Source organism: Paraburkholderia sp. CNPSo 3281, assembly GCF_024206515.1.
Taxonomy (GTDB): Bacteria; Pseudomonadota; Gammaproteobacteria; order Burkholderiales; family Burkholderiaceae; genus Paraburkholderia; species Paraburkholderia nodosa.
In genome coordinates this window covers 1-111,893 of the sequence record NZ_JAMBPS010000008.1, presented here as the reverse complement: position 1 = coordinate 111,893, position 111,893 = coordinate 1, and the positions used below count along the sequence as shown (strand labels likewise).

The window sequence follows — 111,893 nt, the reverse complement described above, 5'->3', positions numbered from 1 at the left end:
CCACCACAGGCGCGCGGCGTAGGCGCCGCCTTGCGCGTCGTAGGCCACGACCTGCTGGCCTTCGTTGAGGCCGCGCAGCAAGAGCGTGGCGACGAGCGCCGAGCGGTCGGGCAGCGGATGGCGGCCGTTCTTGCCGGTCTTCGGGCCCGAGAGGTCGCGGTCCAGATGCAGGTATTGGGCGCCGGGCAGATGGCCGAGCGCATAGGCGTTCTCGCCCGCGGCGGGATCGGCGAGATCGAAGCGGCAGTCGAAAACCAGCACGCTGCCCGGCGCGGCGGTCAGGCGTTCGTGCAGATTGGCGGCCGAGATCAGCGTGGTGTAGTGCGTGTGGGGCATGACGGCTCCTTGAATCGTGCAAGGCCGCCCTCTCTCGCTATGCGGCGGCCCGGTGCCGTCAGTCTAAACAAAAAGACGGGCCTAAGCCCGTCTTTCCGTGATGCGTGCGAGTGGCCCGGTGCCCGCGCCTGGCCGTGCGTCAGATCGGTCCCAGCTCGCGGCGCAGAAACTCGTGGAAGTGCTGCATGCCGTCTTCCATCGGGCTCTGATACGGGCCCACCTCGGAAACGCCGCGCTCGAAGAGCGCACGGCGGCCAGCGTCCATGCGCTCGGCGATCTCGTCGTCTTCGACGGCGGTTTCCATATAGGCGGCGCGCTCGGCCTCGACGAATTCGCGCTCGAAGAGCGTGATTTCCTCGGGGTAATAGAACTCGACGATGTTCGTCGTTTTCTGCGTGCCCTGCGGGATGAGCCACGAGACCACGAGCACGTGCGGATACCACTCGATCATCAGATTCGGGTAGTACACCATCCAGATCGCGCCGAACTCGGGCGGCACGCCGTCGCGAAAGCGCAGGACTTCGTCGTGCCACTTGCGGTACGTCGGGCTGCCCGGCTTGCCGAGGTGCTTGTGCACGCCGACCGTCTGCACGCTATACCATTCGCCGAACTCCCACTGGAGGTCGTCGCACGAGACGAAGTTGCCGAGGCCCGGGTGGAACGGCACGACGTGATAGTCTTCCAGATAGACCTCGATGAAGGTCTTCCAGTTGTAGTTGCACTCGTGAACCTCGACGTGATCGAACATGTAGTCCGAAAAGTCGAGGTGTTTCGCCGGCCCAAGGCGTGCGAGATCGCGCGCGACGTCGCGGCCCGCGGATTCGAACAGCAGCCCGTTCCACTTCTGCAGCGGCGAGCTGTTCAGGTTCAGACACGGCTTGTCCGCGAAGTGCGGTGCGCCGAGCAGTTCGCCCTTGAGGTCATAGGTCCAGCGATGCAGCGGACATACAATGTTGTCTGCTGTGCCGCGACCGTTTAGCATGATGGCCTGGCGATGCCGGCACACGTTCGAGAGCAGTTCGATGTCGTTGCTCTGGTTGCGAACGAGCACGCGGCCTTCTTTTTCGCCGGGCAGCGCAAAATAGTTTCCCGCCTCGGGCACCATGAGTTCGTGCCCGACGTAGCGAGGACCGTGCTGGAAAAGCGTGTCGATTTCGCGCTTGAGTAGCGCTTCGTCAAAATAAGCGGTGACTGGCAGCTGGCTGTGGATAGACTTCAGCTGCAATGCATTGCTCAGATTGGACATTCCCACTCCCGATGAAGACGTGAAAGCAGTGAACAACCCAACCATCGAAGATTCGATTTAGGGAGCCGGCGATTATACCCGGTTACCCCCTCATGGGGTAGCTAAGTGACTGATTTTTGCCAAAATTACACCGGAAAGACGGCAGGAATTCAGGAAATATGAGACAAATGCACGGGTAATCGGGCCTTCAGGAACCGATTTGTACTGACCCTGAGCGTGTGGTCGAGAGGGCACACAAGCCGGGGAGCGGGTCGAAATGGACCTTTTGCCGTAGAATGTCCGCCTTGTTTCATTCTGGCTATGACTCATGGCGAAATCCGCAACGAAAGACCGCGCTGGCGCGGGCGAAAGCGCAGCCGGGCTGGCCGAGGGCGAAGCCCTGCCCGAGAGCTACGAGGCGGCGCTTGCGGAGCTCGACGGGCTCGTTGCACGCATGGAAGGCGGCAGCCTGAGCCTGGAAGAATCGCTTGCGGCGTACCGCCGCGGCGCGGCGCTCGTGCGCTTCTGCCAGCAGCAGCTCGAAAAGGTTGAACAACAGGTGCGCGTGCTCGACGGCGAGACGCTGCGGCCCGTGCCCCCCAATACGACAGACTCCGCAGCGGGCGGAGACGACGATCTATGACATTTGACCAATGGACCCGGCAGGTACTCGACCGGGTCGAAAGCGCGCTCGATCACTATTTGCCGGCTGCCGACGTGCTGCCGGCGCCGCTGCATGACGCTATGCGTTATGCCGTGATGGGCGGCGGCAAGCGGGTGCGTCCGCTCCTTTGCCACGCGGCGGGCGAACTCACGAACGCCACGCCGGAAGCGCTCGACGCGGCGGCCTGTGCGCTCGAAATGATCCACGTCTACTCGCTCGTGCACGACGACATGCCGTGCATGGACGACGACGACATGCGTCGCGGCAAACCCACCGTACACGTCAAATATGACGAACCGACGGCGCTGCTGGTGGGCGATGCGCTGCAGTCGCAGGCCTTCATCGCGCTGACCTCGGATGTGCTCGGTGCCCAGCACCAGGCATCGCTCGTGCGCGAACTCGCGCTGGCTAGCGGCTCGATCGGCATGGCCGGCGGCCAGGCCATCGACCTCGCGAGCGTAGGCCATTCGCTTACCCGCGAGCAGCTCGAAACGATGCACCGCCTGAAGACCGGCGCGCTCCTGCGCGCCGCGGTCCGCATGGGCGCGCTGGCGGGCGAGACGCCTTCGGCGGAAAGCCTTGCCGCGCTCGACAGGTACGCGGCGGCCGTGGGCCTCGCATTCCAGGTGGTGGACGACATTCTCGACGTCACCGCCGACTCCGCAACGCTCGGCAAGACCGCGGGCAAGGACGCGAAGGACGGCAAGCCGACCTACGTGTCGATTATCGGTCTTGATGCCTCGCGTGCGCTCGCACAGCAGTTGCGCGCCGACGCGCACGCGGCGCTCGAACCGTTCGGCGCGCGCGCTCAGCGCCTCGCCGAACTCGCTGACCTGGTGGTGAACCGGGTGAGCTGACCGCGCAACCCGCCCACGCGCATGAAACGGAAGTAATGCGCAGAAAAAGTGCGGGAGCGCCAGTTTTCCTACAATGGAACGACGATGTACGACTTGCTGAAAACCATTGACGACCCGGCGGATTTGCGCCGCCTTGATCGCCGCCAGTTGCAACCGCTTGCCGACGAACTGCGTGCCTTCGTTCTCGAGAGCGTCTCGCAAACGGGCGGCCACCTGTCGTCCAACCTTGGTACGGTCGAACTGACGATCGCGCTGCACTACGTGTTCGACACGCCGCGCGACCGCATCGTCTGGGACGTGGGCCATCAGACCTATCCGCACAAGATCCTGACGGGCCGCCGCGACCAGATGTCGACGCTGCGTCAACTCGGCGGCATTTCGGGCTTCCCGAAACGCGACGAGTCGCCGTACGACACGTTCGGCACCGCGCACTCGAGCACGTCGATTTCGGCGGCGCTCGGCATGGCCGTCGCGAGCAAGCTCAAGGGCGACAACGCCATGGGCATCGCCGTGATTGGCGACGGCGCGATGACGGCCGGCATGGCCTTCGAGGCCCTGAACAACGGCGGCGTGGAAGACGACGTGCCGCTGCTCGTCATCCTCAACGACAACGACATGTCGATTTCGCCGCCGGTTGGCGCGCTCAATCGCCATCTCGCGCGCCTCATGTCGGGCCGCTTCTACGCCGCCGCACGCGCGGGCGTGGAGCGCGTGCTGCGCCATGCGCCGCCGGTGCTCGACCTCGCGCGCAAGCTCGAAGAGCACGCGAAGGGCATGATCGTGCCGGCTACGCTGTTCGAGGAATTCGGCTTCAACTACATCGGGCCGATCGACGGCCACGATCTGGATTCGCTGATCCCGACGCTGCAGAACATCAAGGAACTGCGCGGCCCGCAATTCCTGCACGTCGTGACGAAGAAAGGCCAGGGCTACAAGCTCGCCGAAGCCGACCCGGTCCTGTACCACGGTCCCGGCAAGTTCAACCCGGCCGAAGGCATCAAGCCGTCGGCAACGCCCGCCAAGAAGACCTACACGCAGGTGTTCGGCGAATGGCTCTGCGACGCGGCCGAACTCGACCAGCGCGTGATCGGCATCACGCCGGCCATGCGCGAAGGCTCGGGCATGGTGGAGTTCGAAAAGCGCTTCCCGGACCGCTACTACGACGTGGGCATCGCCGAGCAGCACGCCGTGACGTTCGCGGGCGGTCTCGCGGCCGAGGGCCTGAAGCCCGTGGTCGCGATCTACTCAACCTTCCTGCAGCGCGCGTATGACCAGCTGATTCACGACGTGGCGCTGCAGAACCTGCCGGTCGTGTTCGCGATCGACCGCGCGGGCCTCGTCGGCGCCGATGGCGCGACGCACGCGGGCGCATACGATCTCGCGTTCATGCGCTGCATCCCGAACATGATGATCATGGCGGCGTCCGACGAAAACGAATCTCGTCAGATGCTCTACACGGCGCTCCAGCAGGACTGCCCGACGGCCGTGCGCTACCCGCGCGGTGCGGGCACGGGCGTGGCGACCGTCAAGCAGATGGCCGCGCTGCCGGTGGGCAAGGGCGAAGTCCGCCGCGAGAGCAGGGCGCCGGCAGGTAGCCGTATCGCGATTCTCGCGTTCGGTACGATGGTCGCGCCGTCGCTCAAGGCTGCCGATGAACTGGACGCCACCGTGGCGAACATGCGCTTCGTGAAGCCGCTCGACGCGGACCTCGTGAAGCAGCTCGCCGAAACGCATGACTACCTCGTGACCGTCGAGGAAGGCAGCATCATGGGCGGCGCCGGTTCGGCCTGTGTGGAAGCCCTCCTTGAAAGTGGGGTTATCAAGCCCGTACTACAATTGGGCCTCCCCGACCGCTTCATCGACCACGGCGACCCGGCGAAGCTGCTGGCGGGCTGTGGGCTCGACGCAGCAGGGATCGCGAAGTCCATTCGCGAGCGCTTTCTCGACAAGGCGGTGTCCGGCAAGTCGGTGATGCGCGTCGCGTAAGGTCGATTGAGGTCGCTATAGTTTGCCTGGCGTTTGCCTGGCGCCTCGCGGCAGCCCAATTCACATTTGAACTGGCGGGCGGGTTCCGTACCCGGCTTTCCGCCAGCAAACGCCGGCTCATGCCGGCGTTTGTTATTTGCGCGCCGCGTCCGGCGCGGCTTGAGGATAAGAACATGAATCAGATGAACCCGGCCTTCGTGATGCCGGACGTCCAAAGCTCCGTCGATACCCGTCAGATCGTGATCCAGCGCGTCGGCGTGAAGGCTGTGCGCCATCCGCTCACGGTGAAGACGGGCGCGGGCGACGTCCAGCCGAGCGTCGGGACGTGGAATCTCGACGTTCATCTGCCGGCCGACCAGAAGGGCACGCACATGTCGCGCTTCGTCGCGCTGCTCGAAGAGAACAAGGCGCCGCTTACGCCCGCGACGTTCCGCGCGATGCTGGCCGCGATGCTCACGAAGCTCGAATCACAGGCGGGCCGTATCGAAGTGACGTTCCCGTACTTCGTGAAGAAAGTGGCGCCGGTGTCGGGCGTGGAAAGTCTGCTGGACTACGAAGTGACGCTCACTGGCGACGTGCGCAACGGGCAAACGCGCCTGTTCCTCAAGGTGCTCGTGCCCGTGACGAGCCTGTGCCCGTGCTCGAAGAAGATCTCGCAATACGGCGCGCACAACCAGCGCTCGCACGTGACGATGAACGTCGAGTTCGAAGGCGATCTGCCGGTGGAGAACCTCATTCGCATCGCCGAAGAAGAGGCGTCGTGCGAGCTGTGGGGCTTGCTCAAGCGTCCCGACGAGAAGTTCGTGACCGAGCGCGCGTATGAGAACCCCAAGTTCGTCGAAGACCTCGTGCGCGACGTGGCCGTGCGACTGAACGCCGACGCGCGCGTGATCTCCTATACGCTCGAAGCCGAAAACTTCGAGTCGATCCACAATCACAGCGCCTACGCCGTGATCGAGCACGACAAGCGCGCGGCGTAAAGCTGGCCGCCCGGTTGCGCCGTCAACAAAAATGCCGCCCCAGGGCGGCTTTTTTACGTCTGCGGCGGCAAACGGATTACTGCTGCGCGAGCGACGTCAGATCCCAGCGCGGCTTCACCGTGAACGCGTAATCGCGCGTGGCCTGCTCGGGCCAGCGCGCGAGGCGCAGCGCACCCGCGAGCGCAATCATCGCGCCGTTGTCGGTGCACAGCGACAGGTCCGGGTAATGCACCTCGAAGCCGCGCTTTTGCGCCGCCGCCGAAAGCGTCTCGCGCAACTGCTTGTTCGCGCCCACGCCGCCCGCCACCACGAGGCGCTTCATCTGCGTGCGCTTGAGCGCGGCGAGCGATTTCGCGGCCAGCACTTCGACGGCTGCATCGACGAAACCTCGCGCGATGTCGGCCTTGCCCTGCTCGCAGATATTCGTGCCGAGCTTTTTCACTTGCGTGAGCACAGCCGTTTTGAGGCCGCTGAAGCTGAAGTCGAGATCGCCCGAATGCAGCATCGGACGCGGCAGTTCGACCGCGCCTGGCGTGCCGAACTCCGCGAGGCGCGAGACTTCCGGGCCGCCCGGATAGCCGAGGCCGAGCAGCTTGGCCGTTTTGTCGAAGGCTTCGCCGGCGGCGTCGTCGAGCGTTTCGCCGAGGGTTTCGTAGACGCCCACGTCGGTCACGCGCATCAGTTGCGTATGGCCGCCCGACACGAGCAGCGCGACGAACGGAAACGGCGGCGGCGCATCGACCAATAGCGGCGAAAGCAGGTGCCCTTCGAGGTGGTGAATCCCCACGGTCGGCCGATTCCATGCCATGGCGAGCGCATTGGCGATGCTCGCGCCCACGAGCAGCGCGCCCGCGAGGCCGGGGCCTTGCGTGAAGGCGATGGCGTCGATGTCGCTTTTCGCCGCGCCGCTCTTCGCGAGCACTTCTTCGAGCAGCGGCAGCGCGCGGCGGATATGGTCGCGCGAGGCAAGCTCCGGCACGACGCCGCCGTACTCGCGGTGCATGGCGATCTGCGAGTGCAGCGCGTGCGCGAGCAGGCCGCGCTCGCTGTCGTAGAGCGCGAGGCCGGTTTCGTCGCAGGAGCTTTCGATGCCGAGAACGAGCATGATGTGGGGCAGGGCAACGGTATCGCGCGGCGCGAGCCGCCAAAAACCGTCGCTAAATCAAGAATTAACAGAACATAAAAGTATAGCAGCGCGCGTCGAAGCCGGTTGAGGGCGGCAAGCGGAGCCCCCCGCGGACAGGCCTCGCCGCGGCGCAGGTAGAATGCGCGCCATGGAATCTTTCGACATCGCCGTGATCGGCGCAGGGGCGGCCGGCATGATGTGCGCGGCGGTGGCGGGCCAGCAGGGCCGCCGCGTGGCGCTGATCGACCACGCGCCGCGCCTCGCGGAAAAAATCCGCATTTCGGGCGGCGGGCGCTGCAACTTCACGAACCTGCACGCGAGCCCCGCCAACTATCTCTCGGGCAACCCGCACTTCTGCCGCTCGGCGCTGGCGCGCTACACGCCGCGCGACTTCCTCGCGCTGCTGCGCCAGCATCGCGTGACCTGGCACGAAAAGCACAAGGGCCAGCTTTTCTGCGACCAGTCGAGCGACGCGATCATCGACGTTCTGCGCGCCGAGTGCGACGCGGGCCACGTGGCGTGGCGTCGGCCGCTGCCAGTGGAAGCGGTGAGTCATGCCGACGGCGCGGGCTTCACGCTCGGCACGCCGCAGGGCGAGATACGCGCGAAAGCGCTCGTGATCGCGACCGGCGGCCTGTCGATCCCGAAGATCGGCGCGACCGACTTCGCCTATCGCATCGCGAAGCAGTTCGGCCACAAGCTCATCGACATGCGCCCCGCGCTCGTGCCGCTCACGTTCGCGCAGGACGAGTGGGCGCCCTATGTGCCGCTCGCAGGCGTTTCGCTCGAAGTTCACGTGACGACGGGCGAGCGCAAGACCGGCGGCGCCTTCGACGAAGACCTGCTCTTCACGCATCGCGGCCTGTCCGGTCCCGGCGTCCTGCAGATTTCGAGCTTCTGGCAGCCCGGCCAGCCGATCCGCGTGAACCTGCTGCCCGAGCACGATCCGGCGGCGGCGATGATCGAAGCCAAGGGCGCGACGAAACGTCAGATCGGTAACCTGCTCGCCGAATGGGTGCCGGCGCGCCTCGCGCATGTGTGGCTGGAGGCGCATCAGGTGAAGGCCGACGCGCGTATCGCCGATCTGCCGGATAAAACGCTGCGCAAGATCGGTGAAGGGCTCTCCCAGTGGACGCTCACCCCCACGGGCACCGAAGGCTACAAGAAGGCGGAGGTCACGCGCGGCGGCGTGGACACACGCGAACTCTCCTCGGCGACGATGATGAGCCAGCGCGTGCCGGGCCTCTATTTCGTGGGCGAAGCCGTGGACGTGACGGGCTGGCTTGGCGGCTATAACTTCCAGTGGGCGTGGGCCTCGGGCGTTGCGGCCGGGGAGGCGGCCGCCCAATATTCGCTGAGCGCAGGCTGATTTTCCGACCGACACGCCCTGCCGACTCTCTCGCGGTTGACCCCTGTCATTGTTGGCTCGGCCTCCGAGGTTCACGCTTGAATGCCTGACCACGAGGAAAAGGTACGAAACGTGAATCGAGAGGAACAGCAGCACAGCGTGCAAATGCGCGGGCCACTGCGGCGAATCATGATTGCCGTGGACGATTCGAAGGCATCGACGCAGGCACTGCGTTTTGCGTCGCGTGTGGTGCCGCGCGAAGCCCAGGTGCGTATCGTGTGCGCGGCCGAACCGCCAGGCGCGTGGAATGCCGGCGGCGCTTACACCGCAGGCGATGCGTGGATATCGGACGCGCTCAGCGCGGCGCGCGACGAATATCTCCACGCCGCCGAGCGCACGCTCGAGCACGCGATGTCGGCGTTCAACGGACAAGCCGCCCTGGTCGAAGGGCAGGTGGTCGGTCTCTCCGCCGAGGCCGGCGCTGTCGTGCCTGCGCTCGCCGACGCGGCGCGTGACTGGCAGGCCCACATGCTGGTCGTCGGCACGCGGCACCAGGGGCGCATGAAGCGCTGGGTCGACGGTTCGGTTTCGGGTGCGCTCGCGGTTTGCGCGCCCTGTCCGCTGCTCGTCGTGCCCGTGGAGTACGAAGAAGCGAACGCTCACGCGCCGCTCGCCCGCATCCTGCTGGCGACGGACGGCAGTCCGGCCTCGGCGCAGGCGATCGACGCGGCGCTGCGGCTGGCCGAACCGCAAACCACGCTGCGCGCGGTTTATGTCGTGGACCGCAGCAGCGTGGCCGGCGACCCGGTGCCCGGTTCGGTGCTGGAAGATGCGCTCGCCGACCTTGGGCGCAAGGCGCTCGCTGGAGCGCACGCGCAGCTCGACGCGTCAGGCCGTGCCTATGAAACGGCCCTCGTGGCCACCGGGCGCATGCGCGACGACATCGCCCACACCGTTTTGCGCGACGCGCAGGATTGGCAGGCCGATCTCGTCGCGCTTGGGACACAGGGCCGGCGGGGCGTCGCGCGCTGGCTGCTCGGCAGCGTCGCCCAGCGCGCCATCGAGATCACGCATGTGCCGTTGCTGCTGGTCGGGCCGGGCGCTGCGTGATGCTGCGCAGCCCCGCCGGGGAAGGCTCTGGGGGCGGTCGGTCCGGTTGCCAGAATTGGGGTTTCCCCCCGAACCGGCACGTAATGCCCAAACCCGGAACTGCTATACTCAGGCCTCTTTACCCCCGATCCGTTATTGGAAAATGACGACCATCCGCGTAAAAGAAAACGAACCCTTTGAAGTCGCCATGCGCCGCTTCAAGCGCACGATCGAGAAGAACGGTCTGTTGACCGAACTTCGCGCGCGCGAGTTCTACGAGAAGCCCACGGCTGAACGCAAGCGCAAGAAGGCGGCGGCGGTGAAGCGCCACTTCAAGCGTCTGCGCAGCCAGATGTTGCCGAAGAAGCTGTACTGATTCCGGCGTCGCCGTGGCGCGTGGCCGCGCAGTTCCAGCGTGGGCCTCGCGTAAATCTCGCGGCGACGTGGACAGCCGGTCCGCGGCCTCTGGTTACATCGCGCAACGCGGCCGCCGCTGTCCTCTGGTGTGGTCGCAACCATGTCGAATTTGCGCCAACCCGCCTGGAAGCGTTTCCAGGCGGGTTTTTGCATTCCAGCAACCCCAACGTAATTCAGGTGAGTGATGAGTCTCAAAGACCAGATCAACGACGACATGAAAACCGCGATGCGCGCGCGCGAAAGCGAACGCCTCGCCACGATTCGTCTGCTGCTCGCCGCTATCAAGCAACGTGAAGTCGACGAACGCGTGACGCTCGACGACGCCGGCATCACGGCCGTCATCGACAAGATGATCAAGCAGCGCAAGGACTCGATCAGCCAGTTCGAGGCCGCGGGCCGCACCGATCTCGTCGACAAGGAAGCCGCCGAGCTGACCGTCCTGACCGCCTACATGCCCGCGCAGCTCTCGGACGCCGAGATCGCCGCCGAGGTGCAGGCCGCCGTCGCGCAGGTGGGCGCAGCCGGCCCGCAGGACATGGGCAAGGTGATGGGCGTGCTCAAGCCGAAGCTGGCCGGGCGCGCCGACATGACGGCCGTGTCCGGGCTCGTCAAAGCCGCGCTCTCGAAGTAAGCGCACCCGGCTCGCACACGGCGCCGGCCCGGCCCAAGGGCGACGCCGCGAGGCCCGTACGTCACGCGTATGTCACGTATCGGGCCGCGCGAGCCCCGGCTGCCCAAGCGCGCTCGCTTCGATGATTCCGCATTCGTTCCTGCAAGACCTGCTGAACCGCGTCGATATCGTCGACGTGGTGGGTCGCTACGTGCAGCTCAAGAAGGGCGGCGCGAACTTCATGGGCTTGTGTCCGTTCCATAACGAGAAGAGCCCTTCGTTCACGGTTAGTCCAACCAAGCAGTTCTATCACTGCTTCGGCTGTGGCGCGCACGGCACCGCCATCGGCTTCCTCATGGAGCACGCGGGGCTGACGTTCCCCGAGGCTGTCAACGAACTCGCCCAGTCGGTCGGCCTGACCGTGCCGCAAGAGCCTTCGCCCATGCGCGGTGGCGGCGGTGGGGCCGGCGCGGCGGGCGGCTATGCTCCGGCTGCCTCGAAGGCCGTTACCACCGCGCTTTCCGACGTCATGCAGACCGCCTGCGATTACTACCGCAAGCAGCTGCGCAGCGCGACCAACGCCATCCAGTACCTCAAGAAGCGCGGCCTCACGGGCGAAATCGCCGCGCGCTTCGGCCTGGGCTACGCGCCCGATGGATGGCAGAACCTCGAAACGGCGTTTACCCACTATCGCGACGATGCGCTGGTCGAGGCGGGCCTCGTCATCGTCAGCGAAAAGCAGGACGCGCAAGGGCAGTCGCGCCGCTACGACCGTTTCCGCGACCGCGTGATGTTCCCGATCCGCAATGTCAAGGGCCAGGTCATCGGCTTTGGCGGCCGCGTGCTGGACGGCGGCGAGCCCAAGTATTTGAATTCCCCGGAAACGCCGCTATTTAACAAGGGCAGCGAACTGTACGGGTTGTTCGAGGCGCGCCTCGCGATCCGGGAACAGCGCTATGTTCTGGTGGTCGAGGGGTATATGGATGTCGTCGCGCTCGCGCAGTTGGGTTTCCAGAACGCCGTGGCGACGCTCGGCACCGCGTGCACGCCGATCCACGTGCAGAAGCTCATGCGTCAGACCGACACGGTGATCTTCAGCTTCGACGGCGACTCGGCGGGCCGCCGCGCCGCGCGCCGTGCGCTCGACGCGTGCCTGCCGCACGCGGCCGACAACCGCACGATTCGCTTTCTGTTCCTGCCAGAAGAGCACGACCCGGACAGCTACGTGCGCGAATTCGGCACCGAGGCGTTCTCGGAGCAGGTCGAGCGGGCCATGCCGCTGTCCCAGTTCATGCTCAACGAGGTGCTGGCGGACAAGGAGCTCGACCAGCCGGAAGGGCGCGCCCGGGCGCTGTTCGACGCGAAGCCGCTCCTGCAGGCGCTGCCGGCGAACGCCCTGCGGGCGCAGATCATGCACATGTTCGCGGACCGCCTGGACGTGCCGTTCGAGGAAGTGGCCGCGCTGTGCGAAGTCGACGCGCGCATTGCCCAGGCGGCGCGTCAGGCGCCCGCACGCAAGGACCGGCACCTTGTGACCGGTATCGAGCGCAAGGCGCTGCGCAACCTCGTGATGCACCCGCGCATCGTGCTGCAACTGGACAACGAGGCCGAACAGGCGCTGATCGGACTGACGCGCCACGGCGAGTTGTTCGAGGAAGTGACCACTCACGCGCGGGCACTGGGCGACTCGGTGGAATTTCAGCTGCTTTCGGACCTGCTGAGAAATGGGGCCAATGCTCCAACCTTCGAGGAGATTTTTCGCGAAATTCTGGACTATGATGAAAACGTTCGGGATTTGCTGATGAAAAATCCGGAAGATGGCGCTGCGGTGGAGGAGCGCCGCGAGCAGGAGCGGCTCGTGAGCGAAGAATTGACGGCGGCAATCCTGAAAATGCGGTACGACGCCTGTTGCGATCGCCTGGACGCGCTTTCGCGGCAGTCGCGACATACGCCTGAGGAACTTGCCGAATTGATGTCACTGAATCAGACGCGGGCTGACATGAAACGTCAGCTCGGTTTGTAAGGGAAGGACCGCGCGGGGGGATTATTGCCCTGCGTGGTAAAATAACAGGTTTTCAGCGGTTTGTTTTTGTTTTTTCCGGGTGGGCATAATGGGTTGGGGTAATCCGTGAATGTCCAGTTTTCCAGCAAGGGGCGGAATGGCAATGGCAAAGACTACAGGCGGAAAAAAGGCAACAGGCAAGGGCTCGACGGAGCCGACCAGCGAGGTCACAGCGACCACAGTTGCCCGTTCTTCCGCCCGGTCGTCGGGCAGTGAGTCCACCAACCGTTCTGAACCGGCTACCCGGAAGAGGTCGATGACTGTTTCGGCTGCGCGAGCAGCGCCTGTCCGTGCGGCGAAAGCCGCTACGCAGCCGGCAACGAAGCGGTCCGGTTCGAGAAGTGCAAGGGAAGTGCCTGCCGTCGAGGACGATGCGGCAGAGCGCGAGGCTCAAGCATCCACGGTTCAAGAGGCTGTTGTCCAGCAGCCGCGAGTCGAGACACTAGCCGGTACGGCGAACTCCATGACGAAAAAGCTGAATGAAGTACCCGTCGATGACGACGCAAACCAGAGCGAAGACAGCCCCCCCGCCGCGGGCAAGGTCGAAAAGACGACCCGTGCGCGCGACCGGCGAGCGAAGGAGAAGGCGCTGCTGAAAGACGCGTTCGCGTCGTCGCAGCCCGGCACCGTCGAGGAACTCGAGGAGCGGCGCACGAAGCTGCGTGCGCTCATCAAGCTCGGCAAGGAGCGCGGCTTCCTCACCTATGCGGAAATCAACGATCACCTCCCGGACAACTTCACGGAAACCGAGGCGATCGAAGGCATCATCAGCACGTTCAACGACATGGGCGTGGCCGTCTACGAGCAGGCGCCCGACGCCGAAACGCTACTGCTCAACGACAACGCACCCAACGCTTCTTCGGACGACGAAGTGGAAGAGGAAGCGGAAGTCGCGCTGTCCACTGTCGACTCCGAATTTGGCCGCACGACGGACCCGGTGCGTATGTACATGCGCGAAATGGGCACGGTCGAGCTCCTCACGCGCGAAGGCGAAATCGAAATCGCCAAGCGCATCGAAGACGGCCTCAAGCACATGGTCATGGCGATCTCCGCCTGCCCGACCACTATTGCCGACATCCTCGCCATGGCCGAGCGCGTGGCGAACGACGAGATTCGCGTGGATGAACTCGTCGACGGCCTGATCGATCCCAACGCTGAAGACACCGACGGCTTCAACGCCAAGGAAGCGGAAGAGATCGAAAACGAGGACGAAGAGGAAGAAGCGGAAGAAGAAGAAGAGGAGGAGGAGGAAGAGGACGACGGCGCGGCGCAGGCGACGGCCAACGCGGCGCAGCTCGAAGCCCTCAAGCGTGCCTCGCTCGAAAAGTTCGCCCTCATCAGCGAATGGTTCGACAAGATGCGCCGCGCGTTCGAGAAGGAAGGCTACAAGTCGAAGTCTTACCTCAAGGCGCAGGAAACCATCCAGAACGAGCTGATGTCGATCCGCTTCACGGCGCGTACCGTCGAGCGCCTGTGCGACACGCTGCGTGCGCAGGTGGACGAAGTGCGCCAGGTCGAACGCCAGATTCTTCACACGGTCGTGGACAAGTGCGGCATGCCGCGCTCGGAGTTCATCGCACGTTTCCCGGGCAATGAAACCGACCTCGAGTGGTCGGAAAAGATCGTCGACGAGAGCCATGCATATAGCGGCATCCTCTCGCGCAACATTCCGGCCATCCGCGAGCAGCAGCAGCGCCTGCTCGATTTGCAGGCGCGCGTGGTGCTGCCACTCAAGGACCTGAAGGAAACCAACCGCCAGATGGCGGCCGGTGAACTCAAGGCGCGCCAGGCGAAGCGCGAGATGACCGAGGCGAACCTGCGTCTCGTGATCTCGATTGCGAAGAAGTACACGAACCGTGGCCTGCAGTTCCTCGACCTGATCCAGGAAGGCAACATCGGCCTGATGAAGGCGGTGGACAAGTTCGAATATCGGCGCGGCTACAAGTTCTCGACCTACGCGACGTGGTGGATCCGTCAGGCCATCACGCGTTCGATCGCGGACCAGGCGCGCACGATCCGCATTCCGGTTCACATGATCGAAACGATCAACAAGATGAACCGCATTTCGCGGCAGATCCTGCAGGAAACCGGTCTCGAGCCGGATCCGGCAACGCTCGCCGAGAAGATGGAAATGCCAGAGGACAAGATCCGCAAGATCATGAAGATCGCGAAGGAGCCGATCTCCATGGAAACGCCGATCGGCGACGACGACGATTCGCATCTGGGCGACTTCATCGAGGACAACAACACGGTGGCGCCTGCCGACGCCGCGTTGCACGCTTCGATGCGCGACGTCGTGAAGGATGTGCTCGACTCGCTCACGCCGCGCGAGGCGAAGGTGCTGCGCATGCGCTTCGGTATCGAGATGAGCACCGATCACACGCTCGAAGAAGTGGGCAAGCAGTTCGACGTGACGCGCGAACGCATTCGCCAGATCGAAGCGAAGGCGCTGCGCAAGCTGCGCCACCCGAGCCGCTCGGACAAGCTCAAGTCGTTCCTCGAAGGGAATTGAGTCTGGTTAGATTTAATGCACGTAAGTCACGTGCACGATGGCCAGGCCGACCCGCTTTCGTGTAGTATGTCGGCCTGTCGTCGAAAAGCCCGGCCTTTGGGTAGACCGGGCTTTTTTGTTGACACGTCATCGTAGTTTCGTTTGTCGCTACGCTTCGTAGCTTCGTGGGCCGGACGCCGTGTTGGTTGCAGGCAGCGGACTCATAATCCGCCTCCGAAAGGACGTCGTGGGTTCGAACCCCACCCGGCCCACCAAGGGTTTCAGCGATTACATGTTGCTTCAGCCTCTCGCTCCGCAAAACCCTGACCGCTCCAGAATTCCTCTCATCTGGTCGGATCGACCTTTTCCGTTGCCTTTCCCGTTTCTGCCTTGTTCTCCCCGGGCTCACCCCTGCAGCCGATAAAAGCCGGCAGGGCGACGGGCGTTGGCCATCCAGCACCAGGGACATTCCTGGGGCGGCTTTTTGGGATCCGGCTTGACCTCTCATATTCCTGTGTGTGAATATTCATTCACCTCAGTGAATTTCAATGCGTACACTCGCGTTGAGCCGGCACGCACGACGTAACGGTTCTCCACTGCCGGATACCTGTCGGCTGTTCACCAGCCGGCCGCACCGGCATGGGTGATTGCGCGATCTCAGTTCTCATCAATCAGTAGTGCAGATAAAAATGGACATTCCTTCACTTTCAACGGCCGGATCGCTACACGGCTTGCGCGTCGTGGACCTGTCCCGTGTCCTCGGCGGCCCATACTGCACGCAGATTCTCGCCGACCATGGCGCGGAAGTGATCAAGATCGAGCCGCCTGGCGGCGATGAAACGCGCGGCTGGGGGCCGCCGTTCGATGGCGAGACCGCTTCGTACTTTCAGGGCGTCAATCGCAACAAGCTGGGCGTCGTGCTGGATCTCACACAGCCTGCGGAGCGCGAACGGCTGCTCGCACTGCTCGAAACGGCCGACGTCCTGGTCGAGAACTTCAAGATCGGCACGCTCGAGCGATGGGGGCTCGGTTATGACACCGTGCTCGCCACGCGCTTTCCCCGGCTCGTGCATTGCCGCGTGTCCGGCTTCGGCGCGGACGGTCCGCTCGGCGCCTTGCCCGGCTACGACGCGGCGATCCAGGCGATGACCGGGCTCATGAGCGTCAACGGCGAGGCAGGTGGTGCACCGCTACGTGTCGGCGTGCCGATCGTCGATCTCGTGACGGGACTCAATGCCGCCCTCGGCGTCCTGATGGCGTTGCGCGAACGCGAGGTTAGCGGGCAGGGCCAGTTCGTCGAATCGACGCTGTTCGATTGCGCGCTCTCGATCCTCCATCCGCACACGCCCAATTACTTCTACTCCGGCAAGGAGCCGCAGCGCACCGGCAACGCCCATCCGAACATTACGCCTTACGACATGTTCCACACCGGCAGCGGCGACATCTTCCTCGCGGTCGGCAACAACACGCAGTTCGGGGCGCTCTGCCGGCTGATCGACGTAGCGCACCTCGCCGACGACCCACGCTTTGCCGACAATCGCTCGCGCAGCCAGCACCGCAACGAACTGCGCGCGGAACTCGAACAATGTTTCGCCGGCTGGGATGGCCCACAGCTTGCCGACCTGCTCGTGCGCCACGGCGTGCCATGTGCGCCGGTGCTTGGCGTGGGGGCGGCGCTCGCGCATCCCCACGTCGACCACCGCGCAATGATGGTCGAGATGGGGACCTACCGCGGCATCGCATCGCCGATCAAGCTTGGCCGCACGCCGGCCACTTACCGGAGCAAGCCGCCGGCACTCGACGAACACGCGGCGCAGGTCTTCGGCGAGCGAACACGCGAGACCTAGCCAGCGCATCGACAGGCAGCCGGACATCACCACAACGGCGGCGCACGCAACGCCGCGCAGGAGACTGAAATGGCACTTACCCACCAGGCAAGCAGCCTCACGCACAGGGAGACTGGTTCATGCTCGCGCTAATCGGAACGCTCGCGATCATCGCCCTGTTCACGCTGATCATCACGAAGCGGCTCTCGCCCCTCGTCGCACTGATCGCCGTGCCCATCGTCGCCGCGCTGGCTGCGGGATTCGGGCTCTCCACCGCGAAGTTCATCGTTCATGGGGTGCAGAACATCGGTCCGGTTGCGGGCATGTTCGTCTTTGCGATTCTTTTCTTCGGCATCCTGACTGATGCGGGAATGCTCGACCCGATCATCAACGGCGTGCTGCGCGTGGTGGGCTGCCATCCTCCGCGCATTGTCATGGGTTCCGCACTGCTTGCGCTGCTTATCCACCTCGATGGGTCGGGCGCCGTCACGTTCCTCGTCACGCTGCCTGCGATGATGCCGCTCTATACGCGCCTCGGTCTCGACCGCCGGATTCTTGCGTGCGTCGCCTCGATGGCCGCGGGCGTGAACTTCCTTCCCTGGGTCGGGCCCATGCTGCGCGCTTCCGCGGCCCTGCATATTCCGGGCACCGTGATCTTCTATCCGATGATTCCCGTGCAGATCGTCGGTCTGGTTTTCGTGTTCGGCACGGCCTACGTGCTCGGCAAGCGCGAGGAAAAGCGCCTTGGTCTCACACGCGAACATGCGGCCGGCATTGCCGCCACGCCGCGTGTGCTCACCCCGGAGGAACTCGCGCTGCGCCGGCCTGAGCGTTTCTGGATCAATCTGGTGCTGACACTGGTCGTGCTCGTGACGCTCGTGTCGGGCATCGTCGATCCCATGGTCATGTTCATGATCGGCACGGCGCTGGCGCTGGTCATCAACTATCCCGATGTGAACCAGCAGCGCGAACGCGTCGACGCGCATGCGAAGGCGGCCCTGATGATGGCGAGCGTGCTGCTTGCGGCGGGGGCTTTCACCGGCATCATGACCGGCACCGGCATGCTCAATGCCATGGCCGAAGTCGTCGTGCAGCATGTGCCCGCCGATCACGCCCGCCACATGCCATTCGTGCTGGGACTTGTTTCGATGCCGCTCAGCCTGCTTTTCGACCCCGATTCGTTTTACTTCGGCATCCTGCCGGTTCTGGCGAAGAGCGGGGAAATGCTGGGTGTGCCGTCCGTGCAGATGGCGCAGGCGGCGCTCCTCGGTCAGATGACCACCGGCTTTCCCGTCAGCCCGCTCACGCCGGCAACGTTCCTGATCGTCGGGTTGACGGGCGTGGAACTCGCCGAGCATCAGAAGTTCACGATTCCATTTCTGTTCGCCGCCACGGTGCTGATGGTGTTCACCGCGGTGCTGGTGGGCGTGTTCCCGCTCTAATACCGTTTTCGTTTATGCCTCGAGAGGAAGTCCGCATGAATTTCAACCTCAATGAAGACCAGCAGTCGATCGTCGCTGCAATCGAAAAGATCTGCGAGCGCTTCGACGACAGCTACTGGCTCGAACGCGACCGCGAAGGCGGCTTCCCGCACGACTTTCACCGCGCACTCGCCGATGCCGGCTGGCTTGGCATTGCGATGTCGCCGGACTACGGCGGCTCGGGGCTCGGCATGACCGAGGCGGCGCTGATGATGCGCACGATCAGCGCGTCCGGTGCGGGGCTTTCGGGCGCGTCGGCCGTGCATATGAACATCTTCGGACTCAATCCGGTGCAGGTGTTCGGCAGCGAAGCGCAGAAGCAGCGGTTTCTTCCGCCGCTCATCGAGGGCCGCGACAAAGCGTGTTTCGCTGTGACCGAGCCCGACGCCGGCCTCGACACGACGCACCTGAAAACGCAGGCGGTGCGCGACGGAGATCACTACGTCGTCACCGGCCGCAAGATCTGGATCTCGACGGCGCAGGTCGCGAACAAGATGCTCATCATCGCGCGCACGACGCCGCTGGATCAGGTGGCGAAGCCGACCGATGGTCTGAGCCTCTTCTATACCGACCTCGACCGTACGCGCGTCGAAGTCCGCGAGATCGAGAAGATGGGCCGCAAGGCCGTCGATTCGAACATGCTCTTCATCGACGGCCTGCGCGTGCCTGTGGACGACCGCATCGGGGAGGAGGGCAAGGGCTTCCACTATCTGCTGCATGGCCTGAATCCGGAGCGCATCCTGATCGCCTCGGAAGCGGTTGGGCTCGGCCAGGCGGCGTTGCGCCACGCAACGCAGTATGCGAAGGACCGTGTCGTGTTCGGACGTCCTATCGGGCAGAACCAGGCCATCCAGCATCCGCTCGCGCAGGCGTGGATGGCGCTCGAGGCCGCGAACCTGATGGTGATGAAGGCCGCCACGCTGTATGACGCGGGCGAGCCGTGCGGCGCCGAAGCCAACGCCGGAAAATACCTTGCCGCCGAAGCCGCGTTCCAGTCGTGCCAGACGGCAATTGCAACGCTGGGCGGCATGGGTTACGCGAAGGAATACCACGTCGAACGCTTTTTGCGGGAGTGTATGATTCCAAGGCTCGCGCCCGTCAGCCCGCAAATGATCATGTGCTTCATCGCGGAAAAGGTGCTCGGGCTGCCGAAGTCTTACTGAACAGTGCAAGGCGCATCGCGCCGCCTTGCGATCCAATGCCCGACCCACGCCCGACCCACGCCCGACCCATGGACGTCAAACTCGTTGCCCGCACGCTCGACCTGTTCGAGCTCTTCGCCGCCGAACAGAGGCCGCTGGCCCTTGCCGAAATGGCGCGGCTTCTTGAGGTGCCGTCGTCGAGTTGCCTCGCGCTTGCCCGCACGCTCGTGAGCCGTGGCTATCTCTACGAAGTGCGCAAGCGGGGCGGCTACTATCCCACGCGGCGTCTGCAACTGCTCGCCAACGCGATCAATGCCGTCGATCCGGTGGTGCAAATGCTGCATCCCCGGCTGGTCGAGCTGCGCGACGCGACGGGAGAAACCATCGTGCTCGGCAAGATCCATGGCACGCAGATCATCTATCTCGACGTGGTCGAATCGGAGAAGGCCGTGCGCTATGCATGCGCGCCCGGGTCACTGCGCCCGTTGCATGCAAACTCGATTGGCAAGGTGATTTGCGGCGAACTCGACGCGTCGACACGCGAAGCACTCTGCACAAAGCTCCATTTCGAGCGATTCACGGCTGCCACGGTCGCCGACTGCGCCACCTTCATCGATCAGGTCAGTTCGGCGCACGAGCGAGGCTGGTACGCGAATATTGGCGAGAGTGCGCCCGAGCTTTCGGCGGTGGCCGTCGCTCTCGATTTCGGCGGCGACCTGTACGGACTCTCGATCGGCGGCCCGACCGAACGGATCCGCGAGCAACTGAGCGAGCACGTGGCAACGCTGACCACGGCGAAGCAGCAGATTCTTTTGACCTGGCAAAAAAGCGAGGCGGACTGAGCGGCAGCGTTGTGACGCTGACGTACTGATCCAGTACCCAGGGAACCTGCGCGCTAGCCGTGCGTGTCGACCCACGCCTTTGCCCAGGCAATTCCCGCGTCCTGCGCGTCCTCCTCCGAATCGAACAGATCCAGGACGCCGGAAGTGCAGATGAGCTTGTTACCCTGGATGATGGTCCCGCCCCCCGCGTAGCGCTCTGGCGTCAGCAGCTCTGCCTGTTGCGCGATGGCGTGACCCCACAAGTCGTAGCCTTTGTATGTCTCTCGTTCCATCTTTCTGGTGCCTGAAGAGGGGAGCCGTTGCCTATCTCGCTCTCATCTTAACTTCTCTCATGGACGATGGCGTGCCGTCAGCCGCCGTGGCGGCAGCGTGCGCTTTTAAATCGCGGCCCGGCAAGGCTTTCGTCCTGTCGGCCTTGTTTAAGCTCGATTTAAGTGACGCTACGTACTCTTCGAAAGAATCCTTGAGTGGACAACGACTCCAGGCACCCGGACAGAAAGAGGTGGAGATGGTGTACTTGATTACCGACCTGAAGATGGTCGAAAGCTACGGCCGCATCAAGGCTGACAGCGGCAAGGATGCGCTGGAGGCGTTTGCGCTCAGCGAGGGCTTCCTCAACCTGATGGAGTTCGCTTCGGCCCAGCCCACGTTCGTCAACGACTTGATGGCTGTTCAACTGCAATAAGGAATACTGACGTGGCCATGACTTTGGGGCAGGCCCTGGTGCACGCTGAGCAGTTGGAAGTTTGCGGTGTGATTTCCAGAACGGCGCAGGCGCTCATCCGGCTGAAGCAGGAGTACCGCGACGTAGTCGGCGCGGAAAAATACGAGCAGATTATCGAGGAAGCGGGCCTGGCGCATCCGGGAGCGCAGTGACCCTGGCGCCGCCGGCCGCTACTTTTGCGACTCGAGCATGTCGAGGTTGGCTTGCGCGGTCTCCTCGGGATGCTTCGAGCAGTAAGCGTCGAAGAGGGTCGAGCATAGTTGCGCGAGTGCCGCGAGATTCACAGCCTGGCCCGCATGTTCAACTTCCCCGGCGTTGAGAACGTCGTCAACGACGGGGGCGAGACGGCGCAGTCGCCGGAAAGTCTCCGCATCGATTTCCATTGCACTTCTCGTGTTCAAGCGCCGGGGCGCACTCGACAAACTCTTACGGTAACACTTCACCGACGCGCGCGCAGAATGCGACTTCGGCAAGAGCTAAATACCAAACGCCGATATTACCCTTTGTAATGACGTTGATGCGTTGCACAATAAAGACGATTGCCAGTCAGATTCGGCCGCGACGCCGCCATGTGGCTCTGGCGCAAGACCTCCAGATATGGCACCGATAACGGCGCAAAATCGAATCCATGCATACTGCGTAGTCTATGGTGCAATGCACAGAAACAATGGCTTTTCAGCAATCGACAAAGGGAATACCCTTAGATAATTCCCCTATCGGAGGCTTGTGGTTGTGTCGACTCTTCTCGAGCAGGACGGGCTGGTAGCGACCTGGCGTCGGATGCACCCCAGCGCTGATTCCGGGGCGTGGGAATGCTGTGAACTCGATGGCCGCGGTGAAGCGGTGCCGCATCCTCAACCCTCGGCACGGCGCCAGATTGTTCTCACCGACGTGTACTGCCAGATCGCCGAGCAGATTGGTCACGTGGCCGCGATGTCGGTTGCCGTAGCGACACCGTCATTTGGCATCCGCGTACCTGACGTCGTCTGGATGCCGCCTGAAAAGTGGGAAGGGTTTGACCGGGACGATCCCGTTCCGTTTGTGCCGGATTTGTGCGTCGAGGTGCTCCTTGACCGCAAGTTTGCGCATGACATCGGCGCGCGGGTCAGGGCGTACCTGGAGGGCGGCGCCCAGGAGGTCATCGTTGTCGGCCAGCGCGGAGAGCTGCAATTCTGTGGCGCCAATGGACTGCGGCAAACTTCGCAGTTCGGCATAACGCTCGCACTCGAGCGCATGTACTTCGAAGCGTTCGCCCCGTCTTCGCACTGATCCAAAGGCGAGCGTCAGTCGACGCTCACAACTCCACCAGCAGTACTGACTAGTCCAGCGCGAAATCCGCCGGGGCCTCCGGCTCCCTGGCGTAGCGGAACACGTTCAAATCATCGTGCTGGATAGCGGGTTTTCTGCCTGAAATCAGGTCGGCGAGAAGCTGCGCCGATCCGCAGGACATGGTCCACCCAAGCGTGCCATGGCCCGTGTTCAGGAAGAGGTTGGACACAGCGGTGCGGCCGACAATGGGCGTGCCGTCCGGCGTCATCGGCCGCAGCCCGGTCCAGAACGTCGCCTTCGATGTATCGCCGCCGCCCGGGAACAGATCGTTCACGCACATTTCGAGTGTCTCGCGCCGAGCCTCGCGCAGGCGCTTGTCGAACCCGACGATTTCAGCCATGCCGCCCACGCGGATTCGTTTATCGAAACGCGTGATGGCGATCTTGTAGGTCTCGTCGAGGACAGTCGAAACCGGCGCGCGTGCCTCGTCCACGATAGGCGCCGTGATCGAATATCCCTTGAGCGGGTAGACCGGAATCTTGATGAGGCCGGACAGGAAACTCGTCGAATAGGCGCCAAACGCTACAACGAACGCGTCGGCATGGATGAGCCTGGTTCCGTGACGGACGCCAACGACCTTGCAGTCTTCGACAACGAGCGTATCGACGGTCGTGTCGTAGCGGAACGTCACACCGGCCTCCTCGGCGAGAGCGGCAAGCCGGGTCGTGAACAGCTGGCAGTCGCCTGTCTCGTCGCCGGGCAAGCGAAGACCGCCGGTCAGTTTATGCGAGGCCGCGGCGAGGGCCGGCTCGGCCCGCGAGAGTTCGCCTGCAGTGAGCAACTCGTAGGGAACGTTCGCCTCTTTCAGGACAGCGATGTCCTTTGCCGAGCCGTCGAATTGCTGCTGCGTCCGGAATACCTGCAGCGTGCCGCCGGTTCGTCCTTCGTACTGGATGCCCGTTTCCGCGCGCAGCGCCATCAGGCAATCGCGGCTGTACTGCGCGAGCCGCACCATCCGGTTCTTGTTGATGGCGTAGCGCTCCGCTGTGCAGTTCTGCAGCATCTGCCACATCCACTGAAGCTGGAATTGCTTGTCCGCGTCATCCGGGCGGATGGCGAGTGGAGCGTGCTTCTGGAACATCCACTTAACGGCTTTGAGCGGAACGCCGGGTGCCGCCCACGGCGCCGCGTATCCCGGAGAAATTTGCCCGGCGTTTGCGAAGCTTGTCTCAAGCGCAGGACCGTGCTCGCGGTCGATGACAGTGACTTCATGGCCGGCGCGCGCCAGATAGAACGCGCTCGTCACGCCGACGACCCCGCTACCCAATACCAGAACTCGCATATCCGTCGTCTCCCCAGGAGGCCGCCAATACCTGATAAACGCTGCCTGTATTCGATTTGGCAGTCGATGAATGAATGCTAGCGACATGCGAGCAGTTTTCAATAATGTTTAGTTGGCCCTTTCTGGTTGAAATAGCCATGCCGACTGGAGAGGGCGCCGAAGTTTCCAAACCACACGACTCTGTCGATTCCCGACCGTGTGGGGAAGCGACAAGGTTGCCGTGCGCCTTGGGCCGAGCGGGTCGTGGGGCGATATGTCGGATAGCGATCCTGTCGGCCTGTTCACGTATGTTGCGCGAGAACTCGCGAAGCTGAATCTCGCGTATCTGCACCTCATCGAGCCCCGCATTCTCGGCAATGTCGAAGACGAGGGCGCCGATCCGAATCCGGTTGCTGCGCAGCTCATTCGCAAGCACTATGCGGGCACCATCATCGCGGCCGGCGGTTTCGATGGTGATAAGGCCGAGGCTATCCTGCAGGCCGGCGATGCCGATCTGGTTGCATTCGGTCGCCACTTCATCGCGAACCCCGACCTTCCGGAGCGGCTGCGTCGCAAGCTGTCGCTCAATCCGTACGACCGCCCGACGTTCTTTGGCGGCACACACATCGGTTATACGGACTACCCGTTCTATCGGTCCGAAGCGCAAATGCTAGCCTGAACAGCGAGGCAGCCCAATTGCGCGAACTCGGCGCGATATTGGGCTCGTTTCGGGCAATTGTTTCGTCCCGTCTACGTCTACACTGTCTTTCATGGAGCGAGACGTTGGCTCCATCCCAGGATTCCCCTCCTGCGGTCGAGTTGGACCATACCGTGTACCCGTTGCAGAACAGCAGTCCAGCAGCAGTAGTCGTATGTGGCAGAGTGGATCGGTTAATGTCGAAGCAGCACGCTGTTGAATCAATGAGGAGTGCAGGGCAACTCGTAGATGAAGTGCAGGGCAGCATGCAGTTGAAGAGCAGGGCATCACGCAGTTGAATCACGCAGTTGAAGTGCGGAGCAACACGTAGTTGAAGTACCGCGTCATCCAGGCATTATGCGATTGCAAGTCCAGGCCGCTTACATCGGAACGGGTGTAGGCGGCCGCCGTTCGTCTGCCGGGGTGTCGTGTACCGGGTGCGTGTTCCCGGCCGAGCATTGATTCGCTCCGCCATTAGCGCTACCTTTACGTTTGTCCTGTTCGTCGAGTGCTGGTCAACGAGGGGAGAATCGTTTCGTGAAAAGAGCGTGGGTTTTCCCTTGCGTCGTCGCCTTGAGCGCGATCCTTGGCGGTTGCGGCAAGGACAGTTCGCGAAACGTCACCGAGGCGTCGGGCGCATCCGCGAGCCAGGCGCCGGGTCAGCCAGCGCAGGGCGCAAGCGGCACACCTGCCGCATCAGGCGCGCAGGTTGCGGGCGCGCTGGGTACCGTCACCATGAAGCAGTTGCCGGGAGAAGCGGCCGAGACTCTGCGCTTGATCAAAGCGGGCGGCCCCTTTCCTTTTGCGGACGACGGCGTCTTGTTCCGTAACACCGCGCAATTACTGCCGAAGCATCCGCGCGGCTACTACCACACATACACGGTTCGCACCCCGGGCATGACGGATCGTGGGCAGCGCCGGGTCGTATGTGGTGGACCGCGCAAGCAGACCGGCGACTGCTACTACACCGACGACTACTACGTCAGTTTCAAGCGCATTGCCGAGTAAAGGCCAGATCGTCGTCGTGCCTGAGCGCACGCTCAGGCGCTAAATCAATAGCTCCAGGGTTTTGAACAAGGCGAGGTCTTCTTTCTTCGCCGAGCGCGCGTGCCGGCGTATCACCAGCAGCAAACATTCGATGAAAGCAACGGCCGCGCGGCTCAGCGTGCTGTTGCGGCGCGTGACGATGCCCAGTTGTCGGGGTTCGAACGCCTCGCGCAACGGGAGCGAACGCAGGCGGCCTCCGAGCGGCGGCACGTGGCTCAGGATCGTCGGGCTCCACGTGCACATGTCGGCCTGCTCCACCATGGTTTGCAGCGTCGCTACCGACTGCGCGCGCACAATGCGGCGTTCGTCGATCTGCGCGCCGTGGCGCGTGAACAGATAGTCGACCAGGTCGCGTTTGCCGTCCGGTGCGAAATTCAGCACCCAGTCTTCATCGAGCAGTTCGTGGATCGAGCGCGCCCGCACTTTCCGGTGTCCTTCCCGCACCATCACCGACGATTCGTAAGTGAGCACAGCCTCACATGCGAACTCCTGCTCGCTCGCGCCGGGCTGCAACTGGCCGACGGCGAAATCCATGCTGCCGTCGCGCAGCAGCGGCTGGGCAACGGCCATCAATCCTTCGACCAGTTCCAGACGGATATCGGGCATGCGCTCGCGAAACAGCCGTACGGCCTCGGCCAGAAAGGTCAGCGTAATCCACGGCGTGACGCCCACCGTGAGACTGCCTTCCACGCGGCCCCGCAGTCGCTCCAGGTCACTGTGCGCGTGTTCGAGTTGATTGAGCACGATGCGCGCGTGCGTGAGCAGCACCTTGCCGTGCTCGGTGAAGGTAATGCCTTCGGGCGCGCGGATCAGGAGCGGCAGGCGCTCGTTTGCCTCCAGTTCGCGCAGCGCGCGCGTGACAGCCGCCTGCGAGAGCCCGAGCGAACGGGCCGCGCCGCGAATACTGCCGGCGTCCGCGCTGGCGACCAGCGCTTCCAGTTGGTGCAGTTTCATATCAGGGTGCGCGGCGAGAGGCGGGGTGACAACGGTAGGTTGTCATCATAACAAAACGCTGGCTGTTCCCCGGAATTTGCGCTGCATACGATTCGCTCCACGATGTACGAATGGACTGAGGAGGCGAATTGAGCAGACAGTGGGTTTTGCCCGAGGTGGCGGCAATCGAAGCCGACATGATTGCGTTGCGCCGCCAGTTGCATGCGCAGCCCGAACTGGGCTTCGAAGAACATGTGACGAGCGCGCTTGTCGCCGAAAAGCTCGAAGCTTGGGGCTATCGCGTGACGCGGGGCGTGGGCGGCACGGGCGTGGTCGCCACGCTCGAGCGCGGCAAGGGGGGCAGTCTCGGCCTGCGCGCCGACATGGACGCGCTGCCCATACGCGAGGCGACGGGCCTTCCCTACGCCAGCGGCAACGAAGGCGTGATGCATGCCTGCGGTCATGACGGCCACACGGCGATACTGCTGGCAGCCGCACGATGCCTCGCGCAAACCGCACAGTGGCGCGGCACGTTGCACCTGATTTTTCAGCCGGCCGAAGAAGGCCTGGGCGGCGCGCGCAAGATGATCGAGGATGGCCTCTTCGAGCGCTTTCCTTGCGACGCCGTGTTCGCGATGCATAACGTACCTGGCTTTCCGGCAGGACGAATCGGCTTTCACAGCGGCGCCTTCATGGCCAGCGCGGACGAGGTGACGATCCGCGTGATCGGCCGCGGCGGCCATGCGGCCGCCCCGCAGCAGACGATCGACCCCGTCGTGGTCGGCGCCTCGATCGTCATGGCGCTGCAAAGCGTGGTGGCGCGCAACGTGGCGCCGCACGATCAGGCCGTCGTCAGCGTCGGCGCGCTCCATGCGGGGAGCGCCTCGAACGTCATTGCATCGCACGCCGATCTGCACCTGAGCGTGCGCGCGCTTTCTGCGCCGGTGCGCGAGCTGCTGGAGCGTCGCATCCGCGAAGTGGCGCAGGGGCAGGCCGCGAGTTACGGCGCGCGCGTGGAGATCGACTATCGCCACGACTACCCAGTGCTCGTCAACCACAGCGATGAGACCGAGATGGCGCGCCGCGTCGCGCTCGAATGGGGCGGCCCGGAGATGCTGATCGACGGCCTGCGCCCGCTGATGGCGAGCGAGGACTTCGCGTACATGCTGGAGCGCTGCCCCGGCAGCTACCTCTCGATCGGCAATGGTGACGGCGCGCAGCACTGCTCTTTGCACAACCCCGGCTACGACTTCAACGACGCGAGCCTTGCCATTGGCGCGAGCTACTGGGTCAAGCTCGCAGAACACATTCTGCAATAGCACCACAGAAATCGCAGAAACCACCGAAGCAATTGAAACAACCGAAACGACACGAAGGAGACAGGCAAATGAAGCAATGGACGATGGCGCTTTCGCTGGCGCTCGCTGCCGCGGCAACGGCGGGACAGGCGCACGCGGTGGACCTGAAGGGCCGGGAGATCCGGCTCGCGGTCGATCCCACTTACCCGCCGCTCGAATACAAAACGCCGGACGGCAAGCTTACTGGCTTTGGCGTGGACATTGCCAATGCGTTGTGCGCGCAACTGAACGCGCATTGTGTATGGGTGGAAACGAGCTTCGACGGCATGATTCCAGGCCTCATCGCGCGCAAGTTCGACGTCATCTCTTCGTCGATGACGATCACGCCCAAGCGCGCGGAGCAGATCGCCTTCACGAACAAGATCTCGAATGCGCCCGCGCGGCTCGTCGTGCGCCGCGGCTCGCCGCTCCTGCCCGATGCCGCCTCGCTCAAGGGAAAGCGCGTGGGCGTGGAGCAGGGCACGAGTCAGGAAGATTACGCGCGCGCGAAGTGGCAGCCCGCGGGCGTGGAGATCGTCCCCTATCAAAACCAGGACCAGGTCTATGCCGATCTGACGTCGGGCCGTCTGGACGCTGCGTTTCAGGCGTCGATCGCCGCAAGCGACGGCTTTCTGAAGCGCCCTGAAGGCAAGGACTTCACCTTCGCGGGCCAGGCCATCGACGACCCGAAGTTCTTTGGTCAGGGCGACGGTCTCGGCCTGCGCAAGCAGGATACCGAACTGCGCGACGCCTTCAACGGCGCGCTCGCCGACATTCTTGCAAACGGCACCTACGCGCGTATCAACAAGAAGTACTTCGACTTCGATATCTACGGTTCGAAATAACGCTCGACGGGCCGCGCAATTGACCAGAGCGGGCGCAAAGGCGTGCGGTCCGCCATGGCGAGGACAAGAGGGCTTTGTATTCGCTCGATAGTTAGTATGGCTTATAAAAATGGAAGGCATATGAGAAAGAGGAAGATCGTTTGCGTCATGGCGCTGTGCGGTGCGACGGCGCCAGCCTTTGCGCAAAGCAGCGTGACCCTGTACGGTCTGATCGACGAGGGTATTGACTATACGAACAACGTGGGCGGTCACGCCGTCTACGAAATGACGAGCGGCTACGCCCAAGGCAGCCGCTGGGGCCTGAAGGGCACTGAAGACCTGGGCGGCGGCAACAGCGCGGTCTTTCAGATCGAAAGTGGCTTCAATGCGAGCAACGGGGCGCTGGCACAAGGCGGCCGCGCCTTCGGACGCCAGGCGTATGTCGGTCTCGCCAATGAACGCTACGGCACGCTCACGCTCGGGCGTCAGTACGACGCCGTGGTGGACTATCTCGCGCAGACGACGGCGAACGGCAACTGGGGCGGCTACCTGTTCTCGCACCCCTACGACAACGACAATACCGACAACACCTTTCGCCTGAACAACACGATCAAATACGCGAGCCCGACGTTCGGCGGCTTCTCGTTCGGTGGCACGTACAGTTTCAGCAACGACACGAACTTCGCGAACAATCGCGCGGTGAGCGTGGGGGCGCAATACACGGCGGGCGGCTGGCTCATCGCCGCGGCCTACCTGAACGCCAGCAACCCCGCGCTGACCTCGGGCGGCGCGATTGCGGGCGCGAGCAGTACGAACGGCGCGGACGGCAATTTCGCTTCGTCGCGTCTGCAGATTTTCGGCGCTGGCGTGAGCTACACGGCTGGGTCGGCAACGGTCGGCTTCGCGTACACCAATACGTATATCGGCCAGCCTGTGGCGAACGTTGGGTATCTCACCGGCGACGAGACGATCCAGCCGGTGGCTGGGCCGCTCGCCGGCGGCAGGGTGACGTCGCTCAGGTATCAGAATTTCGAGGTGAACGGCAAGTATCAGCTGACGCCGGCTTTCTACGTCGGCGCCGACTATGTCTACACGCTCGAACACTATGTCGCGACGACAGGCAGCGTGAAGCCATCGATCCACTCCGTGGGTCTGATGGCCGACTACAACCTCTCGAAACGCACGGACGTGTATCTGCAGGGCGCATTCCAGCTCGTGGCGGGCGACAAAACCGGCTCATCGCTCGACCAGGCTTATGTGCCCGGCGCGCAGGATCTCTCGTCCACTTCCCGCCAGGTCGTGGTGCGTGCCGCCATTCGTCACAGCTTCTGACCTCGTAGCCTGCACGCGGCGCTCTGCACGGGCTGAGCGCCGCGCGCCGTGACTTTACGAAAGACTCAACACGTCGGCGTTTTAATTCAATAGCCCAAGTATTTACCCTGGTGTCGAATACTAACTTCGTCGCTGCAGCAAGCGCTGCGGCTAGCCTAAAGCTAGAAGTGTAAGAACATGAACTTGTCGATCAAAGCCGCTTTCGTCATCGCCGTCGCTCTGGTTCCGGCGCTCGCATTCGCGCAGTCGAACTCTTTGCCGCTAGATAGCGGGCGGCAGGCGGGGCATTAGCGTTTTCCCGCACGCGCCGCCATGCGCCCCCGCCGGCCGCCGAGCGGCTTTTTCCGGGATCCTCGGTGCTCCCGCCCGGGTTGTCCAAACCGTCGTGGTGAGGGTGCTTCGGAGATCGATCGGATAACTAATCATTCCGATGAATCGGCGTATGCCGCATTGCGGGAACGAAGCCGAATCGCCCCCGTTTTTTTTGCCAGCATTTCTGCGCCGTTCCCCTTAAAATTGCATGATCCTGCAGTACCGGAGCACTACCATGGAACGAAAGAAAGCTGAACACATCCTGCTCGAAGCCGACGAAATCGCCGGCCTGGTTCTCAACGGCTTCGACATGACGATGGAAACCAACGCCGGGCGCGCGCTCTACGATCGTACGTTTACCGCCTATATCCATAACGAAATCGGCGACTTGCCCGTTGGGGAGCTGTACGACGCCTTGAACGGCTCGCCCGAAGCCTTTACCGCCACCACACCGCAGTAAGCCGGCGCCCTCCCAGAAAATCACCAACGAGCCACGCTGCGAAAGTGCAAGAAGTCGCAGCATGGCCTCATCTCGTCGTTACACGTTCACTTCACGTCGAACGAGTAATGTCCGGTCGTGCGATGCCCATCGGCGGCAACCGCGACCCATACCACCGAATACTTTCCCGGCGTCAACGCGTTCAGCGCAACCGACATGCGCTTGCTGTTGCCCGCATCGACCTTGGCCTTCTCGCGAATGACCGATTTGCCCTGCGCGTCCGTCACGTTGATGGAACTGAACGCGGGCTCGAGCGCATCGTCGAAGTCGATCACGACCGCGGTGAGCGTGGCCGGCGCGGTCGATCCAGCGGGCGGTTCCTGATGCTGCGGATAAGCGTGCGCCCACGCGAGGTGTGCGGCGAGCAGCGCGATCGAGGCGACAGCCGCGCGCAAGGTAGCGAGTTTCATGGCGATAGTCCTGTGTGAATATGCGGGGTCACTGGAAGAGCGGCTTGCCGATCGTGCTCGGCGCGACATCGTCGAAGAAGATGTGCACTTGCGCGAGGATGCCGACATGCGAGCCGCTTGCCCGGTTGATCGGGATCTGCGCTTCGATGCCGAGCTGGCCGTAACGGTTCATCCAGATGAAGCCGGGGTTGACGGTCCCGGTCGTTTGTCCCTGGCTGCGCGAGAGGGGCACTTCGACCAGCGGGATGAGGCTGGAAAACGGCTGCGGCAAGCCGAGGTCGTGTACGTGCTGTTGCAGGTAGGGCAGGCTGTACTGGAACGTGAATCCATAGTCGAACGAGTTCGGCTGGCCGCCGCCGGTCGTGAACGACGGTCCCGCTTCGCCCGTGATGGCGATGGGCCGCAGCCATGCGAGCGAGTCGGGCAGATCGCCCATGCCCTTGCCGGCGAAGACCGTGGGCGAGATCGTCGAGAAGTTGGCGGCGATCGCGCGGCTGCCTGTGCCGCCGAGTTCGGCGTTCACGCCGACCGACGTCATGAATTCATGCGCGTCGTTCACGTAGAGCAGGTACTTGAGTCCCACGCCGAAGTTGTCGAAGCCGCGCGCGGTGGGGTTGTTCTGCATGACGTAGCTGCCGTCCACCGAGAAGGCGAGCCGCGGCGTGATGAGCTTGTCGTACTCGAAGCTGAAGGTGTTGATGCTTTGGTCGCCGGCGTCGCCCGGCACGCGCTGGTGCCCGAATTCGAGGTTGGCTTCGTCGCCTACGCCGGGGTCGTCGACGGAGAGCGTGGAGGGGAAAACGCGGTCGCCCGCGATGGCGTGAGCATGGGCCGCGCACGGTCCGAGCAGCAGCGCGCAGCCGATGAACCGGGTCAGCGCGCGAATGGGGGCAAGCACGCCCGGCGCCATGCGGCCGGACGGCGATTGGTCAGACATGAGTTGTCCTGTCGAGGAGCGAGGCACGCGCGTGAACCAGGGTGGCGCGCGTGCAGGCCCGGCGACACGCTGGGCGTATCGTCCGGGGTTGGCCGGGTCGATCCAGTCAGGACAGGGGAGGGGCGCGTGCGTGGATGTGGCTCGCGGGCGCGACGAGGCGAACGCTTTCGAACTGCGCCGCGATGCGCGCCTGCACGAGCTGGCCGACGACAAACAGTGCAACGGGTACGCCGGACACGGCGGGCAGGTGCGCGAAGAAGCTGCAATAACCGCAGTCCTGCATGTCGCCAGACGCTGCGTTCGTTGCGTGCGAGCCCACTGTGCCGCTCGCGCCGTGGACGTGGCGCTCCATCGAAGGCATGCCGCAGGGCGCGCGTTCGACCGTGCCTGGCGCCCCCCGCATGGCCTGGGCGGCCAGCAGGTGCGAAACCACGGGCGCGAGCGTCGCCATGAGGAGCGCAAGCGTCCCCAGGAGACTGCCCAGCCTGAGATGGAATCGGCGCACGGCGTGGAGCGGAAAGTGGCGGAAATATTGCGGGGATTATGCCACGCGAGCCGCAACCCCCGCCACGCCGCCTACGGCGCCGCCGCCCGTCAAAGCGTCGCGGCCGCGCACGTCGCGTGCAAGGCCGCGATCGAGCCCGCATGAAGCCGGCATGAAGCGGTCAGGCGCGCAGGCCGACCGTGTGCCGCAATTCCTGGTAGCTGCGCAAGCCCGCGACGCCCAGCTCGCGGCCGATGCCGCTCAGGCCGAAGCCGCCCCAGCACACTTGCGGAAAGATCAGTTGCGGGGTGTTGACCCAGACTAGCCCGGCGCGCAGCTGTGCCTTGTAGCGTCGCGCGGCCTTTTCGTCGCTCGTCACGACCGTGGCGACCAGTCCGTAACGCGTATCGTTGGCGAGGGCAATTGCTTCGTCATCCGAACGGAATGATTTCACGCACGCGACAGGACCGAAGATCTCGTCGGTCCAGAGCACGTTGTCCGCCGCGGGTTCCGCGATGACGACGGGCGCCATGAAGAAACCATCGGCACATGCGGGATCGAGCTGGCCCGCGAACGCGATCTGCGCACCCGCTTCGACGCCTTGAGCCACGAGCGCTGCCACGCGCGCGTGTTGCGCTGCGCTGATGAGCGGTCCCATCGCTGCGTCCGCACCGCGAGGAGGCGCGACCACGACAGCTCGCGCCGCTGTCTCGAATGCGGCCATGAACTTGCGATACACGTTGTCGTGCACGAGGATGCGCGCGGTGGCCGAGCACATCTGCCCGGCGTTGGTGAACGCGCCGCCCACCGCGAGCGAGACGGCCTGCACCACGTCGGCGTCTTCGCGCACGATCAGCGCGGACTTGCCGCCCAGTTCGAGCGTGAGGCGCTTCATGTCCTGCGCGGCGGCCTGCATGACCTTGCGGCCCGACGCTGTGCTGCCGGTGAACGAGATCTTGTCGACGAGCGGATGCGTCGTCAGCCATGTGCCGACTTCGCCGCCGCCGTTGACCACGTTCACGACGCCATCCGGCACGCCCGCTTCGCTCACGATCGCGGCGAGCATGTGCTCGGAGGGCGAGGTGAGTTCCGAAGGCTTGATGACGACCGTGCAGCCCGCGGCCAACGCGGGTGCGAGTTTCCATGCCGTCGTGACCATCGGGAAATTCCACGGCACGATCAGCGCCGCGACGCCAACCGGTTCGTGCAAGCGTTCGGCCAGCACCGCATCGTCCGGCAGCGCGACCGGTTCCGCGGCGAACACCGACGCGTCTTCGCACAGGCCAGCGTAGTAGTTGAACGTCGCGATGGCGTCGCTCACGTCGAGGTCCGCTTCGAACGGTGGCTTGCCGCTCACCTGCATCTGCATGGCAGCGAGGCGTGCGCGGTCGGCTTCCAGCAACTCAGCGATCTTGCGCAGCAGCCTGCCGCGCGCGGCGGGCGTCGTGTGCCGCCACGCGATGAGTGCATCGTGCGCGGCGTGCACGGCGCGATCGACCATCTCGGCCGTGGCGTGCTCCTGCCAGCCGATCGTTGCGCCCGTGGCCGCGTTGCAGATGCGCGAGCACACTTCGCTGTCCGCTGCGCAAAAAGTTGTGCCCGCAATCATTGCGGCGGGCAGCACAAAGGCCTCGCCGTCGATCTGACGTTCGGTATTCGTAGCCATGATGTGTCTCCTCGCGTCCTAACGGTAAGCCACGCCGGGCATGATGCAAAGCATTTCGAAGGCGAGATTCGCGCCTACGAGCGCGGTCGTGCCGGCCTGGTCGTACGGCGGCGAGACTTCGACGAGATCGGCGCCCACCACGTTGAGCCCCTTCATGCCGCGCACGATTTCGAGGCCCTGGTGCACGGTCAGTCCGCCCACCTCGGGCGTGCCGGTGCCGGGAGCGAAGGCGGGGTCGAGCCCGTCGATATCGAAGCTCAGGTACACGGGCGTGTCGCCCACGCGTGCGCGCACCTCTTCCATGAGCGGCGCGAGCGAGCGGTTCCAGCAGTCCTCGGCCTGCACGACGGTGAAACCCTGCTTGCGGCACCAGTCGAAATCTTCGGCGTGATAGCCGGTGCCGCGCAGGCCGATTTGCGTGACCTTGTCGCATTGCAGGAGGCCATCCTCGACGGCGCGGCGAAACGGCGTGCCGTGCGCGATCTTTTCGCCGAACATGGTGTCGTTCACGTCGGCGTGAGCGTCGATGTGGACGAGGGCGACCTTGCCGTATTTCTTGTGCAGCGCGCGCAGGATCGGCCATGCGATCGTGTGGTCGCCGCCGAGCGTGATCGGGCGGCAACCCGTCTCGACGATGCGGTCGTACGCCGCTTCGATCAGACGAATCGAATCCTTCAGGTCGTACGGATTCGTTGCGACGTCACCGATATCGGCCACCTGCAGCGAATCGAACGGCGCCGCGCGCGTGGCCATGTTGTACGGCCGCAGCAGTACCGATTCCGAGCGGATCTGGCGCGGCCCGAAGCGCGTGCCGGAACGGTTCGAGGTGCCGATATCGAGCGGCACGCCCACGAAGCAGACGTCGAGGCCCTCGGTGGTCTCGGCCTGCGGCAGGCGCATCATGGTGGCGATGCCGCCGAACCTCGGCATCTCGTTGCCGCCCTGCGGCTGGTTGAACTGGCGCTCCATCTGGTGTGTCTCCGATCGTTAGAGTCAAATCGATCGGGCGATGGTAGGGGAGATCCCGCGCGGCCAAATATTGAAGTTGAGATGTTTACATCGATGGAAATCGATGTATGTGCGCTCTTAATTGACTAAGCAGCGTGGCTAACCACCGTGGCTAAACGGCGGCGTGGCCCCAGGCGATCAGCTCGCGCTTGGTACGCACGCCCAGCTTCGCGAAGGCGCGCTTCACGTACGATTCGGCGGTGGCCACCTGCACGCCGAGGATCTGCGCGGCTTCGGGCACGGTCTTGCCCGTGATGAGGTGCGCGCAGGTTTCGTATTCGCGTTTGGAAAGGCGCACGCTGTCTGCCGCAATGCGCGCGTCGAACTGCGCGAGCGGATGCATGAACGGAGCCGCATGGGCGATGCGCCGGGCCGCGCTCGTGGAGGCGTGCAGTTCGAGCAGCGGAAACAGAAACTCGCTCACGCTGCGAAAACGGTTCATTTCCATGAGCGTAAACGGCGGTTCGCGCAGCCCGCGTTCGAGCGCGATGGAGTCCTGCGCGTGGCGCGTGCCGCGTGCGAGCACGCATTCGTGGGCAATGCGCGCCTCGTCGAAGAGCCGCTGGCGGAATTCGCCCGGCGGTATCGCGCCGATGTCGCGCACCACCAGCATCGTGCCGAGCTTGCCGCGAATGCCCGCGAACAGCGGATCGCTTTCGTAGAAGCGGTCGTAATACAGGGTCATCACGTCCGAGATCGCACCCGAATCCATTCCGACCCCGCCACTGCCGATCCATTCGCAGCGAAAGCCCGTGGGCATCGTGCTGTCCGCGCGCGAACGCTCGATATGCACGACATTGACGGGCACGACCTCGTTGAGCAGCAGCGTAAGACGCGGCACGAAATCGGGCGTGCCGACGGCCTCGATCACATTGCCGAGGGTCTTGAACGAGAGCGGAAAGTTCGGTTGATCGCGGTTGAGCGGGGGGACGTTGAGCAGCATGGCGCGCCCATTCTTGATGGCTGATTCATTATAGCCGAAGGCTATTGGCCGCCAAAAACGCCCAGATCAGCCAGCAAAACATCGCTTGCCCCCCCTGAGGGGGGGCATACCGCGGCCGCGCCAGTCGGTAACTTTGGCGTCACTCAATCAACCGGAAGCGACGCAAATGAGCAAACTGATTCAGGACATCGTGCCGCTGGGCGCTGGCATCGGCGAATTCACCAGGCTGGAGTACGGCATGGACGAAAGCGACTGGCGTGCCACGGTCGGCAAGAACAACAACTACGTGATCGGCTGGTGGGAAGGCAAGGTCGGCGCGGTGGATTTCCCGGCCACGACCGCCGACGAAGCGGTATGGCTCGTGGAAGGCAAGATCGCGCTGACTGACGCGAACGGCGCTCGCAAGGAATTCGCGGCTGGCCAGGGCTACCTCCTGCCCGCCGGCTTTGCAGGCCGCTGGGAAACCCTCGAGGACGCGAAGAAGTTCTACGTCGTGCTCGAACAGGACTAAGGACCATGGCGAGCCGCCTCCCACGGGAGGCGGCTTTGTTTCTCCCGTTTCGTGCAGTGAAGCCAATCATGAGTACCCCTGCAAAAATTGAAGTCGAATCGCGCCCGCCTGTCACGCTCAGCGTGCAAGAGGCGCTTTCGCGCACACGGTTCTTTCCGTACTGGCTCGACAACCCCGCCGAGCCGCCGACCGAATCCAGGCTCACCGCCAACGTAGAGGCCGATCTGCTGATCGTCGGCGGCGGCTTTACGGGGCTCTGGGCCGCCGTGCAGGCCAGGGAGCAGATGCCGCATCTGAATGTCGTGCTGATCGAGGCGGGCAAGGTCGCGCACGGCGCGTCAGGCCGCGCGGGCGGCATCATCTCGACTTCGGTGATGCATGGCTTGCCCAATGCCGTGCGGGTATTCCCCGACGATATTGCGCAGCTTGAAGCATTTGGCCATCACAATCTCGACGGCTTCGAAGAAACGCTCAAGCGCTACAACATCGACGCCGACATCGAATGGAACGGCGAAATGACGGTGGCGGTCGATCCCGAGCACATCGAGCACTTGCGCGGCGACTACGAACTGCACGCCCGCTACGGGCACGATGTCGTTCTGCTCGATGGCGATGCGACGCGCGCGCAACTCGATTCGCCGCTGTTCGCCGGTGCGCTGTGGTCGCGCAATCGCAGCGGCATCGTGCATCCGGCCAAGCTTGCGTGGGGCCTCAAGCGCGCGGCGCTTTCGCTCGGCGTGAAGCTCCATGAGCACACGCCGCTCATCGATGTCATCGACGAAGGCCAGACTGTCTACGTGAAGACGCCGGAAGGCAGCGTGCGCGCGCCGCGCGTGGTGTTCGGCAGCGGTACGGCAAAGGTCGGCATTCCTGATATCAACCGGCGCGTGCTGCAGGTGCGCGACCATGTGCTGGCCACCGAGCCGCTCACCGAAGAACAGCTCGCGCGTATCGGCTGGAAGAATCGCCAGGGCATTTACGACACGCGTACGCAGCTCAATTACTTCCGCCTCACGAAGAACAACAACATCATCTTCGGCGGACTCGTGAGCTATCACTTCGACGGCGATCCGGATCCCCCGCAGGACCAGAAGGCGGAGACCTACTACCGGCTCGCGCAGGCGTTTTACCGCACCTTCCCGCAGCTTGCCGACGTGCGCTTCTCCCATGCGTGGGGCGGACCGATCGACTACTGCTCGCGCGGCTCCGTGTTCGCGAAGCGCTATCTGAACGACAAGGCCGTTTTCGTGGCGGGTTACACGGGCTTTGGCGTCGCGGCGAGCCGCTTCGGTGCGTTCATGGGCCTGAATATCCTGTTCGACCGCGACAGCCCCGAGCGCGCGCTCGATATCGCCAACCAGAGCCCCACGTATATCCCGCCGGAGCCGGCGCGCTGGCTGGCCGCCAAGGTCACGTTCCATGCGTTCGACGGCGCCGACGCCGAAGGCGGCTGGAAGCGCGCGTGGATCAAGGGTATCAAGGCGATGGGCTTTCCGATGTGAGGGATGAGCGGCATGTTCTCCAATACTTCCGATCTCGACCTGCGGCTCATCCGCGTGTTTCTCGCCGTGGTGGACGCGCGCGGCATCACCGCGGCCGAAGCGACGCTCGGCGTGCGGCAGTCCACCATCAGCACGCAGCTCTCGGCGCTCGAGGCGCGCGTGGGCTTCAAGCTCTGCGAGCGCGGACGCGGCGGCTTTCGTCTCACGTCGAAGGGCGAACGCTTCGTGCCCTCGGCGCGTGCGCTCGTTGCGGCCACCACCGAGTTCGTCGCGAGGGTGCGCGATATCGACCGAAAACTCGTCGGCACGCTCGGCATCGGCCTGATTGGCCAGGCTTCGCATGTCGAGAACGCGCGGCTCGCGGAAGCGATCGGCGCATTTCGCCAACGCGATCAGGCCGTGCGCTTCACGATGAAGGTCGCGGCGCCTCAGGAACTCGAGGAAAGCCTCGTCAACAACCAGCTCGACATTGCGATCGGTTACTTCTGGCATCGCGTGGCGGGCCTCGATTACACCGAGCTGTTCAGCGAGCGCCAGGTGCTGTGCTGCGGGCGCGGGCATGCGCTTTTCCATAGTGCGCCGCACGTCGACGTAGATGACCTGCGCGATCACGACTGGGTCTGGCGCAGCTATCCGATACCGGAGGAGCTTGCAGGAATCGGCGACCGGCAGGTGACGGCGATCGCCGACAGCATAGACGCCGCCACGGTCCTGATCCTGTCGGGCAGCCATATCGGCTATCTGCCCGCGCATCACGCCGAGCCGTTCGAGCAGCGTGGCCTGATCCGGGCGCTCGGACGCACGACGTTCGGCTTCGACGTGCCGATGCATCTGGCCGTCAAGCGCAGCGCTGCGGAAAAGCCCATCGTACGCGCGTTCTGCGACGATCTGCTGGGCGTCTATGGGCAGCATGCCGCCGTGCCCGAAGCGCTGGTCGAATGAAAGAAGCGCTGCGCGCCATACATTGGCTGCGTAAGATGTAAACGTATGGAACGGTTGACAGGGAAGAACTGCTTCGAGCCATCCGCGATGCGCTGCGGCAAGATATAGGAGAGTCGAATTTTGAGGATAGCGCCAGCGCATCCCGTATCAGGGCCGTGCTGCAGCCAGTGCGTCGACGCGGCATTGAGCGCTCCTTTCCTTGAGGGAAGATAGAACGCAAGGACGAACAACGCCAATCTGACGCGCGCCGGATGCCTACACGCCCAGATAGCTCTGCAATTGGCTCATCTCCCGGCGCAATGCCGCCGAATCGCCTTGCCAGGCGACACGCCCTTTATCGACGACGTAATGGCGGTCGCCGAGCGCCAGCATCGGTGCGAGGTTCTTGTCGATGCACAGGATCGACAAGCCGCTCGCCTTGAGCTCGTTCAGACAACTCCAGATTTCGCCGCGGATCAACGGCGCCAGGCCTTCTGTCGCCTCATCGAGGATAAGCAATTGCGGATTGGTCATCAAGGCGCGGCCGATCGCGACCATTTGCTGCTCGCCGCCCGACAGGTTGCACGCGAGGTGCTTCTCACGCTCCTGCAAGCGGGGGAACAGTGCGTAGATGCGCGGCAGCGTCCACGGCGTCTGCCTGCCATGGCCGCGAGCGGCCGTGGCAAGCAGATTTTCGCGCACCGACAAGCGGGGGAACACCTGGCGGCCCTCGGGCACGAGACCGAGTCCCGCTCTGGCAATGCGGTGCGATGGCAGCGTGTGCACCTCTTTGCCGTCGAACACGATCTCGCCTCTCGCAGCGCGTATCAGCCCCATGATCGATTTGACGGTGGTGGACTTGCCCATGCCGTTGCGCCCGAGCAGGGTGACGAATGCGCCCCGCTCGATCTCGAGCGTCATGCCGAACAGCGCCTGGCTTGCTCCGTAAAATGCGTCCACGCCGCACAAGGACAACAGGGAATTCATTCGGTGGCTCCGGTCATTTCGTTGCGCGTCTCGTCGCCGAGATAGGCGTCGCGCACGTCGGCGTTGCAGCGGATCGCCTCGGCCGTCCCGCATGCGATCGCGCGGCCGGAGACGAGTACGGTGATGCGGTCCGCCAGCGCGAACACGGCGTCCATATCGTGTTCGACGAGCACCATCGCGTGTTCGCCTTTCAGGTCGGCGAGTAGTTGGGTCATCTGCTCCGACTCGGCCTGGCTCATGCCTGCCATGGGTTCGTCGAGCAGCAGTAGCCGTGGCTCGCCGGCGAGCGCCATCGCAAGCTCCAGTTGCCGGTGTTCGCCGTGTGCCAGCGCGGCGGCCGGAACCTGCATGCGGCGGGCGAGGCCCACGCGCGCGAGCACGGCTCTGGCCGGTTCGATCAGCGCGGTGTCGTTGGCCGCCGCGCGCCAGAAGCGAAAACTGTGGCCCTGCAACGCCTGGAACGCGAGAGCGACATTCTCGAGCGCCGTGAATTCGGGGAACACGGACGTGATCTGGTAAGAGCGCGCCAGACCCGCGTGAGCGCGCTGTTCGATCGACATCGACGTAATGTCTCGCCCGCCGAAATGGATCGTGCCTTGGTCGGCCTTCGACTCGCCGGCGAGCAAGCCGATCAGCGTGCTCTTGCCAGCGCCGTTCGGGCCGATGATGGCATGCAGTTCACCGGGCGCCACCTCGAGGCAGAAGTGATCCGTGGCGGTCAGGCCACCGTATCGTTTGACCAGGCGGTCCACACGCAACAGGCTCATACCTTGCTCTCCACTGCACGCGCATGGCGTGCGATCCGGACTTCGAGGTCTGTCAGTAATCCATATAGTCCACGGCGGGAGAGCAGCACGGCAACCACGATTAGTGGTCCAAAGATGATCATCCAGTGGTCCGTGTAGCCCTTGAGCAACTCCTCGACCGTCAGCATCGCGGCGCTGCCGATCACCGGGCCGACGAGCGAGCCCAAGCCGCCCAGGACGACCATGGCGATCAGGTCGCCCGATGTCGTCCACGTCATATAGGCCGGCGAGACGAAGTGCGTCAGGTTGGCGTTCAGCATGCCGCTCACTCCGCATACCATCGCGCTGATGACATACGCAAAAAGCTTGTACTGCAGCGTCGCGAAGCCCAGCGCCCTCATGCGCCTGTCATTCTGGCGGCTACCGCGCAGGACCATGCCGAAGCGTGCGTTCACGATACGGCTGCCGGCCCACAGGCATGCGCACAGCACCGCGAAGGCGACGTAGTACAGCACGTTCGGGTCGTCGAGGGCGAGGCTGCCGAAATGGCTGCCCGAGGCGATCGACAGGCCGTCATCGCCGCCGTATTGCTTCAGCCCCACGGCGAGGAAGTAGAACATCTGCGCGAAGGCGAGGGTGATCATGATGAAGGCGATGCCTGACGTGCGCAGGGAAATCAGGCCGGTGATGACGCCCACTACCGCGCATAGCGCCAAAGTCACGGCAAGATGAACGAAGCCATTGTCGACGCCGTAATAGGCGAGGATGCCGACGACATACGCGCCGAGGCCGAAGAACAGGGCATGGCCGAAGCTCACCATGCCGCCATAGCCGATCAGCAGATCGAGTGAGACGGCCGCGATGGCGAAGATGACAATCCTGCCGAACAGGGTGAGATAGAAAGGTTGCTGCGCCAGATGGGCGTAGACCGGGACCAGCGCCAGTGCAGTGAGCAGCAGGACAGGCACGAGGGTACGCAGGGATATCTTCGTGTGCATCATCATTACCCGTGTTTGACCGGAAAGAGGCCCTGCGGGCGAATTGCCAGCACGGCCGCCATGAGCAGATAGATCGACATCGAGGCGAGCGCCGGGCCGGCCGTATCCGCCGTGCTCCGGTTGAGCATGCCGCGCAGCAGCGCCGGCAGCAGCGTGCGGCCGATGGTGTCGGCCACCCCGACAATCAATGCGGCAAGAAATGCGCCGCGCACCGAGCCAATGCCGCCGATGACGATCACGACCATCGTCAGGATCAGGATCGGCTCGCCCATGCCCGGCTGTACCGAAAGGATCGGTCCGGCCATGAGTCCGGCGACGCCGGCGAGGAGTGCGCCGAGCCCGAACAGCAGCGAGTTCAGCAGCGTGATGTTCGCGCCGAGCGCACCGACCGTCGCTCGGTGCGTGGAGCCCGCGCGGATCAGCATGCCAAAGCGCGTCTTGTGAATCAGCAGATAGCACCCGCCGGCAACGGCGAGGCCGACCAGGACAATGGCGAAGCGGTAGGCCGGATACCGGATGCCGAGCAGGTCGACGGTGCCCGAGAGCCACTGCGGCACTTCCATGTAATAGGGCGAGGCGCCCCAGATCATGCGGGCCAGTTCGTTGAAGAACAGGATCAACCCGAAGGTGGCGAGCACCTGGTCGAGGTGATCGCGCTCATAGAGCCTGCGCAGCGCGACGAACTCGACGACCATCCCGAGCAGCAGCATGGCCGGGACGGTCAGCAGAGCGGCGAGCGCGAACGACCCGGTGTGGCTATAGACGGAAGCCGCGATAAAGGCGCCCATCATGTAAAGCGAGCCGTGCGCGAGGTTCACGAAGTTCATGATGCCGAACACGAGCGTGAGGCCGGCGGCCATCAGGAACAACAGCACGCCCAGTTGCAATCCGTTCAGGCACTGCATGATGAAGAGTGCAGGTGTCATGCTGCCCCCAGGCTAGGTAATGGGTTAAGGGTAAGCCGCGTTGTCGTTTGCTTGACCGGCGGGACGCAAGGGCGGTGCTTGTCGCAATCGTTCATGGTTGTTCATGGCGCAAGAGTCAGTAAGCCTGCGACGCCGGCATAGGCGTCGAGCGTGGACACGGGGCGTACGGACAGCGTGTGCGCGTTGGGCGACCAAACGACCTGATCGATGCGATTGGCGGTGCATCGGCAAGTTCGCCACCCGATGTCAGTGCCGCAAAGTACAGCGTTGCCGACGTGACACTGGCCGGGTCGATTGCGCCGTCAAATGGCAAGCTCAGCATGGGACGCAGGTTGAAGCCATCGAGCTGGTTGAGAATGGCCGTATCGTGGCAATCGTCGGGACGCTTGCTACAGTCGGGCATCGGCAGGTTGATCCTCAACCCCGTTAGTTGATGAGGATCGGCAACAGTGAACTGATTCGACGGAAACGGTCCGGATTGCATCTCGCCCGACACCCAGGCCAGTACGGCATCGTGCTGGCGCGCTTGCGGCGTCGCGCACGCGTTCAACACGACGCACATGCCAAGGGCCACGAGCCGGTCCACAGCTGGCGTTCGCATCACGAAATCCTTCCTGAAGGTGGCAGCGCCGGCGGGACAGGGCCGCCGGCCTCCGGCATTACCGTGCGGGCTTGATGTTCTGGTTACGATCGAAGTAGTTCTCCGGATCGTAGGTCGCCTTGATGCGCTGCAGCCGCTGATATTTCTTTTCGCCGAACGCCGCGCGAATGTCGGCGTTGGTGGTGTCGGACGCCATGTAGTTGGTATAGGCGCCGCCAGCGTTGAATGGCGCCAGTGCCGCTGCGAAGCGTTTGACCCAATCGTGGTTGACCTCGTCGTCGACGATGTCCTTCCATTCCCCCACGATCATCGCGTTATAGGGGGCATGGCGGAAATTGATGGCCGCGCTGTCCGTGTCGATGCGGCAAATCTGGCCGGCCAGCCGTTCGATCACGATCTTGCCCAGCGGCGAGGGGCTGGTTTCAACGAAGTGAACCACGGCTTCCACGACTTCGTCGTGCATGCCGTTGAGCGTCTGGGTCTTCCAGTAGTGACGATCGTCCCAGGGCGCCTTCGGGTCCAACAGGCGCTGCGCCTGGCAGTAGGGTAGTTCGACCGCCATGTCGGCAATCGGGTGACCACAGGCGCGAATCTGCTTGAGCGTCGGTTCCGCGGCCGCCATGTCGCCCATGAAGCGCACCATGATGCCCAGTTGCGTGCGGCCTTCCTTGTTGCGGCCGAAATTGAACTCGATGGCGCAGGCGTCGGGCAGCTCCGGCGCAATGCGGCGGAAATTGGCCAGCACCCGCACGGCCTCGTCGAACGCGAAGTAGATAGGCCCGGTAACGGTCTTGGTGCCGACCGGATGGACGTTGAATTCGAACGATGTGACGATGCCGAAATTGCTCGCCCCGCCATGCAGCCCCCAGAACAGATCCGGCTCGCGGGTCGAGTCGGCTGTGACGACGCTGCCGTCGGCCAGCACCACCTCGGCGGAACGCAGATTGTCGCAAGCCAGGCCGAACAGGCCGCGCAGCGCGCCAATGCCGCCGCCTAGCGTGAGGCCGGCCACGCCGGTTGAAGAGACGACGCCTCCGGGGCTTGCCAGGCCATGCAACTGGGTAGCCGCGTCATAGACACCCCAGGTCGTGCCCGGGCCGCAGCGCGTCACTTGACGCGCCGGGTCGACCTGCACCTCCTGCATCTGGCGCATGTCGAGCACGATACCGTCCTGACACAACGCGAAGCCGAAGGCATTGTGGCCACCGCCACGCACCGACAACGGCACGCCAACCGAGCGCGACGCCTTGATGGCAGCCACGACGTCCCGGGTGTTTTCACAGCGGATCACGCCAAGCGGCACCGGGTGTGCGGGCGCGGCGGAAAAGCCGTACAGGCGCGTTGCCTCGCGAAACGCCTCGCTGCCTGCCAGATGCAGCGGGCGGTGGGTGATCTGTTCGATTGCCTTAACAACTCTGCTGTTCATTTTTATCCCTCGATGCGATGCGTGCGTGGACGCAATTCAGAAATTGGGGGTAGTGCCAGATATCTGCGGTACGGCTTTTAGTTTCGCGGTGCTCCAAAATGCGGTTCACCCAGCGCCGGCGTGGTGAGCAGATAAATGCCCGTGTTGCCGAAGGCCCAGATGAGCTTGCGGTCCCATTCGATGAACACGTTTTCCATCGGCGTGGCGTATGAGTGGGTATTGGCAAAATCTCCCGTCATGCGCGGCACGAAGTACGCGGCGATGGTGGCGTGCGACGGATCGCGAATATCGAACACCTGAATGCCGGCGTTCATGAATGGGTAAATGGCGATGCCCGAGTGGGCGGCTCCGGGCTGAAAGTAATAGCCGGGACGCTTGGGGCCGAACTTGCCGCGGCGTAGCACGAAGTCCGTGTAAGGCGCGTCAGCGGGCGGCACGGGCCGCGGCAGCACGCCGACGAGGGTTGGATGGGCCGGGTCTTTGACGTCGATTACGAAGATGTCCTTGTACGGCTCGTACCCGTCTTCATTCATCGGATAGCCGTTGACCAGTACGATCCCCAGATCGTGGGCGCGCGAAGCGTCGACGTTGTCCCCCTCCACGCCGCCCACGTTCAACGGCAGATCGAGGCTGCCTGCGGTAACCGGATTGGCGGGGTCCGCAAGGTCGACGACGTGAAAGCCCAGGCCGCCCATGACCGTGTAGCCGTAACGGCCACCCTGTTCGAGCGGCGGGTTGACGGCAATCGGCATGCGTGCGCCGAGCCACGACGTATGGTTGCCGTACTGGCGCAGGGCCCGGTAGGCGCGATCCTCGCCGAGGCGCTGGCCCGGCACCCACCACGTGGAGACGAGCCGCGGATTGCACGGATCCTCCAGGTCATAAATCAAGTGTGCCGGAGAATAGACGTAATTCGGGTATTCCTGATTAACGAAGGTGTTGTCCGGCGCCGCGGCGATAAACGCGTACCGGCCCCCGTGATAAGTCGGCACATCCAGCGCGCCGGAGCCTTGCTGCACGCGGCCGTGCGGATGCAACGCATCGGTGCTGACTTCCGCGAGCAGATGCCACTCGGTCGGGCTCGTCAGTTCGAAGACGCGAAAACCCCGAAACATCGGCTTGGCCATCAGACCGGCGACGCGCTCCGGTTCTGCATATTTGCCACCGTCGCCCATCGCGCCGAGCCCGCGCGGCACCTCGACCGACTGCAGCATGATCCACTTGCCGAGCTTCGCGTTGAACGCGATGGTGGACGCTCCGAACGATTCGCCGCCGGAAAACGTTTTGTCCACCAGCACCTTCAGTTCACGCGGGTCGGTGATGTCATAGATGTTCAGGCGAGTCTTGAAGTAGTTGTACATATAGCGCCGGCCGGCCCAGTCGATGATCTGTTGCCAGCAGACCGACGGGCTGACCACGATGGGCCAATGGGCTTCGACGGTCATGTTGCGGCAGTACTGGCGATTCTCGAGATAGTCGAGGCTATCCGCGACGGGGCGCGCATGCGGATAGAAAGGAGCGGCTTGCGGGTGAATGAATTCTCCGGTCGCCGCGTCAATGCCATAGCTGGACAGTGACGCGTGCGACGGTTCGTTGGTGCCTCGAACATGAGCCGGTTCAGACATGTTGCTGCCTCCTCCATAGGGCTTGTCGATCTCCGCGGTGCACGACGCGCCGGGGCATCAAAGTACGGAAGTGTTTGGTTCTGCAATCGATTGCATTATCGATATTCAAACTGCGTCTGTCAAATAGTTTCATGAACTTCAATTCGACTGAACGAACCGCCCCAAACTGGCGTTTCCCCAATCCGAGTGAGCGTTGGGTGCCCCGAATTTATATCCGTCAAGCCTGTGATTCGGGTTTTCCCGGGCTTGGCCGGGTGGGCGGCCATGGTACGCGCGATGCACATGGCTAACAAATGCTTGACGCGATTTTCGCTGATGGATAGCATGCAATCGATTGCATTTTCCGGCGTGGCGGCGGTATGCGGTGCGGTACACGATCGCGCCTGCCTTCATGTCTTGCGGGCGCCAGACGGAACCCGGCGCGTGAGAATGCCGGGATGTCGACAACGATCGATCAACGAGCACTTACCTGGAGACAACTGTGGTCATGAAATTGCGAACGACGTGTACCAAGCTGGCGTTGCTCGGCGCCGTGTTTTGCGCTGCGAATGCGGGCGCACAAGTGAAGATTGGCTTTCTCGGCACGCTATCGGGCCCCGGCGGCGCGCTCGGACAGGATCAATACGACGCGTTCATGCTCGCCATGGCGCAAAAGGGCAACAAGCTCGGCGGCGTGCCGGTTCAGGTCATCAAGGCCGATGACGAACTGAGACCGGACATCGGCGTGCAGGCGGCACGCAAGCTGATCGAGGAAGACAAGGTCTCCATCATTACCGGCATGACTTTCGGCAACGTCATGATGGCCGTGGCCAAGCCGGTCACAGCTGCCGGCGTCGTGCTCATCAGCTCGAACGCAAGTCCTGCGCCGCTAGCCGGCAAGGATTGCGCACCGCTCATGTTCTCCGTCTCCTCGGGCACGATGAACCAGATCAACGAGTCAGGCGGCAACCTGATGCAAGTACTGGGCTACAAGCGTGTCTATGTCATGGCGCCGAACTATCAGGCCGGACGCGACGCAATTCAGGGTTTCAAGCACACGTACAAGCAACCACTGGTCGACGAAGTCTATACGCCGCTGAACCAGCTCGATTTTTCGGCTGAAATCGCGCAACTGCAAGCTGCCAACCCCGATGCGGTCTATGTTTTCTATCCGGGCAGCCAGGGGGTCAATTTTGTGAAGCAGTATCGCCAGGCGGGCCTCATGGGCAAGCTGCCGCTGGTTTCCGTGGCCACGGTGGACGGCACGACGCTGCCGGCGCTTCAGGAGGCGGCAGTGGGGGCAATTACCGCGTCCGCGTACTCGCCCGATCTGGACAATGCGCAGAACAAGCAATTTGTTGCAGCGTTCAAACAGAAGTACCGTCGCGCACCGTCGATGTATGCGGCGGCATCGTACGACGCCGCGCAATTGCTCGACGTCGCGCTGCGCAAGGTGGGCGGCAACGTGACGGACAAGAACGCGTTACGTGCCGCGATCAAGTCGTCGGAATTCGAGTCGGTGCGAGGCAATTTCAAATTCGATACCAATCAGTTTGGCCGCGTCGATTTTTATCGAGTCGATGTCGTCAAGGATGCAGCAGGTGTCGATTTTGCAACCCATTCGAAAATCAAGGTCAATTATCGCAATCGCCTGGTCGACGAGTGCTCGATGAAGTAAGCAGCCGCGAGGCTGCGGCAGACCAATACCCAGACACCCCCAAATTTTTTCAAAGCGAGGCGGGATTCATGAACCGAAAAACAATCTATGTCATTGCCTTGTCGGGCAGCTTGCGCAAAGCCTCGACGAACACCGCGCTCCTGCGTGCCGCCCAGGAGGTCGCTCCAGAAGGCATGACGCTGGAGATCGTTGGCCTGGGCGATCTGCCGTTCTACAACGAAGACGTCGAGAAGGCCGGCATGCCAGTCGCCGTCGTTACGCTGAGCGAAAAAATCCGCCGCGCCGACGCCGTGCTGCTAGCCACGCCTGAGTATAATTTTTCGTTTTCCGGCGTACTGAAAAATGCCCTGGATTGGCTTTCACGTCCTCCCGGCGCATCCGCGCTCGCGGGCAAGCCGGCGGCAATCGTCGGCGCTGGTGCGGGTTTGGGGACGGCGCGCGCGCAGGCTCATCTGAGGCAGGTTTGTCAGGCGCTCGACATGTTGACGCTCAATAAGCCGGAGGTCCTGGTCACGCAAACCTGGACACGTTTTGACGCACAAGGCCAGTTGACCGATGCGCAAACGCGCGAGGTGCTGACCGGTTTCATGGCTCGATTCGGCGACTGGATCGAACGCCTGACTCAAGCAGATCAATTCACGGAGGTAGAAGCATGACGCATCAACGAAGCTATATCAAACGCGACAACGCGCAGGCGCGCGCCTACTCGCCAGCGGTCATTACGCAAGGCGGCCGCATTGTGTGGCTGGCCGGTCAGACCGTGGTGGCCGATTGTGAAGGGCGTTCGCTGGCGGGAAATTTCGAAGGGCAGGTGCGCGAGATATTTGCGCTGATCGGAGCCACACTGGAGCAGGCCGGCGGCACATTGACGAATCTGGTCACCATGACAGTCTCCATCACCGACGCACGCTTTGGCGATACGTTCACGCAACTGCGCAAGGAAATCTTCGCTGACAATTTTCCCGCCAGTGCGTTGATTACCGTAGCAGGCCTTGCGAAACCGGAAATGCTGGTGGAAGTCCAGGGCATTGCGGTGCTTGACTGATTGCAGCAAGACGGGGCGGCACAGGACCGCCCCGGTTCGCAAACTTAGAAGTAGTGCCTCAAGCCCAACCGGAATGATGCCTGGTGGCTGGTTGCGGAGGGGGTAAGCCCGTCCAGCGAGGCCACCGCAGGCTGGTTCAGGGAGTCCGTACCGCTGGCGCTCTGGTAGACCGCAACGCCGTAGATGACGGTGGCCTTGGACAGCGCATAGCTGGCGCCCGCCGAATACTGGTTGTACGTAGCGCCGTTGTCGTAGTTGGCCCGGCTCAGGTGAGTGTAGTTATAGGAGGCGCCTAGCCGCAGTGCCGGGTTGACCTGATATTGAATATTAACTTCCGGACTGCTGAATATTGCCTCGCCGCTGTAGTGGTAGGGGTTCGGACCGGAGGTTTCCGTATCGCCGAGATTGTCGAAGCGGGTATAGGTATAGTTCACGCCCAGCGTGAAATTGCCGATGTTATACGTCGTGGCCGCGCCGAAGATCTCCATGGTGTGGGCCGATGCGAAGCCGGCATAGACTGGATTGTATTGTGGCGACGCGGGACTTCCGGCCGATCCCATATTGTTGCTCGTGACGCTCGCCGATGCATTCGGGTTGGTGCCGAAATACGAGAAGTTCGGATTACGCGCGTTCAGGTAGGCGCCGCCGAAAGCAAATGCGCCATTCTCGTAGTTCAGCCCCAGTGACCATAGCTGATTGCGCCCGGGCGCACCCGCGATGCCTCCCATGCTGTACAAGCCGCCAAACGTGAGGCCATTGAACTTCGGGCTCGTGTATTTGATGGCGTTGTTCACACGCCGCGAGTTGGCCAGATTGTCCAGATCGTCGGGGCGGGCTCCTATGACGCCGCCCAACTGGGCGGTGGCAGTGTAACTCTGTACGAAGTCACGCACGGAGTCGTACTGGCGGCCGAACGTCAAGGTGCCGGGACTACCGGAAAGCCCTACAAAGGCCTGGCGGCCGAACATCGCGCCGCCCTGGCCGAGCGTACCATTGTTGAAGTTCAGGCCCGATTCGACCTGAAACAGCGCTTTCCAACCGCCCCCCAGGTCCTCTACACCCTTCAATCCCCACCGGCTGCCGCTCAGTCCACCCAGGCCGCCGTCGAGCATGGCGAATTGCGAGCCGCCGCGGGGGGAGCCGTTAGTGGCCCGCGAAGTTTGCACACTGGTGGTGTAATTCACGCCTGCGTCAATCAAGCCATATAGCGTGACGCTGCTTTGAGCGCGCGCGACGCCCGTGAGTGCACACGTTCCCGCAACCGCAACAAGCATCTTCTTCATGACCTATCTCCTTTAGCCGGCACGCAACGCGTCTTGATGGGCGAAGTCGGGCCAATCGATATTTTTTATGCCGACCGCAAGCCTGATTCACGTAAAGCGACGGCTCAGACGGTCGACTACGTGATTGCGCTACTTGTCCAGGTCGCAACGCCTCGTGAGCAATAGACCGTTAGTGAGAGTTCATGCAATCGATTGCAAAATAAGGTGACGATATTTGCGCGTCAAGCTCTTTTTGGCGAGGGCCAGGCAAAAGGGCATGGGCGTCATGGTGCGAATTGGCCTGGAGTGCGACGATCAAGGCATGTAGCCTGGGTGCTCGCTATATCAGGCCCTGACGCGATCGTGACTGCAAACGGCGGTACTGATCGAACGGGGCGGTATGCCGATGCGTTTTCGTACGCCGATTATCACAATCGATTGCGGAAAATTTGTATCGACCTATTTATAATGTAGCCTTGGCCGTGACACGAGCGATCCGTTCGGGGAGGCGCGTGCCGTTCTGAAGTCGTTGGCCACGGTGAGGTCGAAATTGATCGAGACCTTCTATGTCAAAAGCGAAAAGGTAGAGCTGTCGTGAAAACAAACACGTCTCAAGCAGGCAATAACCGGCGAACTGTGACGATGAAGCAGGTCGCGGAGCGGGCTGGTGTGCACGTTTCGACAGTCTCGCGCGCCTTCAATCCAGAGACGCGCTCGATGGTGGTGCCCGAGTCGGTCGCACGCGTCATGAAGGCGGCCGAGGAACTGGGATACCGGCTCGACCCGGTTGCGGCCAGCCTTCGAACCGGTCGCTCCAAGCTTGTCGGCATTCTGGTTCCGGATATCGCAACCAATGTTTTCACGCCGATTCTGACCGGGGCGACCGAGCGTCTTTCCGAGCATGGCTATTCCGTTATCGTTGCCTATGTCGGAAGCGACAGCAACAAGCAGCTCGATCTGGCCCAGGGATTGATCGCCCGGCGCGTGGACGGGCTCATTCTGGCGACGGCGAGCCGCGACGATCCGCTGGTGTCGTTCTGTATCGAGCGGGGCGTCCCGAGCGTGCTGGTCAATCGTGCAGAGAAGGACACGAGGCTATCCGGGGTGGTGTCGGACGAGCTGCTCGGCGCACAGCTCGCAGTTGACCACCTGGTCGAACTGGGGCACAGCCACATCGCCCATCTTGGCGGACCGCGCGAACATTCCACCGGTTATTTGCGGCATCGCGGCTTTATCCACGCCATATCCGCCAATGGTCTCGATGCCGCCGCGGCCCCCTGCGAGTTCGCCGATACCTATACGCGCGAACAGGGGGCAGCAGTGGCACGGCGGCTATTGAGGGCGCGGCCGGATATCACCGCAATCGTCGCCGCGAATGACTTGCTGGCCCTCGGTGCGTACGATGCCATCCGCGAATCCGGATTGAATTGTCCTCGAGATATTTCAGTCGTCGGGCATAACGACATGCCGCTTGTCGACCTGGTCGAGCCGCCGCTGACGACGATCCGCATCAGTCACAAGGAGATGGGGCGTCAGGCTGCGGACCTGCTACAACAAGCCATCGAAACGATCGATCATCCGGCCCGCAACGTGGTATTGCCGCCGAAGCTCATCGTGCGTGGCTCGACGGCGGCGCCCCGCAAGGGGGCCGCACGGAAGCCGGCGAAGGCTTCTGCGTCGAGAAAAAAATAGCTGTCCATTTCGAATTAGATCCAGGCGCTGGACGGCTGGCGCTGAAAACAGCGTGAACCCCGGGTTGTGAGGAATCGCATCAGGGACCGGCGCCGCTGCCAGCCCCTGTAGTGCCACCGGCCAGCTTCATTGAACATCCAGCGCGGGTGCCCATGCCGTGGACGCGCGCGCTTCGTCGAGATACCGCCGGTCGACGCAAGGCCTGCGCGCCCGAGTGGCCCGCGCCGTCGCGTGTGCATCCCGAATGCGCATGACCAGGGCGAGCCCGGCGTCTTCAATTTCCATATCCCGGATCAAACCGTGTGTGGGGTGAACGAGGTCGTCGAGCACGGCCAGCGCGTCGGCGTCGGAAAGTTCCGGAAACTGGGCGCGCAGCAATGCACGGCAAGCCGCCGCATTGGCAGGGTCGAAAATCCAGTTCAATGCTTCCCGGTACGCAAGAATAAAGCCGATCAACCGCGCCCGGTTCGCGCTGGCCCATGACTCGCGCACCACACCGACCGTGCCGAGATAGTCCGGAAAGAGCGCTGCGCCCGTGGCCAGCGTGCTGAATCCCTGCCGCTCGGCGAGCCGTTCGAACGGCGTTCGCACCAGGGTTGCGTCGTGCTTGCCGGCTACCAGTGCACGATATCGATTGCCAGTGCCGCCGGCAGCATCGAACTTGACGCCATCGGCGGCAATGTCGTTGAGCAACAGAATCTCGCGCAAGACAAAGGCAAAGCCGGTCGTCAAGGCGTCGACGGCCAGCGTCTTGCCTCTCAACTCGCGCACCGACGTCAGGCCCGGGCGCGCGACGAGCGAAAGGAAGCCGTGGTCTCCGCCCATGAACGCGACCAGATCGGGCGCGCTGCCATTCGCCGTTTCACCATGACCATCGGTGTAGGCAAAAACGTTGTCCACGCTGGTCAACGCAATATGCGCGTCGCCCGCGTTCATTCTGTTGATCATGTCGATCGAGCCTTTCACGTATTCGAAACTCGTGCTCAGGCCATATTTCTCGAACAGGTGCTGGTCTTCCGCAACCCAAAACGGCAGGTTGAACGCACCTTCAAAGCCGAGAATCTTTAGCGTAGCAGAACTGGCGTGCAATCGTACCCCCTTGATTATTGCAATCGATTGCATATTAAGGTGAGGCAGGTTTTTTTGTCAAGATCCGGGCGTGAGCAGTGTTTATCCCCACGATTTAGGCAAAAAATGCGAGATGCACGTGGCATCGGCTCAAGAGGATCCTGCGAATCCGCTTTGACACTGGCTGTTTCCGGCGGTATTATGCAATCGATTGCATAGGAGATGAAACATGGACAGACCGGTGCAGTGGAGCAATATCGTGACTGACGCAACCTCGACAACGGCGGTCGTCCTTGCGGCGATGGAGAAGACGGCGAATCCGCGGCTCAAAGGAATTCTGAATGCGGTGGTCAGGCACGCCCACGCGTTCCTGAACGAAGTGAAGCTAACCGACGACGAGTTCGAGCGGGGACTGGACTTCATCAGGCGGGTCGGGCTGACCTGCACGGACAGTCATAACGAGGTGGTGCTGCTGGCCGATGTGCTTGGGCTTTCGACGCTGGTGAAGGTGTTGAACAATGCCGCACATGAAGAGCGAACCGGCGGCGCGTTGCTCGGCCCGTTTTATCGGGCGGGCTCACCGCGTTACGAGCAAGGCCACGCCATTGTGCAGGGCACGACCTTGGGCCCCCCGCTGTTCGTGAGTGGCCATGTGCTCGACACGAACCGCCAGCCGATACGCAATGCGCGCGTGGAGGTGTGGCAAGCGTCGCCGGTCGGCCTCTACGAGAATCAGGACCCGCAGCAGCCCGAGATGAATTTGCGTGGGCACTTCTTTACCGACGCGCAGGGCGCGGTCAAATTCAGAAGCGTGCGGCCAGCCGGCTATCCGGTCCCGACGCAGGGTCCCGTCGGCGATCTCTTGCGCCTTCAGAAGCGCCATCCCTATCGCCCGGCGCATCTTCACTTCGTTGTCGTAGCGCAGGGCTACGCGACGCTCATTTCGCAGATCTTCGCCGACGACGCGGAGTATCTGGATTCAGACGTCGTATTTGGCGTGACGCGCGATCTGGTCGGCGAGTTTGAACGCCATGAGGCAGGCACAGGGCCGCATCCGCAAACTCAGGAGCCTTATTACACGCTGGAATGCGTTTTCGTTCTTGGAGAGGGCGTTTCGACGTATCCGACGCCGCCCATCAAATGATCGAGGGAGACGAAATGTCCAACAACCTTCTTGAAGGCAACGTCGCCGTGGTGATCGGTGGCAGCGGCGGCATCGGAAAAGCGACGGCGAGGCGGCTGGCCTCGTCGGGCGCACGCGTCGTCGTGGTGGGAAACACCGATCTCAAGGCCGTCGAGGAGATCGCGCGAAACCTCCCGGGCGAAGGGCACATGGCAGCCCTCGCGTCGATTGCCGATAGCGCGACCTTGGCCACGCTCACGCAACTCGTTCGGGGCCGGTATGCAAAGGCCGATATTCTGGTGAACACGGCGGGCTTGACCAAGCCGGTGAACCACGCCGACCTCGACGCGCTGACCGATGAGTTGATCGATGAAATGTTCAGGGTCAACTGGCGCGGGCAATTCGCCGCTATCCGCGCGTTCAGGGAGCTTCTTGCCGCGTCGGGCGATGGTCTCGTGGTCAACGTGTCGTCCATTTCGGCCACCACGGGTGTGGGCAGCAATATCGCCTACTGCGCCGCCAAAGCCGGGCTCGACCTCATGGCGGCGTCGCTCGGCCGTGCACTGGCGCCGCATATCCGCGTCGTGAACGTGTCTCCGGGCGTGGTCGATACGACCTTCGTGCCTGGCCGTGGGGCCGATTTCAACCAGAAAGTCGCGAGCACCACGCCGCTCGGCCGGATCGGCACACCGGACGATATTGCCGCCGCAATCGAAGCGTGCGCGACCCACTTAAGCTTCGCCACCGGCACGACTCTCGTGGTCGACGGCGGTCGGCGGCTGAACTAGTAGAACCGGCGCAGAGGCAATCACATGCATGCACGAAAAACCATTCTCACCTGCGCGGTGACCGGGAACCTGACGAAGCCCGAACAGCACCCGGGGCTACCCATTACGCCGGAGCAGATCGCCACGGCGTCTCTCGACGCGGCGCGCGCGGGCGCCGCCGTCGTTCATATTCATGTGCGCGATCCCGCAACCGGTCGCCCTTCAATGGATATCGCGCTCTACGAGGACGTGATCAAGCGTATCCGCGCCGTGAACGGGGATCTCGTCATCAATCTGACTACCGGACCCGGGGGGCGCTTCATTCCGAGCGACGACGATCCGCGTGTCGCGGCCCCCGGTACGACGCTGATGCGGCCGGAAGAGCGCGTCGAACACATCCTCCAGCTGCGTCCCGATATCTGCAGCCTCGACCTCAACACCATGAATTCCGGTGGCGAAGTCGTCATCAACACGCCGAAGAACGTCAAGCGGATGGCGGCGGTGATCCGCGCGGCAGGGGTCAAGCCGGAGCTTGAGATTTTCGATTCCGGCGATATGCATCTCGCGCGCGATCTGATCGCTGAAGGCGTGCTGGATGGTCCAGGGCTGTGGACCTTTGTGACGGGAGTTAAGTACGGCTTCTGCGCGTCGCCGGAAACGCTGCTCTATGCGCGCAATCTGCTGCCGGGCGGGGCCACGTGGGCGGCGTTCGGCGTTGGCCGTTTCGCGTTTCCCATGGTCGCGCAGTCATGGCTCGCGGGCGGACACGTTCGCGTCGGGCTAGAGGACAACATCTACATGTCGAAAGGCGTGCTTGCGCAGAGCAATGCCGCACTGGTCGAGCGCGCACGAGGCATCGTGTGCTCGCTCGGCGGCGAACTGGCTACGGCAAACGAGGCGCGTGAATTGCTGGGGTTAAATCGATGAGGTCGAGGCATTTTCCTGCGCCGATCGAGCCTTCGGTCGCCCCCGATGCGTTTGTTGGAAGCGGCAGCCGGCTGATCGGCGAGGTGAGCGTCGGTGCGCAAAGCTCCATATGGTTCAACTGCGTGTTGCGGGCAGACGTGCAGAAGATCACGATCGGCGCCCGAACGAACATCCAGGACGGCACGATCATTCATGGCACGACAAACGGGCCGCCGGTCTCCATCGGCGATGACGTAACCGTAGGGCACGGCGCCATCCTGCACGCTTGCACGATCGAGGACGGCGGGTTTGTCGGCTTCGGCGCGCGGGTCCTGGACGCGGCCGTGGTGAGATCGGGCGGGATGCTTGCCGCAGGTTCACTGTTGTCTCCGGGCAAGGTAGTTGGCTCCGGCGAACTCTGGGCCGGGCATCCTGCTCGCCTCATGCGCACGCTGACCGAGACGGAGCGCGCCGGGATGGCCGCCACGGGGCTGCGCTATGTAGCGCTAGCGGGTCGATACGCGCGCATGAATTTGATTGTCTTTAACTATCAGGAATGCAAACTATGAACGCAGTCTATGTTACCCGCCCGAGCGCCAGCGTGGACGCGCTCGAGCTCGATATCGTCAAGCAGCGCGCACTCGAATCCAGCTCGCCAGAATGGCGGGCGCAAAGGTGTCCGGCGTCGAGCGCGGCGCCGAGGCGTATGTCGGGCACGCCAGCGGCGACGTGATCATGATCGACGCGTCGTCGCAATCCATCGAGGAGGTCGTGCGCGAGAAAGCGGCTGGCCATGGCGCCGATATCGTCTACAACACGGTCGGAAGCCCGTACTTCGAACAGGCCAAGGCGCTCGCGAAGCGCGGCACCCAGATCTTCAGTTCGACCATCGATCGAGCCGTGCCATTCGACATCTTTGCGTTCTATCGCGGCCAGCACACCTATGTCGGCATCGATACGCTCGCCATCGACAGCATCGAGGGCGCGACGACTCCCGACCAGCTATTGCCCTCATTCGAAAGTGGCGCATTGAAGCCGTTCCCGGTCAACCCGGACTATGTCTTCTTATTCGAAAACGCGGTGCCTGCGTATCAGGCCGTGCTGCGCGGTACGGCCAACCGGGTGCTGCGCAAGCCATGAACGTGACCCGCTACGATAGCGCGCCGCGGTATTTTCCGGCCCACCACTTTTCCATGCGTTGCGTGAGACTACAGGGGCACGAAGCCGGCCCCGCGGATTCGTTGTGGCTCGGCGTATCGACCATCGAGCCGGGCGGGTATACGACCCTGTCCGCGTCGGCGCTCGAGAAGCACTATGTCGTACTTGCCGGCGAGCTTACGGTGCAAACGGACGAAGGGGACGTGGTGCTGCGCGCCCATGACTCGTGCAGATTGGCCCCGTTCGAGCGGCGCGCGCTAAAGAACCTGTCTTCCGAGCCCGTTTCGGTATTACTCGCGATGCCGTTTCCTCTGCCATGCACCCCAACGCTCTCACCCAGATTTCCCTCGTCCGCAAGCTGAAGTTCAATCAGCTGATGGTGTTCGAGCGCGTGCTGGAAACGCGCTCGGTCGTACGGGCCGCAAACGAGATGCGCCTCACGCAACCCGCCGTGACCAGAGTGATTCAGGAGCTCGAGTCCTGTTTCGAGGGCGAGTTGTTCGAGCGTTCGAATCGCGTCGTGAAGCCCGCCGAACTGGGCGTGATGCTCGGCCGCCGCGTCAAATCGCTGATGGCCGAGCTGCGCTACATGACCGACGAGCTGAACGCCTTCTCGTTGCGCTCCAACAAGGCGGAGAGCGCGGCGTGCCAGGCGTTCCGGGGTTGCCTGCGCGAGGCCGCTATGCTGGCGTCGGCGGCACACGGCGGCGGCTGATGGGTGAGGCCGTGCGTCGCGCCGCCGTGTGCGCATATGCACGCGCGCGCGGGGCACGCCCACTGGTATTCCGGATCTGCATAACAGCGCCGAATCTTTGATTGGCCGGGCTGCCGGCACTCCCCTGGATTAGCGCCCGTTATTAGTGTGAACAGGCCCTAAGCCGAATCACTCGTCGCCCGCGCGGTTCGGCTGGCGGGCGCATTCGTGTTGGCGGCGGGGCTGTCGTGCGCCGGCAGCCCGCTCACCGCAGCCGTGAGCCCGCGCCCGCCCGGGTTGTTGCGCAGCGTGAACGTCAGGCGCTGACGCTGCGCGATGCGCGCCACGATCGAAAGACCGAGTCCGCTGCCCGTGCCCTGGGCGTGATCGCCGCGAAAGAAGCGGTCGAGCACGCGCTCGAGATCGGCTTCGGGAATCCCAGGCCCGTTATCGATGACTTCGAAGCCGAGCGTGTCCTGCGAACGCGTGAGCACGAGATCGATCTTGCCGCCTGCCGGCGTGTAGCGGATCGCGTTGTCGAGCAGGTTGTTCAGCAAGGTGTTCAGGCCGTGCGCGTCGGCGTTCACGTTGCAGACACACTCGGGCGTCACGGGCGGCCGCGACTCCAGGCCGAGGTCGATGCCTTTCTCCTCCGCGAGCAGCGAGAAGTCGCCGATGGCCTGCTCGCCCAACCGCCGCAGGCTCACGACAGTGGCCGGCGTGCTCGCTTGCGCATCTTCGCGCGCGAGCGTGAGCAATTGCTGCACGAGGCGGATCGTGCGGTTCAGGCGTGTTTGCATGCGCTCGAGCGTGCGCGGCTCGCCGGTGAGCGTGCCGTCGTGGAGTGCCGCCTGCCATTGCAGCTTGAGCGCGGCGAGCGGCGAGCGCAGCTCGTGCGCCGCGTCGGCGATGAAGGTGCGCTGCGCCTGCGAGGCCGTATTCAGGCGGTCCAGCAGGTCGTTGAGCGCGACGACGAGCGGGCGCAGTTCGACGGGCACCGAGCCATCGAGGCGCAACGGCTCCAGCTCATGCACCGAGCGCGAAGCGAGCAGCGCCGACAACGCGCCCACCGGCGCGAGGCCGCGCGTCACCACGAACAGCAGCAGCACGATGGCCACCGGCACGAGCAGCGCGAGCGGCCACAACGTATGCAGCGCGAGGTGCAGCGCCAGCCCGTCGCGCACGGAAATGGGCTGCGCGACCTGAACGAAGCGGTCCGGTTGCGCGAGGCCGTACACGCGCCAATGCACCTCGTCGTGCTCGATCGTGCGAAAGCCCGTGGCCTGGCGCGGCAGCACGGGCGTTTCCTGCGAGCGGTAAACCAGTTTGCCGTCGTGATCCCAGATCTGGATGAGAATGCGGTCGTCCGCGATCTCGTCGAAGCCGGCGCCGGACTGCTCGACCTGGCGTGCCGTCGCGGCGTTCGCGGGCATGGAAAGCGCCACGGCATGCAGCTCGTAATCGAACAGCTCGCCCGCTTCTTCGCGCGCGCTGTGAAAAATGCCGAAGCCCGCCACCACGGAAGCGGCCGCGAACCCGCAGATGAGCCAGCCCAGCAGGCGGCGGCGGATGGAATTCATTCCGATCTCTTGAGCCGGTAGCCCACGCCGCGCACAGTCACGATCTGGTCGGTGCCGATCTTGCGGCGCAAGCTGTGCACATGCACCTCGATCGCGTTGCTGCCGACTTCCTCGCCCCAGCCGTACATGCGCTCTTCGAGTTCGGCCTTCGTGAACACGCGCGCGGGCTGCTCGATGAGCACGCGCAGCAGCGCGAATTCGCGCGGCACGAGCGCGACGCTTTCGCCGTCTTTCGTCACCTCGTGCGCGGCCGGGTCGAGCGCGAGGCCGCTGTGCGTGTAGACCGGCTGTTTCTGGCCCGTGCGGCGGCGGAGCATGGCGCGCGTGCGGGCGGCCAGCTCGTCGAGATCGAAGGGTTTGATCAGGTAGTCGTCGGCGCCGGCGTCGAGCCCGGCGATACGGTCCGTCACCGAGTCGCGCGCGGTCAGGATCAGCACGGCCGCTTCGCCGCCTTTGCGGCGGTAGCCGTTGAGCACCTCGATTCCGTCCTTCTTCGGCAGCCCGAGGTCGAGCAGCACGAGGTCGTACACGTCGTTGTCGAGGGAAAGCTCCGCTTCGCGCCCGTCGCGCGCCCAGTCGACGGCATGACCCTCGCGGCGCATCGAGTCGAGCACCGTTTCGGCAATCATTTCGTCGTCTTCCACCAGCAACAGGCGCATCGCTCGCTCCCCTAATTTCAGCTTTATATTGTCGCTCATCCCGGCTTAACCGGTGCTTAAGCGGCACGCTGAGCGAGCGCCTGGAGTTAGTCGAGGAGTTTCAGCACATCGTCGTAAAGCGCGCGCGGCACCTTCACGCCGTCTCGTTCGCTGCGCTCGCGTGCCTCGAAACGGCGCTGCGACGGCAAGCGCGCGCCCTGGGCGGTGATGGCGGCGAACATCCGCTCGGCGCGCGCTTGACCGGCTGCGTAGCCGTCGCCGCCGAAGCGCCGGGGATCGATGGCGATGACGAGTTCGCCATGGCAAGGGCTCGCGCCCGCGCCGCCGTCGAAGGCCTGCGACTCCATGCTCGTGAGGTCGCCGATCAGCGCGCCCGCAAGCAACTCGATCATGGCCGCGAGCGCCGAGCCCTTGTGGCCGCCGAACGTCTGCATCGCGCCATCCAGCGCGGCGCGGGCGTCGGTGGTCGGCTGGCCCTCGCTATCGAGCGCCCAATGCGGCGGAATGGGCTTGCCCTCGCGCGCGTGCAGTTCGATGTCGCCGCGCGCAATCGCGCTCGTTGCGAAGTCGAACACGAACGGCGGCCCGCCTTCGCGCGGCCATGCGAACGCGAGCGGATTCGTGCCGAACACGCCGCGCGTGCCGCCCGCCGGCGCGACCCAGCTATGGCTCGGATTCATGGCGATGCCCACGAGCCCTTGCGCCGCGATGGCTTCGACCTCGGGCCACAGCGCCGAAAAATGAAAGCAGCGGTTGATGGCCATCGCCGCGATGCCCTGGCTGCGTGCTTTCTGGGCGAGCAAGGGCAGGCCGGTTTCGAAGGCGAGCAGCGAAAAGCCAAAGTGCGCGTCCACGGCCAGCACGCCGGGCGCGATATCGCGCAGCGTCGGTTCGGTGCGCGCATCGACCTTGCCGCTCTTGAGCGAGCGTGCGCAGACGAGCAGGCGATAGATGCCATGCGAATGACATTCGTCGCGCTGGCCTTGCGTGATTACGCGCGCGATCGCATCGGCGTGCGCCTCGGACATGCCGTGCCGCAGCAGCACGTTGCGCGAGAGCGTGAAGACTTCGTCGAGCGTGAGGACGATGGTGGTGGACATGGCATCCCGTGTAAAAAAACAAACCGGGCCAACGTGGCCCGGTTTCGGTGATTCGAATGAAGATTGGGAGAGAGGCGCGCTGAATTCGTAACGCTTAGAGACCGACGTCCGGCAGGGCGGGGCGCGTGGCGAGCGCCTTCTCGACCACGGCCTTCACATGCGCGAGCGCTTCGCCTTCGAGCGCCAGGCGCGGCGGCCGCGTGGTCGCGCTGCCGCGGCCCACCAGTTCCTCGCACAGCTTGATGCACTGCACGAGGTCGGGGCGCGCGTCGAGATGCAGCAGCGGCATGAACCAGCGGTAGAGCGCGAGTGCTTCCTCAAAGCGCTTTTGCTTCGCGAGACGGAACAGCGTTTCGCCTTCCTTCGGGAACACATTCGACATGCCCGAGACCCAGCCTTGCGCACCGACGGCCACGCTTTCGACCACTACGTCGTCGAGGCCCGCGAACAGCACGAAGCGGTCGCCCACGGCGTTGCGCAGATCGATGAAGCGGCTCGTATCGCCCGACGAATCCTTGAAGCAGACGATATTTTCGCAATCCTGAAGAGCGATCAGGATGTCGGGCGTCACGTCGTTCTTGTAGATCGGCGGATTGTTGTAGACCATCACCGGCACGTCGGTGCTGGACGCCACGGCGCGAAAATGCGCGGCCGTTTCGTGCGGCTTCGAGGAATACACGAGCGCCGGCATGACCATCACGCCGTCCACGCCCACGCGCGCCGCTTCTTTCACGGTTTGACGCGCGAACTCGGTGGTGAATTCGGCGATGCCCGCGATCACCGGCACTTTGCCGCCTGCCGCGTCGCGCGCGGCCTCGATCACCGCAATCTTTTCATGCGTCGCGAGCGACGTGTTCTCGCCGACGGTGCCGCACACCACGAGGCCAGACACGCCGTCCTTGACGAGATTGCTCACCACCCGGTGCGTGGCGTCGATATCGACCGAGAAGTCCGCCTTGAACTGCGTGCTGACGGCGGGAAACACCCCGCTCCACTGGATAGCGCTCACTGTGACTCACTCCTTGAATGCGTAGCGGCTCGCGCCGCTACCTGTTGAATATGAGTGGAGTATCGCTGTCCAGATCGTTTGACGCTTGGGGCCTTTCGCGCCTCAAAAAGACGAAATCTGCATAGTCCGCCGCTTTGTTCCGCGGCCCAGGGACAACCCTGGGCGCGCTGCCACCAGGCTCAAGCGCCGGACGTCTGCGCGCTTTCGGGCGTTTGCAGCAACGCGCGATACTGGCTTGGCGTGACGCCCACCGTGGCCTTGAATTGCCGCGTGAATGCGCTGTGATCGTTATAGCCGCACTGCGTGGCGATGTCGGTGATGCTCAGGTCGCTCGCGAGCAGCACCGAGGCCGCGTCCAGACGCGTTTTCAGCAGCATCTGGCGGGGCGTGAGGTGAAAGATCTTGTGGAAGTAACGCTCGATCTGCGCCACCGACATGTTGATGAGCTTCGCCAGGTGTGCGAGCTTGAGCGGTTGCGCATAATTGTCCTGGATGTACTTTGCGGCGACCGCGAGCCGCTGGTAAGCGGGATGCGTGCCTTCGGCGGCCTGCAGATCGCGCGAAATGCCCGCCACGCCCAGCACGCGGCCGCGCGCGTCGTGCAGCGGGACCTTCGAGGTGAGACACCAGCCCGGCTGCCGGCCCGCATACAGATGCAGTTCGAGCTGGTCGATGAGACTGCTGTCGAGCCGAACCACGGCCTGGTCCTGCGCGGTATAGCTGTGGCCGAAGCGTGAGGGAAAGACTTGCTCGGCCGTCTTGCCGAGCAGCGCGCGCTTCTCTTTGAAGCCGCAGCGCGCGGCGAGTGTGGTGTTGGCTATCACGTAGCGCGCCTCGTGATCCTTCACGAAGAACACCACGTCCGGCATGGCGTCGAACAGCGGTTCGAGCATGGTGAAATGCGCGACCATCTGCGCAAACGTGGCGTTTTCGAGGGCGGCGGGCAGGACCAGTTCGGGCATCGCGAGGCGCTTGGGGCGGGATCGGCGGAAACCGCCATTGTGCCGATTTGCGCACGCTCGCGCATCTGCAACAAAAAACGTGTGTGGCGCTATTCCGTTGTTTCTGCGTGCATCAAGGTGTCGATGCGCGCGGGCGAGAACGGCGGGCGCTGGCCGTTTTGCGGCCAGCCGAAACAGAACGCGGCCGCGTCGCCGCAAATCTTGCCCTGGCAGGGGCCCATGCCGCAGCGCGTCTGCAGCTTGGCGTCGCGCCATGACGCGTGGCGTGCAACGTCGCGAAAGGCGACGTCCTCGCAACGGCAGAACACGGTGTCGGGCTGCGGGAGCGCCCGCAATGCGGGTGCGAGTTCGAACGCTGCGTGCAGGCGCGTGGCGAAACGGCGGTAACGCTCGCGTTCGGCGAACAGGTGCCGGGCGTTCGCGTGGTCGCCGAGCGCGGCGTATGCCGCGATGCGTCCTTCCACCGCCGCGAGTTCCATGCCGCCCACGCCCGTGCATTCGCCGGCCGCGTAAACGGCTTCGGCGGAGGTCTGTTGCCATTCGTTCACGGCGATGGCCGAAGAACCCGCATGGGTTTCGAGGCGGCAACCCAGCGCCGCGCCGAGGCCCGTATTCGGCACGAGGCCATAGGCGCACGCGATCCGGTCGCAATCGACCAGCACGTCGTCGTTGCCGCGCCGCACGCGCGCCTGCGTCACGCGCGTCGTGCCGATCGCTTCGGCAACGTACGCATCGCACCAGTAAGGCGGCGCGCGCAGATCGAAGCGCATGCGCAGCGCCTGGGCGAGTTTCGCTGGCGTTTGGACGAGGCCCGTCGCGAAGCGGCGCACCGCCTGGGGCGGCGCCTGCTCGACGATCGCGGTGATCGTCGCGCCATGCTGGCGCGCGGTCACGGCGGCGGCCCAGAGCAACGGCCCGCTGCCCGCGATGACGATGCGTTCGCCGCGCACGGGCATGCCGCCCTTGATGAGCGCCTGCAAGCCTCCCGCGCCTGTGATGCCGGGCAAGGTCCAGCCGGGATAGGGCAGGAAGCGCTCGCGCGCGCCCGAGGCGACGATGAGCTTGCCGTAAGCGAGCGTGAGCGCGCGGTCGGGGCTCTGCGCGAGCAGTTGCCGTCCAGGCAACGCCTGCACGACGCGGGTTGCGCTTAGCAGCGCGACGTTGGTGCGCGCCGCGAGGGCGTCGAGCACGGCGCGCGCGGGGCCAGTGGCGCGATGGCCGGGACCCTGACGCCAGATCTGGCCGCCAGGCAGCGCATTGTCATCGACTATGCCGACGCTCGCACCCGCCTGTGCGGCGATGCGCGCGGCGTTCAATCCGGCAGGTCCGGCGCCAATGATCAGGATATCGAACTTCATGGCGCTGCATTCCCGGTAACGACCCTCATGCCCGCGACGCAAACCGTCTGGCAGGCAAGCCGATGCGGCACGCCGTCGATGGTGACGCGGCATTCCTGGCAGATGCCCATGCCGCACAACGGCCCGCGCAGCGCGCCGCTCACCGAACGCCGCGTGACGGGCGCCGCGTGCTCTTCATGCGCGGCAATGGCGATGGCGGCTGCAACCGAGCTGCCCGGCGCGACGCCCACTTTGCGCCCATCGATCGTCAACGTCGTATTCGATTCAGGCATGCACGGCCCCCTGGGCAGCGAAGCGCGCGGGGAGATACGGCGTCGCGTCGATCTCGGCGGCGCGTCCGAGCATCTGCGCGGCAATCAGCCTGGCGGTGCCGAGCGCCGTGGTGACGCCGAGACCCTCGTGTCCGGTGGCGAGCCACGTGGACGGATGGCTGTCGTCATCGGCGAACGAGGCCGCGGGGCCGATCAGCGGCATGCCGTCGCTCGATGCCGGGCGAAAGCCCGTCCATGCGCGAATCGCGTTGAGCGCGGGCAATTGCGGCAGGTATTCGGCAGCGCGGCGCAGCATGCGAGCGAGAATCGCCGGCTCGACGGCGGGCTCCGTGCTGTCGAACTGGCGCGACGAGCCGATCAGCAATTGCCCGGTCGGCCGCGGCTGGACGTTGAACGCCACCGAGGTGCCGCTCGCGTTGTGCGCGCTCTTGCTATAGCCGAGTTCGAGAATCTGGTGCCGAATCGTGCCGGGATAGCGGTCGGTAATGAGCAGGTGTCCCTTCTTCGCCTGCAGCGGCAGGCGTGGCAGCAAATCGAGCGCCTGGAGGCCGTTCGCGATCAAGACCGCGCCCGCGCCGACGACCTCGCCGTCGGCGAGGTGCACGCCTGTGCGGTCGAGATGCGCGACCTGCGTTTGCGTGCGGCAGGTCAAGCGGCCGCTGACCGGTTGTTCGAGCAACCATGCCGCTACGGCCGGCGCGTAAACCACGGCGTCGTTGTCGACGATCATGCCGCCTACGAGGCCATTGCGCAGACCCGGTTCCGCTTCGCGCAACTGACGCGCGTCGAGCATCGAGCACGCCACACCCTGGTGTTGCAGCGCCTGCTGACGTGTTTGCGCGAGCGCCAGTTCTTCTTCGTCGGCGGCGACCCAGAGCGTGCCGCAGCGCAAGAACGCATGGCGCTCGTCGAGACGCGGCGCAAGGGCGTGCCACAGTGCCAGCGACCACGCGCTCAGCGAGAATTCGGCGGCCGTGTCGTCCATCACGACGAGGTGGCCCATCCCGGCGGCCGTCACGCCGCCGCCTACGCTGGCTCGCTCGATGACGAGTACGTTCAAACCCTGCGCCGCGAGTTCATGCGCGCATGCTGCGCCCACGATGCCCGCGCCAATCACGACGACATCGTGTTGACCGCTCGAACTTTGGATCACGCGGGAATGCCCCACGCGAACGGATCGTCGTCGGCGAAAATCAGTTTGGATTCCGCGCTAATATGCGCGCTGCCGCGTATGCTCGGGCGCACATGGCCCGCGGGGAGTTCGGGTGTGATTTCATAGCAGGCTTCGAACACGCTGCCGATGATGCTTTCCTGGCGCCACTGCGCGCCGGGTGCGAGCGAGCCGTCCGCGGCGAGGCACGCGACCTTCGCACTCGTGCCGGTGCCGCACGGCGAACGGTCGTAGGCCTTGCCGGGACACAGCACGAAATTGCGGCTGTCGATGCCCGCGATGTCCGGGTGCGCGAACAGTTCGATATGGTCGATCAGCGCGCCGTCCGCGCCCGTAATGCCGTTCGCCTCGAGCGCCTGGCGCATGGCCCACGTGGCCTCGGTGAGCGCTTCGACGTTGCGTGCTTCGAGCGTCAGGTTGTGATCCGCGACGAGGAAGAACCAGTTGCCGCCCCAGGCGATGTCGCCGTGCACGCGGCCGTAGCCGGGCACGTCGAGCGGTACGGCCTGGCGGTAGCGATACGCGGGCACGTTGCGCACGGTGACGCTGCCGTCGGCGTGCAGTTCGGCTTCGACGTTGCCGACCGGCGTTTCGATCCGATGCACGCCGGGCGCGATGCGCCCGAGATGCGCGAGCGACGCGATGAGGCCGATGGTGCCGTGCCCGCACATGCCGAGAAAGCCGACGTTGTTGAAGAAGATCACGCCGGTGGAGCAGGACGGATCATGCGGCTCGCATAGCAGCGCGCCGACCATCACGTCCGAGCCGCGCGGCTCGTTCACGACGCCCGCGCGCACGCGGTCGAAGTCGCGACGGAAAACGGCGAGGCGTTCGGCGAGCGGACCGTGGCCCAACTCGGGGCCGCCGGCGATCACGAGGCGCGTGGGCTCGCCGCCCGTGTGGGAGTCGATAACGGTCAGGGTTTTCATGCCGACAATCGTAGGTCGCGCCATTTTGGCCGTCTTGCTCGAACGGCCCATGCGCGGTGACGATTTCGGCATAGTGCGCCGGCCGTGAATGCGCGGCGCTCGGGGGGAACCCTGGCGCGTGCTTTCTTTAATCCGCCGTTCACCCTTTGGCGAGCGCCAGTTGCTCCAGTTGGCGCACCACTTCGGCGCGCAGGCGCGGCGGCATGTTCTGGTAGCCGAGCAGGTCGGAGATCCACAGGCCGTCCGCCGCGAGCCGGCAGATCATGAGGCGGGCGGCGGCTTCGAGCGGCAGCGGGTCGGGACGCGTCCACTTGCGCATGGGCGCGGCGTAGCGTTCGCGAATCGCGGGGTCCGTCATCATCGCGGCCACCAGCACGCGCAGCACGTTGGTGCTGGCGGCGGGGCTCGTTTCGTCTATCGTGGTGTGCAGGTAGGCGCGTGCGGCGGCGCCGTGTTTCGGCGCGCCTTGCGCCACGCCTTCGTCGATGCGCGTGTGCATCTGCTGCTCGAAGCGCGTCAGCGTCTGCTCGAAGAGGGCATCGAGCAAGCCCTGCTTGTTGGCGAAGTGATATTGCAGCGCGCCCTTGGTCACGCCCGCGCGTTCGGCCACGGCGTCGAGCGTCACGGCGGGCACGCCTTGATCGGTGGCGATATCAGAAGCCGCTTGCAGCAACTGCGCGCGCACCTGAACCGGGGCTTTCTTGCGTCGCGTGCCGGCGGCAGGCGCCGCGTCCTTGCGTGGGGAAGGGGGCTTCGGGGCCGAGGAGGCCGGCGGAGCCGAGGGGGCCGCTGCGTCAGCCGCCTTCGCGCTGCGCCTTGTCGCGCGCGCGGGCGCCTTGACGGAGGAGTCTTTCATGGCGGCGATCATACCATTGCAGGCGTCGCTGCTAAACATTCCGTACGGATGGTATGATCCGCCGATGCAAAATTCCAACCCGCCTTTTACCGCCTCTGCAGCCGCCATGGCGGCGCTCGACGCCTCGATCGTTCGCGGCCGCGAGGCGCTCGTGCGACAGCAGGACGCCGACGGAAGCTGGTGCTTCGAACTCGAATCGGACGCCACGATCACCGCCGAATACATCCTCATGATGCATTTCATGGGCAAGATCGACGCGGTGCGTCAGGAGAAGATGGCGCGCTATCTGCGCGCCATTCAGCGTTTGCAAACGCACGGCGCATGGGACCTCTACGTGGATGGCGCGCCCGATGTCTCGTGCAGCGTGAAGGCGTACTTCGCGCTGAAGGCGGCGGGCGACTCCGCGCAGGCGCCACATATGGTGCGTGCGCGGGAGACCATTCTGAAGCTCGGCGGGGCCGCGAAGTCCAACGTGTTCACGCGCATTCTGCTCGCCACCTTCGGTCAGGTGCCGTGGCGCGCCACGCCGTTCATGCCGGTCGAATTCGTGCTGTTCCCGAAGTGGGTGCCGATTTCGATGTACAAGGTCGCCTACTGGGCGCGCACGACCATGGTGCCGCTGCTCGCGCTCTGTTCGCTGAAGGCACGCGCGGCCAATCCACATGACGTATCGATTGCCGAACTGTTCGTGACGCCCCCCGAAGAGGAGCGCGAATACTTTGCGCGCGGCAAGGGCGTCCGCCGGCTCTTTCTCGCGGCTGACCGGGCGCTGCGCCGTATCGAGCCGCTGCTGCCGCGCGCGCTGCGCCAACGCGCCATGAAATACGCGGAGGCCTGGTGCGCCGAGCGCATGAACGGCGAGGACGGCATGGGCGGCATTTTTCCGCCTATCGTGTACAGCTACCAGATGATGCAGGTGCTTGGGTATCCTGAGGATCATCCGTTGCGCCGCGATTGCGAGAATGCACTGGAAAAGCTGCTGGTCGAGCGCCCGGACGGCAGCGTGTATTGCCAGCCATGTCTCTCGCCGGTGTGGGACACGGCGTGGAGCACGATGGCGCTCGAGCAGGCGCGCACGGTCGTGCCCGCCGATCCGGCGTCGGCCGCGATCAGCGACCAGGAACTGCAGCAGCGCATTGCGCGTGCGTACGACTGGCTCGCCGAGCGTCAAGTGGACGACGTGCGCGGCGACTGGATCGAGAACGCGCAGCCCGATACGCCGGTTGGCGGCTGGGCCTTTCAATATGAGAACCCGTACTATCCCGACATCGACGACACGGCCGTGGTCGCCGCCATGCTCCATCGGCGGGGCTGCGGGGAGGCGCGCAAGACGGGCGTGGACCCGTATGCGGCGCGTGTCGCGCGCTCGCTCGACTGGATGCGCGGCCTGCAATCGCGCAACGGCGGCTTCGGGGCCTTCGACGCCGATTGCGACCGCCTCTATCTGAACGCGATCCCGTTCGCGGATCACGGCGCCTTGCTCGACCCGCCAACCGAAGACGTATCGGGCCGCGTCCTCCTGTGCTTCGGCGTAACGGGCCGCGCCGAGGATAAGGCGGCGCTTGCGCGCGCCATCGCGTACGTGAAGGCCACGCAGCGAGCCGACGGCAGCTGGTGGGGCCGCTGGGGCACCAACTATATCTACGGCACGTGGAGCGTGCTGGCAGGTCTCGCGCTCGCGGGCGAGGACCCGAGGCAGCCGTACATCGCGCGCGCGCTCACGTGGCTGCGTGCACGCCAGCACGCCGATGGCGGCTGGGGCGAGACCAACGACAGCTATGTCGACCCGCGCCTTGCTGGCACCAACGGCGGCGAAAGCGCGTCGAACTTCACCGCGTGGGCGCTGCTCGCGCAAATGGCGTTCGGTGACTGGGAATCCGAATCGGTACGGCGCGGTGTGGCGTATCTGCTATCCGTGCAGCAGGAAGACGGATTCTGGTGGCATCGTTCGCATAATGCGCCGGGGTTCCCGCGTATTTACTACCTCAAGTATCACGGATACACGGCCTATTTTCCGCTGTGGGCGCTGTCGCGCTACCGGCGGCTGGCGGGCGGTGCGGTCGTGGTGCGGGAAGTGGAAGAAGCCGCGCTCGCGGACTGAATTCGAAGCGGGGCGCAAGCGCCCCGCGTGGTTCGCTTAGCGTGACTTCGCCAGCGTAATCGTTTCGAACAACTCATAATTGCCGGTCGGCGTTTGATCCGCACCGGGCGCGTGATAGTAGTTCATCGTGATCGTCGTCTTGCCGCCGTGCGTGCCCGGATCGACGTCGAACACCGCAATGCCATAGCCCGTGCCCGTATCGCGCTGTGCCGACCAGATCGCGTCTTCGAGCGCATCCGCCGTGGGGCGCGCGAAGGTGCCCGCGGTCGTGCCCGCGACCGGGTGGTTGGGCTTCGTGAACACTTGGGCCTGCGGATTGCCATTGCCGGCGTCCACGCCATACACGTCGAGCGGCGCGCTCGTGCCGCCGCCGCCCAGGATCAGGTGGATCGTGCCGTGGCTCGTGTCGAAGGTGTTGCCCGCGCCCTCGGCGTGCGTGACGGGGCGCGGCTGAAGCGTGTCGACGCTCGCGCCGCTCTTCGCATCGACGCCCGCGTGATGATTGCAGCCGCGCACCGGGTAGCTGCGCTCGTAATCGTGATCGTGGCCGCACACCACGAGGTCCACGCCATAGCGGTCGAAGAGGGGCAGCCACGCTTCGCGAATGCCCTTGTCCGAGCCGTTGCCCGTTTTCGACGAGCTGAGCGCGTCCTGGTGCATCTGCACCACGATCCAGTCGATATCGTCGTCATCCTTCGCCTGCTTCAGGGTTTGCTCGAGCCAGCGCGTCTGCACGCCGTTGCTGTAGCCGCGCACATAGAATGACGTGCCCGGCTGAACCGGCGCGTTGCCCGTGCTCGCGGCAGGCACGAGCGGCGAGGGGCCGGCCACGAACGCGGCGGCGTCCTGGTAGACCACGTCGTCGGCGTCGAGCGAGACGAACAGCACGTTGCTCACGCGGAAGCTGTACCAGCGGCCCGAAAACTGCGTGCCGTTATGCGGCAGCGTATAGCGCGTGAGATACGAATTCAGACCCTGCGGGCCGTTGTAGAATTCGATCTCGTGATTGCCGGGGCACGGCATCCACGGACGATTCGCCGACGACGTCTGATTGTTGTTGCCGAAGTCGCGCCACACATCGGTCTGGTGCGCGGGATTCAGGTTCGCGTAGCAGAGGTCGCCATTGAGCAGATGAAAGAGCGGCTGGAAGCGCTCTACGGCCTCGACGGCGAAGCGGCTTTGCGGCGACGACAGCACCCAGCCCGTGTTCGGCGTGGCGAGGTCGCCGTAGCTCGTGAAGCGGAACTTTGCACGCCCGCGCGGCGCCGTGGCGAAGCTCGAAGAAAACGGGCTGCTCGCGTGGCTGTCGTTATCGGCGGTGACTTCGTAGCGGTAGGTCGTCGCCGGGTCCAGACCGCGCAGCCGCGCGTGATACGCGAACACGACGACGCCGGTGAGTCCGTCGGTGTACGTGCGTTGAACGGCGTGCACCGTTTCGCGTTTGCCGCGATCGGCGCTGTAGATCACGCGCGGATTCGTGGAGGAGGCGAGCGATGCCCACGAAACGACGACTTCGCGTGTCGGGTCTTCGCCCCAGGTGAGGTGGATCTGCTCGGGCGTGCCGTCCGGTGTGGCGGCGTCGGCTTTCGCGCTGCCCGCGAAAGCGCTGGCCGCGCTCGCGAAGCCGGACGCGCCGGCGAGCTTGAGGAAGCCGCGGCGCGAGACACTGGCGCCGCTTTCGGTGGATGCATTCTCGGGGATGTCTTTTTTCGTCATGTCGTCTCGCCTCGGGAGCAGAGGGCGAAGCCTGCGCTGGCGGACTTGCATGACTGACGCGCGCGGGCGCAAGCATCGCAGGGTGAGTGTCTGCGCAACGATGGCGCGCTTGCGTGACCCGGCGATGACATTGCCCTTATTTTACGCAGCACGACGGGCCGCGCTCATTTCGCGCGCCCCGCTGTTACGCCGCTGTTACTGCGCGCCTACCCCTTAAGCATCGGCTTAGAACTTCAGGCGCGTGCCTGCCGCGACGACCGCCTGCGTATTGCTGGACGAAGCCGCGAGGTTGTAGATCGACGCATTGCCGAGCACCGGAATGCCCTGCGCGCCAGAAACGCGCTGATAGACGCCTTCCAGATACACGGTGAGCGCGCGTGCAATCGCCAGCCGCCGCGAGCGCGAGGAGGTTCAACAACGCTCTTTTTTCATTTCGGTTCCGTAGAGAAGGAGGTTTCTTCGTGTGTGGCGGAACCGGAAATATAGGCGAGGGCGATTACGCAAACGTGTCGAAAATGGCCCGTAAAATGAAACTTCGTTTAGGTTCTTGATACGTTCGGTTCATGAAAAAGCCGGTTGTGATATGTGGTTGAGAAGTCAACCATAGGCGCCACGCCTTTCAGTACGCGGGCGCGGCCCGATGGGGCCCGGGGCGGCCCCGGCACCCCGGGCGTCGTTCGCGCTTCGGTCAATCGACGATCTTCTTCGTGACCACGAGGGCGATCACGAGGAACACCACGCACAGCACCACAAAGATAAAGAACAGGATCTTCGCAATCGCGGCCGCGCCGGCCGCAATACCCGTGAAGCCAAACAGAGCCGCGATCACGGCGATCACGGCAAAGAACAGGGCCATTTTTAGCATGATCGGTTTCCTCCTCGCGTGAAGGCGCCGCCACATGGGCCGCGCTGCTTGATGGATTGACGGCGTACCTGCTCAGCAATCGATGTGCCCAGCAGGGGCGCCTAACCGCGCGGGAATGAAAAACGGCCCGGCGTGCGCAGGCATACGCCGGGCCAACACGGCGCGCACAGGGGAGCGCGGCGCCGTCGAGGGTCGAAGGTCGCGGGACTGCAGGCGCGTTGCGCTTACAGGTAGGAGGTTCCGTCGATATAGGCCTTGCGCCAGCGAACGATCTTCACGCTCTCGAACAGCCCGACATGCGTGAACGGATCCTGCGCAATGAAGCGCTCGGCCTCCTCACGGGTTTCGAGGTCGACGATATAGATGCCGCCGCCTGCGCCGCTGCCGTCGTCGTTGAGCTTCGCGCCGCAGGCCAGCAACAGCGCCTTGTTGTGCGCGAGAAACTCGAGATGTGCATCGCGCTCGCGTGCCCGCACCTCGGCGTGACCGGGCTTGTCGAACGTCTCGATGAGAAAAGGCATGGCGCGTTCCTCTCAGTTGGGCACGATGGCCGACGGATGCTGGGCGAGCGGCGTCACGCTGATCTTCAGGAACGGGAAAAGCGGCAGCGCGGTAAGCAGCGTATGGAGTTCGTCGTTCGACTCGACATCGAATACGCTGTAGTTCGCGTATTCGCCGGCCACGCGCCACAGGTGGCGCCACTTGCCTTCTCGTTGCAGCTTCTGCGAAAACGCTTTCTCCTCGGCCTTCAGGGCGTCGGCGAAGGCGGCGTCAGTGCCGTGCGGAATTTGCACCTGCATGTGCACGAGAAACAGCATGAATAGTCTCCGGTGAGGGTGGGGTTCAGAAAGGGGCGCCGATAAGAGCCAATCAGCCCCAGGCGAGAATCGCAACCGAATAAACGATGCCGATCCAGAACATCATGATGACCGTGTAGCCCATGATGTCCTTGAGTTTGAGCTTCGAAAGCGCGAGGGCGGGCAAGATCCAGAAAGGCTGCACGAGGTCATTCCAGGCGTTGCCGAGCATCACGGCCGTCGAGGTATGGCCCACGGAGGCGCCGATGGTCTTTGCCGCTTCGATCATGAACGGTCCCTGGATGACCCAGTGGCCGCCGCCCGAAGGCGCGAAGAAGTTGATGACGAACGAACTGATCAAGCCCCAGAACGGCAGTGTGGCCGGCGTCGCGATCTTCACGAACGCTTCGGAAAACGTATTGACGAGACCCGAAGACGCCATGATCGCCATGATGCCCGCGTAGAACGGGTACTGCAGAATGATGCCGCTGATCGTGCGAATGCCTTCGTTGAGCTTCTCGACATAGCGGATCGGCGTGCCGAGCAGCAGGATACCGAGGAACAGAATGAAGAAGTTGATGAGGTTCAGGTCGATCGAGCCGCCCTGCACGAAGTGCAGCGCGACATAGCCCATCCCGATCAGGCCGATCACGTAGCTCAGAATACGACTGTTGTTCAGGCGGTTGGCGAGCGTGTTGCCTTCGTCGAGATCCACGCCGAGCGCGGCGGCCTTCTGCTGCTTTTCTTCCTGGGCGCGATCGATTTCCCTGATCGGCTGACCAGGCTTGGGGTGCAGCCATGCGTTCAGGAGCGGCAGCGTGATGATGGTCACGAGGCTCGTGATGAGCATGGTGGGCGAGAAAATCGTTTCGGAGAGCGGAATGACGCCCATTTGCGCTTCGAGCGGATGTCCCTTCGTGGAGATCAGCACGGGAATACTGGCCGAAAGCCCGAGGCCGTAGAGCGTGAAGCCGCTATACGCCGAAGCGATGATGAGCGGGTAGTGCACGCCTTTCACGCGCAGCGCGAGCTTGCGCGCAACGATACCGCCCACCACGAGGCCGAAGCCCCAGTTCAGGTAGCTGCCGATGCCGCCCACCAGCGTCGCGACGATGATCGCCATGCGCGGATCGTTCACGCGCGCCACCACGCGGTTCAGAAAGCGGTCGGTCAGCGGCGCGGTCGCCAGCACGTAGCCCATCGCGAGAATCACCGCCATTTGCGTGGTAAACGCGAGCAGCGCCCAGAAGCCCTTGCCCCAGCTCGTGGTGAGGGCCGTGACGGCTTGCCCTTGCACGATCACGGCAAGGGCCATCGTCAGCAAAGTGAGGCCGATCGCGAACACGAACGGATCGGGCAAATACCGGCGCATCAGCTCGGTAAAGAAAGCGGTGACTTTCTGCATGGAAGTGTCTCTGATTGAATCGTAATAGTTGTCGGGTCTCTTCGGCTCTCAGCGCGTGCGTTCGAAGCGCTTATGAGTCGTCGTGGCTTTGGGTCTTGCGATGGCGGGCGAGATGCATGAGCTGGCGGTCGCGCCAGCCCACACGCTCGTCCCATTGATCGAGCGGCAGCGCCGCGCGTCTCGCCGCTTCGACCTGGGCGACGAGTTCGGGCGTCCACGGGTCGTGCTGGCCGCGTTCGGCGCCCATGCGTGCGTACGAGGGACCCATCTTCTGCGCATGCGAGGCGATGCCGCCGCGCGTGTTCAGATCGACGGTCTCGAACGGGCCGATCACCGACCAGCGCGGACCGAGGCCTTCGCGCATCACGGTGTCGATGTCTTCCACCGACGCCACGCCGTCGCGCACGAGGCAATACGCTTCGCGCAGCACGGCGCCTTGCAGGCGGTTGAAGATGAAGCCTTCCACTTCGTGCTTCACGCGCACGGGCTTCATGCCCGCTTCTGTGTAGAGCGCGATCGCGCGCGTGGCCGCCACATCGGACGTGAAGGGTGCGGGCACGACTTCGATCACGGGCACGAGGTAGGGCGGGTTGCCGGGATGAGCGACGAGGCAGCGCGCGCGGCCGGGCAGCGTAGTGTCGACGAATTTCGAAGCGGCGAGAAACGACGAAGCGCTTGCGAGGATCGCTTCGCGCGGCGCGGCACGGTCGAGCTGCGCGAAGATCTCGCGCTTGAGTTCGGCGCGCTCGGGGGCGCATTCCTGCACGAGATCGGCTTGCGCCACCGCGGCTTCGAGCGTCTCGACGATCGCGACGCGCGCGGCGATTGCCTGCGCGCTTTCGTCGAGCAGGGCGAATTGCGTGAGCGCGTCGAGGCGCAGCGCAATCTCGTCAGGCGCGGCGGCGCGACGTGCAGCGTCGGGATCGTAGAGGCGCACGCGCCAGCCGGCCCGCGCAAAGCAGATCGCGAACGCCACGCCGATGCTGCCCGCGCCGACGATGCCGGCGCGTCGCGGGTTGCAGGCTTGTGCAGGCGTTTCGGGGGATGCCATCTTCAAACCCCCGCGACGCCAACGGTCATGCCGCCGCACACATAGAGCACCTGGCCGGTGACGAAGCCGCTGCGCGCGTCGAGCAGATACGAGGTCGCGTGCGCGACATCGTCGGGCGTGCCTACGCGCCTGACCGGCACGGCATTGATGATTGCTTCGGTGCGCGGCGCGCCAGGCGGATTGGCACGGTCGAACAGTTCGGTGCGGATCGGTCCCGGGCCAATGGCGTTCGCGGTCACGCCGAATGCGCCGAGTTCGAGCGCCCATACACGCGTCATGCCGATCAACGCGGCCTTGGTGGCCGAATAGGCCGTGCGCAGCTCTTTGCCGAGCGCGGCGCGCGACGACATGTTGACAATGCGCCCGAAGCCCGCGGCCTTCATGCCGGGCAACAGCGCCTGCATACACTGCTGCGCGCAGCGCACGTTGAGGGCCCACGCGCGTTCGAGTTCTTCGAGCGACTGGTGCTCGGCGTCGTTGGGCACGACCACGCCCACGTTGTTGATGAGGCGCGTGATGGGGCCACCTTCCAGCGCGCGGACGAGCGCCGCTGCCGTTGCCACGGTGTCGGAGAGATCGGCGATGATGCCGTCGCCCACGCGGTCGATCACGACGGCCTCGTAACCGTCGGCCTCGCAGCGCGCGGCGCACGCGGCGCCGATGCCGGCGGCGCCGCCGGTAATCAGGACTCTTTCTTTAGCCATGTTCATCAGGAATGCGGATAAAGCAAAGGATTGCGAATTCGTTCGTCAAACCGTCGCGACGGGCGTGACAGGCGAGCCCATGGCGCCCGGCAGCCGCAGCGGCGGCGCGGTGAGCATGAAGCGCGAGCGCTGGTGCTCGCGCAGCCACTGGGCGAGATCGCGCAAATACCAGAGCTCGCCCAGCGGCAGGCCGAGCTTGAAGAGGCAGTGGTGATGCAGCGGCATGAGCGGGTGGTCGCCGGGTGTGGAAGCCGCACACGCGGGGTAACGTTCAACGGCGTAGTTGTCGGCGGCGAGCGCCGCGATGCCCGAATCGGTGATCCATTGCAGCAGGCGCTCGTCGCGCCCGTCGAGTGCGCTGCAGTGGCTCGACAACACGGCTTCGTCGGGCTGGCGGTTCATTTCGAGCACCATCTCCGCGAAGCCGGTGCGCAGCACGAGCATGTCGCCGCGCTCGACTTCCACGCCGTCGGCCTCGATCACGCGCATCAGGTCGTCGTAGCCCACGGTGCGAAACTCGCGGCCAAAATGCGCGGCGAAATCGATCAGCACGCCGCGGCCCTGCATGCCCTTGACGGCAAGGTGCTCGATGCCGAGCACGTCGGCATGGCTATGCTCGCCGCCGCACGCGTGAGGCGCGAAGTTGTCTTCCGCGCGATATTCCATCGGGCCGACCACGTCCACGTTCGCGCGATAGCCGTTGTAGTAGACGCTCTCGGCCACGCCGTCGCCGTTGGCGTCGAAGCGCGCGCCCACGTGCGCAAGCGAGTCCCACTGCGTGGAGTATTGAAGCGAGAGCAGCACCTGATCGTCGCTCACCACGTCGGTCGCGCCCGCAACGTTCCGCGCGAACGGGAAGTTCACATAGGGCAAGCCGTCGCGGAAGGTGGGACGCAGCACCGGCGGATGGCGGCGCACGTTGAGCTTGCTGTCGCCGGGAAAGTCGAGCGGCAGCGAAAGCGTGAACGTGAGACCCGCGCGTATCTCCTGCGCGCCCTTGAGCACCTGCTCGGCGCCGATGAGGTTGGGGCGGCCCAATTGATCGTCGGGACCGAAGTCGCCCCAGTTCGAGCCTTCCGGCCGGTTCTTCCAACGCATGCTTAACCCTCCACTTCAGGAATTCCGCGTTTCGCGCCTCGCTGCATTCAGCGCCCGGGGCGCTTGATGTGTCTTACGCGGCAAGCAGCGTTGGCGGGATTTGCGCGTACACCTCGAGCAGCGCCTTCACGGCGTTCTGCTCGTTCTTGAGAAGACGCGCCTTGGGCGCGCCGATGACGAGCGCAAACGCCTCGCCATGAATCAGGAAACCGCGCGCGAGGCCGGCTACGTCCTCCACGCTCTCGCCCGTCGAGCGATGCCAGCCGTCCGACACGCCCTGCTCGACGTCGCGCTCGAACGCGCCGCGGTCGATCTCCGCGCCGTTGGCCGAGTGCAACTGCGGCTCGCAGCTGTCGAGCAGTTTGCGGCGCGCGGCCGGAGCGAGCGCGCCGAGCAGCGCCTTGCCCGCGGCGCTCGCAATGGTCATGAAGCCGCCCGGTTCGTCGCTGTAGCGGATCTTCTGGCGCGACTCCATCACGTCGAGATAGACCACGCGGTTGCCCGCAAGCGTGGCGAGCGCGGCGGTTTCGCCGGTCGCGTCGCGCAACGCGGAAAGCAGCGGCTGGAACATCAGCGTGAGCGGGTCCTCGCTGCAAATGTCGCGCGCCACGTGCAGCAGACGCTGCGTGGGGTAATAGCCCGCTTTCACGCCCGGCGCGTACAGATAGCCTTTGGCCACCATCGTGTGCAACAGCGCGTGGCAGCTCGACAGCGGGATCTCGGTTCGACGCGCAATCTCGCTGTAGATCATCGGTTGCCGAACTTCGGCAAAGAGGTTGATCACGTCGAAGACGCGCACTGCTGTTTTCACATCCATGAGAGTATTATCGGCATACCGATAACCAGCTGACAATACGATTACGGGTAAACACCTAAATCGTCGCAGTGATTGAGTTTGCCCCGTCTGCATTTCTCGCGGCGCTCGTCAAGCGCGTGCCCATGAACCTATGGGCGCGCCGGCCCTGCGGCACGGGCTTCTCGTTACTCGAACACGCATGCCATTTGCGCGATCTCGACGCCGTTTTCGCCTCGCTCAAACGCCTCACGCCCGAGCAGCGTTTGCGCTGCGGGCTGCGCGACGGTGTACGCCGCATGACGCTGGAAGAACTCGTGCGCGAACTGCTCGACCACGACCGTACGCACGGCCTGGAGCTGGAGGAGCTGGAAAGCGAGCTGCAGGAAACGGCTTAGCCCCGCGCCTTCTCCGCCTCCTGATAGAACTCGCGCAGCGACTGCCCGAAGGTGGCGTCGACATCGCGCAGCACGCCCGCGCGCGTGAACATCGCAACCGGCGGCAGCGTCCAGTCGAGCGTGTACGGCACGATCGCCACGCCCGCGAAGTGCACGAGTTCCTCGGCAATATCGGCGGGCACGATCGACACGGCGTTCTCGTTCGTGCTGATCATCTCGCCGATCAGCCGCGACGTATAGCTCTCCACGATCGGCACGGGCGGCGCCACGCCCGCATGCAGGAAGAGGTCGGAAATCTGCTCGCGGATGGGCGTGTGCGGCGCGCCCAGGATCCAGTCCAGTTCGACCAGCTTTTCCCAGTCGAGCTTGCCGCGCGCGAGGCGTGCCGCGAGCCGGCGGCTGGCGATGAGCCGCGGCTTTTGCTGATGCAGCACCTCGAAGCGCAGTTGCGAGACATCGACCGCCGAAGACGCGCGCCCGATCACGATATCGAGCGTATGGTCGCGCAGCTGTGGCAGGAGCGCGTCGCTCGTGCCTTCGTGAATCGTCATGGTGACGCGTTGCGGCAGCCGCGACTGCGTGAGGCGAATGGCGGCGGCGAGCGTGCGGCCCGAAATGAACGGAATCACGCCCACGTGCACGCGCGTGGCGTGGCCGGCCACCACGGCTTCGATGTCGCGCGCGAGGTGGTCGAGGTCGTGCAGCATGGCCTGGGCGCGCGCGAGCACCACGTTGCCGAGCGCCGTGGGCGTCATGCCGCGCGGCGTACGGTCGAAGAGCGGCGCGCCGAACATGCTCTCCATTTCAGCCAGCGCGTTGGTGATGGCCGGCTGGCTCGTCGCCATGTGTTCCGCCACGCGCGTGAGCGAGCCGTGCTGGCGGATCTGCAGGAGCAGGACCAGATGGCGCATTTTCAGGCGCGTATTCAACCGCCTCGTCACGTCGTCAATGCTGAAAGACACGATTCCCCAGGGTATTACCAAAAAATGATGGCCCCATACTAAATCAAAATGAGCAGGTTATGAGGGCTCTCTAGAATCGCTTCATTCGAACATGACCGCCGCGCCTTCCGTGCGTGGGGCACACCATCAGAGTGAGGAACATGAACAAGACCGATCGTCAGGCCGCCCTCGAATATCACGAATTTCCCACGCCGGGCAAGATTTCGGTGACGGCCAGCAAGCCGCTTGTCACCCAGCGCGACCTCGCGCTCGCCTATACGCCGGGGGTGGCCGTGGCCTGCGAGGAGATCGTCGACAATCCGCAGAACTCGTTCCGCTACACGGCGCGCGGCAATCTGGTGGGCGTGATCACGAACGGCACGGCCGTGCTGGGGCTCGGCAACATCGGCGCGCTGGCCTCCAAGCCGGTCATGGAAGGCAAGGCGGTGCTCTTCAAGAAGTTCGCCGGCATCGACGTGTTCGACATCGAAATCACCGAAAGCGACCCGGACAAGCTCGTGGACATCATCGCGAGCCTCGAAGCCACCTTCGGCGGCATCAATCTGGAAGACATCAAGGCCCCCGACTGCTTCACGGTCGAGCGCAAGCTGCGCGAGCGCATGAAGATTCCGGTCTTCCACGACGATCAGCACGGCACCGCCATCACCGTTTCGGCCGCGTTCATGAACGGCCTGAAAGTGATCGGCAAGGACATTTCGAAGGTCAAGGTCGTGACCTCGGGCGCGGGCGCGGCGGCGCTGGCCTGTCTGGACCTCATGGTGGATCTGGGCCTGCCGCTAAAGAACATCTGGGTAACCGACATCGACGGCGTGGTCTACCAGGGCCGCACGACGCTGATGGACCCGGACAAGGAACGCTTCGCGCAGGACACTTCGGCGCGCTCGCTTTCCGACGTGATCGAAGGCGCGGACGTGTTCCTCGGTCTTTCGGCGGGCGGCGTGCTCAAGGCCGAAATGGTCAAGAAGATGGCGGACAAGCCGCTGATTCTCGCGCTCGCCAACCCCACGCCGGAAATCTTCCCCGAGGTCGCGCTCGAAGCGCGCCCGGACGCGGTGCTCGCCACGGGCCGTTCGGACTTCCCGAACCAGGTCAACAACGTGCTGTGCTTCCCGTACATCTTCCGCGGCGCGCTCGATGTGGGCGCAACGACCATCACGCGCAACATGGAAATCGCGGCTGTGCACGCGATCGCCACGCTCGCGGAAGAAGAGTTGAACGACTCCGTGGCGGCCGCATACGGCGCCTATGATCTGCGCTTCGGCCCGAAGTACCTGATTCCGAAGCCGTTCGACTCGCGTCTGATCGTGCGTATCGCGCCGGCCGTTGCGAAGGCGGCGATGGAAGACGGCGTGGCCACGCGCCCCATCGACGACTTCGGCGCCTACACGAACGAGCTTCAGCAGTTCGTGTATCACTCGGGCGCGTTCATGAAGCCGATTTTCGCGGCCGCGAAGCAGTTCGTGCGTGACGGCAGCAAGTCGCGCATCGTGTTCGCCGAAGGCGAGGAAGAGCGCGTGCTGCGCGCGGTGCAGGTGATCGTCGACGAGAAGCTCGCACGTCCGATCCTGATCGGGCGTCCCGAAGTGCTGCTCGCCCGCATCGAGAAGTTCGGCCTGCGCCTGAAGCTCGGCGAAGACGTGGAAGTCACGAACCCCGAGTACGACGAGCGCTTCCACCAGTACTGGACGACCTATTGGGAACTGCGTTGCCGCGACGGCATTTCGAAGGAAATGGCGCGCGTGGAAATGCGCCGCCGCCTCACGCTGATCGGCGCGATGATGGTGCGCCTGGGCGATGCGGACGGCATGGTGTGCGGCACGGTGGGTGCGTATCACGACCATCTGCGCTTCGTCGACGAGGTGATCGGCAAGCAGCGCAACGCGAATACGTATGCGGCGATGAACATCCTGCTGCTCGACAAGCGCACGGTCGCGATCGTCGACACGCACGTGAACGACAACCCGAACGCCGAGCAGATCGCCGAATTCACGCTGGCCGCCGCACGCCAGATGGAATGGCTGAATCTGCAGCCGAAGGTCGCGCTGCTCTCGCGTTCGAACTTCGGCTCGGGCAGCTCGGCTTCGGGCACGAAGATGCGCGAAGTGCTCAAGCTCGTGACGGAAAAGAATCCCGATCTGGAAATCGACGGGGAAATGCACGGCGACTGCGCGCTGGACGAAGCCCTGCGCCTGCGCATCCTGCCGCATTCGAAGCTCAAGGGCGCGGCGAACCTGCTCGTGTGTCCGAACGTGGACTCGGGCAACATCGCCTACAACCTGCTCAAGACGGGTGCGGGCAGCAATGTGGCGGTCGGGCCGTTCCTGCTGGGCGTGAATGCGCCGGTGAACGTGCTGACGTCGAGCTCGACGGTGCGACGCATCATCAACATGGCCGCCTTGACCGTGTTGCAGGCGAACCGCGACTGAGTGCAGGCACAGGACGCACGCAGTGCGTCCCGATGAAAAACGCGCGATGGCTTCTGGCTGTCGCGCGTTTTTTCTTTTGGATCAGGCCGGCGTATCGGCGAGCTGTTCGTCGATCAGGCGGCAGGCCGCGCTGTAGCCGCCCATCAAGGCGTCGATATCGGAGTGGAAGGGCAGCCCGGCGGCGTTGTCGATTTTCAGGGGCGAGGGCGAGGCGCGCTCGTCGATCGCCGCGATGCTTACCACCGCTGCATAGCGAGGCCGTTCGATTTCCAGGCGCTCGAGCGGGATCGTGCCATTCGCTTCGACGCCAACGCGGATTGTGTAGCCGCGATATTCATAAGTGCGATTCATGACTGCATTGCCGTACGGATTACAACCTGCAAGCGTACGGCGCGCGAGCTTAAGTCAACCTTACGTAAGCACGGTATGAACTGGAAGAGACCTTGTCATATTGCGCACGAATCGAGGCAAGACGAAAGGTGTTGAAAGGTGTTGGTTGGCAAGGTGCGCAAAGGATTATCGTCCGACGAAAAAAGCGTGTTCGCAGGCGCCTTCCCTTAAGGTTCTCTTCAGCTTGGGGCAGGCACGATCTCACACTTCTGCCCAGCGTCGCGCATTGCCATGCGCTTGACATTCTCGAGGCGTAGGGTGGACCCAGCCAGACTGGATATCGTTGTCCGCGCAACTTTCTGGAGTGCAGCCCCATGAAGCCGCCGACCGATCGCCTGCACGCCTACCTGTTCGTCGCTTCGCTTTCGGCGATCCTCATTCAGGTCGCCGTGTTCATTTCGATTCTCCTGCTGCACGTGCCGGAACGCGCCTTCGAGTCGTCGCCGTTTCGCGTGGCCGTGGTCGCGGCAATAGGCTGCGTGCTGCTCGTCGTGCGCAGGCAGGCGCGGCGCGCCACGCGCGAGGCCGAGTCCCGCAACCGCAGTCAGGCGAAGCTGCGTGCCACGCGCGCAGCGTGCGCTTCGAAGCGCGCGGCCCGTGCACCGCTGCGAGCGCGCCATATCCGCGGTGCCATGACGGCGGCTGCGGCCCGCTCGAGCGCACGTTGAGGCGCCGGGCGCGCGCCTCAGCCGTCCACCGGCGGGGCGGGCATCGCCAGATTGAGCTGGTAGAACGCGGCGTCGAGCCAGCGTCCGAACTTGAATCCCGCTTCCTTGATCGTGCCCGAGTGCGTGAAGCCCAGCTTGGCGTGCAGCGCGATGCTGCCGGCATTGGTGGCGTCGATGCAGCCCACGAGCACGTGAATCTGTTCCTCGCGGGCGCGGCGGATCAACTCCAGCAGCAGGCGCTCGCCAAGGCCACGGCCGCGCTGGTCGCGGTGCACGTAGACGCTGTGCTCGACCGTGTACTTGTTGGCGGGAAACGCGCGAAACGTGCCCCAGCTCGCGAAGCCGAGCAGCGTGCCGGCCTCGTCTACGGCGCCCACGACCGGAAAGCCGTTCGTGCGCTTGGTGCCGAACCATGTGGCCATTGCCTCGGGCGGACGCGGCTTGTAGTCGTAGAGCGCCGTTGAATTGACGATCGCGTCGTTGAGGATCTCGAGAATCGCCGACGCATGGTCCGCTTCGTTGCAATCGATGAAGCGCACGCCATCGCTCTGTGAGTTCGAATTCATAGGGAATCCTCTTTAAATGAACATGGTGGAAGATCGGCGAATGACGCGGGTTCAGATACCGCTTACGTCGCAAATGGCGACGACGTAGTGCGCGGCCTGCGAGCCTGGATTACTGAAGATGAGCGGCTGATCGAGCCGCATGGCGAGGCAATCGCCTGCATGAAGCGAATGTCGTTGATTGCCCAGCTCCACGTCGATCCGTCCTTCCATCACCCAGACCTGCTGGTGAATCACAGTCTCGCGGCTGCCCGTTTCGTAGGCTACGCGCGCGCCGGCCGGGAAATCCACTTCGACCAGCTGGATCGGGGAAGGCCAGTTGGGCGGCGACACGCTCCGGCGCGTATAGCCCGACTGCGGGTCGCGCCATTGTGCCTGCTGCGCGCGGCGCACCAGCGGCTCGGCGGGCGCGCTCTCGCCGCTTGCGCCGAACAGGCTCGCCATCGAAACCGACAGCCCCGCCGCGAGCTTTTCGAGCACCACGGCCGTGGGGCTGGCGGCGCCGCGCTCGATCATCGAGATCATCGAACGGCTCACGCCGCTGCGCGTGGCCAGCGCGTCCAGCGTCAGGCCGCGCGTGGCGCGCAGGTCGCGCACGCAGCGGGCAATGCGCTCGTTGATGCCGGCGTCGGTCGGAGTATCCATTGAGCCTGTTTCCAAGATGATGGAGTCATTATCCAGTAAATTGGAAATCATGGTCAATAAAAAAGCGTGCGGTCCGGTATCGGGGCCGCACGCTCGGCAAGCTTACGGCTTTTCCGGCAGGAACCAGTTCATCACGAGCGCGCAGATGCCGCCCGTTGCAACGCCCGACTCCAGCACGTTCTTGAGCGCATGCGGCAGGCTGGTCAGAATCTCCGGCACCTGCGAGACGCCCAGGCCCAGCGCCAGCGATACCGCGACGATGAGCAACGCGCGGCGGTCGAGACGCGTGCCCGCGAGGATGTTGATGCCGGATGCGGCCACCGCGCCGAACATCACCATGGCCGCGCCGCCCAGCACGGGTTCGGGCACGGCCTGCAGCATGCCGGCCACGGGCGGGAAGAGGCCCAGCACGACGAGCATACCCGCGATCCAGAGGCCCACGTGGCGGCTGGCTATGCCGGTGAGCTGGATGACGCCGTTGTTCTGCGCGAACACGGAGCTGGGAAACGTGTTGAAAAAGCCCGCAATCAGCGAGTTGAAGCCGTTCACAAGCACGCCGCCCTTGATGCGCCGCATCCACACGGGACCTTCCACCGGTTCTTTCGACACCTTGCTGGTGGCGGTGACGTCGCCGATCGCTTCGAGCGAGGTCACGAGGTAGATGATCAGCATGGGCACGAAGAGCGACCACGAGAAGCCCAGACCGAAATGCAGCGGCGTCGGAATCTGGAACAGCGCGGCTTCGCGCGCGCCGGTGAAGTCGAGCCGACCCATTGCGCCCGCAACGATGTAGCCGACGGCTAGCGCAATGACGAGCGCCGTGCTGCGCACCCAGACGACGGGCACGCGGTTAAGCACGATGATGGTGCCGAGCACGAGGCCCGAGAGCGTGAGGTTCTGGACGCTCGCGAAGTTGCCTTTGGCGATGGCGCCATAGCCGCCGCCCATGCTGATGAGGCCGACCTTGATAAGCGTGAGGCCGATCAGCAGCACGACGATGCCGGTGACGAGCGGGGTGATGAGCCGCTTGATGAAGGGCAGGATGCGCGACACCGCCATTTCGACGAACGAGCCCGCAATGACGACGCCGAAGATGGCGGCCATCACGGTTTCGACGGGCGTGCCCTGCTTGACCATCAGGCTGCCGCCCGCGATCAGCGGGCCGACGAAGTTGAAGCTCGTGCCCTGCACGATGAGCAGCCCCGCGCCGAGCGGCCCGACGCGCTTGCATTGCAGGAACGTGGCGATGCCGGAAATCACCAGCGACATCGAGACGATCAGCGTGGTGTCGCGGCTGGAGACGCCCAGCGCCTGGCAGATCAGGAGCCCTGGCGTCACGATCGGCACGAGGATCGCGAGCAGATGCTGAAGCGCGGCCACGAAGGCGATGGTGGGCGCGGGGCGGTCGTTGGGGCCGTAGACGAGGTCGTGGGTGGGTTCGGTGTCGTCGGCGCCGCGGGTGGCGGCGGGCGAAGTCGATGAGGCGGGTTGCATCGGGCGCGGCGGGTGAAAAGGGAAAGCGCAGCATTTTAACGGAAGCTCAGGGGGAACCCTGGGCGCGCCCGCGTCCCCCATTACTTGCGTACGGCTTGCATCGGCTTTCTCCTGAATCGGGTGGGCAAGCCCTTACAATAGGCCGGTCCTCACTTGCGTGCCAAACGAGCCCATGACACGAGATCCTCGCCTCACCCTTAACGCGCGCCAGCAGGCAATGCTCGAATGGGTGCAACGCGACGGCTTCGTCACGGTCGACGATCTCGCCTCGCATTTCGACGTCACGCCGCAAACCATTCGCCGCGACGTGAACTGGCTCGCCGACATGAATCTGCTGCGCCGCTATCACGGTGGCGCGAGTCTGCCCACGAGTTCGGAGAACGTCTCGTACAGTGCGCGGCAGCACATGTTCCACGATGAGAAGCGCCGCATCGCGGCCCTTGCGGCCCAGCACATTCCCGATCAGGCATCGCTCTTCATCAACCTCGGCACGACGACCGAGGAAGTCGCGCGCGCACTCAATCATCATCAGGGCCTGCGCGTCGTCACGAACAACCTCAACGTAGCGAGCGTGATGAGCGGCTACCCCGACTGCGAAGTGATGATCACGGGCGGCGTCGTGCGGCCCTGGGACAAAGGCATCGTCGGCGAGCACACCATCGACTTCATCCGCCAGTTCAAGGTGGATTACGCGATCATCGGCACCTCGGCCATCGAGACCGACGGCACGCTGCGCGACTTCGACACGCGCGAAGTCCGCGTGGCGCAGGCCATCATCGAGCATGCGCGCACGGTCTACCTCGTGGCCGACCATTCGAAGGTCGGCCGCCCGGCGCTCGTGCGCCAGGGGCATCTGAGCCAGATTCACGCGCTCTTCACCGACCAGCCGCTGCCCGAGGAAATGAACGAGGCGGTGCTCGCTGCGGGCACGCAGGTTCACGTCGCCGCGTAAGGCGCGGGATTGTCGTCCGCGCTTGTTCTGAGCGCGTCGTCCGCGCGTTTTCTCTATTTCCGATCTGAAGTCCCCTGACGAACATTCGAAACCTGTTCGATGAATGTTCGTTTACGCACTGCTTTCGATCAATTCCCCGGAAATCCAACCTTTACTTTTTCGTTTTTGTTCGATAAATTTCGAATTCGAACATTTCGAGGTTCGTTTTTCTTTCAGGGACACAGCAGGGTGACTCAACAGAACCGGTACGATCTGCTCGTCGTGGGCGGCGGGATCAACGGCGCGGGCATCGCGCGCGACGCGGCCGGCCGCGGGTTGTCGGTGCTCCTTTGCGAGCAGGACGATCTCGCCTCGCATACCTCGTCGTGCAGCACCAAGCTGATTCACGGCGGGCTGCGCTATCTCGAGTACAAGGAATTCGGGCTCGTGCGCAAGGCGCTGCAGGAGCGCGAAACGCTGCTGCGCGCCGCGCCCCACATCATGTGGCCGCTGCGTTTCGTCATGCCGCACATGCCGAATCTGCGTCCCGCCTGGCTCATTCGCATGGGCCTGTTTCTCTACGACCATCTTGCGAAGCGCGAATTGCTGCCGGGCTCGCGCGGCATCGACATGCGCCGCCATGCGGCGGGTGAGCCGCTCATCGATTCGATCCGGCGCGGCTTCGTGTATTCGGACGGCTGGGTCGACGACGCGCGCCTCGTCGTGCTCAACGCGCTCGACGCGCAAGAGCGCGGCGCGCAAATCCTCACGCGCACGAAGCTCGTTTCCGCCGTGCGCACGAATGCCACGAACGGCGCGGACGGCGAATGGCAGGCGCTCCTGCGCCGCCCGGACGGCAGCACCTTCGACGTGCGCGCTCGCGCCATCGCCAACGCGGCCGGCCCGTGGGTGGGCGAGGTGCTGCATGGTGCGCTCGGGCGCGGTGCGCAGCACAGCGTGCGGCTCGTGAAGGGCAGCCATATCGTCACGAAGCGCCTGTTCGATCACGACCACGCGTACATCTTCCAGAACCCGGACAAGCGCATCATTTTCGCGATTCCGTACGAGCACGACTTCACGCTCGTTGGCACGACCGACGTGGAGTATCACAACGACCCCGCGAAGGTCTCGATCGACGGCGACGAAACGCGCTATCTGTGCGAGTCGATCAACCGTTATTTCAAGCGCAAGATCTCTCCCGCCGACGTGCAATGGACCTACTCGGGCGTGCGTCCGCTGCTCGAGGAAGAGGGCGCGGAGAATGCGTCCGCCGTCACGCGCGACTACAAACTCGAACTCGACGAAAGCGCTGGCGCGCCGCTGCTTTCGGTGTTCGGCGGCAAGATCACGACCTTCCGCAAGCTCGCGGAAGAAGCTTCGGACAGGCTGTGCCGCGTGCTCGGCCACGCCGCGCCTTCGTGGACGGCAGGCGCGCCGCTGCCCGGCGGCGATATTGCGAACGCGCGTTTCGAGTCCTTTGCACAGGACTTCGCCAGACGCCATGCGTGGCTTCCCGCCGCGCTTGCGCGCCGCTACGCACGCGCATACGGCACGCGCGCCGAGCGACTTCTCGGTAGTGCGCAATCGCTCGCGGACCTCGGCGCCGAAGTCGCGCCGGGCATTTTTGAGGCCGAATTGCGCTACCTGCGCAACGCCGAATGGGCCACGCGCGCCGAAGACGTGCTGTGGCGCCGCTCGAAGCTCGGCCTCCATGTCGCGCCGGGCACGCTCAATGGCGTGGCCGCCGCAATCGATCACTGGTTTGCCGCAACAAGCGCGATGGCGACCGCGCACCACTGAAGTTCGCCGGCATCACGCAAGGTAAGGTACGTACCCCCCACGCGCCGTCCCCGCGGCGCGTTATCACAACTAGTACAGACGGAGATGAGAGACATGCAGGAACAGTACATTCTTGCGCTCGACCAGGGCACCACGAGTTCGCGCGCCATGCTATTCGATCGCCAGGGCAACATCGTTTCGGTTGCCCAGAAGGAGTTCGAACAGATTTATCCGCAGCCTGGCTGGGTCGAGCACGATCCGCAGGAAATCTGGTCGACCCAGGCGGGCGTCGCCGCCGAGGCCGTGACGCGGGCCGGCATGAACGGCACCAACATCGCCGCGATCGGCATTACGAACCAGCGCGAGACGACAATCGTCTGGGACCGCGAGACAGGCCATCCCGTCTATAACGCCATCGTGTGGCAGGACCGCCGCACGGCCGACTTCTGCGACTCGCTCAAGGCGCGCGGCCTCGAAGAGAAAGTGCGTGCGAAGACGGGGTTGCCGATCGATTCGTACTTCTCGGCAACCAAGATTCGCTGGATTCTGGACAACGTGCCCGGCGCACGCGAAAAAGCGCGTCAAGGCAAGCTCGCGTTCGGCACCGTCGACAGCTGGCTCGTGTGGAACTTCACGAAGCACGAACTGCACGTGACCGACGTGACGAATGCGTCGCGCACCATGCTCTTCAATATTCACACGCGCCAATGGGACGACGAGCTGCTCGACGCGCTCGAAATTCCGCGCAGCATGCTGCCCGAAGTCCGCTCGTCGTCCGAAATTTACGGTCCGACCAAGACCACGGTGTTTGCCTCGAAGATTCCGCTGGCCGGCATCGCGGGCGACCAGCAGGCCGCGATGTTCGGCCAGATGTGCACTAGCACGGGCATGGTGAAGAACACCTACGGCACGGGCTGCTTCCTGATGATGAACACGGGCACGCAGCCCATTGAGTCGAAGAACAACCTCGTCACGACGATCGCGTGGCAGATCGGCGACGAGGTCAACTACGCGCTCGAAGGCAGCATCTTCATTGCAGGCGCAGTAGTGCAGTGGCTGCGCGACGGCATGGGCATCATCAAGAGCGCGCCGGAAATCGAAGCGCTCGCCGCGAGCGTGCCGCACACGGACGGCGTGTACCTCGTGCCGGCGTTTGCGGGCCTCGGCGCGCCGCACTGGAACGCGCACGCACGCGGCACGCTGTTCGGCGTGACGCGTGGCACGACCTCGGCGCATCTCGCGCGCGCGGCGCTCGACTCGATCGCGTACCAGTCGCTCGACGTGCTGGCGGCCATGGAGGCGGATTCGGGCATCAGCGTGGGCGAGCTGCGCGTGGACGGCGGCGCGAGCGCGAACAATCTGCTCATGCAGTTCCAGGCGGATCTGCTCGGCGTGGATGCGGTGCGCCCGAAGATCACCGAAACCACGGCGCTCGGTGCGGCCTACCTCGCAGGCCTCGCAACCGGCTACTGGCAGAACGTGGGCGAACTGCAGAGCCAGTGGAAGCTCGACCACCGTTTCGCGCCGTCGATGCAGGCCGCGCAGGTCGACGCCTGTCGCGCGGGCTGGCAGCGTGCGGTGCGTGCGGCCAAGGCCTGGGCGGACGACTCGCACTGAGCAGCGCAGTCAGCTTTTCGATAAACAAGCATAACTAATTAACATAACCCGCAGCGGGATGGCATGCGCTTCGTGCGCATGCACCGCGCGGGCAGAGAGAGACTACGACAATCATGTCACCCTATATTGCGGAATTCATCGGCACGGCCATTCTCGTGCTGCTAGGTAACGGCGCCGTTGCAAACGTGCTGCTGGCGAAAACGAAGGGCAAGGGCGCCGACCTCATCGTCATCGTGATGGGCTGGGCGATGGCCGTGTTCGTGGCGGTCTACGTGACCGCCTCGTTCAGCGGCGCGCACCTCAACCCGATCGTCACGATCAGCCTCGCGCTCGCGGGCAAGTTCGCGTGGTCGAAGGTCGGCGGCTATATCGCGGCGCAGATGCTCGGCGGCATGGCGGGCGCGCTGCTCGTGTGGCTTGCCTATCGACAGCACTTCGCGAACGAAGCCGACCCGGACATCAAGCTCGCGGTGTTCTGCACGGCGCCCGCTATTCGCAGCAAGCGCCACAACGTGTTGACGGAAGCGATCTGCACCTTCGTGCTGATCCTCGGCGTGCTCTATCTGGCGTCGCCGCAGGTGGGACTCGGCGCACTCGACGCGCTGCCCGTGGGCCTGCTCGTGCTCGGCATCGGCATTTCGCTCGGCGGCCCGACCGGTTACGCGATGAGCCCGGCGCGCGATCTCTCGCCGCGCATCATGCACGCGCTGTTGCCGATTCCGGGCAAGCGCGACAGCGACTGGCGCTATGCGTGGATTCCGGTGTTCGGTCCGCTTGCCGGCGGTGCCGCTGCGGCCGGTCTCTATCATTACCTGCACGCCATGCACTGACCGCGCTGACCCATACCGCGCCTGTGAGACAGGCGCGTTGCAGTGCACCAAGCCCGCGTACGCCATGGCGTTCGCGGGCTTTTGTTCGTCTGCATACCACGGCGCATAAAAGTGCAAAGGGCGCGATCCGGTTTCGCTATCGCCTCATGCGGCTTTCGGATTGTTCGGGTATCGCGGCACACCTATATTGGCTGTCAACGATCCATTCCAATATCGGGAGACACCGCATGAAGCTGGTCCGTTGGGGCAGTAAGGGAGCTGAAAAGCCGGGTGTGATCGATAACGAGGGGCGTGTGCGCGATCTCTCCGGCGTCACGCCGGACGTGGCGGGCAAAGGTCTGGGCGCGGCCGCGCTGCGCCAACTCGCCGAATACGATCTCGCCGCCTTGCCGCTCGTTCCCGCCAACACCCGCCTCGGCCCCTGCGTGGGCAGCTTCGGCAAGATCGTCTGCGTGGGCCTCAATTATTCCGACCACGCCGCCGAATCGAACATGCCCGTGCCCACGGAGCCCGTGCTCTTCCTCAAAGCAACGAGTTCCCTCACCGGCCCCAACGACGACGTGCTGATTCCTCCGGGCGCGAAGAAGGTCGACTGGGAAGTCGAACTGGGCGTGGTGATCGGCGAAGCAGCGCGCAACGTGCCGCGCGAGCGCGCGCTCGACTACGTGGCCGGTTATTGCGTGGTCAACGATGTTTCCGAGCGCGCATGGCAGATCGAGCGCGGCGGCCAGTGGGACAAGGGCAAGAGCTACGACACCTTCGCGCCGCTTGGCCCCTGGCTCGTCACGCGCGACGAAGTTGCCGATCCACAGGCGCTCGACATGTGGCTCGAAGTCGACGGCAAGCGCTACCAGAACGGCAACACGCGCACGATGATCTTCGACGTGGCCACGCTCGTTTCCTATATCAGCCAGTTCATGAGCCTGCAGCCCGGCGACGTGATCTCGACGGGCACGCCGCCGGGCGTCGGCATGGGGCAGAAGCCGGAGCCGATCTATTTGCGCGCGGGACAGACCATGCGGCTGGGCGTGAGCGGCCTGGGCGAACAACAGCAACGCCTCGTGGCGGAACAAGGAGGGCAGGCGCAATGAATCAACTGGATCTGAACAATCGCGTGATGGTCGTGACGGGCGGCGCGCGTGGTCTGGGTTATGCCGTGGCGCAGCGGGCACTGCGCTCGGGCGCGGCGGTCGCGCTCTGGGACATCGACGCCGAACGGCTCGAACGCGCGCGCACCGAGTTGGCGGAGTTGGGCAACGTCTCGGTGGTAAAGGTCGAATTGACCGACGAAGCCTCGGTCGAGGCAGCCGCACAGCAAACCGTGAAAACGCACGGCGCGATTCACGCACTCGTGAACAGCGCGGGCATTACGGGCGGCAATGGCCTCACGTGGGAGTTGCCCGTGGACGTGTGGCGCCGCGTGATCGAAGTGAATCTGATCGGCAGCTACCTGACCTGCCGCGCCGTGGTGCCGCGCATGATCGAGCAAGGCTACGGGCGCATCGTCAATATCGCCTCCGTGGCCGGCAAGGAAGGCAATCCGAATGCTTCGCACTACAGCGCATCGAAGGCCGGGCTTATCGGCCTGACCAAGTCGCTCGGCAAGGAGCTTGCCACGAAGGGCGTGCTCGTCAATGCCGTGACGCCGGCGGCGGCCAAGACCGAGATATTCGATTCGATGTCGCAGCAGCATATCGACTACATGCTCGCGAAGATCCCGATGAACCGCTTCCTGATGCCGGACGAGGCGGCTTCGATGATCGTGTGGCTCACGACGGAAGACTGCGCGTTCAGCACCGGCTCGGTGTTCGATCTTTCGGGCGGGCGCGCGACATACTGAGGCGGGAAGCACGACCCGCGCGCTTCGGCCGGACAGCGCGCGCGGGATCACGATAACGGCGCGGTGGTCATAGAAGAGCGCCGACAGGAGACATCGATGTCGATCGAGGCACCTACCCTGGCACCTGAGCTGGCACCTACGCTGGCAGAAGCCGCGGGCCGCAAGGCCATGCGCCGCCTCTTGCCCTTCCTGCTCCTGATGTACGTGCTCGCGTTTCTCGACCGCGCGAACATCGGCTTCGCGCAAAAGGCGCTGTTGCACGATACGGGCCTTTCGGAAGCGGCATTCGCTTTCGGCGCGGGCGTGTTCTTTGTCGGCTACGCGCTCTTCGAAGTGCCGAGCAATCTCGCGCTGCACCGCGTGGGCGCGCGGATCTGGATGTGCCGCATCATGGTCACGTGGGGCTTGATTTCCGCGGCGATGGCGTGGGTCCAGTCGCCCACTTCGTTCTATGTGCGGCGATTCCTGCTGGGCGTGGCCGAAGCGGGCTTCTTCCCCGGCATCATCTATTACCTCACGCAGTGGTTTCCGCAGTCTTCGCGGGCGCGCGCTATCGGCGTGTTTTATTTTGGCGCGCCGCTGGCGTTCATCTTCGGCGGACCGTTGTCAGGACTTCTGCTCGAGATGCACGGCACCTTCGGGCTGGCGGGCTGGAAGTGGCTCTTTCTCGTGGAAGGCGGCCTGGCCTCCGCAGTGGGCGTGTGGGCCTTCTGGTACCTCGTCGACAAGCCCGAGGACGCGCGCTGGCTCTCCCCCGACGAGCGCCGCGCGCTCACGAGCGCGATCCAGCTCGACGCGCGCGAGGCCGCCGCGCACGGCCCGCGCGATGCGCTCAGCGCGCTGTTCGACCGCCGCGTGCTTGCTTATGCCGGCATCTATGCGCTGATCCAGATGAGCGTGTACGGCGTGATCTTCTTTCTGCCGCAACAGGTGGCCTCGCTCGTGGGCGCATCCGTGGGCTTGAAGGTGGGCCTGCTCGCAGCCGTGCCCTGGCTGTGCGCCGTGGCGCTCACGTGGATCGTGCCGCGCCGTGCAGACCGCCTCGGAGGCCATCGCGCACGGGCTGCGCGTCTGCTCGTGATGTCGGGAGTCGGCATTGCCGTGTCGGGCCTGGCGGGAGGCCTTGGCGGCACCGCGGGCGCGATCGTCGCGATGCTCGGCCTGTGCTGCGCGGCGAGCGGCTTCATCGCGGCGCAGCCGCTCTTCTGGACCTTCCCGGCGCGCGATCTCGCGGGCGCGGCCTCGGCCAGCGGCATTGCGCTCATCAATTCGCTCGGCGGTCTGGGCGGCTTCGTCGCGCCGCTGCTGCGCGCCGCCGCCGACCGAAACTTGGCTTCACACGCGGCGGGCCTCGAACTGCTCGGCCTCGCGAGCATTGCCGCCGCGCTGCTCATTCTTATCGTCGCGCCGCGTGCCGTTACGCCGGCGGCTCGCTCGTTCGAGCCGCCCGTGCGGCGCGCGCGTTAATCCACTACACAGGAGCTACGTCACATGGCCATGCCAACCATCAAACACGTGCGAGCCTTTACCGTGCGCGGCGGCGGCGCCGACTATCACGATCAACCCGACGGCCACTGGATCGACGACCATATTTCCACGCCCATGGCGCGCTATCCCGAGTATCGCCAGAGCCGCCGCTCGTTCGGCATCGACGTGCTCGGCACGCTCGTCGTGGAGGTGGAGGCGAGCGACGGCACCGTGGGTTTTGCCGTGACCACGGGCGGGGAGATCGGCGCATTCATCGTCGAGAAGCATCTCGCGCGCTTTCTCGAAGGACAGCGCGTGACCGACATCGAGAAGATGTGGGATCAGATGTACTACGCCACGCTCTACTACGGCCGCAAGGGTGTCGTGCTCAACACCATCTCGGGCGTCGATCTCGCGCTGTGGGACCTGCTCGGGCAGATCCGCAAGGAACCCGTGTATCAGCTGCTCGGCGGCCCCGTGCGCGACGAGCTGATGTTCTACGCCACCGGCGCGCGCCCCGATCTCGCGAAGGAAATGGGCTTCATCGGCGGCAAGCTGCCGCTGCTGCATGGTCCGGCCGAAGGCGAGGAGGGCCTCAGAAAGAACATCGAACTGCTCGCCACGATGCGCGAGCGCGTGGGCGACGACTTCTGGCTCATGTACGACTGCTGGATGAGTCTCGACGTGCGCTATGCCACGCGCCTCGCCCAGGCCGCGAAAGAGTACGACCTCAAGTGGATCGAGGAATGCCTGCCGCCCGACGACTACTGGGGCTATGCCGAACTGCGCCGCAACGTGCCGCGCGGCATGATGGTTTCTACCGGCGAGCACGAGGCCACGCGCTGGGGCTTTCGCATGCTGCTGGAAATGGGCTGCTGCGACCTGATCCAGCCCGACGTGAACTGGTGCGGCGGCATGACCGAACTCATCAAGATCTCGGCGCTCGCCGACGCGCACAACGTGCTGGTCGTGCCGCATGGCTCCTCGGTGTACAGCTACCACTTCGTCGTGACGCGCCATAACTCGCCGTTCGCGGAATTCCTCATGATGGCGCCGAAGGCCGACAAGGTGGTGCCGATGTTCACGCCGCTGCTGCTCGACGAACCGGTGCCGGTGAAAGGGCGGCTCAAGGTGCCGGACGCGCCGGGCTTTGGCGTGCGGCTCAATCCGGACTGCAAACTTTCGCGGCCTTACACGCACTAAGCGCACTGACCGCGCACTAATCGAGGCTCATTAAAAGCGACGAGGAGAAACACGTGCTGCTCAAGGACAAGGTGGTAATCGTCACCGGCGGTTCGCGCGGCATTGGCCGCGCCATTGCGATTGCGAGCGCTCGCGAGGGCGCCGATCTCGCGATCAACTACTGGGGCGACAACGACGCCTCGTACGGCCGCCGCTCGGCGATCGACGAGGTGTTGGGCGAGATCGAGCGGCTAGGGCGCCGCGCGATTGCGCTGGAAGGCAACGTGGCCGCGCCGCAAACGGGCGTGGATCTTGTGCGCCAAACGGTGGAGCGCTTCGGCAAGGTCGATGTGCTCGCAAGCAATGCGGGTATCTGCCCGTTCCACTCGTTTCTCGACATGCCGCCCGCCGTGCTCGAGCGCACGATAGGCGTGAACCTGAACGGTGCGTTCTACGTGACCCAGGCCGTTGCGCGGCAAATGAAGGAGCAGGGCACGGGCGGCGCGATCGTGGCGACGAGTTCGATCAGCGCGCTGGTGGGCGGCGGCACGCAGACGCACTACACGCCCACCAAGGCCGGCGTGCATTCGCTCATGCAGTCGTGCGCGATTGCGCTTGGGCCCTATGGCATACGCTGCAATTCGGTGATGCCGGGCACCATCGCCACCGACCTGAACGCCGAAGACCTGAGCGATGAAGGCAAGCGCGCCTACTTCGAAAAGCGTATTCCGCTCGGGCGGCTGGGCGCGCCCGAGGACGTGGCCGAATGCGTGGTGTTTCTCGCCTCGGACCGCGCGCGCTACGTGACGGGTGCCGCGCTGCTCGTGGACGGCGGGCTATTCGTGAATCTGCAGTGAGCCCTGGGCCACGCGTTTCAATGAGGAGCGAGCGCGGCCGCGTGCGAACCATCGTGAGCGATATCGTCCATCTTGAAGGGCTGCGAAAAGCGCCGCAGCAAGCCGACGAAATGCTCGGCGGGCTCGGCAAGCGGCTCGTTCTTGCGCGTGAGCACGCCGTAGCCCGGCAGGCTCTTGCCGATTTCGAGCGGCAGCACGACGAGCAGCTTGCCACGTACATGGTCGCGCACGACCGGCTCGGGCAGCATGGCCACAGCGTCGAAGCTTTCGAGCAGTTGCAGCGTGGCGAAGATCGAAGCCGACTCGGTGAGATTGGCGGGCGTGCCGAGACCGGCGCGCGCGAGTTCGCCTTCGAACAATTCACGTGCGGGACTCGTAATGGGCTGCGCCACCCACGGCCAGTCCATCAGTTCCGCGAGCGTGACCTGTTCGCGCCGCGCAAGCGGATGGCGCGCGCGTACTACGAGCACGAGCGTTTCCCGCGCGATCGGCTCGAAGCTGAAATCGTTGTGCTGCAGCGGCGTGGTGAGGCGCCCGAGCGCGAGATCGACTTCGCGGCGATGCAGCAACTGCACGACCTGGTCGCTCGTTTCGCCGAGAATGCGCACGTGCAACAGCGGGCGTTCGGTCTTGAGCGTGGCGACGGCTTGCGCGAGCAAGTCGGGCGCGGCGCCCATGATCGCGCCCACGGTGAGCTGGCCGTGACCGCCGCGACGCTTCACGTCGAGGTCTTCAGCAAAGCGCGTGAGTTCGGCGAGCGCGCGGCGCGCGTAGGCAAGCGTGACGACGCCGAGCGCGGTGGGCTGCATGCCGCGGGCGTTGCGCTCGAAGAGCCGGAAGCCGAACGCTTCCTCGATGTCGCTCAGCATGCGACTCGCGCTGGGCTGCGCCACGTTGATGGCGTCGGCGGCCTGATGGACGTTGCGCGCGTCGTCGAGTGCAACGAGCAAGGCAAGGTGTTTGAATCTGAGCCGGTTGACGAGTGCGACGACGGAAGTGTGATGATTCATGGAGCGATCCGGTTTGTGCATCGCCCGATCCCAACATCGGATTGGTTGGCTATCGATGCGGGAATTATAGTCGGATCACCACGCAGCTAACGACGAAAAAACGCGTGCTGGGCGCGCTGCGAAGCCAGGGCAAATACCGAGGCAACGCGTGCCCCTGGTCACATAAGCGGCAAAAACGGCATAAGCGCAAGACATAACATGGCTGGACGGAGACACGATGATGGAGACAATGGCGTTTCGCATGCAGCTCGATCCCGGCAAGCGGGACGAATACGAGCGGCGTCACCGCGAAATCTGGCCCGAGCTGGCGAGCGCGCTGCGCGATGCGGGCGTCGAAAATTACCGCATCTTTCTCGACGAAGCGACGAACCATCTCTTTGCCGTGCTCGAACGCCGCGACGATCACACCATGGACGCGCTGCCCGAGCTGCCCGTCATGCGCAAATGGTGGGATTACATGGCCGACATCATGCAGACGGATGCACACAACGTGCCGCTGCAACAGCCGCTCGTGCAGGTCTTTCATTTGCCTTGAGCTCACGCGAGGAACATGCCATGCAGGTCGTCGATCCACACGTCCACTTCTGGAACCTCGATACGCATCACTACCCATGGCTCGCGAATCCGGGCACGTCATTCGTGTGCGATGCGCGCGAACTCAAGCACAACTATCTGCCCGCCGACTTGTTGCGCGAGGCCGGCGACATCGACGTGCTCAAGGTCGTACACGTCGAAGCGAACCACGATCCGGACGATCCGGTGGAGGAAACTCGCTGGCTGGAAGGGCTCGCAGACATTGCCGCGAACGCGGGGGAGGCGCATGCGTGGCCCGACGCGATCGTCGCGGCCTGCGATCTCAGCTCGTCCAATGCGCCCGCGGTGCTGGAGGCGCATGCGGCATTTGCGCGTACGCGCGGCATTCGCCAGATTCTCAACGTTCACGAGAACAAGCTCTACGACTACGTGGGGCGGCATTACATGCGAGAGGCCACGTGGCGCGAGAACTTCGCGCTGCTGGAGAAGCACGGTCTTTCGTTCGACCTGCAGCTTTATCCCTCGCAGATGGAGGAGGCCGCCGCACTCGCGCGTATGCATCCCGGCATTCAGCTCGTGATCAACCATGCGGGCATGTTCGTCGACCGCAACAGCGTGGCGGGCTACCGCGCGTGGCGCGACGGCCTGCGCCTGCTTGCGGCATGCCCGAACGTGGCCGTGAAGATCAGCGGGCTGGCGATGTTCGACCATGCGTGGAGCGTCGAAAGTCTGCGCCCTTATGTGCTGGAAACGATCGACGCATTCGGCGCGGACCGCGCGATGTTCGCCTCGAACTTTCCGGTCGACCGCCTGTTCGGCGGCTATTCGAAGCTTTGGCATGCGTACGCGTCGATCGTGAGCGGCGCGAGCGAGAGCGAACACATGGCGCTATTTCGCGGCAACGCCGAACGTATCTACCGCATTTGAGTGTGCGCGCAACGACATGGAGACAGCGTGAAAGCAGAAGAAAAAATCGGGGCCGATGACACTCCGCGGCTCGAACTGCGTAACGCGAGCAAGTCGTTCGGGCGCGTGCGCGCGCTCATCGACGGCAGCTTGAGGCTCATGCCCGGCGAGGTGCACGCGCTGCTCGGCGAGAACGGCGCGGGCAAGTCGACGCTCGTGAAGATCCTCGCGGGCGTGTATCAGCCCGATGGCGGCGAAATGCGCATCGACGGCGTGGAGCGCGAGTTCGCGACGCCCGCCCAGGCGCGCGACGCCGGTATCGCGGTAATTTATCAGGAGCCCACACTGTTCTTCGATCTTTCGATTGCGGAGAACATCTACATGGGGCGTCAGCCCGTGGATCGCGTGGGCCGCATCGACTACGACACGATGCATCGCGAGGTCGCGGCGCTGCTTCTATCGCTCGGCGTCGAACTGAAGCCCGAGCGGCTCGTGCGCGGACTCTCGATTGCGGACCAGCAGGTAATCGAAATTGCGAAGGCGCTGTCGCTCAACGCGAACGTGCTCATCATGGACGAGCCCACGGCCGCACTCTCGCTGCCCGAGGTCGAGCGGCTCTTTACGATTGCGCGCACGCTGCGCGACCGGGGCGTGGCAATCCTCTTCATCACACACCGGCTCGAAGAAGTCTTCGCGCTCACGCAGCACGTGACGATCATGCGCGACGGCGCCAAGGTGTTCGACGCGCCCACGGCCACGCTCAAGACCCAGGACATTGTCGCGAAGATGGTGGGGCGCGATCTCGCCACGTTCTATCCGAAGGCGGACGTGCAGCCGGGCGAAGTCATGCTGCGCGTGCGCGGCCTCACGCGCCGCGGCGTATTCAAGGACATTTCGTTCGACGTGCGCGCGGGTGAGATCGTCGCGCTCGCGGGACTCGTGGGCGCGGGGCGCAGCGAGGTGGCGCGCGCGATATTCGGCATCGATCCGTGCGACGCGGGGCAGGTTCAGATCGCGGGCAAGCCGCTGGCGTCCGGCATGCCCGCTGCCGCCGTAAAGGCCGGGCTCGCGCTCGTGCCCGAGGACCGGCGTCAGCAAGGTCTCGCGCTCGAACTGAGCATTGCGCGCAACGCCTCGCTCACGGTGCTCGGGCGACTCGTGCGCTTCGGCCTCATTTCCACGGGGCGCGAAGTGCAGCTGGCCGGGCAGTGGGGCAAGCGTCTGCGCCTGAAGGCGGGCGATCTGAACGCACCGGTGGGCACGCTCTCGGGCGGCAACCAGCAGAAGGTGGTGCTCGGCAAGTGGCTCGCCACCGGGCCGAAGGTGCTCATCATCGACGAACCGACGCGCGGCATCGACGTGGGCGCGAAGGCCGAAGTCTACGGCGCGCTCGCGGAACTCGTGAAAGAGGGCATGGCCGTGCTGATGATTTCGAGCGAACTCCCCGAAGTGATCGGCATGGCTGACCGCGTGCTCGTCATGCACGAAGGCCGCATCACCGCCGACATCGCCCGTGCCGACGCCAACGAAGAGCGCATCATGAGCGCCGCGCTCGGCGAAATCAACATTCATCTGGGACACGCCGCATGATGCGCCATTCCACTTCTCCTCATCCTCTGCACGGCGGCGAGCCGCGCCCGCAGCGGCGCAACGCGGGTGCGTTGGCCGAAGCGCTGGCGCGCAGCCGCGAGACCACGCTTTTCGTGGTGCTGCTGCTGATCGTGGGCGGCACGGCGCTCGCGCGGCCGCAATTCCTCAACCTGCAGAATCTGCGCGACGTGCTGCTCAACGTCTCCATCGTGAGCTTGCTCACGGCGGGCATGACGATCGTGATCCTGATGCGCCATATCGATCTTTCGATCGGTTCGACGGTCGGCATCAGCGCCTATGGCGTGGGCAGTCTCTACGTGGCGTTCCCGCACATGCCCGTGCTCGTGGCGCTGGTCGCGGGGCTCGCCATCGGACTCGTGGCGGGCGCGATCAACGCGCTGCTCGTGGCCGTGGGGCGCGTGCCGTCGCTCGTCGCGACGCTCTCGACGCTCTACATCTTCCGCGGCGCCGACTACGCGTGGGTGCATGGCGGCCAGATCAACGCCACGAGCCTGCCTGACGCGTTTTCACGACTCGCCACAGGCACGGTGCTCGGCATTCCGGTGCTGGCGCTCATCGCGATCGTGCTGCTTGCCGCGCTCTCCGTGTATCTCAAGCAGTTCCGGCCGGGCCGCGAGTACTACGCGATCGGCTCGAACCCGGAAGCGGCGCGTCTTGCCGGCATCAACGTGGAGCGCCGCGTCGCGACGGGCCTCTTGATCAGCGGCGCGATTGCGGGCCTGGCGGGCGCGCTGTGGCTCGCGCGCTTCGGCACCGTGGACGCGAGCACCGCGAAGGGCATCGAGCTACAGGTGGTCGCGGCCGCCGTGGTCGGCAGCGTGGCGATCACGGGCGGCGTGGGCACGATACTCGGCGCGACGCTCGGTGCGCTCGTGCTGGGCGTGATCAGCATCGCGCTCGTGGTGCTGCACGTCTCGCCGTTCTGGGAGCAGGCGATCCAGGGCGCGCTGATCGTGGCCGCCATCGCCGCCGATACGCTGCTCGCCCGCTCTGTGGCAAAACGCATGATGAGGAAACGCGACCATGGCTAAGAACGCCCCGAAACCCGACGCCGCGCTGCTCACGCGCAAGCCCGGCTTGCCGCTCAGCTGGGAAGCGCTGCTTGTCGTCATTCTCATTGCATCGCTGGTGGTGGGGCGCCTGCTCTCGCCCGTGTTCCTCACGGGCGCGAACATCAGCAACGTGCTTGCGGACCTCACCGAAGTCGCGCTCATGGCCTTGCCGATGACGCTCATCATCGTCGCCGCCGAAATCGATCTTTCGGTGGCCTCGGTGCTCGGCGCTTCGAGCGCGTTGCTGGGCGTGCTCTGGCACATGGGCTTGCCGATGCCGGTCGCCATGGCGCTCGTGCTCGTGGCGGGCGGCTTTGCGGGCCTCTTTAACGGGCTCGTGATCGTGAAGCTCAATCTGCCTTCGCTCGCGGTAACGATCGGCACGCTCGCGCTCTTTCGCGGGCTGGCTTACGTGTTGCTCGGCGACCAGGCGATTGCCGACTTCCCGCCGGGTTATACGCTCTTTGGCATGAGCAACCTCGGCAGCACGTTTATCCCGTTGCCGTTCCTGATCGTCGCGGCGTGCGCCATCGTGTTCACGATATGGCTGCAGGCCACGGCTTTCGGCCGCAGCCTCTTCGCGATCGGTGCGAACAGCACGGCCGCTTCGTTCTCGGGCATCGACGTGCCGAAGATCAAGCTGCGCCTCTTCGTCCTCTCGGGCGTCATGAGCGCGCTCGCGGGCATCGTCTATACGCTGCGCTTCACGAGCGCGCGCGGCGACAACGGCGAGGGCTTCGAGCTTTCGGTGATCGCGGCGGTGCTGTTTGGCGGTGTGAGCATTTTCGGCGGGCGCGGGTCGATGTATGGCGTGCTGCTCTCGCTCCTGATCGTCGGTGTGCTGAAGAACGCGCTCACGCTCGTCGATGTGTCGAGCGAAACGCTCACGATCGTGACCGGGGCGCTGCTGCTGGCTTCGGTGCTGATCCCGAATCTCGCCGCGCGCTGGCGCTCGATGCGCGACCGGCGTGCGCTGGCACGGACGGCGTGAACGTGGTGTGAAGAAAGGCAAAGAAGTAAAGAGGCAGTCAATCAGCCGGACGCGTCCGGTACCCATCGAGGAGACGATTCATGAGAAAGCCAGTACGTCACGTGTGCACGGCCTTGCTGTGCGCGATGCTAGTGGGAGGCGGTGTCGCGGCGCAAGCGGCCGGCATCAAGGAGGGGTTGAAGATCGCGTTCGTGCCCAAGCAGATCAACAACCCCTACGAGGTGATTGCCGATAACGGCGGTCTGGACGCGATCAAGGAGTTCAAGGGTGAGGGCAAGGCGGTCGGTCCTTCGGACGCGGGCGCGTCCTCGCAGGTCTCGTACATCAATACGCTCACCACGCAGCATCAGGACGCGATCGTCATCGCGGCCAACGATGCGAATGCGCTCGTGCCGTATTTGAAGCGCGCGATGGATCAAGGCATCAAGGTCGTCACGTTCGACTCGGACACCGCGCCCGAAGGACGGCAGATCTTCGTGAACCAGGCGAACGCGGAGAGCATTGGCCGCGGCCAGATCCAGCTCGTTTCGAAGCTGATGGGCGGCGAGGGCGAGTTCGCGATTCTTTCGGCCACGCCCAACGCGACGAACCAGAATACCTGGATCAAGTGGATGCAGGAAGAGCTGAAGAAGCCCGAGTATTCGAAGATGAAGCTCGTGAAGATCGCCTACGGCAACGACGACGACCAGAAGTCCTTCGTCGAGACGCAAGGCTTGCTGCAGGCGTATCCGAACCTGAAGGCAATCGTTGCGCCCACATCGGTCGGCATCGCGGCGGCGGCGCGTTATATCTCTTCGTCGCCGAGCAAGGGCAAGGTGGCGGTGACGGGCCTCGGCACGCCTAACCAGATGCGCGCGTTCGTGAAGAACGGCACCGTGAAGGCGTTCCAGCTTTGGGATCCGGGTGCACTCGGCTATCTCGCCGCGTATGCGGCGGCCAATCTTGCGTCGGGCACGATCACGGGCAAGGAAGGCGAGTCGTTTGACGCGGGCAAGCTGGGCAAGCGCACGATCGGCAAGAGCGGTGAGGTGATTCTCGGGCCGCCCACGACGTTCGATGCTTCGAATATCGATAACTTCAACTTCTGATTCACGCTGCTGGTTTGATTGACGAGGAATGCCAAACGACCCGGCTTTGCCGGGTCGTTTGCTATTGGCCGTTCGAATCGGCCTTGGGGCTCGCGCGCGGGGGCAGGGGCTGAGGCTCGGCCGCCATCCCGTCCACCGGATAAAGATTGAGAAACGACCTCGCCTCATCCATCGAACGGCTCGCCAACCAGTTCTCATACTCCGAAGGCGGCACGATCACCACGGAACGTTTCTCGTCCCCGGGCTTGTGGAAACGCTTCATGAGCGGATGATCGTTCGCATTGACGGTGAGCATCGTGAACGAGTACGCCCTGCCGGCCTCGCCTTCGTCCCACTCGCGCCATAAGCCGGCAATGGCAAACGGCGCGCCATCGGCAAGACCAATGCGCCAGCGCACCGCCTTGCCGGTCTCGTAGCTCGGCTCAAAAAACGCCTCGCAGGGAATCAGGCACAGCTGCAGCTTCTTCCAGGCGTCACTGAAGCTGCGCTTCTCACCCACCGATTCGGCACGTGCGTTCATCGTGTCGAACACTTTCACACCTGGCGGAATCTGTTTGCGCGGCACCATGCCGAACGTCGCGAGCAGGGCTTCGTGCGCCTCGGGCGCCTCGGGCGCATTGTGCGTCGCGCTCGCACGGCGGATCACCGGCGCGGCATAGTCCTTGAAGATCTCGTCGCGCCACGGGTCGTCCGGCGGCAGGACGCCGTAGTGCCTGAAGAGGTAGTCACGGCGTGCGGCGGCGTAGTTCGTGCACATGGTCGTCTCTCCGTCCCGTCCTTCAGAATCATTCTGACATGTGATAGGCTGTATAAATATACAGTGTTTTGGGGCGGAAAATGGGACGGGATCATCGTCACTTCCCTCCGCTCACGGCGGCGGAGCTGGCTGAAATCTACGACCGGCATCCCTTGCCCGTCGTATTGCGGTTGCTATGGGAAATCCACCGGTTGCGCTCCACCATCAGCCGGGCGAACCAGATCCGGCTCACGATCGGCAGGCGCGTCGGTACGGCGAATACGCCTGCGGGCATGTGGGAGCGTTTCGAGCAGGAACTCGACGCGGAGCCGTGTTTGACCGACCCGCTAACGGCGCGTCAAAAGGGTTTGCTGCACGACGGCGAGCCGGAAGGACGGCTGCGGCGCAGGCGGCGCAACGGCGATTGATCGTTGGCCTGCGCAGCGGAGTCTGCGCAGCGGACTCAGTGAGATAGAGGGCTCTCTCGAAAATGCGGCGTGCGGGGTTTGATCTCCCATCATGTGGGCTCCCACACGCTCGCCAACCATTCGTATGGCACGCTGAAATTTGGCTGTAAGTGGCTCTTGTTAGAGTCCACGAAAGCAGTTGTCTTTCGTGGCAGTCAACACAAGAGCGACTTCTCATGGCTATTGTCCGCGCATGCTGGTTCGTTCTGGCGCTGCTTCTCAGTGCTCCCGTCTGGGCCTACCAGACGCGTATCGTTTCGATCCCCAGCGCCGCGATGCAGCGCTCGTTCGACGCGACCGTGGTCTTGCCCGACGACTACGCGCGCGGCAACCACGCCGCGCGCTTTCCGGTGATCTACGTGCTGCACGGCTCGGGCGGCAGCTATGCCGACTGGACCTCCAACACCCGCATCGGCAAACTCGCCGACCGTTATCACGTGGTGCTCGTGATGCCGGACGGCGGTCACGAGAGCTGGTATATCGACAGCCCGTTCGATCGGAGCAGTCGTTATGAGACGTATGTGGGCAGCGAGGTCGTGTCGTATATCGACACGCATTTCCGCACGATCGCCACGCGCGAGGCGCGCGCGATCACGGGTTTGAGCATGGGCGGTTTCGGCGCGCTGCGCATCGCGCTGGACCGGCAGGAGACGTTCGGTGCGGCCGGCAGCATTAGCGGCGCGGTCGATCCGCGCAACTGCGAAGACGAGCCGGGCATCGATCACGTATTCGGCGATCCCGCGAGGCACGCGTCGTTCTGGAACAGCAATGCGATCGTGGATAGCGCGCAGGACTTCGAGCGCGCCCATATCGCGCTCACCATCGACTGCGGCGTGAGCGACTTCTTCGTGCAGTCGAATCGGACGCTGCATGAAAAGCTCGTTGAATTAGGCGTGCCTCACGATTACGCGGAACGTCCAGGTGGCCATACGTGGTCCTATTGGTCGAACTCGATCCGCTACCAGGTGCTCTTCTTCGCCACGGCGTTCCAGCGCGCCGGCTGGCATCCGCAAGTGGCGTGACGCATCACGGCGCGCGCGTTACCAGCGGCGCGTGTTTGCCAACATCCTTCCGACGTCATTCCGTCACACGATTTCCGGGGACACCTGCCCGGTCTCGGGCACCGCGCTTGCTGTAATGATCCTGCAGGGGCGGGCACGTAGATCCGTCCTGCTCAACCCAGATGCCGGGCATCAGGCGACCGCACGCGGCGCCGGGGCGCGGCGACCACCCTTGAGCCGGTTCGCAACGGATGCAGGAGGACGTCATGCTTCAATACGCTGTCATTTTCTTTATCATCGCGATCATCGCGGCCGTGTTCGGTTTTGGCGGCATCGCGGCGGGTGCGGCATCGATCGCCAAGATCCTGTTCTTCATCTTCCTCGTGATTTTCCTCGTCACGTTGCTGCTTGGCGTCGTGAGAAGGGGCTAATTCGCGAGCCACGCTGGTTGCAGCCGAATCGCAGCCCGCCCACGCGGGCTGCATTTTTGTATTCGACGGCCGCCTTCCTGTCAGTCGTATTGCGAATTAAACAAGCAGGCTTGCAGCCGGGGGCATCACGCGATGGTATCCACCACGCCGCCGTCCACGCGCAAGGCCGCGCCCGTGGTTGCGGAAGCCTCTTTCGAGCACGCGTAGACGATCATGTTCGCCACTTCCTCCACGCTCGCCGCGCGCCGGATGATGGAAGAGGCGCGATGCGTCTGCACGAACTGCGCGGCGACTTCCTCGACGGTTTTGCCCGAAGCGGCCACTTCGTCCTTGAGCATGTGCGTCACGCCATCGGAGAGTGTCGGGCCCGGCAGCACCGAATTGACCGTGACGCCCGTACCCGCAAGTCGCTTGGCGAGGCCGCGTGCGAGCGCGAGTTGCGCGGTTTTCGTCATGCCGTAGTGGATCATGTCGGCGGGAATGTTCAAGCCCGATTCCGACGAGATGAACACGATGCGCCCCCAGCCGCGCTTGACCATGGCATTCGCATAGGCGCGCGAGAGACGTACGCCCGACATCACATTCGTTTCGAAGAAACGCAGCCACTCGGCGTCGGGAATCTCGAAGAAGTCCTGCTGCTGAAACACGCCGAGATTGTTCACGAGAATGTCCACCTGCGGATGCGCCTTCACGAGCGCGTCGCATCCCTGCGCACTGGAAAGATCGCCGACGAAGCCCTGCACCCGCGCGCCGGGCGCAGCGGTACGCAGTGCAGCCTCGGCTTCGTGCACGTTTTCGGTGTGACGGCTGCTGACGATCACGTCGGCGCCCGCGAGCGCGAGGCCTTTGGCCGCGGCAAGACCGATGCCCGCAGCCGAGCCGGTGACGAGCGCGAGTTTTCCAGTCAGATCGATTTTCATGCGGGCTCCTTGAGGGTAAGGCTGGCCAAGCCTCCGAACGCGCGTTGAACGGGTGTTGAACGTTCTGGACGCAGCGTCGCGCGCGGCCATCGTGAAGGGAACGGGCAGTGTACTGCGCAGGCGCTTTGGATGCTTTCTCAGGCGCCTCAAGCGCCCATCGCGGGATCGCTCACGCTGTCCTTGCCGGTTTCTACGCGGCCCGCGAAGCGCCGTATCACACCGTTCTCCGCGCTCAACGTGAAGTCGTACCAGCCGCCCGAATCCGCGAGCGCCCAGTTCGACTGAACCTGTTCGCCGGCGCGCAACGCGTAGGTCCAGGGCCCGTCGTTGCGGTAGGCATTGGCCGCCACGCTCACGTTCGAAGCCGCGCGCGCGCGATTCGCGATGCTCAGCTCGAGTGCATTGCTCGCGGCGTCGTAGCGCACGCGTACTTCAGGATTGGGTCCATGCGCCGCCGCGCGCACGTTGCCCTCGAATGCGCGATGAAAGCCGTTCGGGCCAAGCACCCACAGGCGGTATACGCCGTCGTCAGCGGCGGTGGGCGTCCACGTGTCGCGCAGTGTCTTGCCTGCTTCGACGGTGTAGCGGCGCGGCGACTTGTCGAGGTGAAGCGAGTCGTACACGTGAAAGACGACGCCGGCTTTCCCTTCGTTACCGAGCTCCAGTTGAACCTTGTGATGACGCCCGTCGACGCTCGCATCCACGTTGAGGCGGTACGGCAATGCGCGCGAGGGCCGCGCCATGCGCGCCTGCTGCGGCGTGGTCTGCGTGTCGGGCTGTGGCACTGGCACGGGCTTGAGCGCGTTCTGTTGCTTGTTCAGCGCGTCGGCCTCGGCTTTCGTGGGTGCGGAAAAAGCCTGCACGGGTTTTTCATTCGGTGTGCTGAAGTTGAATGCCGAGGTGAGATCGCCGAATACCGCGCGCCGCCACGGACTGATATTCGGTTCGCGCACGCCGAAGCGCATTTCGATGAAGCGCAGCACCGACGTGTGATCGAAGACTTCGGAGCTTACATAGCCGCCGGTGCTCCACGGCGAGACGACGATCATCGGCACGCGCGGCCCGGGCCCGAACGGCAAGCCGTCTGGCGCGACCGGCTTGCCGTCGCCGGGAGGGTTCCGCATGGTGAAGTATTCGTGGCGCGTACTGGCCGTGGATTTGCCTGCGTACTTGCCGTCCTTGACGGGCGAGGGCGGGCAAGGCGGCGGCATGTGATCGAAGAAGCAATCGTTCTCGTCGAAATTCACGAAGAGCACGGTCTTGCTCCAGATGTCCGGGTTGCGCGTCAGCGCTTCGAGCAGCTTCTGCAGGTAGTACGCGCCCTGGCCTGGCGTCGAAACGGCGGGGTGTTCGGAATAGGCCTGCGGCGCAATGATCCAGCTCACCTGAGGCAACTGGTTCGCCGCAATGTCGCCATTGAGCGCCTGCAGGAAGCCGCCATCGGGCATCGTATTGCCGACGCCCTTATAGAGCGGCTCGCGTGCGTCGAGCGCCTGGCTCCACGGCACGTTGGGCGAGCCTTCGATCGCCTCGAGAACCTTGCGATAGCTCGCGAACCCGACGAGCGGATTGTCCGTGTAGTTATCGGGCTGGTTTTCGTACACCTTCCACGTCACGCCTGCGGCCTGCAGGCGTTCGGGATAGGTGGTCCATTTCAGACCCGTGGATGGCGCGCCGATGTTGTCCCAGCCATTGTTGTCGACCACGGCATAAGGCGAGGCCGTGGGGCCGTTCGTGCCGGTGAACAGAAAGAGCCGGTTCGAATTGGTGCCGCCGTGCAGCGAGCAATAGTAGGCGTCGCAGATCGTGAAGGCGTTGGCGAGCGCGAAATGAAACGGCAGGTCGGAGGCGTGAAAATAGCCCATCGACGCGTCGCCCTTGAACTTGGGCCAATGCGTCATGCGGCCATGGTCCCAGGCCTCGTGGGCGTCGGCCCAGTTGTGCGCGCCACCCGCGAGCAACGCGTTGCCCTTGCGGCTGTCGAGGTAGAACGGCAGCAGCGTGCGTGTGCCGTCGCTCTGTTGCCAGACGTCGGCGCCGTCGGGCAGAGGAATCGTGATGCGGTCCGAGAAGCCGCGCACCCCGGGCAGCGTGCCGAAGTAGTGGTCGAACGCGCGGTTTTCCTGCATGAAGACGACGATATGCTGCACGTCTTCAATCGTTCCGGTTGCGTTGTTTGCAGGAATGGCCAGTGCCCGCTGGATGGCGGGCGAAGCCAGGCTGAGCGCCGCGCCCGCGGCGGCGGCGCGAAGGAAATCACGGCGGTCCATCGAAGTCATGGTGTGTTCGCGTTGTTGTCGTTGTGCTCGCGACCATTAGCATGACACGTTGGCGCCGCCGCGGGCGCCCGATGAACGGTTGTGGATGCGCGTGCGCGCTCGTCAGAGCTTCACGCCGCCGGCCTCCGGCGGCTCGCGCCCCGGCTCGTCCAGCGGCAGGCTCGCGGCGTCGTCGCTCCAGTACGGTTCCCGGCCGTAGTACTGGTGCACGGAGCTAGCCCAGGTGCGATCGGCCATCGAAGGCCACTCGTGTTTATCGAAACCCGGCGCGTTCTTCACGCGCTCGGAATTGAGTGCGATGACGAAACATTTGCGTGCCGCGTCGAGCGTGAGGGCACTCCACGGCACCGCGAGCAGCTTGTCGCCAATGCCGAGAAAGCCGCCGCTCGACATCACCATGTAGGCAACGCAGCCGCTTTCCACGTCGAGCATGATCTCCTTGACCTTGCCGACTTCGTCGCCGTCCGAACTCAGCACGCGGTCGCCGTCCAGCGTACTGGCCGCCATCACGTCGGGGCCGGGGCCACGCTTGGCCGCCTGGTCGCGGCCGACGATACGTGCACCGTCGCGTGCGCCTTCGCCGCCGGGCGACGCTGAACCGATTGGGGTTTGCGAGTAGGCCATGATGTTCTCCTTGTTCATGATGAAACACGCACGCCGGGGGTCTCCCGCGCGCGGCGCGCGCCGGTTATCCAGAAAATTGCAGAAGTTGAGGGCGCAACCATGCGCCATGGCGGCCGAGGTGGCGTGAAGGAAGATTCAGTTGCTCTTTCCGCCGCCGTCCAGGCCCGCGCCTTTGCGCCACACTTCCTTGCCTTGCTCCGAGAGTTCGCCGCTGCTGTGGGTGGCGTCGGGCTCGGTGCCGTGCACGGCCATATCGCCGCCCGGCGGCTCCGTGGCCCCCTTCTTCTCGCGCTTGCGTTGCGCCACGCGCTCGTCGTGCGAGCGGCCTGCGTATTCGCTCATTTCGACCTCCCTTGGATATGCGCATCGCATCACGGCGCGGTGCGGCATGAGGGTTCGATCCCATGCCGGCCCGAAATGGACCGGCCACGCGGATTCCACAGCATCGGTCATGCCGCGGCGTGCCTCGGCTGTCGATCGGGAACCGGTCAGGATCCCGAATCAGGAAACGTCCACGAATGGTCGCGTTGCTCGCCCCGGAGTCGCGCCAGTCGCTACAACGATGATGTAAATCGTTCATGCGATGCAGGCGGCAGGAGGCTCGAGCTTGTCAGGGCGTGGCGACCCGGTGGAGGATGTCGAGCAGTTGCGAAACCGCGAAGGGCTTGCGCAGGAAGCCCACGACGTCGGCGTCGGGGGGCAGGGCGACGAGCGCGGAGACGAGCACGAGCGGCACGCCCGCGAGCTTGCTGCTGCGCCTCATTTCACGCATGAGGGAGAGACCGTCCATGCGCGGCATCATGCAGTCGGAGATCACGACATCGGGAGGGTCGGCGAGCGCGCTTTGCAGCGCATCCGAACCGTCTGCGGCGGTTCTGACCCGATAACCTTCCTGCCCGACCAGTTCCTTGAGCGCGTCGAGCGCGTTGCTGTCGTCGTCGACTAGTAATACGGTTGCCATACGTTTCTTGCGTGAGCGGCCCGGCCGATCGTGGCGGCTGTGCCTTTGTTCTTCGCGATCGCGTCGCGACGGGCCGAGGATGTCCGACGGCCGCCCCGCAAAGTGCAATTTCTGTTCCCGTGCCGCGCAATCGAGCTCCGCGACCGGCATCGTTTCGGTTTCGGTCGTCATCCTGGCGTCGCCGTGCCCCGTTGGGCGGCGGAGTCGTGCGCGCCCAGTTGCGCCGCGACGATGAGCGCCGAGACTTCGGGAAAGCAGCCGAACGCCTCGTCGGGCAGGTGGCGCAAGGCGTCGATCACGTCGCGCGGCGCGCCGCTGCGCTCGGCGCTTTCGATCAGCGTGGCGGGGTGCGCAGGCCAGGTGACGCGTTCGAGGGCGTGCAGCACCCGCTCGCTCAGCGCCTCTGCGTTCGAACGCGCTTGGTCCGGGGTGTCAGCTCGTGTTGCCTCGCAAGCGGAAGCAGGCTTCATCGGCTTCTCCTTCGAAGATCACGACCCCTCCCGCAGATGCCGTTCCTGGCGCCTTTTACCTGTGCGTGCGCCATTTAAGGGCAGGCAAGGACGTGGGCGCGCGCACGTTCGCTTGGGCAATCTGGCGGCCGTTCAGGCGGGAAGCTTGTCGGCGAGCACGTCGGCGCGGCGGATCTGGGGCGGCGCGGCCAGCAGGTCGCCCGCGCGCGCCATCAATGCCGCGGCCACCTGGCCGTTCAGATGCGCGTTGCGGCCGGCTTCGTCGTCGAATGCATCGAAGATCGCAAACGTCGTGGCGTCGAAGCGCACGCCGAACCACGCCGGCGTGCCGGGCTCTGCATCGACCAGCGGCTTCGCGCTCGCGAGAAATGCCGCCAGTTCCTCTTCCTTGCCGGGCTGCGCGTGCAGCTCGACATACAACGCATGTTGGGTCATGACATGGCTCCTGTTACGTCGTGGCGTCTCAGGCATGGTCGCGGTGCTTTGGGGCGTTCGTC

Annotated in this window: 113 protein-coding genes, 1 tRNA gene and 2 pseudogenes (1 of these 116 running past the window's edge); 59 read left to right on the top strand and 57 right to left on the bottom strand. The window is 64.3% G+C overall.

The window, feature by feature from the left end; translation table 11 throughout:
- Both M3I56_RS11970 and M3I56_RS11965 read right to left on the bottom strand, forming a co-directional pair.
- Positions 1-336 carry the start of a sulfurtransferase gene (locus tag M3I56_RS11970; RefSeq protein WP_254354103.1) on the bottom strand. It extends 534 nt beyond the left edge of the window, so 336 of the gene's 870 nt are visible here — the first part of the coding sequence; it begins with the start codon at positions 334-336; its stop codon lies beyond the left edge, outside the window.
- A 139-nt stretch (positions 337-475) separates the two neighbouring features.
- On the bottom strand, positions 476-1,582 hold the full coding sequence (locus M3I56_RS11965) for an SRPBCC family protein (protein WP_254354102.1): 1,107 nt from the start codon (positions 1,580-1,582) through the stop codon (positions 476-478).
- 307 nt (positions 1,583-1,889) lie between these two features.
- On the opposite strand from M3I56_RS11965, the gene M3I56_RS11960 reads away from it, so the two are divergent.
- From M3I56_RS11960 to folE2, 4 genes are all read left to right on the top strand, one after another.
- Positions 1,890-2,204 carry an exodeoxyribonuclease VII small subunit gene (locus M3I56_RS11960; RefSeq protein WP_254354101.1) on the top strand — a complete coding sequence of 105 codons (315 nt, stop codon included), beginning with the start codon at positions 1,890-1,892 and terminating at the stop codon, positions 2,202-2,204.
- A complete protein-coding gene (locus M3I56_RS11955; RefSeq protein WP_254354100.1) occupies positions 2,201-3,082 on the top strand; it encodes a polyprenyl synthetase family protein in 882 nt (293 codons plus the stop codon). The genes M3I56_RS11960 and M3I56_RS11955 overlap by 4 nt, the downstream gene beginning before the upstream one ends.
- An 84-nt stretch (positions 3,083-3,166) precedes the next feature.
- Positions 3,167-5,068 carry a 1-deoxy-D-xylulose-5-phosphate synthase gene (gene dxs / locus M3I56_RS11950; RefSeq protein WP_254354099.1) on the top strand — a complete coding sequence of 634 codons (1,902 nt, stop codon included), beginning with the start codon at positions 3,167-3,169 and terminating at the stop codon, positions 5,066-5,068.
- Between the two features lie 173 nt (positions 5,069-5,241).
- The gene (gene folE2 / locus M3I56_RS11945; protein ID WP_254354098.1) at positions 5,242-6,048 is read left to right on the top strand and encodes a GTP cyclohydrolase FolE2; all 807 of its coding nucleotides are present in this window, start codon (positions 5,242-5,244) and stop codon (positions 6,046-6,048) included.
- Between the two features lie 76 nt (positions 6,049-6,124).
- Here the strand turns inward: folE2 and tsaD are convergent, their stop codons facing one another.
- Positions 6,125-7,153, bottom strand: coding sequence for a tRNA (adenosine(37)-N6)-threonylcarbamoyltransferase complex transferase subunit TsaD (gene tsaD, locus M3I56_RS11940; RefSeq protein WP_035512511.1), 1,029 nt, complete (start codon positions 7,151-7,153; stop codon positions 6,125-6,127).
- A gap of 169 nt (positions 7,154-7,322) precedes the next feature.
- On the opposite strand from tsaD, the gene M3I56_RS11935 reads away from it, so the two are divergent.
- The 5 genes from M3I56_RS11935 to dnaG all read left to right on the top strand — a co-directional run bounded on the left by M3I56_RS11935 (position 7,323) and on the right by dnaG (position 12,661).
- Positions 7,323-8,543, top strand: coding sequence for an NAD(P)/FAD-dependent oxidoreductase (locus M3I56_RS11935; protein WP_254354097.1), 1,221 nt, complete (start codon positions 7,323-7,325; stop codon positions 8,541-8,543).
- Between the two features lie 111 nt (positions 8,544-8,654).
- Positions 8,655-9,632: a universal stress protein gene (locus M3I56_RS11930; protein ID WP_254354096.1), complete on the top strand. Its 978-nt coding sequence runs from the start codon at positions 8,655-8,657 to the stop codon at positions 9,630-9,632.
- A 142-nt stretch (positions 9,633-9,774) separates the two neighbouring features.
- Positions 9,775-9,987, top strand: coding sequence for a 30S ribosomal protein S21 (gene rpsU, locus M3I56_RS11925; protein ID WP_013434742.1), 213 nt, complete (start codon positions 9,775-9,777; stop codon positions 9,985-9,987).
- A 225-nt stretch (positions 9,988-10,212) separates the two neighbouring features.
- Entirely contained in the window at positions 10,213-10,659 is a 447-nt protein-coding gene (locus M3I56_RS11920; protein WP_254354095.1) for a GatB/YqeY domain-containing protein, read from the top strand.
- A 121-nt stretch (positions 10,660-10,780) separates the two neighbouring features.
- The gene (dnaG, locus tag M3I56_RS11915; protein ID WP_254354094.1) at positions 10,781-12,661 is read left to right on the top strand and encodes a DNA primase; all 1,881 of its coding nucleotides are present in this window, start codon (positions 10,781-10,783) and stop codon (positions 12,659-12,661) included.
- A 21-nt stretch (positions 12,662-12,682) separates the two neighbouring features.
- Here dnaG and M3I56_RS11910 read toward each other — a convergent pair whose 3' ends face one another.
- Complete coding sequence (locus M3I56_RS11910; RefSeq protein ID WP_169739095.1) at positions 12,683-12,922, bottom strand: hypothetical protein; 240 nt, start codon at positions 12,920-12,922, stop codon at positions 12,683-12,685.
- On the opposite strand from M3I56_RS11910, the gene rpoD reads away from it, so the two are divergent.
- From rpoD to M3I56_RS11880, 6 genes are all read left to right on the top strand, one after another.
- A complete protein-coding gene (gene rpoD / locus M3I56_RS11905) occupies positions 12,804-15,212 on the top strand; it encodes an RNA polymerase sigma factor RpoD (protein WP_254354092.1) in 2,409 nt (802 codons plus the stop codon). The two genes, M3I56_RS11910 and rpoD, sit on opposite strands and share 119 nt — an antisense overlap.
- Before the next feature lie 166 nt (positions 15,213-15,378).
- Positions 15,379-15,466: transfer RNA gene (locus M3I56_RS11900), tRNA-Ile, on the top strand.
- Positions 15,467-15,880: 414 nt separating this feature from the next.
- Positions 15,881-17,038, top strand: coding sequence for a CaiB/BaiF CoA-transferase family protein (locus tag M3I56_RS11895; protein WP_254354090.1), 1,158 nt, complete (start codon positions 15,881-15,883; stop codon positions 17,036-17,038).
- Positions 17,039-17,157: 119 nt separating this feature from the next.
- Positions 17,158-18,459, top strand: a complete 1,302-nt coding sequence (locus M3I56_RS11890; RefSeq protein WP_254354089.1) for a CitMHS family transporter — start codon at positions 17,158-17,160, stop codon at positions 18,457-18,459.
- A gap of 35 nt (positions 18,460-18,494) precedes the next feature.
- Positions 18,495-19,661 carry an acyl-CoA dehydrogenase family protein gene (locus M3I56_RS11885; protein ID WP_254354087.1) on the top strand — a complete coding sequence of 389 codons (1,167 nt, stop codon included), beginning with the start codon at positions 18,495-18,497 and terminating at the stop codon, positions 19,659-19,661.
- Positions 19,662-19,729: 68 nt separating this feature from the next.
- On the top strand, positions 19,730-20,482 hold the full coding sequence (locus M3I56_RS11880) for an IclR family transcriptional regulator (protein ID WP_254354086.1): 753 nt from the start codon (positions 19,730-19,732) through the stop codon (positions 20,480-20,482).
- Between the two features lie 53 nt (positions 20,483-20,535).
- Here the strand turns inward: M3I56_RS11880 and M3I56_RS11875 are convergent, their stop codons facing one another.
- Positions 20,536-20,754, bottom strand: a complete 219-nt coding sequence (locus M3I56_RS11875) for a hypothetical protein (protein ID WP_028202984.1) — start codon at positions 20,752-20,754, stop codon at positions 20,536-20,538.
- Between the two features lie 59 nt (positions 20,755-20,813).
- Between M3I56_RS11875 and M3I56_RS11870 the strand changes: the two genes are divergently transcribed.
- Both M3I56_RS11870 and M3I56_RS11865 read left to right on the top strand, forming a co-directional pair.
- A complete protein-coding gene (locus M3I56_RS11870; protein ID WP_254354084.1) occupies positions 20,814-21,167 on the top strand; it encodes a hypothetical protein in 354 nt (117 codons plus the stop codon).
- An 11-nt stretch (positions 21,168-21,178) separates the two neighbouring features.
- The gene (locus M3I56_RS11865) at positions 21,179-21,358 is read left to right on the top strand and encodes a hypothetical protein (RefSeq protein ID WP_254354167.1); all 180 of its coding nucleotides are present in this window, start codon (positions 21,179-21,181) and stop codon (positions 21,356-21,358) included.
- Between the two features lie 18 nt (positions 21,359-21,376).
- Here the strand turns inward: M3I56_RS11865 and M3I56_RS11860 are convergent, their stop codons facing one another.
- Entirely contained in the window at positions 21,377-21,589 is a 213-nt protein-coding gene (locus M3I56_RS11860) for a hypothetical protein (RefSeq protein ID WP_254354082.1), read from the bottom strand.
- A gap of 349 nt (positions 21,590-21,938) precedes the next feature.
- On the opposite strand from M3I56_RS11860, the gene M3I56_RS11855 reads away from it, so the two are divergent.
- The gene (locus tag M3I56_RS11855) at positions 21,939-22,475 is read left to right on the top strand and encodes a Uma2 family endonuclease (RefSeq protein ID WP_028202987.1); all 537 of its coding nucleotides are present in this window, start codon (positions 21,939-21,941) and stop codon (positions 22,473-22,475) included.
- Positions 22,476-22,524: 49 nt separating this feature from the next.
- On the opposite strand, the gene M3I56_RS11850 is transcribed toward M3I56_RS11855, so the two are convergent.
- Positions 22,525-23,817, bottom strand: a complete 1,293-nt coding sequence (locus M3I56_RS11850; RefSeq protein ID WP_254354163.1) for a D-amino acid dehydrogenase — start codon at positions 23,815-23,817, stop codon at positions 22,525-22,527.
- Positions 23,818-24,013: 196 nt separating this feature from the next.
- Here M3I56_RS11850 and M3I56_RS11845 point away from each other — a divergent pair, with 196 nt between their 5' ends.
- Both M3I56_RS11845 and M3I56_RS11840 read left to right on the top strand, forming a co-directional pair.
- Positions 24,014-24,475: a hypothetical protein gene (locus tag M3I56_RS11845; protein ID WP_254354081.1), complete on the top strand. Its 462-nt coding sequence runs from the start codon at positions 24,014-24,016 to the stop codon at positions 24,473-24,475.
- Positions 24,476-25,030: 555 nt separating this feature from the next.
- Positions 25,031-25,501 (top strand): ribonuclease, encoded by a 471-nt coding sequence (locus tag M3I56_RS11840; protein ID WP_254354079.1) that lies wholly within the window; start codon positions 25,031-25,033, stop codon positions 25,499-25,501.
- 39 nt (positions 25,502-25,540) lie between these two features.
- On the opposite strand, the gene M3I56_RS11835 is transcribed toward M3I56_RS11840, so the two are convergent.
- Positions 25,541-26,494: a LysR substrate-binding domain-containing protein gene (locus M3I56_RS11835; RefSeq protein ID WP_254354078.1), complete on the bottom strand. Its 954-nt coding sequence runs from the start codon at positions 26,492-26,494 to the stop codon at positions 25,541-25,543.
- A gap of 176 nt (positions 26,495-26,670) precedes the next feature.
- On the opposite strand from M3I56_RS11835, the gene M3I56_RS11830 reads away from it, so the two are divergent.
- From M3I56_RS11830 to M3I56_RS11815, 4 genes are all read left to right on the top strand, one after another.
- Positions 26,671-27,792 (top strand): M20 aminoacylase family protein, encoded by a 1,122-nt coding sequence (locus M3I56_RS11830; protein ID WP_154677882.1) that lies wholly within the window; start codon positions 26,671-26,673, stop codon positions 27,790-27,792.
- A 68-nt stretch (positions 27,793-27,860) separates the two neighbouring features.
- Positions 27,861-28,655 (top strand): ABC transporter substrate-binding protein, encoded by a 795-nt coding sequence (locus M3I56_RS11825; RefSeq protein ID WP_254354077.1) that lies wholly within the window; start codon positions 27,861-27,863, stop codon positions 28,653-28,655.
- A 120-nt stretch (positions 28,656-28,775) separates the two neighbouring features.
- Positions 28,776-29,966, top strand: coding sequence for a porin (locus M3I56_RS11820; protein ID WP_254354075.1), 1,191 nt, complete (start codon positions 28,776-28,778; stop codon positions 29,964-29,966).
- Positions 29,967-30,513: 547 nt separating this feature from the next.
- Entirely contained in the window at positions 30,514-30,738 is a 225-nt protein-coding gene (locus M3I56_RS11815) for a hypothetical protein (protein WP_254354074.1), read from the top strand.
- Between the two features lie 86 nt (positions 30,739-30,824).
- Here the strand turns inward: M3I56_RS11815 and M3I56_RS11810 are convergent, their stop codons facing one another.
- The 6 genes from M3I56_RS11810 to M3I56_RS11785 all read right to left on the bottom strand — a co-directional run bounded on the left by M3I56_RS11810 (position 30,825) and on the right by M3I56_RS11785 (position 36,225).
- Complete coding sequence (locus M3I56_RS11810; RefSeq protein WP_254354073.1) at positions 30,825-31,187, bottom strand: copper resistance protein CopC; 363 nt, start codon at positions 31,185-31,187, stop codon at positions 30,825-30,827.
- Positions 31,188-31,215: 28 nt separating this feature from the next.
- Positions 31,216-32,097, bottom strand: coding sequence for a hypothetical protein (locus M3I56_RS11805; protein WP_254354162.1), 882 nt, complete (start codon positions 32,095-32,097; stop codon positions 31,216-31,218).
- A 133-nt stretch (positions 32,098-32,230) separates the two neighbouring features.
- The gene (locus M3I56_RS11800) at positions 32,231-32,629 is read right to left on the bottom strand and encodes a DUF2946 domain-containing protein (protein ID WP_309249147.1); all 399 of its coding nucleotides are present in this window, start codon (positions 32,627-32,629) and stop codon (positions 32,231-32,233) included.
- 160 nt (positions 32,630-32,789) lie between these two features.
- Positions 32,790-34,274, bottom strand: a complete 1,485-nt coding sequence (locus M3I56_RS11795) for an aldehyde dehydrogenase family protein (RefSeq protein ID WP_375541716.1) — start codon at positions 34,272-34,274, stop codon at positions 32,790-32,792.
- Between the two features lie 18 nt (positions 34,275-34,292).
- On the bottom strand, positions 34,293-35,243 hold the full coding sequence (gene speB / locus M3I56_RS11790) for an agmatinase (RefSeq protein ID WP_254354070.1): 951 nt from the start codon (positions 35,241-35,243) through the stop codon (positions 34,293-34,295).
- Between the two features lie 151 nt (positions 35,244-35,394).
- The gene (locus M3I56_RS11785) at positions 35,395-36,225 is read right to left on the bottom strand and encodes a helix-turn-helix transcriptional regulator (RefSeq protein ID WP_254354068.1); all 831 of its coding nucleotides are present in this window, start codon (positions 36,223-36,225) and stop codon (positions 35,395-35,397) included.
- A 166-nt stretch (positions 36,226-36,391) separates the two neighbouring features.
- Here M3I56_RS11785 and M3I56_RS11780 point away from each other — a divergent pair, with 166 nt between their 5' ends.
- The 3 genes from M3I56_RS11780 to M3I56_RS11770 all read left to right on the top strand — a co-directional run bounded on the left by M3I56_RS11780 (position 36,392) and on the right by M3I56_RS11770 (position 39,180).
- Positions 36,392-36,736 carry a cupin domain-containing protein gene (locus M3I56_RS11780; RefSeq protein ID WP_254354066.1) on the top strand — a complete coding sequence of 115 codons (345 nt, stop codon included), beginning with the start codon at positions 36,392-36,394 and terminating at the stop codon, positions 36,734-36,736.
- A gap of 68 nt (positions 36,737-36,804) precedes the next feature.
- Positions 36,805-38,238 carry an FAD-binding oxidoreductase gene (locus M3I56_RS11775; RefSeq protein ID WP_254354064.1) on the top strand — a complete coding sequence of 478 codons (1,434 nt, stop codon included), beginning with the start codon at positions 36,805-36,807 and terminating at the stop codon, positions 38,236-38,238.
- A gap of 12 nt (positions 38,239-38,250) precedes the next feature.
- A complete protein-coding gene (locus M3I56_RS11770; protein ID WP_254354063.1) occupies positions 38,251-39,180 on the top strand; it encodes a LysR family transcriptional regulator in 930 nt (309 codons plus the stop codon).
- 255 nt (positions 39,181-39,435) lie between these two features.
- On the opposite strand, the gene M3I56_RS11765 is transcribed toward M3I56_RS11770, so the two are convergent.
- The 7 genes from M3I56_RS11765 to M3I56_RS11735 form a co-directional block, all read right to left on the bottom strand.
- Complete coding sequence (locus tag M3I56_RS11765) at positions 39,436-40,146, bottom strand: ABC transporter ATP-binding protein (RefSeq protein ID WP_254354062.1); 711 nt, start codon at positions 40,144-40,146, stop codon at positions 39,436-39,438.
- Positions 40,143-40,913, bottom strand: a complete 771-nt coding sequence (locus tag M3I56_RS11760; RefSeq protein WP_254354060.1) for an ABC transporter ATP-binding protein — start codon at positions 40,911-40,913, stop codon at positions 40,143-40,145. Before M3I56_RS11760 ends, M3I56_RS11765 begins: the two co-directional genes overlap by 4 nt.
- Positions 40,910-41,896: a branched-chain amino acid ABC transporter permease gene (locus M3I56_RS11755; protein ID WP_254354059.1), complete on the bottom strand. Its 987-nt coding sequence runs from the start codon at positions 41,894-41,896 to the stop codon at positions 40,910-40,912. Before M3I56_RS11755 ends, M3I56_RS11760 begins: the two co-directional genes overlap by 4 nt.
- Positions 41,896-42,816, bottom strand: a complete 921-nt coding sequence (locus M3I56_RS11750) for a branched-chain amino acid ABC transporter permease (RefSeq protein ID WP_254354057.1) — start codon at positions 42,814-42,816, stop codon at positions 41,896-41,898. The genes M3I56_RS11755 and M3I56_RS11750 overlap by 1 nt, the downstream gene beginning before the upstream one ends.
- 115 nt (positions 42,817-42,931) lie before the next feature.
- On the bottom strand, positions 42,932-43,390 hold the full coding sequence (locus M3I56_RS11745) for a hypothetical protein (RefSeq protein WP_254354055.1): 459 nt from the start codon (positions 43,388-43,390) through the stop codon (positions 42,932-42,934).
- 85 nt (positions 43,391-43,475) lie between these two features.
- Positions 43,476-44,720, bottom strand: a complete 1,245-nt coding sequence (locus M3I56_RS11740) for an FAD-binding oxidoreductase (RefSeq protein WP_254354053.1) — start codon at positions 44,718-44,720, stop codon at positions 43,476-43,478.
- A gap of 200 nt (positions 44,721-44,920) precedes the next feature.
- Positions 44,921-46,468, bottom strand: coding sequence for an LVIVD repeat-containing protein (locus tag M3I56_RS11735; RefSeq protein ID WP_254354052.1), 1,548 nt, complete (start codon positions 46,466-46,468; stop codon positions 44,921-44,923).
- Positions 46,469-46,955: 487 nt separating this feature from the next.
- Between M3I56_RS11735 and M3I56_RS11730 the strand changes: the two genes are divergently transcribed.
- From M3I56_RS11730 to M3I56_RS11720, 3 genes are all read left to right on the top strand, one after another.
- On the top strand, positions 46,956-48,125 hold the full coding sequence (locus M3I56_RS11730) for an ABC transporter substrate-binding protein (protein ID WP_254354050.1): 1,170 nt from the start codon (positions 46,956-46,958) through the stop codon (positions 48,123-48,125).
- A gap of 68 nt (positions 48,126-48,193) precedes the next feature.
- Positions 48,194-48,781 carry an NADPH-dependent FMN reductase gene (locus M3I56_RS11725; RefSeq protein ID WP_254341917.1) on the top strand — a complete coding sequence of 196 codons (588 nt, stop codon included), beginning with the start codon at positions 48,194-48,196 and terminating at the stop codon, positions 48,779-48,781.
- Positions 48,778-49,170: a RidA family protein gene (locus M3I56_RS11720; protein WP_254341916.1), complete on the top strand. Its 393-nt coding sequence runs from the start codon at positions 48,778-48,780 to the stop codon at positions 49,168-49,170. Before M3I56_RS11725 ends, M3I56_RS11720 begins: the two co-directional genes overlap by 4 nt.
- Positions 49,171-49,214: 44 nt before the next feature.
- On the opposite strand, the gene M3I56_RS11715 is transcribed toward M3I56_RS11720, so the two are convergent.
- Positions 49,215-50,453: a porin gene (locus M3I56_RS11715; protein ID WP_254354048.1), complete on the bottom strand. Its 1,239-nt coding sequence runs from the start codon at positions 50,451-50,453 to the stop codon at positions 49,215-49,217.
- Positions 50,454-51,026: 573 nt separating this feature from the next.
- Between M3I56_RS11715 and M3I56_RS11710 the strand changes: the two genes are divergently transcribed.
- Positions 51,027-52,124: a LacI family DNA-binding transcriptional regulator gene (locus tag M3I56_RS11710; protein WP_254354046.1), complete on the top strand. Its 1,098-nt coding sequence runs from the start codon at positions 51,027-51,029 to the stop codon at positions 52,122-52,124.
- 126 nt (positions 52,125-52,250) lie between these two features.
- Here the strand turns inward: M3I56_RS11710 and M3I56_RS11705 are convergent, their stop codons facing one another.
- A complete protein-coding gene (locus M3I56_RS11705; RefSeq protein WP_254354044.1) occupies positions 52,251-53,246 on the bottom strand; it encodes an ABC transporter substrate-binding protein in 996 nt (331 codons plus the stop codon).
- A 175-nt stretch (positions 53,247-53,421) separates the two neighbouring features.
- Between M3I56_RS11705 and M3I56_RS11700 the strand changes: the two genes are divergently transcribed.
- From M3I56_RS11700 to M3I56_RS11670, 6 genes and pseudogenes are all read left to right on the top strand, one after another.
- Positions 53,422-54,336 carry a dioxygenase gene (locus M3I56_RS11700; RefSeq protein WP_254354042.1) on the top strand — a complete coding sequence of 305 codons (915 nt, stop codon included), beginning with the start codon at positions 53,422-53,424 and terminating at the stop codon, positions 54,334-54,336.
- Positions 54,333-55,103, top strand: coding sequence for an SDR family NAD(P)-dependent oxidoreductase (locus M3I56_RS11695; RefSeq protein WP_375541715.1), 771 nt, complete (start codon positions 54,333-54,335; stop codon positions 55,101-55,103). Before M3I56_RS11700 ends, M3I56_RS11695 begins: the two co-directional genes overlap by 4 nt.
- 24 nt (positions 55,104-55,127) lie before the next feature.
- On the top strand, positions 55,128-56,009 hold the full coding sequence (locus tag M3I56_RS11690) for a 3-keto-5-aminohexanoate cleavage protein (RefSeq protein WP_254354040.1): 882 nt from the start codon (positions 55,128-55,130) through the stop codon (positions 56,007-56,009).
- Entirely contained in the window at positions 56,006-56,557 is a 552-nt protein-coding gene (locus tag M3I56_RS11685; RefSeq protein ID WP_254354038.1) for a gamma carbonic anhydrase family protein, read from the top strand. The genes M3I56_RS11690 and M3I56_RS11685 overlap by 4 nt, the downstream gene beginning before the upstream one ends.
- Positions 56,526-57,128, top strand: coding sequence for a zinc-binding dehydrogenase (locus M3I56_RS11680; RefSeq protein WP_375541714.1), 603 nt, complete (start codon positions 56,526-56,528; stop codon positions 57,126-57,128). Before M3I56_RS11685 ends, M3I56_RS11680 begins: the two co-directional genes overlap by 32 nt.
- 334 nt (positions 57,129-57,462) lie before the next feature.
- Positions 57,463-57,765 (top strand): annotated as a pseudogene (locus M3I56_RS11670) (LysR family transcriptional regulator); the annotation flags it as partial.
- A gap of 254 nt (positions 57,766-58,019) precedes the next feature.
- Here M3I56_RS11670 and M3I56_RS11665 read toward each other — a convergent pair.
- The 10 genes from M3I56_RS11665 to M3I56_RS11620 form a co-directional block, all read right to left on the bottom strand.
- Complete coding sequence (locus M3I56_RS11665; RefSeq protein WP_254354035.1) at positions 58,020-59,420, bottom strand: ATP-binding protein; 1,401 nt, start codon at positions 59,418-59,420, stop codon at positions 58,020-58,022.
- On the bottom strand, positions 59,417-60,079 hold the full coding sequence (locus M3I56_RS11660) for a response regulator (protein WP_028203032.1): 663 nt from the start codon (positions 60,077-60,079) through the stop codon (positions 59,417-59,419). Before M3I56_RS11660 ends, M3I56_RS11665 begins: the two co-directional genes overlap by 4 nt.
- A gap of 86 nt (positions 60,080-60,165) precedes the next feature.
- Positions 60,166-61,179, bottom strand: a complete 1,014-nt coding sequence (locus M3I56_RS11655; protein WP_254354034.1) for an Ldh family oxidoreductase — start codon at positions 61,177-61,179, stop codon at positions 60,166-60,168.
- A 94-nt stretch (positions 61,180-61,273) separates the two neighbouring features.
- Positions 61,274-62,188: a dihydrodipicolinate synthase family protein gene (locus M3I56_RS11650; RefSeq protein WP_254354033.1), complete on the bottom strand. Its 915-nt coding sequence runs from the start codon at positions 62,186-62,188 to the stop codon at positions 61,274-61,276.
- 179 nt (positions 62,189-62,367) lie between these two features.
- Positions 62,368-63,150 carry an AraC family transcriptional regulator gene (locus M3I56_RS11645; RefSeq protein ID WP_254354032.1) on the bottom strand — a complete coding sequence of 261 codons (783 nt, stop codon included), beginning with the start codon at positions 63,148-63,150 and terminating at the stop codon, positions 62,368-62,370.
- Between the two features lie 89 nt (positions 63,151-63,239).
- A complete protein-coding gene (locus M3I56_RS11640) occupies positions 63,240-64,508 on the bottom strand; it encodes an FAD/NAD(P)-binding oxidoreductase (protein WP_254354031.1) in 1,269 nt (422 codons plus the stop codon).
- Positions 64,505-64,780, bottom strand: a complete 276-nt coding sequence (locus M3I56_RS11635) for a 2Fe-2S iron-sulfur cluster-binding protein (protein ID WP_254354030.1) — start codon at positions 64,778-64,780, stop codon at positions 64,505-64,507. The genes M3I56_RS11640 and M3I56_RS11635 overlap by 4 nt, the downstream gene beginning before the upstream one ends.
- Entirely contained in the window at positions 64,773-65,933 is a 1,161-nt protein-coding gene (locus M3I56_RS11630; protein ID WP_309249146.1) for an FAD-dependent oxidoreductase, read from the bottom strand. Before M3I56_RS11630 ends, M3I56_RS11635 begins: the two co-directional genes overlap by 8 nt.
- A complete protein-coding gene (locus M3I56_RS11625) occupies positions 65,930-66,889 on the bottom strand; it encodes a 4-hydroxyproline epimerase (protein WP_309249148.1) in 960 nt (319 codons plus the stop codon). The genes M3I56_RS11630 and M3I56_RS11625 overlap by 4 nt, the downstream gene beginning before the upstream one ends.
- 130 nt (positions 66,890-67,019) lie before the next feature.
- Positions 67,020-67,736: a TetR/AcrR family transcriptional regulator gene (locus M3I56_RS11620; protein WP_051481317.1), complete on the bottom strand. Its 717-nt coding sequence runs from the start codon at positions 67,734-67,736 to the stop codon at positions 67,020-67,022.
- Between the two features lie 64 nt (positions 67,737-67,800).
- On the opposite strand from M3I56_RS11620, the gene shc reads away from it, so the two are divergent.
- Complete coding sequence (gene shc, locus M3I56_RS11615; RefSeq protein WP_254354029.1) at positions 67,801-69,837, top strand: squalene--hopene cyclase; 2,037 nt, start codon at positions 67,801-67,803, stop codon at positions 69,835-69,837.
- A gap of 36 nt (positions 69,838-69,873) precedes the next feature.
- Here shc and M3I56_RS11610 read toward each other — a convergent pair whose 3' ends face one another.
- The 10 genes from M3I56_RS11610 to M3I56_RS11565 all read right to left on the bottom strand — a co-directional run bounded on the left by M3I56_RS11610 (position 69,874) and on the right by M3I56_RS11565 (position 78,290).
- The gene (locus tag M3I56_RS11610) at positions 69,874-71,553 is read right to left on the bottom strand and encodes a metallophosphoesterase family protein (RefSeq protein WP_254354028.1); all 1,680 of its coding nucleotides are present in this window, start codon (positions 71,551-71,553) and stop codon (positions 69,874-69,876) included.
- A gap of 225 nt (positions 71,554-71,778) precedes the next feature.
- The gene (locus M3I56_RS11605) at positions 71,779-71,919 is read right to left on the bottom strand and encodes a hypothetical protein (protein ID WP_254354027.1); all 141 of its coding nucleotides are present in this window, start codon (positions 71,917-71,919) and stop codon (positions 71,779-71,781) included.
- Between the two features lie 322 nt (positions 71,920-72,241).
- Complete coding sequence (locus tag M3I56_RS11600) at positions 72,242-72,418, bottom strand: DUF1328 family protein (protein ID WP_028203043.1); 177 nt, start codon at positions 72,416-72,418, stop codon at positions 72,242-72,244.
- 224 nt (positions 72,419-72,642) lie between these two features.
- On the bottom strand, positions 72,643-72,939 hold the full coding sequence (locus M3I56_RS11595; protein ID WP_028203044.1) for a YciI family protein: 297 nt from the start codon (positions 72,937-72,939) through the stop codon (positions 72,643-72,645).
- A gap of 12 nt (positions 72,940-72,951) precedes the next feature.
- Positions 72,952-73,236, bottom strand: coding sequence for a muconolactone Delta-isomerase (gene catC, locus M3I56_RS11590; protein ID WP_069266126.1), 285 nt, complete (start codon positions 73,234-73,236; stop codon positions 72,952-72,954).
- Positions 73,237-73,288: 52 nt separating this feature from the next.
- On the bottom strand, positions 73,289-74,620 hold the full coding sequence (locus M3I56_RS11585; protein WP_254354026.1) for a short-chain fatty acid transporter: 1,332 nt from the start codon (positions 74,618-74,620) through the stop codon (positions 73,289-73,291).
- Positions 74,621-74,690: 70 nt separating this feature from the next.
- Entirely contained in the window at positions 74,691-75,671 is a 981-nt protein-coding gene (locus tag M3I56_RS11580) for a 3-hydroxyacyl-CoA dehydrogenase (protein ID WP_254354025.1), read from the bottom strand.
- A 2-nt stretch (positions 75,672-75,673) separates the two neighbouring features.
- Positions 75,674-76,375, bottom strand: a complete 702-nt coding sequence (locus M3I56_RS11575) for an SDR family oxidoreductase (protein WP_254354024.1) — start codon at positions 76,373-76,375, stop codon at positions 75,674-75,676.
- A gap of 45 nt (positions 76,376-76,420) precedes the next feature.
- Positions 76,421-77,473, bottom strand: a complete 1,053-nt coding sequence (locus M3I56_RS11570; protein ID WP_254354023.1) for a cyclase family protein — start codon at positions 77,471-77,473, stop codon at positions 76,421-76,423.
- 73 nt (positions 77,474-77,546) lie between these two features.
- Entirely contained in the window at positions 77,547-78,290 is a 744-nt protein-coding gene (locus tag M3I56_RS11565) for an IclR family transcriptional regulator (protein WP_254354021.1), read from the bottom strand.
- Between the two features lie 59 nt (positions 78,291-78,349).
- On the opposite strand from M3I56_RS11565, the pseudogene M3I56_RS11560 reads away from it, so the two are divergent.
- Positions 78,350-78,664, top strand: a pseudogene (locus M3I56_RS11560) (DinB family protein); the annotation flags it as partial.
- Here M3I56_RS11560 and M3I56_RS11555 read toward each other — a convergent pair.
- On the bottom strand, positions 78,661-79,626 hold the full coding sequence (locus M3I56_RS11555) for a LysR family transcriptional regulator (protein ID WP_254354019.1): 966 nt from the start codon (positions 79,624-79,626) through the stop codon (positions 78,661-78,663). The pseudogene M3I56_RS11560 and the gene M3I56_RS11555 overlap by 4 nt on opposite strands.
- 140 nt (positions 79,627-79,766) lie before the next feature.
- On the opposite strand from M3I56_RS11555, the gene M3I56_RS11550 reads away from it, so the two are divergent.
- Positions 79,767-82,052 (top strand): NADP-dependent malic enzyme, encoded by a 2,286-nt coding sequence (locus M3I56_RS11550; RefSeq protein ID WP_254354017.1) that lies wholly within the window; start codon positions 79,767-79,769, stop codon positions 82,050-82,052.
- A gap of 81 nt (positions 82,053-82,133) precedes the next feature.
- Here M3I56_RS11550 and M3I56_RS11545 read toward each other — a convergent pair whose 3' ends face one another.
- Entirely contained in the window at positions 82,134-82,403 is a 270-nt protein-coding gene (locus M3I56_RS11545) for a hypothetical protein (protein WP_254354016.1), read from the bottom strand.
- Between the two features lie 353 nt (positions 82,404-82,756).
- Here M3I56_RS11545 and M3I56_RS11540 point away from each other — a divergent pair, with 353 nt between their 5' ends.
- Complete coding sequence (locus M3I56_RS11540; RefSeq protein ID WP_051481300.1) at positions 82,757-83,110, top strand: hypothetical protein; 354 nt, start codon at positions 82,757-82,759, stop codon at positions 83,108-83,110.
- Positions 83,111-83,127: 17 nt separating this feature from the next.
- On the opposite strand, the gene M3I56_RS11535 is transcribed toward M3I56_RS11540, so the two are convergent.
- The 3 genes from M3I56_RS11535 to M3I56_RS11525 form a co-directional block, all read right to left on the bottom strand.
- The gene (locus tag M3I56_RS11535) at positions 83,128-83,676 is read right to left on the bottom strand and encodes a GNAT family N-acetyltransferase (RefSeq protein WP_028203054.1); all 549 of its coding nucleotides are present in this window, start codon (positions 83,674-83,676) and stop codon (positions 83,128-83,130) included.
- A gap of 51 nt (positions 83,677-83,727) precedes the next feature.
- Positions 83,728-84,318 (bottom strand): helix-turn-helix domain-containing protein, encoded by a 591-nt coding sequence (locus tag M3I56_RS11530; RefSeq protein WP_035512518.1) that lies wholly within the window; start codon positions 84,316-84,318, stop codon positions 83,728-83,730.
- Between the two features lie 102 nt (positions 84,319-84,420).
- A complete protein-coding gene (locus M3I56_RS11525; protein ID WP_254354015.1) occupies positions 84,421-85,812 on the bottom strand; it encodes a uracil-xanthine permease family protein in 1,392 nt (463 codons plus the stop codon).
- Positions 85,813-85,984: 172 nt separating this feature from the next.
- Between M3I56_RS11525 and M3I56_RS11520 the strand changes: the two genes are divergently transcribed.
- From M3I56_RS11520 to M3I56_RS11480, 9 genes are all read left to right on the top strand, one after another.
- Positions 85,985-86,764: a DeoR/GlpR family DNA-binding transcription regulator gene (locus tag M3I56_RS11520; RefSeq protein WP_254354014.1), complete on the top strand. Its 780-nt coding sequence runs from the start codon at positions 85,985-85,987 to the stop codon at positions 86,762-86,764.
- A gap of 228 nt (positions 86,765-86,992) precedes the next feature.
- A complete protein-coding gene (gene glpD / locus M3I56_RS11515) occupies positions 86,993-88,543 on the top strand; it encodes a glycerol-3-phosphate dehydrogenase (RefSeq protein ID WP_254354012.1) in 1,551 nt (516 codons plus the stop codon).
- 93 nt (positions 88,544-88,636) lie between these two features.
- The gene (gene glpK, locus M3I56_RS11510) at positions 88,637-90,139 is read left to right on the top strand and encodes a glycerol kinase GlpK (protein ID WP_254354010.1); all 1,503 of its coding nucleotides are present in this window, start codon (positions 88,637-88,639) and stop codon (positions 90,137-90,139) included.
- Between the two features lie 113 nt (positions 90,140-90,252).
- Positions 90,253-90,969 carry an MIP/aquaporin family protein gene (locus tag M3I56_RS11505; protein ID WP_028203061.1) on the top strand — a complete coding sequence of 239 codons (717 nt, stop codon included), beginning with the start codon at positions 90,253-90,255 and terminating at the stop codon, positions 90,967-90,969.
- Positions 90,970-91,196: 227 nt separating this feature from the next.
- Entirely contained in the window at positions 91,197-92,060 is an 864-nt protein-coding gene (locus tag M3I56_RS11500; protein WP_254354008.1) for a fumarylacetoacetate hydrolase family protein, read from the top strand.
- Positions 92,057-92,809 (top strand): SDR family NAD(P)-dependent oxidoreductase, encoded by a 753-nt coding sequence (locus M3I56_RS11495; protein WP_028203063.1) that lies wholly within the window; start codon positions 92,057-92,059, stop codon positions 92,807-92,809. Before M3I56_RS11500 ends, M3I56_RS11495 begins: the two co-directional genes overlap by 4 nt.
- A gap of 96 nt (positions 92,810-92,905) precedes the next feature.
- A complete protein-coding gene (locus M3I56_RS11490) occupies positions 92,906-94,276 on the top strand; it encodes an MFS transporter (RefSeq protein ID WP_375541713.1) in 1,371 nt (456 codons plus the stop codon).
- Positions 94,277-94,300: 24 nt separating this feature from the next.
- A complete protein-coding gene (gene rhmD / locus M3I56_RS11485; protein WP_028203065.1) occupies positions 94,301-95,479 on the top strand; it encodes an L-rhamnonate dehydratase in 1,179 nt (392 codons plus the stop codon).
- A gap of 53 nt (positions 95,480-95,532) precedes the next feature.
- Complete coding sequence (locus tag M3I56_RS11480; RefSeq protein ID WP_254354006.1) at positions 95,533-96,315, top strand: SDR family NAD(P)-dependent oxidoreductase; 783 nt, start codon at positions 95,533-95,535, stop codon at positions 96,313-96,315.
- 17 nt (positions 96,316-96,332) lie between these two features.
- On the opposite strand, the gene M3I56_RS11475 is transcribed toward M3I56_RS11480, so the two are convergent.
- Positions 96,333-97,325 carry a LysR family transcriptional regulator gene (locus M3I56_RS11475; RefSeq protein ID WP_254354004.1) on the bottom strand — a complete coding sequence of 331 codons (993 nt, stop codon included), beginning with the start codon at positions 97,323-97,325 and terminating at the stop codon, positions 96,333-96,335.
- Between the two features lie 220 nt (positions 97,326-97,545).
- Here M3I56_RS11475 and rhaM point away from each other — a divergent pair, with 220 nt between their 5' ends.
- From rhaM to rhaS, 6 genes are all read left to right on the top strand, one after another.
- Positions 97,546-97,860 carry an L-rhamnose mutarotase gene (gene rhaM / locus M3I56_RS11470; RefSeq protein WP_254354156.1) on the top strand — a complete coding sequence of 105 codons (315 nt, stop codon included), beginning with the start codon at positions 97,546-97,548 and terminating at the stop codon, positions 97,858-97,860.
- Between the two features lie 20 nt (positions 97,861-97,880).
- On the top strand, positions 97,881-98,786 hold the full coding sequence (locus tag M3I56_RS11465) for an amidohydrolase (RefSeq protein WP_254354002.1): 906 nt from the start codon (positions 97,881-97,883) through the stop codon (positions 98,784-98,786).
- Positions 98,787-98,813: 27 nt separating this feature from the next.
- Positions 98,814-100,355: a sugar ABC transporter ATP-binding protein gene (locus M3I56_RS11460; RefSeq protein ID WP_254354000.1), complete on the top strand. Its 1,542-nt coding sequence runs from the start codon at positions 98,814-98,816 to the stop codon at positions 100,353-100,355.
- A complete protein-coding gene (locus M3I56_RS11455) occupies positions 100,352-101,407 on the top strand; it encodes an ABC transporter permease (RefSeq protein WP_254353998.1) in 1,056 nt (351 codons plus the stop codon). Before M3I56_RS11460 ends, M3I56_RS11455 begins: the two co-directional genes overlap by 4 nt.
- Positions 101,400-102,419: an ABC transporter permease gene (locus M3I56_RS11450; RefSeq protein ID WP_254353996.1), complete on the top strand. Its 1,020-nt coding sequence runs from the start codon at positions 101,400-101,402 to the stop codon at positions 102,417-102,419. Before M3I56_RS11455 ends, M3I56_RS11450 begins: the two co-directional genes overlap by 8 nt.
- A gap of 80 nt (positions 102,420-102,499) precedes the next feature.
- On the top strand, positions 102,500-103,507 hold the full coding sequence (rhaS, locus tag M3I56_RS11445) for a rhamnose ABC transporter substrate-binding protein (protein ID WP_254353994.1): 1,008 nt from the start codon (positions 102,500-102,502) through the stop codon (positions 103,505-103,507).
- Positions 103,508-103,568: 61 nt separating this feature from the next.
- On the opposite strand, the gene M3I56_RS11440 is transcribed toward rhaS, so the two are convergent.
- Positions 103,569-104,264: an SOS response-associated peptidase gene (locus M3I56_RS11440; protein ID WP_254353992.1), complete on the bottom strand. Its 696-nt coding sequence runs from the start codon at positions 104,262-104,264 to the stop codon at positions 103,569-103,571.
- An 80-nt stretch (positions 104,265-104,344) separates the two neighbouring features.
- Here M3I56_RS11440 and M3I56_RS11435 point away from each other — a divergent pair, with 80 nt between their 5' ends.
- The 3 genes from M3I56_RS11435 (at position 104,345) to M3I56_RS11425 (ending at position 106,142) form a co-directional block, all read left to right on the top strand.
- The gene (locus tag M3I56_RS11435; RefSeq protein ID WP_254353990.1) at positions 104,345-104,671 is read left to right on the top strand and encodes a hypothetical protein; all 327 of its coding nucleotides are present in this window, start codon (positions 104,345-104,347) and stop codon (positions 104,669-104,671) included.
- A gap of 215 nt (positions 104,672-104,886) precedes the next feature.
- On the top strand, positions 104,887-105,732 hold the full coding sequence (locus tag M3I56_RS11430; RefSeq protein WP_254353988.1) for an alpha/beta hydrolase family protein: 846 nt from the start codon (positions 104,887-104,889) through the stop codon (positions 105,730-105,732).
- A 245-nt stretch (positions 105,733-105,977) separates the two neighbouring features.
- Positions 105,978-106,142 (top strand): DUF1328 family protein, encoded by a 165-nt coding sequence (locus tag M3I56_RS11425; RefSeq protein ID WP_028203076.1) that lies wholly within the window; start codon positions 105,978-105,980, stop codon positions 106,140-106,142.
- Between the two features lie 125 nt (positions 106,143-106,267).
- Here M3I56_RS11425 and M3I56_RS11420 read toward each other — a convergent pair whose 3' ends face one another.
- The 7 genes from M3I56_RS11420 to M3I56_RS11390 all read right to left on the bottom strand — a co-directional run bounded on the left by M3I56_RS11420 (position 106,268) and on the right by M3I56_RS11390 (position 111,831).
- Positions 106,268-107,062 carry an SDR family NAD(P)-dependent oxidoreductase gene (locus M3I56_RS11420; RefSeq protein WP_254353986.1) on the bottom strand — a complete coding sequence of 265 codons (795 nt, stop codon included), beginning with the start codon at positions 107,060-107,062 and terminating at the stop codon, positions 106,268-106,270.
- Between the two features lie 146 nt (positions 107,063-107,208).
- Positions 107,209-109,341, bottom strand: coding sequence for a phosphocholine-specific phospholipase C (locus tag M3I56_RS11415; RefSeq protein WP_254353984.1), 2,133 nt, complete (start codon positions 109,339-109,341; stop codon positions 107,209-107,211).
- 102 nt (positions 109,342-109,443) lie between these two features.
- Positions 109,444-109,965, bottom strand: coding sequence for a PRC-barrel domain-containing protein (locus M3I56_RS11410; RefSeq protein ID WP_254353982.1), 522 nt, complete (start codon positions 109,963-109,965; stop codon positions 109,444-109,446).
- A gap of 135 nt (positions 109,966-110,100) precedes the next feature.
- Entirely contained in the window at positions 110,101-110,307 is a 207-nt protein-coding gene (locus M3I56_RS11405) for a hypothetical protein (protein WP_028203080.1), read from the bottom strand.
- A gap of 268 nt (positions 110,308-110,575) precedes the next feature.
- Positions 110,576-110,926 carry a response regulator gene (locus M3I56_RS11400; RefSeq protein ID WP_254353980.1) on the bottom strand — a complete coding sequence of 117 codons (351 nt, stop codon included), beginning with the start codon at positions 110,924-110,926 and terminating at the stop codon, positions 110,576-110,578.
- 167 nt (positions 110,927-111,093) lie between these two features.
- Positions 111,094-111,396 carry a DUF2795 domain-containing protein gene (locus tag M3I56_RS11395; protein ID WP_254353978.1) on the bottom strand — a complete coding sequence of 101 codons (303 nt, stop codon included), beginning with the start codon at positions 111,394-111,396 and terminating at the stop codon, positions 111,094-111,096.
- 132 nt (positions 111,397-111,528) lie between these two features.
- Positions 111,529-111,831: a putative quinol monooxygenase gene (locus tag M3I56_RS11390; protein WP_028203082.1), complete on the bottom strand. Its 303-nt coding sequence runs from the start codon at positions 111,829-111,831 to the stop codon at positions 111,529-111,531.
- Positions 111,832-111,893: the final 62 nt, after the last annotated feature.

Excerpts from the sequence above, each read along its gene's own strand:
- M3I56_RS11965 (WP_254354102.1), bottom strand. The coding sequence starts at position 1,582 with ATGTCCAATCTGAGCAATGCATTGCAGCTGAAGTCTATCCACAGCCAG.
- M3I56_RS11960 (WP_254354101.1), top strand. The coding sequence starts at position 1,890 with ATGGCGAAATCCGCAACGAAAGACCGCGCTGGCGCGGGCGAAAGCGCA.
- M3I56_RS11955 (WP_254354100.1), top strand. The coding sequence starts at position 2,201 with ATGACATTTGACCAATGGACCCGGCAGGTACTCGACCGGGTCGAAAGC.
- dxs (WP_254354099.1), top strand. The coding sequence starts at position 3,167 with ATGTACGACTTGCTGAAAACCATTGACGACCCGGCGGATTTGCGCCGC.
- folE2 (WP_254354098.1), top strand. The coding sequence starts at position 5,242 with ATGAATCAGATGAACCCGGCCTTCGTGATGCCGGACGTCCAAAGCTCC.
- tsaD (WP_035512511.1), bottom strand. The coding sequence starts at position 7,153 with ATGCTCGTTCTCGGCATCGAAAGCTCCTGCGACGAAACCGGCCTCGCG.
- M3I56_RS11935 (WP_254354097.1), top strand. The coding sequence starts at position 7,323 with ATGGAATCTTTCGACATCGCCGTGATCGGCGCAGGGGCGGCCGGCATG.
- rpsU (WP_013434742.1), top strand. The coding sequence starts at position 9,775 with ATGACGACCATCCGCGTAAAAGAAAACGAACCCTTTGAAGTCGCCATG.
- M3I56_RS11920 (WP_254354095.1), top strand. The coding sequence starts at position 10,213 with ATGAGTCTCAAAGACCAGATCAACGACGACATGAAAACCGCGATGCGC.
- dnaG (WP_254354094.1), top strand. The coding sequence starts at position 10,781 with ATGATTCCGCATTCGTTCCTGCAAGACCTGCTGAACCGCGTCGATATC.
- rpoD (WP_254354092.1), top strand. The coding sequence starts at position 12,804 with ATGGCAAAGACTACAGGCGGAAAAAAGGCAACAGGCAAGGGCTCGACG.
- M3I56_RS11895 (WP_254354090.1), top strand. The coding sequence starts at position 15,881 with ATGGACATTCCTTCACTTTCAACGGCCGGATCGCTACACGGCTTGCGC.
- M3I56_RS11890 (WP_254354089.1), top strand. The coding sequence starts at position 17,158 with ATGCTCGCGCTAATCGGAACGCTCGCGATCATCGCCCTGTTCACGCTG.
- M3I56_RS11885 (WP_254354087.1), top strand. The coding sequence starts at position 18,495 with ATGAATTTCAACCTCAATGAAGACCAGCAGTCGATCGTCGCTGCAATC.
- M3I56_RS11880 (WP_254354086.1), top strand. The coding sequence starts at position 19,730 with ATGGACGTCAAACTCGTTGCCCGCACGCTCGACCTGTTCGAGCTCTTC.
- M3I56_RS11875 (WP_028202984.1), bottom strand. The coding sequence starts at position 20,754 with ATGGAACGAGAGACATACAAAGGCTACGACTTGTGGGGTCACGCCATC.
- M3I56_RS11870 (WP_254354084.1), top strand. The coding sequence starts at position 20,814 with ATGGACGATGGCGTGCCGTCAGCCGCCGTGGCGGCAGCGTGCGCTTTT.
- M3I56_RS11860 (WP_254354082.1), bottom strand. The coding sequence starts at position 21,589 with ATGGAAATCGATGCGGAGACTTTCCGGCGACTGCGCCGTCTCGCCCCC.
- M3I56_RS11850 (WP_254354163.1), bottom strand. The coding sequence starts at position 23,817 with ATGCGAGTTCTGGTATTGGGTAGCGGGGTCGTCGGCGTGACGAGCGCG.
- M3I56_RS11835 (WP_254354078.1), bottom strand. The coding sequence starts at position 26,494 with ATGAAACTGCACCAACTGGAAGCGCTGGTCGCCAGCGCGGACGCCGGC.
- M3I56_RS11830 (WP_154677882.1), top strand. The coding sequence starts at position 26,671 with ATGATTGCGTTGCGCCGCCAGTTGCATGCGCAGCCCGAACTGGGCTTC.
- M3I56_RS11825 (WP_254354077.1), top strand. The coding sequence starts at position 27,861 with ATGAAGCAATGGACGATGGCGCTTTCGCTGGCGCTCGCTGCCGCGGCA.
- M3I56_RS11820 (WP_254354075.1), top strand. The coding sequence starts at position 28,776 with ATGAGAAAGAGGAAGATCGTTTGCGTCATGGCGCTGTGCGGTGCGACG.
- M3I56_RS11815 (WP_254354074.1), top strand. The coding sequence starts at position 30,514 with ATGGAACGAAAGAAAGCTGAACACATCCTGCTCGAAGCCGACGAAATC.
- M3I56_RS11810 (WP_254354073.1), bottom strand. The coding sequence starts at position 31,187 with ATGAAACTCGCTACCTTGCGCGCGGCTGTCGCCTCGATCGCGCTGCTC.
- M3I56_RS11805 (WP_254354162.1), bottom strand. The coding sequence starts at position 32,097 with ATGGCGCCGGGCGTGCTTGCCCCCATTCGCGCGCTGACCCGGTTCATC.
- M3I56_RS11795 (WP_375541716.1), bottom strand. The coding sequence starts at position 34,274 with ATGGCTACGAATACCGAACGTCAGATCGACGGCGAGGCCTTTGTGCTG.
- speB (WP_254354070.1), bottom strand. The coding sequence starts at position 35,243 with ATGGAGCGCCAGTTCAACCAGCCGCAGGGCGGCAACGAGATGCCGAGG.
- M3I56_RS11785 (WP_254354068.1), bottom strand. The coding sequence starts at position 36,225 with ATGCTGCTCAACGTCCCCCCGCTCAACCGCGATCAACCGAACTTTCCG.
- M3I56_RS11780 (WP_254354066.1), top strand. The coding sequence starts at position 36,392 with ATGAGCAAACTGATTCAGGACATCGTGCCGCTGGGCGCTGGCATCGGC.
- M3I56_RS11775 (WP_254354064.1), top strand. The coding sequence starts at position 36,805 with ATGAGTACCCCTGCAAAAATTGAAGTCGAATCGCGCCCGCCTGTCACG.
- M3I56_RS11770 (WP_254354063.1), top strand. The coding sequence starts at position 38,251 with ATGTTCTCCAATACTTCCGATCTCGACCTGCGGCTCATCCGCGTGTTT.
- M3I56_RS11765 (WP_254354062.1), bottom strand. The coding sequence starts at position 40,146 with ATGAATTCCCTGTTGTCCTTGTGCGGCGTGGACGCATTTTACGGAGCA.
- M3I56_RS11760 (WP_254354060.1), bottom strand. The coding sequence starts at position 40,913 with ATGAGCCTGTTGCGTGTGGACCGCCTGGTCAAACGATACGGTGGCCTG.
- M3I56_RS11755 (WP_254354059.1), bottom strand. The coding sequence starts at position 41,896 with ATGATGATGCACACGAAGATATCCCTGCGTACCCTCGTGCCTGTCCTG.
- M3I56_RS11750 (WP_254354057.1), bottom strand. The coding sequence starts at position 42,816 with ATGACACCTGCACTCTTCATCATGCAGTGCCTGAACGGATTGCAACTG.
- M3I56_RS11735 (WP_254354052.1), bottom strand. The coding sequence starts at position 46,468 with ATGTCTGAACCGGCTCATGTTCGAGGCACCAACGAACCGTCGCACGCG.
- M3I56_RS11730 (WP_254354050.1), top strand. The coding sequence starts at position 46,956 with ATGAAATTGCGAACGACGTGTACCAAGCTGGCGTTGCTCGGCGCCGTG.
- M3I56_RS11725 (WP_254341917.1), top strand. The coding sequence starts at position 48,194 with ATGAACCGAAAAACAATCTATGTCATTGCCTTGTCGGGCAGCTTGCGC.
- M3I56_RS11720 (WP_254341916.1), top strand. The coding sequence starts at position 48,778 with ATGACGCATCAACGAAGCTATATCAAACGCGACAACGCGCAGGCGCGC.
- M3I56_RS11715 (WP_254354048.1), bottom strand. The coding sequence starts at position 50,453 with ATGAAGAAGATGCTTGTTGCGGTTGCGGGAACGTGTGCACTCACGGGC.
- M3I56_RS11705 (WP_254354044.1), bottom strand. The coding sequence starts at position 53,246 with ATGCAATCGATTGCAATAATCAAGGGGGTACGATTGCACGCCAGTTCT.
- M3I56_RS11700 (WP_254354042.1), top strand. The coding sequence starts at position 53,422 with ATGGACAGACCGGTGCAGTGGAGCAATATCGTGACTGACGCAACCTCG.
- M3I56_RS11695 (WP_375541715.1), top strand. The coding sequence starts at position 54,333 with ATGATCGAGGGAGACGAAATGTCCAACAACCTTCTTGAAGGCAACGTC.
- M3I56_RS11690 (WP_254354040.1), top strand. The coding sequence starts at position 55,128 with ATGCATGCACGAAAAACCATTCTCACCTGCGCGGTGACCGGGAACCTG.
- M3I56_RS11685 (WP_254354038.1), top strand. The coding sequence starts at position 56,006 with ATGAGGTCGAGGCATTTTCCTGCGCCGATCGAGCCTTCGGTCGCCCCC.
- M3I56_RS11665 (WP_254354035.1), bottom strand. The coding sequence starts at position 59,420 with ATGAATTCCATCCGCCGCCGCCTGCTGGGCTGGCTCATCTGCGGGTTC.
- M3I56_RS11660 (WP_028203032.1), bottom strand. The coding sequence starts at position 60,079 with ATGCGCCTGTTGCTGGTGGAAGACGACGAAATGATTGCCGAAACGGTG.
- M3I56_RS11655 (WP_254354034.1), bottom strand. The coding sequence starts at position 61,179 with ATGTCCACCACCATCGTCCTCACGCTCGACGAAGTCTTCACGCTCTCG.
- M3I56_RS11645 (WP_254354032.1), bottom strand. The coding sequence starts at position 63,150 with ATGCCCGAACTGGTCCTGCCCGCCGCCCTCGAAAACGCCACGTTTGCG.
- M3I56_RS11640 (WP_254354031.1), bottom strand. The coding sequence starts at position 64,508 with ATGAAGTTCGATATCCTGATCATTGGCGCCGGACCTGCCGGATTGAAC.
- M3I56_RS11635 (WP_254354030.1), bottom strand. The coding sequence starts at position 64,780 with ATGCCTGAATCGAATACGACGTTGACGATCGATGGGCGCAAAGTGGGC.
- M3I56_RS11620 (WP_051481317.1), bottom strand. The coding sequence starts at position 67,736 with ATGAAAGACTCCTCCGTCAAGGCGCCCGCGCGCGCGACAAGGCGCAGC.
- shc (WP_254354029.1), top strand. The coding sequence starts at position 67,801 with ATGCAAAATTCCAACCCGCCTTTTACCGCCTCTGCAGCCGCCATGGCG.
- M3I56_RS11610 (WP_254354028.1), bottom strand. The coding sequence starts at position 71,553 with ATGACGAAAAAAGACATCCCCGAGAATGCATCCACCGAAAGCGGCGCC.
- M3I56_RS11600 (WP_028203043.1), bottom strand. The coding sequence starts at position 72,418 with ATGCTAAAAATGGCCCTGTTCTTTGCCGTGATCGCCGTGATCGCGGCT.
- M3I56_RS11595 (WP_028203044.1), bottom strand. The coding sequence starts at position 72,939 with ATGCCTTTTCTCATCGAGACGTTCGACAAGCCCGGTCACGCCGAGGTG.
- catC (WP_069266126.1), bottom strand. The coding sequence starts at position 73,236 with ATGCTGTTTCTCGTGCACATGCAGGTGCAAATTCCGCACGGCACTGAC.
- M3I56_RS11585 (WP_254354026.1), bottom strand. The coding sequence starts at position 74,620 with ATGCAGAAAGTCACCGCTTTCTTTACCGAGCTGATGCGCCGGTATTTG.
- M3I56_RS11580 (WP_254354025.1), bottom strand. The coding sequence starts at position 75,671 with ATGGCATCCCCCGAAACGCCTGCACAAGCCTGCAACCCGCGACGCGCC.
- M3I56_RS11575 (WP_254354024.1), bottom strand. The coding sequence starts at position 76,375 with ATGGCTAAAGAAAGAGTCCTGATTACCGGCGGCGCCGCCGGCATCGGC.
- M3I56_RS11570 (WP_254354023.1), bottom strand. The coding sequence starts at position 77,473 with ATGCGTTGGAAGAACCGGCCGGAAGGCTCGAACTGGGGCGACTTCGGT.
- M3I56_RS11565 (WP_254354021.1), bottom strand. The coding sequence starts at position 78,290 with ATGGATGTGAAAACAGCAGTGCGCGTCTTCGACGTGATCAACCTCTTT.
- M3I56_RS11550 (WP_254354017.1), top strand. The coding sequence starts at position 79,767 with ATGAACAAGACCGATCGTCAGGCCGCCCTCGAATATCACGAATTTCCC.
- M3I56_RS11545 (WP_254354016.1), bottom strand. The coding sequence starts at position 82,403 with ATGAATCGCACTTATGAATATCGCGGCTACACAATCCGCGTTGGCGTC.
- M3I56_RS11540 (WP_051481300.1), top strand. The coding sequence starts at position 82,757 with ATGAAGCCGCCGACCGATCGCCTGCACGCCTACCTGTTCGTCGCTTCG.
- M3I56_RS11535 (WP_028203054.1), bottom strand. The coding sequence starts at position 83,676 with ATGAATTCGAACTCACAGAGCGATGGCGTGCGCTTCATCGATTGCAAC.
- M3I56_RS11530 (WP_035512518.1), bottom strand. The coding sequence starts at position 84,318 with ATGGATACTCCGACCGACGCCGGCATCAACGAGCGCATTGCCCGCTGC.
- M3I56_RS11525 (WP_254354015.1), bottom strand. The coding sequence starts at position 85,812 with ATGCAACCCGCCTCATCGACTTCGCCCGCCGCCACCCGCGGCGCCGAC.
- M3I56_RS11520 (WP_254354014.1), top strand. The coding sequence starts at position 85,985 with ATGACACGAGATCCTCGCCTCACCCTTAACGCGCGCCAGCAGGCAATG.
- glpK (WP_254354010.1), top strand. The coding sequence starts at position 88,637 with ATGCAGGAACAGTACATTCTTGCGCTCGACCAGGGCACCACGAGTTCG.
- M3I56_RS11505 (WP_028203061.1), top strand. The coding sequence starts at position 90,253 with ATGTCACCCTATATTGCGGAATTCATCGGCACGGCCATTCTCGTGCTG.
- M3I56_RS11500 (WP_254354008.1), top strand. The coding sequence starts at position 91,197 with ATGAAGCTGGTCCGTTGGGGCAGTAAGGGAGCTGAAAAGCCGGGTGTG.
- M3I56_RS11495 (WP_028203063.1), top strand. The coding sequence starts at position 92,057 with ATGAATCAACTGGATCTGAACAATCGCGTGATGGTCGTGACGGGCGGC.
- M3I56_RS11490 (WP_375541713.1), top strand. The coding sequence starts at position 92,906 with ATGTCGATCGAGGCACCTACCCTGGCACCTGAGCTGGCACCTACGCTG.
- rhmD (WP_028203065.1), top strand. The coding sequence starts at position 94,301 with ATGGCCATGCCAACCATCAAACACGTGCGAGCCTTTACCGTGCGCGGC.
- M3I56_RS11475 (WP_254354004.1), bottom strand. The coding sequence starts at position 97,325 with ATGAATCATCACACTTCCGTCGTCGCACTCGTCAACCGGCTCAGATTC.
- rhaM (WP_254354156.1), top strand. The coding sequence starts at position 97,546 with ATGGAGACAATGGCGTTTCGCATGCAGCTCGATCCCGGCAAGCGGGAC.
- M3I56_RS11465 (WP_254354002.1), top strand. The coding sequence starts at position 97,881 with ATGCAGGTCGTCGATCCACACGTCCACTTCTGGAACCTCGATACGCAT.
- M3I56_RS11455 (WP_254353998.1), top strand. The coding sequence starts at position 100,352 with ATGATGCGCCATTCCACTTCTCCTCATCCTCTGCACGGCGGCGAGCCG.
- M3I56_RS11450 (WP_254353996.1), top strand. The coding sequence starts at position 101,400 with ATGGCTAAGAACGCCCCGAAACCCGACGCCGCGCTGCTCACGCGCAAG.
- rhaS (WP_254353994.1), top strand. The coding sequence starts at position 102,500 with ATGAGAAAGCCAGTACGTCACGTGTGCACGGCCTTGCTGTGCGCGATG.
- M3I56_RS11440 (WP_254353992.1), bottom strand. The coding sequence starts at position 104,264 with ATGTGCACGAACTACGCCGCCGCACGCCGTGACTACCTCTTCAGGCAC.
- M3I56_RS11435 (WP_254353990.1), top strand. The coding sequence starts at position 104,345 with ATGGGACGGGATCATCGTCACTTCCCTCCGCTCACGGCGGCGGAGCTG.
- M3I56_RS11430 (WP_254353988.1), top strand. The coding sequence starts at position 104,887 with ATGGCTATTGTCCGCGCATGCTGGTTCGTTCTGGCGCTGCTTCTCAGT.
- M3I56_RS11425 (WP_028203076.1), top strand. The coding sequence starts at position 105,978 with ATGCTTCAATACGCTGTCATTTTCTTTATCATCGCGATCATCGCGGCC.
- M3I56_RS11420 (WP_254353986.1), bottom strand. The coding sequence starts at position 107,062 with ATGAAAATCGATCTGACTGGAAAACTCGCGCTCGTCACCGGCTCGGCT.
- M3I56_RS11415 (WP_254353984.1), bottom strand. The coding sequence starts at position 109,341 with ATGACTTCGATGGACCGCCGTGATTTCCTTCGCGCCGCCGCCGCGGGC.
- M3I56_RS11410 (WP_254353982.1), bottom strand. The coding sequence starts at position 109,965 with ATGGCCTACTCGCAAACCCCAATCGGTTCAGCGTCGCCCGGCGGCGAA.
- M3I56_RS11405 (WP_028203080.1), bottom strand. The coding sequence starts at position 110,307 with ATGAGCGAATACGCAGGCCGCTCGCACGACGAGCGCGTGGCGCAACGC.
- M3I56_RS11400 (WP_254353980.1), bottom strand. The coding sequence starts at position 110,926 with ATGGCAACCGTATTACTAGTCGACGACGACAGCAACGCGCTCGACGCG.
- M3I56_RS11395 (WP_254353978.1), bottom strand. The coding sequence starts at position 111,396 with ATGAAGCCTGCTTCCGCTTGCGAGGCAACACGAGCTGACACCCCGGAC.
- M3I56_RS11390 (WP_028203082.1), bottom strand. The coding sequence starts at position 111,831 with ATGACCCAACATGCGTTGTATGTCGAGCTGCACGCGCAGCCCGGCAAG.